A 115,343-nucleotide genomic window follows, 5' to 3' on the forward strand; every position below is an offset into this window, starting at 1 on the left:
TTGATTACATCGAAGTGTTCTACAATCGCAAACGGCGACATAGTCATTTGAATCAGATGAGTCCCCTAGCTTTCGAGCAACAACAATTTGGAAGTTAAGAGTTGTCTACGAAATTAGGGGAAGTCCAGTAAAGACATTTCTTTTGGCGCTTCAATTAAGGTTCTTGATAGCTTTTTTTTCTGGATTTTCGAGGCCAATTTTCTTAACTTCCTATAAGGTCATCAGTTAGAGACATAAAAATTTATTAATATTTTTATTAGCATATCAAAAAGAGGTCGTCTTAGTTAAGAAATAAACTACTTTGATCCTACTTATTTCTTATCTCGTTAATTGGTAGTCATATCTCGAAACGCCGAACTAATAATTCTCTAATTTACCAGGGCTACCTTGAGCTACAAACGTGATTCAAAGAAATTATATTCAATTATGTTAGATACGCTGATTTACATATTGGCAGGGTTAGCGAATGCCTTAGGTAATACGTCGTTTTTGAATGGCTCATCATGCGTAGTGATGATGTTTTCGATGGCAGATCTGTCTTTAGCTTCTTCGATAACAAGGTATCGACGAGGATTCCCTGATTCGGGGGAAGCGTTGATACCTTTAAGCTTTGCTAGCTTGCGACTTGCAGTAGCAGGTTTTTTTGAGATTGGCAGGTGTATCGAATCATCCTACATTAAATTTTTCAAAAGACAAATATTGGTCATCTCGTCCTCCGCGCACTGCCGAGAGAATTTTTTTCAACAAATTAAAGAGCCTCACGTTGTTCCAGGCTGCATTGAGTATAGAAATGTCGTAATTTTGAGGTGTACGGTGTCTTCAAAATAAACGGCAGCTTACTTTAGTGGACGCCGAAGACAAATAGCACTCACTGAGCAGAGTCAACAGCATCGAGCTGCTAGTTGTGGAGCCATGGGCATCTACAATCACATCCCCAAAGACCTTAGCAGCTCATCACTGGCATCATCACCTCCTGCTGAAGCTGCCGGCGGTGTTGCGTTGGATTGGTTGGCCTGACTGGCTTGTTGCATGTCGAGTAAGGCATCTGGGTCGGTGATTTCGCTGGAGTCGAAGTCATGCAATTTAATGAATTCTGTCCGGTCGATGGCGAGTTCTAGGTAGAAAATATTGTTATTTTCGGTGAAGAAGGAGACGCGGCGGATTTCGGGGCGGTCTAGCGGGGTGTCGACGCTAAGCATGACTTGTTTGTTCAGCACCAACATTTTGGGTTGGTTCTGGGTGATGTTGGTTTGCAGTTCTCTGCGGACCTTGCCGGTGAAATCGCCGACGATCTGGTTCATCAGTTCACCTAGGATATTCGAGACCTCGTCAGAGCTGAACGAAGAGGCGAGTTCGGACTTGGGCATGCCCATGCTCAGCATGTATTTCTCATAAATTTCTAAGGCGGCGTTGCCTGCAAAATTCAGTACGACCAGACCAGAAAATCCACCGTCAAACAAGACGAAGCAACCGATGTCAGGTTTCAGGCCGATCTTGGTTACGCGCTGCACCATGGCTGAATAATGAATCTTGCTTTGTGTCGCCACGTTCAATACGCGTGTGACCGAATTGCATAAACTGGTCAAGAGATCTTCTGTTCCGTAGACGACCGTTTTTTCTTCTGTACTCATGAGCAACTCCTGAAAGATATTTCTTGGAAATTATTTTTATCTTATCCGCGCAGTGCGCGATCCGCTACCGATTGTGCGTCGTCCCGTCCTGAGCCGGATTCTGTTTCTTGCCGTGCTGGCGGGTCGGCGAGCGCTATGCGAAATAAGACAATGCGGCTAAGCAGGCCTGCGATCTGTTCTCTAATCTGGTTTTTGTTGACTGATTCTGTCGGGTCTGGGTGAGCCGACGCCTCGGTCAGGGCTTTACGTAAGGCCATCAGTTCACGCACAAGCTCGCGTACCTGGAGCAGCGCCCGAAGCGCGGGGTCCTGCACTTGATGCTGTGCAGGTAAGCCTTGTTCCAGCGCTTCGCTCTGTGGTGAAGAGGTTATGCCGGGCATGTCGTTCTCCTTTGCATGGCAGTGTTGCCGGGGAACTCAGTGCCGCGCAAGCCTTTGCGCAGACACGCCGTTCCATGGGAATAGTTAAGAATATTCAATGGAACACGCTGCGTCCAGTTGTTTCATGTTTTTTTGTGTGATTTGCGGCAACTTTAAGTTATCGATAGGGGGAGCGAGATGACTAAATTGCTGTTTGTTTTCGATGAAAAACCGAGAAGAGGCATCAATTGCATGACAACGACACTCTATTGACTGGTAAGTTGACTCGGTCGGGATGGTAACTGGTGAGGTTGCCTGAAATTGTATGGCTTTAATTTTTCAATGATGTGTTATTCGTGTTCTTGCGGTCGGATCGACTTTTTATCAAGCAGAGGCCGATACGTAAACCTATTGCGAACTAACATGTTCGACATCAGTTAGAAATTAATTGTTCTGATCTTCATTTGATTTTTATTCTATGACTTTGAATAATCCCGCGAAACGCAGGACTAATCGTGGCCCAATCCACCACGTCCACCTTAAACGGTAAATCCGATTCAGAGAAATCATGTTCGATCGCGGCAAGTAGGCTAAGTGTTAAACCCGTTTCGCTGATGATGGCAAGATCGAGATCTGAATAGGGTTTTTCTGTGTGGGTGGCGCGTGAACCGAATGCCCAGACTTCTTTATCCGGTAGGTGTTTTTGCAAAATCGTGGAGACGATTTGCCATTGTTCTGGCGTGACGGCAATGCCTGGTTGTTTGTCGGCTAGTTTTTTCATCACTTCTCTCACGCTGCAGGCGTGCCACGTTTCTTCAGCTCTGCCAGCAAGGCTAATCCTTCCAGCAAAAAATCCGGTACGATTTGCATGACTTCGATGGCCTTGCTTTCATCATAGGTGTGGCTAGTGATGCTACGCGCTTTGCGATAGTCTTTCCATCGATCCCAGCCGTTGCGCAATAGACCTTGTTCGCTGCCGTTTCTGATTAAATCGGGGAATGCCAGTTCATCAATTTCGACCGGATTGGGCGAGGCCATTTCGAGATAGCGCTTGAGCATTTTGTGCGATAGCTCGTAGCAGAATTCAAAGCGTTGAATGCAGGCGTCGCGGTACAGTGAATTGCCCGTATCAGCAGTGTAGGCTCGTATTGCTTCGTCCAAGCGCTGCAAGGCATTTTCTAATGAGCTTAGGTCGAGTTGAATTACCATGATCCCTCCGCTGGCGTTCTTCGCTAAAGAAAAAAACTTGAAACAGTATTGGTCTGTTACGCAATGTTTATGCGCCTTACAGAGCCGGATAGCTGGAAAGCCGCATGAACAGTGCGTGTCTGGCCTGCCTGTTTTTAAATTTTATATCCAATAAAAAAGCCCAACCAAGTGGCAGGGCTTTTCGTTTTGACATTTTATATTAAACGTCAATATTCCCGGCCCGCAGCGCATTAGATTCAATAAACGCTCTGCGTGGTTCTACGTCATCGCCCATCAGCGTAGTAAAAATCTGATCCGCGGCGATCGCGTCTTCGATCTGTACTTTGAGCAGGCGGCGTACGGTTGGGTCCATGGTGGTTTCCCACAATTGGCTTGGGTTCATTTCGCCCAGTCCTTTGTAGCGCTGTTTGCTGACGCCACGTTCGGCTTCGTCGCGCAGCCAGAGCATGGCGTGGTGGAAATCTTGTACGGCGATTTCTTTCATGCGCTCGCCTTCGCCACGGCGGATGAAGGCGCCTTCGCCTAACAGGCCTTTGAAGGTCTGTGCGGCGGCTTCGAGGACTTTGTAATCGGTGCTGTCGACGAAATCGGCGTCGATGCTGCTGACTTTGATATTGCCATGATACAGACGTTCTATGCGCAGGCTGAGCATGCCTGAGAGTTCATCGCTGCGTACGACGGCTTTGACGGCTGGGTCGTTGATGGCGGCGGTGAGTTCTTGGGCGGATTGTTCCGCATGTTCTGCGCTGTCCATTTTGAGCGTGACGCCGGTCATGATGGCGGTCAGTGCAGCGCGGTCGATAACGCGGGTAAGGCGCATCATGATGGCATTAGCCAGATTGTATTGACGTACCAGTTCACCGAGAGCTTCGCCGGAGATCGGGTCTGCGCCTGTGCTTGGTGTGAGTGCTGCGCCGGTGAGGGCGACGGTCATCATGTAGGTGGCTTCTTCTGCATCGTCTTTCAGGTAGCGCTCATCGCGACCTGCTTTGACTTTATACAGCGGTGGTTGTGCGATATAGATGTGACCGCGCTCCACCAGTTGTGGCATCTGACGATAGAACAAGGTTAGCAACAGCGTACGGATGTGGGCGCCGTCGACGTCGGCATCGGTCATGATGATGATGCGGTGATAGCGCAATTTGTCGACGTTGAATTCGTCCGGGCCGATACTGGTGCCCAGCGTGGCGATCAGGGTGGTGATCTGTTCGCTGGAGAGCATTTTTTCAAAGCGGGCTTTTTCTACGTTTAATACTTTACCGCGCAGTGGCAGGATCGCCTGGAACTTACGGTCGCGGCCTTGTTTGGCCGAGCCGCCCGCGGAGTCACCCTCGACGATGTACAGTTCGCAGAGAGCAGGATCTTTTTCCTGGCAATCCGCAAGCTTTGAGGATAGGCCCAGGCCGTCCATGACACCTTTCCGACGTGTCAGTTCGCGCGCTTTGCGGGCTGCTTCGCGGGCACGTGAGGCTTCGACGATTTTGCCGCAAATGATTTTGGCGTCGTTCGGTTTTTCTGCGAGGTAGTCGGTCAGCGTCTTGGCAACGATCTCTTCGACCGGGCCGCGCACTTCAGACGAAACTAATTTGTCTTTGGTCTGAGAGCTGAATTTTGGCTCTGGCACTTTGACGGAGAGTACGCAGGTGAGGCCTTCGCGCATGTCGTCGCCGGTGACTTCGACCTTGGCTTTTTTGGCGTATTCGTGTTCTTCAATATACTTGTTGATGACACGGGTCATCGCGGCGCGCAGGCCGGTCAGATGGGTGCCACCATCGCGTTGCGGGATGTTATTGGTGAAGCAGAGTACCTGTTCGTTGTAGGCGTCGTTCCATTGCATGGAGACGTCGACGGTGATGTTGGTGCCCTGGTCGGAAACTTTTTCGCCGGTTGCCTGAAAAATCGTCGGGTGCAGGACGCTCTTGTTTTTGTTGATGTACTCAACGAAACCGCGGGTGCCACCTTCGAAGGCAAATAATTCTTCTTTGCCAGTGCGATGGTCGTTCAATTTAATGCGCACACCGTTATTCAGGAAGGACAATTCGCGGATACGTTTTGCCAAAATTTCGTAGTGGAATTCGACATGTGTGAAGATTTCTTCATCTGCCCAGAAATGAACTTCGGTACCGCGTTTGTCGGTTTCGCCGATGACTTTGATCGGTGAGCAGAGTACGCCGTCGATAGTTTCTACTTCGCGATTTTGCGGCACACCACGGACAAATTCCATGGCGTATTGTTTGCCGTCGCGACGGATGGTGAGCTTGAGTAATTTAGACAGACCATTCACGCAAGAGACACCCACACCGTGCAGACCGCCCGACACTTTATACGAGTTTTGATCGAACTTACCACCGGCATGCAGCTCAGTCATGACGATTTCAGCGGCGCTACGCTTAGGCTCGTGCTTGTCATCCCATTTGATACCGGTCGGAATGCCGCGGCCATTATCGGTAATGGAGATGGAGTTGTCGGTATGGATGGTGACGTTGATCTCAGTACAGTGACCTGCCAGCGATTCATCAATCGAGTTATCCAAAACTTCGAATACGAGGTGGTGCAAACCGGTGCCATCAGAAGTATCGCCAATGTACATGCCGGGGCGTTTCCGCACGGCTTCTAGACCTTCGAGAATTTGAATGGACGAAGCGCCATAACCAGCGGATGTGGCAGATTCCGTGACTGGTTTTTCTGGTGATGGCGTTGCTGTGTTGTCTTGGGTGTTCTCGGACATGGCTACCTTCTGTATTAGGGTGTTGCTTGTTCTGACTGATATAGGGTGCTAAAAATACTCAACAAAAATACTCAAAAAAGTACTTCAGCCCGGTCCCGCAAGCGGGATCGGGGTATTACTTCGGGATTTAAATCCGCATCGGCATGACGACATATTTAAAGTCGGTGTTGTCAGGTATCGTGATCAGCGCCGATGAATTGGAATCACCCAGAGCGATATTGATTTGATCGACTTTCAGGTTATTCAATACATCCAGCAAATAGGTCACGTTGAAGCCGATATCGACACTATCGCCGCCGTAATCGATTTCAATTTCTTCGACCGCTTCTTCCTGGTCGGCATTGGTGGACATGATTTGCATGCTGCCTGGTGTGACTACACAACGCACGCCTTTGAACTTGTCACTGGTCATGATTGCTGCGCGTTGCAGCGAGCGCAGTAACTGTTCGCGACCCAGAGTGAAATTGTTTTTGTAACCCTTAGGGATCACGCGGTTGAAGTCAGGGAATTTGCCTTCGACCAGTTTGGAAATCAATTCGATATCGGCGAACGTCAGTTTGACCTGATTGTTGGCGATGTCGAGTTGCACCAGATCGTCTTTGTCTTCGAGCAGGCGTTGCAATTCGATAATCGTTTTGCGCGGGATGATGACTTCTTGACGCGGGAATTCCTGTTCGACTTCGACCTGACAAAACGCCAGGCGATGGCCGTCAGTCGCTACGGCGATCACGTTTTTGCCATCGACCACGAGCAATAGACCATTCAGGTAGTAACGAATGTCTTGTTGTGCCATGGAGAAGTGCACCATGTTAAACAAGTGCTTCAGGGTTTTTTGCGGCAGGCTGACGCTGGCATTGAAATGCTCTGCTTGCGCAACCGTCGGGAACTCTTCTGCCGCCAGGGTTTGCAGCGAGAAACGGGACTTGCCTGCCTGTACCGTCATTTTTTTGTTGTCGAGCTTGAGTACGACATCATTGTCGTCCGGCAGCGCTCGCAAAATATCGAGCAGCTTGCGGGCGGCAACCGTGGTGGCGGTGACGTCACCGCCAGAGCCGATTTCGGCATGCGTGGTGATCTGGACTTCGATGTCGGTCGACAAGAAGGAAACTTTTTCGCCGTCTTTGCGGATGAGGATATTGGCCAGAATCGGCAATGTGTGCCGACGCTCGACAATACCGCTCACGATTTGCAGTGGCCGGAGTATGGTGTCCCGGTGGGTTTTAACCAATTGCATGTGTATATCCTCGCTAAATTTGTAATTAATAAAGGATGCTGAACTTAACTTCTTATCGTTGCTACTTTATTGCTTTTATAACTTATACCTGGCATTGCCTTACACAGTGTTAATGCGGTTCTCAGAGCATTTATGGCCTGGGAGCCGCGTCAATATTGCGTGATGCAATTTAATTTTTACGAATCTACTTTTTATCAATTCGTTTTTACTAACTTGTTGCTTTACTATAATCAATTGCCCGTTGACGGGCTGTTTGGTTTTTGTAGGGTGTGCTTGCGCATCGAATGTGCCGGTGCGTATGGCGCACCCTACGTATTTCATTAACCCTTTAGGGTTTGCTCTAGTACGTGTAACTCGTGGTTGCATTCCGGGTTCTTGCCGCGGTCCGCTGCGATCTTGCGGACTGCGTGCAAGACCGTAGTGTGATCGCGCCCGCCAAACAATTCGCCAATCTCTGGCAAACTCTTTTGCGTCAATTCTTTGGCCAGATACATCGCAATCTGGCGCGGTCTGGCGATATTGGCCGGACGTTTTTTTGAATACATGTCAGCAACTTTGATGTTGAAAAAGTCGGCGACCGTTTTCTGAATATTCTCGACCGAGATCTGGCGGTTCTGCACCGACAGCAAATCTTTCAGCGCCTCTTTGACAACGTCGATCGTGATCTCTTTGCCGTGGAAGCGCGAGTACGCCAGAATCTTGCGCAGCGCACCTTCGAGTTCGCGTACGTTTGAGCGCAGATGCTTGGCGACGAAGAAGGCGACGTCATCGGAAAAATGTACGCCTTCGGAGTGCGCTTTTTTCAGCAAAATCGCGACGCGCATTTCGAGTTCCGGTGGTTCAATTGCGACGGTCAGGCCGGAGTCAAAACGCGAAATCAGGCGATCATCCATGCCGGTGATTTCTTTTGGATACGTATCGCTGGTGATGATGATTTGCTTCTTGGCGGCGATCAATGCTTCAAACGCGTAAAAGAATTCTTCCTGCGTACGGCTTTTGCCGCCAAAGAATTGAATATCATCGATCAGCAGCAGGTCGAGCGAATGGTAATAGCGCTTGAACTCATCAAAGCCCTTGCGCTGATACGCCGTCACTACGTCGCGCACATATTGCTCCGCGTGGATGTAGCGAATCCGCGCATTAGGATTATCGACTAGGATTTGGTTACCAATCGCGTGGATCAAATGCGTTTTACCCAGACCTACGCCACCATATAAAAACAGCGGGTTGTAGGACACGCCAGGGTTATTCGCGACCTGAATCGCAGCAGCGCGTGCCAATTGATTGGCCTTACCCGTCACGAAGCTGTCAAAGGTCAGATCGACATTGATACGGCTTTGGTCACGACGCGGCGTTGGTTCGGCAACAGGCTCTGGCATGTGCTGAGGCATGTGCCCGGAGACATCGTCGTGTTGCGATAATTCGCGGTGGTTTGATCCATTCGACGAGCTACCATTTTGACCGCTTGGGGCAGGTTTTTTATTGCCGCGCGGATCGAGTACGAACTGCACATCGATCGGTTCATCCCAGAACTGGGCGGCAAGTTCGGTGATGCGGCCAGCGAACTGGGTTTTTACCCAGTCAAGTTTAAAACGGTTAGGCGCGGCAATACGCAGCCGGCCGTCTTCAAAATCGAGCGGAGCTAGCGGTTTGATCCAGGCGCTATACTGCTGCGGCGTTAACTCCTGCTCTAATTGGGACGAGCAGGCTTGCCAGAAATTTTCCATGTATTCACTTATGTTCGATGCTGATGTGATTCCCTTTCAAAATCATCCGCACCGGAGTGAGTATCCCGGTGACTAAACTGGGACAACAACGACACGTATGATTGAGACATGGAATGAGACTGACACGCGGACTGGAACGGCAACAAGCTACGTTTGGATGGGCTTCGGTCAATCGAAGGCAACTCTGGAGTAGATAAACAAGACCTTGGGTGTTATTTAAAATGTTGTCGTTAGTGCAAATCAGTCATGCCACACTAATCCGCTATTCTACCCTTGCCAGCCAGAGTTATCCACAGGCTGAGCAGTAAATTTATGAGGCCGGTATAAAACTGGCTTTGCGGCCACGTGTTGCTGTTGTGTACTTAATTTTTGTCCGTGTTAGTAGCAGGTCTTGCTATGAAATGAGGTAAAAGACCTGCTGATTGCTTGTCAGTAGTGGCTATGACATGATGAAAAAATGTGCTAAGTGATTGACACGTAAGCCAAAAATGGTGTCTAATTCAGGGTTCCCTACCCTCTTTTAGTTGATGGTGCATTGTTGTTGAATTAGATGCAGCACACCGAGCAGCGGTTTTGGGGCAGTAAAGGTGAAAAGCCTGACGTAGGAATTAACTTAAGCCTTTACCCGTAATTCCGATTTTTTATTTGCTCAAATAGCGAGACCAACATGAAACGTACTTACCAACCTTCCGTCGTTCGCCGCAAGCGCACTCACGGTTTCCGCGCACGCATGGCAACCCGTGGCGGCCGCGCTGTATTGAACGCACGTCGTGCCAAAGGCCGCAAGCGTTTGGCAGCTTGATCCATCAAGCCATAATCAGCGGCAGCGTTGGTTGGTGGCATGAATTGGCATGACTCTATTATGCTCAATGCAATGACACCAGCAAACGCAAGCGATGATTTTGCACGCGCTCGGCGCATCGTTAAAACGGATGAATTTTCATCCGTTTTTCGTTTGCGCCCGGTACAAAGAACCGCGCACTTTGTTTTGTATGCAAGACCCAACGATCTGCCGAATGCCAGATTGGGTGTGGTCGCAGCGAAACGGTTTGCGCCGCGTGCAGTGACGCGTAATACGATTAAACGTGTCACCAGAGAAATTTTTCGCTGTTCGTCGCTGGTGAACGTGGATTGTATTGTGCGTTTGTCCAAGCCAGTCAATACAAAGTCTGGTCCTGCGACGACAGCTCGCCTCAAGCAAGAGTTGCGAGCTGAAATTGTACGTCTGTTCGCTGCGCAGCAATTGTCTGCTCAGCCGATGCGACCTTCATTAGCGCCACTAGCACCATGATGAATCCCGTGAAATCCTTGTTGCTGCTCTTGCTGCGGGTATATAAATTCGCGATTAGTCCCATGCTGGGACAAAATTGCCGCTTTTATCCTAGTTGCTCGGACTATGCAGCAGAAGCGATTCGCGAACATGGCGCCGCTAAAGGCAGTTTGCTGGCAGGCAAGCGTTTGTGCAAATGTCACCCCTGGCATCCGGGTGGCGTGGATCTGGTGCCACAAAAAGCGCCGCAAGCGTCAGAAAAATCTGAAAAATATAGATTCATCCCCACATCCGACGGACGTTCCGCTCACAGTCGCAGTTTGCTGACCTGGTCAAAACGTTCTGGTTCTTCTTTTAAATCTCTCTGTTAAACACACTATGGATATCAAACGTACCGTCCTGTGGGTTGTTTTCTCGATGTCGCTGTTGATCCTTTGGGACAACTGGATGCGTCATAACGGCAAACAATCATTTTTATTCCCTTCGCCAGCAACGCAACAGAGCAAGAACGCTAGTGCCAGTGCTTCGGCATCTGCCACTGCTGCTGCGGCTGCCAACACCGCTGGGCCTGCCGCTGCTGCAAGTAGCGCGGGTGCCGGTGCGGATAGTGCGACCAAGCACGAAGTCTTTACCGTGACCACTGATGTGTTCAAGGCAGACATCGACAGTCTGGGCGGTGAGCTGAAGCGTCTGGAACTCTTGCAATACAAAGAAACCGTCCACCGCGAACACTGGTATGACGCTTTCCTTGAACTTGCGGGCAAAAAAGAAGTACCGGTTGCGACCAATAACATTGTGCTGTTCACTGAAACAGCGCAGCGTACCTATCTGGCACAGACAGGTTTGCTCGGTGGCACATTCCCTAACCACAAAACAAATTTCGTCGCAAAACCAGGGCCACGTAGTCTGGACGGCGGCAATCAGGTACAACTGGTGCTCGAATCAGAATTGAACGGCGTTAAACTGATCAAGACCTACACCTTCAAAAAGGGTGACTATGTGATTGATGTCAAACATGACGTGACCAACAACACGGCCGCCGCCATTACGCCATCGCTGTACCTGCAATTGATACATGATGGTACCAAGCCTCAAGGCGGCGGTATGCTGAGTGGTTCGACCGAGTTCTACGCACCAGCGGTGTACACCGAGGATGCGCACTTCCAGAAACTCGATTTCGAAAAAATTGAAAAAGGTTCAGACAGTCACGCGACGAAATCCGACAATGGTTGGGTCTCCGTGATTCAGCATTTCTTTGTCTCCGCTTTCATTCCGCAAGACAAAACAGCACGTGAGATTTTCACGAAAAAGGTCGATACCAATTTGTATGCAGTCGGCAATATCTTGTCCATGGGAAGTATTGCGCCAGGCGCGACAACAAGCCTGAACGCCCGTCTGTATTCAGGTCCGCAAGAATCAGACAAGTTAGAAAAAATTGCCCCTGGTCTGGATCTGGTTAAAGATTACTGGTATTTCGCCATTATCGCTAAGCCAATGTTTGCCTTGATGGAATTGATTCATAAGCTACTGGGTAACTGGGGCTGGACGATCATCGTGTTCACACTCACGATCAAGCTCGCACTGTTCCCACTGTCGGCTGCTGGTTATCGCAGTATGGCCAAGATGAAAGTAGTCACGCCAAAAATGACCGCAGTACGCGAACGCTATAAAAACGATCCGCAAAAAATGAATCAGGCCATGATGGAATTGTACAAAACCGAGAAAATCAATCCGCTCGGTGGCTGCTTCCCCGTCTTGATCCAGATGCCGATTTTCTTGTCCCTGTACTGGGTATTACAAGCCAGCGTTGAGATGCGCGGTGCACCATGGATGGGCTGGATCACAGATCTAACAGCACCTGATCCTTGGTTTATCCTGCCGGTGATTTATGCGATTTCGATGTTCATCACAACCAAGTTAAATCCGGCACCTGCGGATCCTATGCAAGCCAAGATGATGATGTTCATGCCGTTGATGTTCTCGGTCATGTTCTTCTTCTTCCCATCGGGTCTGGTGCTGTACTGGGTCGTGAACAACATCTTGTCGATCGCGCAGCAATGGGTGATCAATAACAAGCTGATTCCGCCAGAACACAAGGTGGCTGCGAAGTAAGCATGTTGTCGCTGCAGATGTCAGCAGCGACATCAGCAGAAAATCAGCAATAAGGTATGCAACAAGATAAGCAACAAGATAAGCAATAACACGCAGCAAACTGAGTTTTAAAAAGCCCATGCAGATCATGGGCTTTTTTTTCGACACGGTCAGACTGTGCTGTTTATGTAGCATTTGAGTCACAAGCCTGACAATTTTTCTGCGCCATTTGTGTGCAGGGTTAGAATTTCATCATGAACCAACACAGTACATCGCTTAACAACTACGACAACACACCGATCACCGCGATTGCAACGGCGCCCGGGCGCGGTGGTATTGGCGTAGTTCGTATTTCCGGCAAGGATTTATCACCTATCGTCAGTGCCTTGTTTGCCAGGTTATTAAAGAACAAGCCGTTGACGCCGCGTCATGCGACGTATCTGCCATTTACGCAAGCGGATGGCAGCGTGATTGATCAGGGTATTGTGATTTATTTCAAAGGACCGCACTCCTACACCGGTGAAGATGTACTGGAGCTGCAAGGACATGGCGGCCCGGTGGTGATGCAAATGTTGCTAACGCGTTGCCTCGAAGCCGGTAAAGAGGCGGGATTGCGGCTGGCGCAACCGGGCGAATTTACGCAACGCGCTTTTCTGAACGATAAACTCGATTTGGCGCAGGCGGAAGCTGTCTCTGATCTGATCGAGGCATCGACTGAGGCCGCGGCAAAATCCGCATCGCAGTCCTTGTCCGGTGTGTTCTCCAAAGTGATTCATGCACTGGTTGAAAAAGTCGTTCACCTGCGCATGCTGGTTGAAGCGACGCTCGATTTTCCGGAAGAAGAAATCGATTTTTTAGAAAAATCAGACGCGCGTGGTCAGCTCACGGCAATACAGGCAGCGCTGCAAGCCGTATTTCAGCAGGCCGCGCAAGGAGCCTTATTGCGTGAAGGGTTGAACGTGGTGCTCGCCGGACAACCGAATGTCGGCAAGTCGTCTTTGCTGAATGCGCTGGCCGGTGACGACGTCGCCATCGTCACGCCGATCGCAGGAACAACCCGCGATAAAGTGACTGAAACCATCCATATCGAAGGTATTCCGCTGAATATCATTGATACCGCTGGTATCCGCCATGACGATGATGAGCTGCATCCAGACGAACATCGCAGTACTATCGATACCGTTGAGCGCATTGGTATTGAGCGCACCTGGGCCGAGGTAAGTAAGGCCGATGTGATCCTGCATTTGCTTGATGCCAGCCGCGGACCGACGCGGGCTGATGAAGGCATCGTCGCCCGGTTTCCCGATGAGGTACCGGTCATACGTATCTGGAACAAAATTGATTTGTCCGGCCATCACGCCAGTGTCGATGAAATGGATGACGCCACTCATGTGTATCTGTCAGCGCAGGACCATCTCGGGATTGACCTGCTACGCAAAGAATTACTCCGCATCGCAGGCTGGCAGCAGACCGGTGAATCGCTCTATCTGGCACGCGAACGTCATCTGGTCGCTCTGAAACAAGCGCATGAACATTTACAAAATGCCGCCGACTACGCGGCACAAAACGACCAGTCCCTCGATCTTTTTGCCGAAGAACTGCGACTGACGCAAGACCGCCTGAACAGCATTACGGGGGAGTTCACCTCCGATGATTTACTCGGTGTGATTTTTTCGCGCTTTTGTATAGGTAAGTAAGTCGTATTTTTTCTGCTTGATCCGGCGTTGTAGTATTTTCTGCGACCGCCGTATCAACATCTTCCCGTGAACTTCTAAAAATCCCATACCCGAGCGCATCACGTCGCAGGTATTGCCATGTTTTGCGGCTGGCGTCGCATCTCTATTAAAGTTTTATAGAAACATCCTTAATGTAATCCGCAATATTGGCGTGGGTTTTCAGGCTAAAAAGCTTGGAAACCCGCTCCAATATTGCGAAGTGCTCTATCAGAGTATCTTCATTCCTGCCACTTGCTTAATAATTATTAATTGCACAAAACATATTACTTGTTGATAATGTATTTCAATAATTTTAACTTTACGGAATAGCCGATTGCTGTTTCTGTTCATCCGGTGTTTTGTTCCGTTTCTTTGTACGACCAACAAGGAGTGAAGATGAGCTTACGCTGGATGAGGTTTGGAATCGTAATGACCCCTGTGCTGTCGTTAGTGTCCGTGGTGTCATTAATGTCGCTGACGACATCAGCATTCGCCCAGAGTGTTACGGGGGATGATGTTGATGCTGTGAGCAGGCGAAATTATCAGGCCGATATTCGCCGCACCGGTCTGGGCGTACCGCACATCAAGGCGGCGAGTTGGGGAGATCTTGGTTATGGGTATGGTTATGCGCAGGCTGAAGACAATCTTTGCACGATGGCGGATGCCTTTTTAACGTATCGTGGCGAACGTTCTAAATATCTTGGTGCCGAGGCGATTCCGGTAGCGGCATCGACGTTGGAGTTGGCGCGGAATCTGGACTCGGATTTTTTCCACAAACATGTAATTACCAGCGATGTGCTGAACTCCATGATCGGCGCGCAGCCGCAAGATTTACGCAATATGGTGCAAGGTTTTGCTGCAGGCTATAACCGCTATCTGCGCACGCTAAGAACCAGCAGCAATACTGCCCACAGCGCCTGCCGTTATGCGGATTGGGTGCAGCCAATTCGTCCCAGCGATGTGTATCGCCGCATGTATGCAGCGAATCTGGCAGGCGGATATAGCAATTTTGTGAATAGTATTGCGAGCGCAGTGCCACCTGATGCTGCGGGCAAAGTCGTCGCAGCTCTGCCTTTTGATCCTGAACAAACGATCACGCCGCAAATGCAGGTCGGCGGTACTCAGGGCGTAGGCAGCAATATGATTGCCTATGGCAGCGCATCTGTGACAACGAATAGTCCTCTGTTGTTCGGTAATCCACACTGGTACTGGCGTGGCGGCGACCGGTTTTATCAGGCGCAATTAACGATCCCGGGTCAGTTGAATGTCAGCGGTGCCTCCTTTCTCGGCGTGCCCGTAATACTGATCGGCTTTAACGACAATGTCGCCTGGACGCATACCGTGTCGACCGCGCGTCGCTTTGGTATCTACGAATTGACGCTGACAAACGGCGATACCACCAGTTATATCAAAGACGGTAAAAAAGTACGCATGACAGCGAATACCATCTCGGTCAGCGTCAGGCAGGCCGATGGTCGCCTTGGCGTGGTCAGGCGCACCTTGTACCGTAGCGAATACGGACCGCTCCTGAATCTGGGTTTGCTGAATCCGGCACTAACCTGGAACCCGGCGACGGCTTTTGCAATCCGCGATATCAACGCAACGAACTATCACAGCTTCCGTAACTGGATGCGCTGGAATCAGGCGCAATCGCTGGATGACTTTATCCGTATCCAGAAAGAAGAGCTCGCGACACCGTGGGTCAATACCACCGCGATTGGCCGTGGCTCCAGCAAGGCATGGTATGCGGACATGGGAGCGGTGCCGAACGTGAGCAATGCCCAGGCTGCGAGCTGCACGACGCCGACTGGACAGGCGCTGGCAGCCTATTTGCCCCGCGTACCTTTTCTCGACGGTGCCCGCAGCACTTGCGACTGGAAAACCGATGCCGACTCCGCACAACGAGGCGCGTTCGGTGTCGCCAGATTGCCTGGCCTGCTGCGCAACGATTATGTCGCCAACATGAACGACAGCTACTGGAGTACCAATCCCAAATCTCCGTTGACAGGCTTTGCCGACATCATCGGCAGCGCCGGTACGGAGTCACTCAGCATGCGCACACGGCTTGGCCACACGATGGCGCAAGGCAGACTTGATGGTATTGACGCTTATACGGGTAATAAAGCCAGCGTCGATATTGTCAAACAAATGGTACTGAATAGCCGTGTGCTGACCGCCGAATTATTCAAGGCCCAAGTCTTGCCCCTGATTTGTGCGACATCCAGCGTCACGATTAGCGCAGATCCTGAAACTGGTGAGAGCCTGCCATCAACTGCCGTCAGTCTGAGCAGCGCCTGTGCCGCTTTATCCGCCTGGGACAATACCGGTAATCCCGGCGCCCGTGGCGCACATGTCTGGGACGAGTTCTGGCGACGCGCCTCTTTACTGCCGGAGGCGCAGTTGTACAAAGTTCAGTTCAATCCAGCCGATCCCATTCACACGCCCCGTGATATCAATCCTGTGAATGCGCAGGTCTTACAACAAGCCTTTGGCGCTGCTGTGCTGCGCATACAGAACAGCGGTTACGCGATGAATGCTGCGCGTGGTGATACGCTGTTTGTGACCCGCAATCAACGCAAGATAGGTTTATTTGGTGGCTGCGAAAATGCAGGCTACTTCACTGTTGCCTGTTCCGAAAACCGTCTGGATCAAGGCGGCTATACCATGGACGGGAACCCCAACGGCAACAGCTATATGCAGGTGGTGTCTTTCACCGGCAGCGGGGTCGATGCATATACTTTTCTCACCTTCTCTTTATCCGACGATCCTGCCTCTGTCCGATCCGCTAACTATACGGACCGCTATGCGGCGAAAAACTGGCTGAAGCTGCCTTTCAGCGAAAGTGATATTCGTCTTGATGCCGGATATAGCAACACCACAATTCGCGAGTGGTAGCGGCAATCGGCTAAGACTCAGTAGTCTCCACGTAGTCGGCACGGCGCAATGATGCTAAGCTTGAATATTATGCATAGCAGCATTGCCCGAATACCTAAACTCTATGTGCCAGCTACTAGGAATGAATTGCAATACCCCGACCGACATCGTGTTCAGCTTCACGGGGTTTGCCACACGCGGTGGCCGCACCGATGAACACAAAGATGGCTGGGGCATCGCCTTTTTTGAAGGCAATGGCGTGCGCCATTTTGTTGATCATCAGGCTGCTGTCGCGTCACCGATCGCCGAGCTGATCAAACGTTATCCGATCAAGTCTAAAAATGTCATCGCCCATATCCGCAAAGCGACCCAGGGTCAGGTGACGCTGGAAAATTGCCATCCCTTTGTGCGTGAATGTTGGGGGCGTTATTGGGTATTTGCGCATAACGGCGACCTGAAAAATTTTGCACCCGTACTCGATGGCGCATATCGTCCTGTCGGCACTACCGATAGCGAACAGGCGTTTTGCTATGTGCTGCAAGAGATGCGTCGCCGGTTTGGCGACACCTTGCCCTCAATGGCCGAGCTGACCAATTTTCTCCGTATCATTACGACTGAGATTGCGCAGTACGGCACCTTCAACATGATGCTGTCAAACGGAGAGGCACTGTTTGTGCATTGCTCAACCAAGTTACATTACATCGTCAGAAAATATCCGTTTGCCACCGCCAGTCTGTCGGATGAAGACGTTGCCGTGGATTTTTCTGAGGTCACGACACCGCAAGACCGCGTTGCGGTCATCGTCACGGAGCCACTGACCCATAACGAAACCTGGACGCAGTTTGCGCCGGGCGAACTCCGGGTTTTTGTCGACGGTGATGTCGCCTCGGCTTATTAGTTTTACTCTTAATCTCACTATTGATCCCATCATGAGTCACCGCCCCAGCGATCATCTTGACACCAATTTACTGCGCGTACTACATGCCTTGCTGACCGAGCGCAGTGTCACACGCACGGCGATGAAACTGGGGCAGTCACAACCCGCGATCAGTAATATGCTCAAGCGTTTGCGCGAGATCACCGGTGACGCGATTCTGGTACGCGGTAAAAATGGCATGACGGCAACCGAGCGCGGCGAGGAGTTATTGCTGCTCGCAAAACAGGGCCTGAGTGTCTTAGAAAGTATCGCGCATCCGGCACCGAGTTTTGTCCCGGCGCAAACGCAAAGAGTATTTCATCTGGGAGCGCCGGATTATCTGAGTGTCTTGCTGATCCCTCTCATCATGGAAAAAATCCGCGGTCAGGCACCGCATGCAGGATTGGTGATTCACACACTTAATGTCGGATTTGATTACGCGTCGGCATTAGAAACAGGCGAGCTGGATTGTGTGATCGGTAACTGGCCGGAACAGCCGCCGCACCTGCATCTCGCGCATTTATTTGAAGATGAGCTGGTCTGCATGGTCAATCATCAGCATCCGATTGTGAAAAAAGGACTGTCGCTTAAATACTATCTGGAGATGCCACATCTGGCGCCTACGCCCTACATGATGGGACACCGCAGCATCATTGACAGCGCTCTGGCAGAACAGGGTTTAAAGCGCCATATTCAAATGACGATTCCGTATTTCGGTATGGTGCCAGACGTGCTGGCGCGCACCGATTTGATCTTCACTACGAGTCGCAGTTTTGCCATGCATTTTGTCGGACGATATCCGATTGCGGTATTGCCGATGCCAGTTGAGATGCCAAAAATGCGCTTCTTCATGCTCTGGCATGAGCGTTCGCATGCCGCGACCGAAGTGCAGTGGCTGCGTCGGATTGTCGCAGATGCATCGCGGGAAGCGATGGGGGCGACCTTTGTAGCATCCGCGGTATCCGCTTAAGCCTAAGCCGTCGTGATCCTTGGCCCCTGATGCGTAGTCGCTCTGTGGTGATAAACCGTGAGTAGTCTGGCAGCCACTTATTTTTTTCTCCCATCTCGCATGCGAGACAGGATAGGAGAGGAGCCGAAGGTGAGGGTGGTCGATTTATAGTGGTAAACGGACGTCTTCAAACGGAACTAGGTCAGTTCTTGGCGTCACTGACCTGCACTGATCCCACAGTCGTTTACAAACTAACCGCCAATTCTGCCCCTTCTTTAATCGCCCGTTTCGCATCGAGTTCAGACGCCAGTGCCGCGCCGCCAATTTTATGAAAGCGCGGGCCTTGCTCAGCGATGTTGTCCGGCATCAGCTCTGTCAGTGACTCTTGTCCTGCGCACAGGATAACGTTGTCAACCTCGAGCAGGCGCGCCTCACCGCCGACCGTGATATGCAAGCCCTTATCGTCGATTTTGACGTACTCAACGCCCGCCATCATTTCGACGCCATTACGTTGCAAAGTCGCGCGATGTACCCAGCCTGAGGTTTTACCCAGGCCTGCGCCTACCTTGCTAGCTTTGCGCTGTAGCAGATAAATCTGGCGGTACGGATGTGCCGGTTCCGGTGCGATCAGTCCGCCATTGCTTTGTGCTTGCGGATCGACACCCCATTCGGCGAACCAGTGTGGCAGAGAGACAGGTAAGGCGACGGCGGGGTCGTGCAATAAGTATTCGCCAACGTCAAAGCCGATACCGCCTGCGCCGATGATAGCAACGCGTTTACCTACGGGTTTTTTGTGGACGAGGACGTCGATGTAGGACAGGACCTTGGGATGATTGACGCCGTCGAGTGTTGGCGTGCGCGGTATGATGCCAGTGGCGACGATGATGTCGTCGAAACCTTGTGTCAGTAATTGTTCACGGCTGACGCGCTGATTCAACTGGAGCTTGACGCCGGTCGAGGCGATTTTTTTGTCGAAGTAGCGCAGTGTTTCAGCGAACTCTTCTTTACCTGGGATTTGCATTGCGATTTTAAATTGACCTCCAATGCTGTCGCTGCTATCGAACAGGGTTACGTCGTGACCACAGTCGGCGGCAACAGTCGCAGCCGATAAGCCTGCAGGTCCTGCGCCGATGACGGCAACGCGTTTGCACTTAGTAGTTTTGACATAGCGTAATTCGGTCTCATGTCCGGCGCGAGGATTGACCAGGCAGGAGGCTCGTTTATTTGAGAATGTGTGATCGAGGCAAGCCTGATTGCAGGCGATACAGGTGTTGATTTCATCGGCCCGGCCCGAAGCCGCTTTATTGACAAATTCCGGGTCGGCCAAAAACGGTCGTGCCATGGAGACCATGTCGGCATCGCCACGCGCAATGATGGCTTCGCCCTGATCCGGCATATTGATGCGGTTAGATGCGACGACCGGAATCGATACGGCTTTTTTCAAGCGGCCTGCAACGCTGGCAAATGCGGCGCGAGGCACCGACGTGACGATCGTTGGCACGCGTGCTTCGTGCCAGCCAATGCCGGTATTGAGGATCGTGACACCGGCTTGCTCCAGCGCCTGTGCGACTTCGACCACTTCTTGCCAGCTATTGCCACCTTCGACTAGATCAAGAATCGAGTGGCGGTACATGATGATGAAATTGCTGCCAACGGCAGCGCGTACACGGCGCACGATCTCGACCGGCAAACGCATACGGTTTTCAATGCTGCCACCCCAGCGATCCTTGCGCAGATTAGTACGTGCGCATAGAAATTGATTGAGTAAATAGCCTTCGCTTCCCATGATCTCAACGCCGTCGTAGCCAGATTTTTGGGCCAGCCTGGCGCAGCGTACATACGAGCGCATGGTGCTTTCGATGCCGCTTTCGGTCAGTGCTTTGGGCTGAAACATCGAAATGGGTGATTTCTTTGCCGAAGCTGATACCACGAAAGGCTGATAACCATAGCGACCTGAATGCAGGATTTGCATCACGATCTTGCCGCCTTCTTCATGCACGGCGCGGGTGACTTTTTTGTGGTTCCAGATATCGCCCAGGCTATTCATCGTGCCGCCAAAGGGCAGCAGCCAGCCGCGCCGGTTGGGCGAAATACCGCCGGTGACAATCAAGCCAGCACCACCGCGGGCTCTTTCACGAAAATATTCAGCGAGTTTTGGATAGTTATAAAATCGGTCCTCCAGCCCTGTATGCATTGATCCCATGATGGTGCGGTTGCGCAGGGTGGTGAAACCGAGATCCAGCGGGGCGAGTAGCTTGGGGTAGTGTTGGTTGGGCATCATATCGCTCAGAGTGGTTGTGTGGGGCAAGAATACACAAGAGCGGCTGACTGTGGATAGCTTGTGGATAGGTTGCGGACTCTAATACGACAGTCGCTGCCGAATTGATGTCTGTTTTATCGCCTTATTTCTCTCTGGTTACCAGAGAATTTTATATACTCCCCTATTGTTTGAGTGAAATAGGCCTTTATCCGCAATGATTATAAGAGAATTTAAAAAATACTCTCCTCGAGTATATATTTTTATAAATAATTGATGCCTTATTGCAGCGGTTGATACCGTGCGGCCTGAGTCTTCACCGTTGGCGTCGCGTACAGAAATAAAAAAACGCCACGAGGGTGGCGTTTTTCTGTGTGCATCGCAGCAGAGCTGTTTATCTGGTCAATTGGTCGCCAGACGGGCCTGCATCAGTCAGCAGATTTACTCTGTTGTGCTGGCAGATTTTGCTTTAGGTGCAGTTGCTGTTTCAGTTTTTGGTTCTGTTGTTGTTTTAGCTACAACTGTTTTTGGTGTTGCAAACCAAGCGAATTCTTCACCGCCGATTTGTTCGCCAGCAGCACGTGCCTGCGCCAGTTCAGCAACGACTTCAGCACGGGTTTTGGTTGATGTTGGTGTAGTGTCAGCAGCAAAAGCGGCGCCAGTTGTCAAAGCGATCAGGCTAGCAGCAGCAAAAATTTGTTTAGCGTTCATGGTCATTCTCCAGAAAATTAATGATAAAGGGCGGTTTGGCCGGCGTCCGCATCAGGTATTCAATTTGCATGAGAAGTGAGATGCCATCACTTCCGATGCCAACTGCAATACGCCTCCGGGTTCGGCATCGGTGCGCTATTTATGTTGCACTGCACACCGATGTACACAGTGTAGGCTTTTCGGATTGAACAAAAAAGGTGGTAATCAGGAATATACTATTGCTGAATGTGGAATAATAAAGGGCTTGAAATATGGACAGACTACAATCCATGCGGATCTTTTCTAAGGTCGTCGAGCAAGGCAGCTTCGCCAGAGCGGCGATTGCGATGGAAATGTCGAATGCCGTGGTGACCCGCTACATGGCGGATCTGGAGACGCATCTGGGTACGCGCTTGCTGAACCGGACGACCCGCAAGCTGTCTTTGACCGAGACGGGACAAATTTATCTGGAGCGTGTGCGGCAAATTCTGGCCGACATTGACGATGCCGATGCGGTTGCCTCGTATTCTGCAAAAAAGCCCAGCGGGACTTTGCGCATCTATTCGCATCCGAGTTTTGGCCGAAGCCAGCTGGCCCCGCTTATTCCCAAATTTGCCAAAGAATTTCCCGACATCATTCTCGACGTGCGGGTCACGGATAGAAATATCGATCTTGTCGAGGAGGGGATTGATATAGGATTTTTTCTCGATCTGCAAAAAATCGACAGCAGCATGATCGCCCGCAAACTGGTGACGTCTGAAGTGCTGCTATGTGCCTCACCGGATTACATTAAAAAATACGGTGCACCTAAAAATGCCGAAGATGTTTCAAATCATAAATGCCTGAATTTTGGCTATGATTTTATGCGCGACAACTGGGCAATCCAGGGCGTTCGTGGGCAACCAGCCTCGCCCAAGCAGATCCCGATTCATAGCTGCGTTATCTCTAATAATGCGGACATCCTCAGAGAGTGTGCGGTAGCTGGCATGGGCTTGGTATTACGTCCATCAGTCATGCTTGGCGATGATCTCAGCAGTGGTCGTCTGGTACGAATTTTTCCGGAATATCTTTTGGGTGAGGTCTCAATTTCCATGGTTTACCCAAGCCGCCGTTTGCTGTCGGCCAAAGTAAGAAATTTCGTGAACTTTATTTCTGCAAATTATCCGCATCCCGATGTGGATGCATGGCTGGTTCAAGCGTCAGCATGACTAAAAACGACGCCGGTGTATCAGCTTAAATGCAGCCCCCGGTGCGTCTTCTTTGAAGATGCTCAAATTATTTATTTCAATCGGTGCAGAGATATTGAAATGACGTTCCGCCGCATTCAGTAACCGCGCAACTGTATCTGCTTCTACCTGTGCAAGAGAGTCGCTCAGCGTCATGTGAAAGCGGTAGGCTTCTTCAGTGTAAGGGTAGCCCCAGCGCAGCAATAACTCCTCATGACGTTGACTTAAGCGGGATTGCCGGCGACGCCGTAATTCGGCATCCGTCATCGGGGCGCGCAGGGAATCAAAGTGTAGGACGCAGGCTTGCGCCAGCGCAGCGATTTCATCCTGTTGTTCGTCCGCCTGAATCGCTAAAAAATCTCCCAGCATCTGCAGACGAGGATGCGCAATGGTGATCGCGCCAGCATGCTTGCATAATAACGCGAGCTGAGCGAACAGATCCTTTTCGCTTGCTCCGGCAACGAGCTGGAATGGTGCTTTCATCGTAGCGTGAAATCCGTACCGCCGTGGGCTGGCAGTGAGTTCACTGAATCGATGAAGGGGAATATGATTTATTTGCGGCTGCGCGAGTGTATTGCCAGTTTCCGCATCTCGGCCTAGCCAGGAATTGCCAGCACTGAACCAGGGCGACTGTTGTTCAGGGCTGAAATACACAGCATAACGGGAAGTTAATTCGGGAGTCATTGGCGCATGCTATGCTTTTGAGCAAAATATTTATATAACAAACAGGACTGACACAACATGCTTCCAGCTAGGCGCTGACAGGTTGGCGGAATGGTTCTGTTTCAGCCCCATAGAATTGATCTGAGCACAAACCTGAGCTTGTATAAGGCTGCAAGGCTGGCTTCAGATTTTTACAAGCTGATCTGTATCCGCGTAAATCGATGACCAGAACAATATGATACACACCATACGCAACGCCAGGATCGTTACTGTCAATGATGAATTTTTAGGTCAGATGTCCTATGAGGATGGCTACATCCATGATGTCGCCTCAGGTCATCAGGGGCTGACGGGCACTGATTGGGGCGGCGATTATCTCTTGCCCGGTCTGGTCGAGATTCATACCGATAACCTTGAAAAACATCTGATGCCACGACCCAAAGTCAGCTGGCCGATTTTGCCTGCAATCGCTGCACATGACGCGCAGATTGCGGCGTCCGGCATCACGACTGTGCTCGATGCTATCGCTGTCGGTGATATTGACACTGACAGTATGCGGATGAAAACACTGCACGCCAGTATCGCCGGACTACGCACCGCAGCCGACGCAGGCATGTTGCGTGCGGATCATTTTTACATTTACGACTGGAATTGGCTGAGCCGGATTTGATTTCCCTGTTCAGTCCATTTTTAAAAGATGATCGTCTAAAGCTGGTGTCATTGATGGACCATACGCCAGGTCAGCGCCAGTGGACAGATATGCATCATTACCGTGTCTATGTCACAGGTAAGCGTGGCTGGAGTAATGAAAAGGTCGACGGTATGCTCGATCATTTACTAGAGCGGCAACAAACAAACGCAGCGACAAACCGGCGCGAGGTCGTACGCCTCTGCCGGGAATCCCCGCACCCCATTCCTCTTGCAACGCATGATGACACCACGATAGAGCACGTCACCGAAGGTGTCGAAGAAGGCGTAACCATGTCGGAGTTCCCCACCACCATGGATGCCGCCAGAGCCGCACATCAGCACAAACTAAAAATTATCATGGGCGCACCCAACGTCGTCCGCGGTGGTTCGCATTCAGGCAATGTGTCCGCTGTCGAACTGGCCAAACACGGTTTACTCGATGTTTTATCGTCAGATTACGTCCCCGCCAGCCTGCTGCATGCCGCATTTTTGCTGCAAAGCCAAGGATTTTCGTTATCAAGAGCCATTGCCACAGTAGCAAGTAATCCAGCGACCTTATTGGGCTTACATGATCGTGGTGATATTGCAAACGGTTTAAGAGCCGATTTTATCCGTGTAAGATTGATTGAGAACTTCCCGGTGATTTTGGGCGTGTGGAAGGCTGGGCGGCAGATTGCTTGAATGATCACAATTAAAGCTCGGCGAATTGGGTTTTCGCTAAATTATTTTTGTAACGAAGTAAAAACAGTATTTGCACTAATTTGGTGCTTTTTGAAGAATAATTTGTTTTTTTATAAAATCTTAGGAAAGAAAATTTTCTAATAATGTTGGGTAAATAGAAATTTTTAAAAAATTAAAAAAATTTAATTTTTTTAATTTCAATTTGAAGAAATATAAATTAAAAAACAAGACGAAATAACGTATTAATCAAGGCCGTAGCTACTTTCCTCCTAAGCTTGTCCAATAATAATGCGTTGCACAAAAAAAATGCATTAGAGCTATTTTCAGATAACAAACAAAAAAATCCCTGTTGTTTTTAGGTATATAAAAGTGCAGCCTTCATTGACAGTCATATTGAGGAAATGGTTCCATGCTCTATCAAGAATTTTTGATACTCAAATTTTCAGAAATTATCAAAAATCTTGGGTCCATTTGCAAATCTTTACACAACAAAGAATCTGCGTTTGATAGAACAGTCTCCATACCTATTTAGGGAGTAGCACAATGACAAAAGAAAAAATTCTGTCTCGATCAGTCAGAATAATGTTTTCCAGTGGAATCGTTATGGGCTTGGGCGCGATTGCTCAACCAGCATTTGCGCAAGACGCGGTGCAACGTATTGAAATCACGGGTTCCTCCATTAAACGTGTCGAATCAGAAACTGCATTGCCAGTAACTGTGATGAAACGGGAAGACATTGAGCGCACTGGTGCGACAACGGCACAAGACCTGGTTAATATGATTCCAGGTAACTTTGGTGGCGGTGTTGTTGCGAATAACGTGGGCGCAACAGGTGTTGCATCTTCAGCGAACTTGCGTTCCCTTGGTTCTAAATACACACTGGTTTTGTTAAACGGTCGCCGTGTTGCCAACTATGCTATTGGTAACAGCCCTGTTGATTTGAATTCAATTCCTTTGTCAGCTATTGAGCGTATTGAAGTATTGCGCGATGGCGCATCAGCTGTTTATGGCGCTGATGCGATTGCAGGTGTTATCAACTTCATCTTGAAAAAAGATTATCAAGGTTTAGAGGCTTCTGTTTACGGTACTAAAGTAGCGCAAAGCGGCGGTGATACACGTAGTTTTAACGTAACCGGCGGTTACGGTGATTTGAATAAGCAAGGGTTCAATATCTTGTTGAGCGCAAATCACGAAAATGATGATGTATTGAAAGCAAGAGATCGTTCTTTTGCAACGACTGCAAATCGCCCTGATCTTGGTATCAACAAGGCTTCACCTCGTAACGGTGTACCTAACTTCAATTTTACTGACAGCTTAGGTAATAAATATTCAACAGTAAATCCATATCGATATAATGGCTGTAACAATCCAGAGTTTGCATTGGTGATCCGTGATGCGAAATCTTGCGGTACAGACTATGTCAAGTATATTGATTTGATCCCTAAACAAACCCACGATAATGTTGTGGCACGTGCAGTTTTCAAGGTCAGTGATGACCACGAAGTGTTTGCTGAAGTAGCACACACAAAAGATAATACTCTTGCAACATATTCGCCTGCTCCATACACCATCAACATGACTTACCCTGCAGGGGGCAAGTTTTATCCTACTAGTTTTACTATTCCTAAAGGTTATGTCGTTCCAGCAGGTACAACATACCAATTAGCTAACGGCTCCACACTCCCGGCTGGCAGTGTTTTGGCAAATGACGTGGTTGTAACACCAGTAGGTCCTATGTCAGGTACTTGGCGTACTGTTGCCGGTGGTGGCCGTCAGGATAATACTGATGCAACAAACGATCGTTTCTTGGTGGGTGCTAAGGGTGTGATCGCCGGATGGGATTACGAGACAGCATTCTCCTATGCAAAAAACAAAGTAGAAATTACGTTTGGCGAAGGTCAGTTTAGCTACGAAAAACTGACACCATTAGTCAAGTCAGGTGCAATCAATGTTTTTGGTTCACAAGATGCGACGAGCCTTGCAGCTCTGAAGAGCGCAATGTTGACTGGTCAGTTAGAGAATCGCGGTACATCAATTTCCAAAGAATTTGATGTTCGCATTTCAAAAGAAATTGCACAAACTAGCTATGGTCCTGTTGGCTTGGCATTAGGTACTAGCTATCGCAATGAAACTTTAGATCAATTCTCTGCCCCTGTTTTGGCAAGCGGTGATCAAGTTGGCGGTGCAGGTCCAATTCCTGGTGTAACTGGTGACAGAAAAGTACTTGGCGTGTTTGCTGAAGCACAAATACCTTTGTACAAAGATTTGGAAGCAGATCTCGCGGCTCGCTACGACAGTTACAAAAATGGCTTTGGTACGTCTTTCAATAAACTGAGTCCAAAAATTGGATTTACTTATAAGCCGACTAAAACTTTGTTGGCACGTGCATCCTACGGCGTAGGTTTCCGTGCACCGACTTTGTACGAAAACTTGCGTCCATTTACTACAGGTAATAACACTAATAGTAATTTTAGTGATCCAGTACGTTGCCCAAATGGTGTTCCAGTAAATAGCGTAAATCCAGTTGGTGCTATTCAGGATGAATGTAATGTTCAACTGTCCACAGCCAACTCAGGTAACACTGATGTCAAACCAGAAAAATCCAAGCAATATTCCTTGGGTCTTGTGTTCCAGCCAACAGCTAGCTTCAGTGGTTCTATCGATTACTGGAATATCCGTATTAATGATGCGATCTTGAGCGTGTCTGAAAATACTGTTTTCGGTAACCCGACTGCGAACGCTAACAACTTCTATCGTTATGACCCAGCATTGTTCCCAGACGGTTGGGTTGATGATGGTAAGCAAACTGGTGCGATCAAAGGTAGTACAAACAAAGACTTCCCATTAGCCTATGTAAATCTGCCTTTGGTAAATGCTGGTGCTTATTTCGCTGCTGGTATCGATCTTAATTTGAACTACAAAGCTAAAGTTGAGAATATCGGTAACTTCACTTTCAACTTTGATAGTACTTACTACACTCAGCATGGTTATCAATACCAAGGTTCACCAGAAGTAAGTGATGCCGGAGCGTATAAAGATCTTGGCCCAACACCAAGATGGCGTCATGCGTTGACAGTAGCTTATACTCGCGGTCCATGGTCTGCATCTGTAACGCAGAACTATACTAGCGGCTATCATGACTTTACTGATCCAGCAGCAGTCGGTGGTACAAACTATCCGGCTGACCGCAGTGTCTCTCCATACGAAACGTATGATGCGACATTGGGTTGGAAAGGCTTTAAGAACGTAGATCTGTCTTTCGGCATCAAAAACCTGCTGGACAGAGATCCACCTTCTTCACGTACTTCAGCTAACTTCCAAACTGGTTATGATGCTAGCTTCACTAATCCGTTAGGTCGTGTTTACTATGTTCGTGCTAAATACAAATTCTGGTAACACAGAGGAATTTAACCTCATATAAATTCATTTGGTTAAAGTAAAAAGCCCCGGATTTCCGGGGCTTTTTTTATGTAGAAATGCTGATTTTTCTTGGCTTTACGTCGTCACAACATAACTTTCTCCGTTCATGCAGAACCAAATTGACACCAACTACTTTCGCACATGCACTTGCTTACCAGCCGCATAGGTGCTGACTATCTGGCGGTCATCTCCTAAAAGTGCCAGTGCGAATAACAGCTCTTCCAGTGAATTGCATTGTGAGGTGCGGCGGGCCATTAGTGGTGTTGCCTGCGGATCGAGTACGATAAAATCAGCTTCCGTATTTACCGTGAAACTACCAATGCACCCGTCTAGCTGCATGCTGCGTGCGGCGCCTAGTGTCGCCAGATAAAACATCCTTGTAGCGGATAAGTGGTGCCCACCCATACGAGCAACTTTATAAGTTTCGTTCATGGTTTGCAGCATAGAGAATGAGGTGCCTCCCCCCACATCCGTTGCTAGTGACAAGAGAATTTTTTCTTGCTCAGCAGCTTTAAAGTCAAACAATCCGCTGCCCAGAAACAGGTTTGATGTTGGACACAGTGCCACTGCGGAGCGGGTGGAGGACATGCGTGCCCGGTCTTCGTTATCGAGCCAGATACAATGGCCGTACATCGCACGTTCTCGCATTAAGCCATAGCGATCATAGATGTCGAGATAGCTGCGCGCCTGCGGAAACAGACTTTTCGCCCAGGCACATTCGTCGCGGTTTTCTGCGACATGGGTTTGTATGAAAGTGTCTGGATAGGTGTGTGCTAACTCACCGGCAAGTTGCATCTGTGCTTCAGTAGAAGTTGGTGCGAAACGCGGTGTGATCGCATACAGTTGGCGACCTTTGTTATGCCATTTTTGGATCAGCGCTTCGCTATCACGTATGCCACCTTCTGCAGTGTCACGTAAAAATTCCGGACAATTCCTGTCCATCAATACTTTACCTGCAATCATCCGCAAATTGCATGATGAGCTTGCTTCAAAAAAAGCATCGACCGATTCAGGATGTACGGTGCAATACACCATTGCGGTCGTGGTGCCGCACCGTAGCAGCTCGTCGAGAAAAAATTCCGCAACTTCACCGGCGTGATGACGGTCCTGAAATCGTCGTTCAGCCGGAAACGTATATTGCTCCAGCCACGGCAAAAGTCCGGGTGCGGGCGATCCTATGATGTCGGTTTGAGGATAATGAATATGACTGTCAATGAAGCCGGGCATGATGATCTTGCCGGGAAAATGTTGCACTACGACGTCATCATCCAAGGTCAATTTTAGAGTTGCGTAATGACCGGCGGCCTGGATCCGTCCATCACAAACGATCAGCAATCCGTCTTCACACCATTGCGTCGCCTGATCACTCGTCAGGGGATCATCAATAAAATGCAGCAGACTGGCGCGATAGGCTTGCGTCTTTGTAGGTAACTGAGAATGCATAATGTGTACTTTGAACCCGCACTATTCATGCGCCTTTCAGCTCAAAACAGTCTTGAGAGGCGCATGAAACCTGCGGGATTGATATGGAAACTTCTAAAAATACTACGTGAACGCATCGTATTATTGCGTGCCGATAATAAACTTTCAGATACGGACAGGAAAAATTCTAAACAACATAAAGTTATCTTATGCTTTTCCTTCGTCGCGAATATCCGGGTGCCGCTCGCAACGGTAGGCGTGATGGAAAACGGAATTACACACGAATAGCATTGATCGCCTTTAGTATCGCCTCGCCAGTTGCCGGTGCCTGTAAAGGCGGATTACGTCGATGAGCAGCTACACTGGCGATCGCATCACGGATCGCAAAAAACACGGAAAAGGGTAGCAGCAAGGGCGGCTCTCCCGTTGCTTTTGAGCGATGGATACTGTCTGCAATATTGTGCTTGCCGAATAACTGCACACGAAAATCCTCAGGACAGTCTGAGATCGCTGGAATCTTATATGTTGAAGGCGCATGCGTAGTCAGTTTGCCTTTGGCATCCCAGCATAATTCTTCTGTCGTTAACCAGCCCATGCCCTGAATAAAAGCACCTTCGACCTGACCAAGATCAATTGCAGGATTCAGTGAGTTTCCTGCGTCGTAGAGCAGATCTGCGCGCAGTAATTTCCATTCGCCAGTCAGCGTATCAACGATGACCTCGGATACTGCAGCACCGTAGGCATAATACGAAAAAGGATTACCCGTCATGGTCTTGCTATCCCATTGCAAATGCGGCGTCGCGTAGAAACCGTCTGACCATAACTGCACACGGGCGAGATACGCTTTTTGTACCAATTCGGCAAAGCTGAGCTGGTCGCTTCCAGCTAACACCTGTCCGGAAAAAAACTGCACGTCTTCTGCATTGCCACCGAAGAGACTTGATGCGAAGACAGCCAGTCTGTCCCGGATCTGGTGAGCTGCGTGCTGCGCGGCCTTGCCGTTCAGATCGGCACCTGTCGATGCTGCCGTGGCAGAGGTATTGGCAATTTTACTGGTATCGGTCGCTGTTATTTTTACCTGAGCCAGCGGAATACCGAGTTCATGCGCCACTACCTGTGCGACCTTGGTATGCAGGCCTTGTCCCATTTCGGTACCACCGTGATTGACCAAGACTGAGCCATCGGTGTACACATGAACCAAAGCGCCAGCCTGATTCAGATGGGTGACATTAAAAGCGATACCAAATTTATGCGGTGTCAGCGCCAGTCCTTTTTTTAGGATCGGGCTGTCCTGATTAAACACCTCAATAGCGGCTCGCCGTTCTTGATAAGCGCTGCTTTGCTCCAGCTCGGCGACGATTTCATGAATCACGTTATCAACAACTTTTTGACCGTAATGCGTTGTATTGCGACCTTCTTTGTCGTTGCGTCCATAAAAATTAAGCTTGCGAATACTTAAGGCGTCTTTGCCGAGATTACGCGCAATATCATCGATCACGTATTCCACCGCGATCGCACCTTGCGGGCCACCAAATCCGCGAAAAGCCGTGTTCGATTGCGTGTTTGTTTTACCGCAGAGCGCCTTGATTTCGACATCCGATAAATAATACGCATTATCGAAATGGCAGACAGCACGCGTAGCCACCGGCCCTGATAAATCCGCAGAAAACCCAGCGCGCAACACCATTTCGATTCTTGCTGCCAGGATCAAGCCTTGGTCGTCGTAGCCGATTTCGTACTCATAATAAAACTCGTGACGTTTGCCTGTCACCATCATGTCGTCGTCACGATCAGCGCGCAGTTTGACAGGAACTTGCAAGTGCATTGCACAGAGCGCTGCACTGGCTGCCCACAAGGCGGATTGCGATTCTTTGCCGCCAAAACCACCACCCATGCGCCGGCATTCGACTTGTACCTGATGTGAAGGAATCGCCAGCGCATGTGCCACTACGTGTTGCATTTCGCTCGGATGCTGAGTTGAGCAATAGACTTGCATTGCCTTTGCTTCTTTTGGCAAGGCATAGGCGATTTGCCCTTCGAGATAAAATTGCTCCTGACCGCCAACTTGCAACTGACCTTGTAAGCGATGCGGAGCGCTGTGCATCGCTCGCTGCGCATTCCCTCTTTGCAGAGACATCGGGGGCAGCACAAATGACTGTGCGGCACGTGCATCCTGTGGCGTCAGAATCGCGGGTAAGTCTTCATAGACGATCACGGCCTTACGTGCTGCGCGCCTCGCCAGATCATGCGTGCTGGCGACAACAACGAAGATCGGCTGTCCCACATAGGCAACGATGCCGTCTGCCAGAATCGGATCGTCATGCAAGATTGGTCCGCAATCGTTCGTACCGGGAAAATCGCTGGCAGTAAATACCGCCACTACGCCCTCAGCCGATTTTACCGGCGTCAGATCGAGGGTAATTATTTTGGCATGTGCTCTTTGTGATAAGCCCAGTGCCGCATGCAATGTTCCGCGCACTTCAGGAATGTCGTCGGTATATGTCGCCGTACCGCAAACATGCAGGATTGCAGATTCATGCGGATGTGCTTGGCCCACTTCTTTCCACTTTGTTGCCAGTGTTGATGTATTCATGTCTGTGAGCGAGTTCATCGATCGACTCCTTCACGGGCGAGATCCGGTGCGGCAAATACATCGAGGGTGGCTTTTGGCAGTGGTGCGTGAGGACGAGTTTCTAGCCAAAATCTGTGTAAGAGATTTTGTGCTGTCGTCATCCGGTATTCGCTAGAGGCGCGCATATCGGACAGCGGTGCGTAATCTTGTGCCAGTGCGGTCATTGCCTTGAGCAGATTTGCTTCATCCCAAAGGTGATTCTCCAGACAGGCTTCTGCCGCAAGGGCTCGTTTCGGTGTTGCCGCCATGCCGCCAAACGCGATGCGTACACTGCGTAAGCGTCCATCTTGTAATTGGGCGGAGAATGCGGCGCACACTGCGGAAATATCCTGGTCAAAACGCTTGGCGAGTTTATATGTGCGGAAAATTTGCTGAGCTGATGGCAAAGGCAATTCGATCGTCGTCACAATCTCATCCGCACGTAAATCTTTCTTTTGGTAGCCAAGATAAAAGTCCTCTAAAGGCAGGCGGCGCTGTCCGGATAAACTGCTTAAGACGATCTGGGCACCAAGAACAATGAGCCAGGGCATGGAGTCACCGATCGGCGATCCGTTTGCAACATTCCCGCCTAATGTTCCGATATGACGGATAGGCAAGGAGGCAAAGCGTTGCCACAGATCGTTTAGCTCAGGATAGTAATTTGTTGCTGCCTGATAGGCCTCGTCAAGCGGGACCGTGGCACCGATATTCAATACATTGTCTTCAACAGATACCAGCTGCAGTTCCGCGACTTCGCCCAGATAAATAATGTCATTCAGATCGCGTAATTGCTTGGTCACCCACAAGCCCACATCGGTCGCGCCCGCCAGCAGCACAGCATCAGGTCTGGTTGCTCGTAAGGAGAGCAGGCTTGTCAGCGTCTGCGGTGCATCAAAGCGCTGATCCCGGTGTTGGTATGACAAAGTCTGTTCTCTTTGCAGTCCGCGCAAGGTCTGGCTCAAGGCATCACGGTCAAAGTCTTGTTTTGGCAGCTTAGCCATTTGACGAGCGGCATCGATGATAGGGCGGTAGCCTGTGCAGCGGCATAGATTTCCGCTTAAGGCGTTATCGATTTTTTTACGATCCAGCGGCATTGTGCTGATATCGCGATTTGTTGTGGTATTTGTCGTTCCGGTATCCACTTCTCTTAAATACAAATCCCACAGAGACATCACAAAGCCGGGGGTACAAAAACCGCATTGCGATCCGTGGCAATCCACCATTGCCTGCTGAACCGGATGGAGCGATCCGGTGTTACTCAAATCTTCAACGGTGAAAATAGCCTTGCCATCCAGGGTCGGTAAAAATTGCAGACATGCGTTCACCGATTTCATCTGTAATCGGTCTTGTTTTAATTCACCGATAACGACCGTACAAGCACCGCAATCGCCCTCCGCGCAACCTTCTTTGGTGCCTGTGCAATGAAGATCTTCTCGTAAATATTGCAATAAAGTTTGCGTGGGTGCTGTATCACTAACCAGATGGCTTTTGCCGCGAAAATAGAATTGAATTGGGTCCGGCATGATTACTCCAGCAGTATTTTTTTTAGAGTGTTGCTTCGCTGCGAAAATTGGCACAGAATTGCCAAAAAATCTCAGCGCCATTTTGACATGTAAGAGATTATCACTCATGCATTACCTTGCCATATCAGAACGATGATGCACGGTATCAATTGATCTGCATCAGGCCATTGAAAGCAAACAAAATTTTGCAACATCGCTTTATCGAACACGATAGTTCTATTGCTTGGTGTTATAGCAAATTTTTCTGCCAAACGACGCATCTCAAAGTCGTCTTTTTGTCCGTAACTAAAAGTAAATATTTTTTGATTTCACTAATGAATAAAATGATTTTCTCCTGTATTTGAACTACAGAAAATAACTTGCCATACGGAAAAATAGCGTATATTTCTTTACTTCGGATGCGCGATTTACCCATGTGGAGCGTTTTATGCTTACACTAGAGAACAATCATTTGTTTGTTTCAAAAAGTCGCAAAAGCATCACTGGTCGCACTGTATCGCCACTCAATGATTCAATGAAAAAACGTCGTACTCGTTAAGTCAATAAACGGGTAAGCGAAATCGATATTGAATACCTGATGTGGATTTTATTCCTTACTTCACTAAGACTGAATTATGAACTTTGCAAAAATGAAGGTAGGCAAGCGTTTGGGATTGGGTTTCGCTTTAGTGTTAACCCTGCTGATCGTCGTGACTGCACTTGGCATCAGAGGCATGTCACAAATCGAAGACCGGCTGGAGCGCATCGTCAACGTCAATAACGTTGAAACGCGTCTGGTGATTGAGATGCGTGCGATTGTCTATGACCGTATGGTATCGCTGCGTAATCTGACCTTGCTAAATGATGCAGGCGATATGGAGCCAGAGCTGGCCAAGATCAAAGAACAGTCAAAAAAATACACAGAAGCTGAGGCTAAATTAGCATCGATGTTTGCGTCAGAGACGGCGACTTCTGCGGAAGAAAAAGCCTTACTCGCAAAGCTGAAAGAACAAGAAAATGCCTCAGCACCGTTGCCTGCCAAAGCACAGGAATTAGGTCTGGCGAATAATCCTGAGGTCGCAACTATCACCCTGATCAAAAAAATCCGTCCCGTGCAAAAGAAATGGTTAGATGCGCTGGATGAAATGGTGACCTTGAAAGACAAAGTGAATGAGCAAAGCTCAGAGGACGCGAGATCGGCTTTTGGTACAGCGCGTAATCTGATGCTGGTACTCGGCAGCTTAGCTTTGCTGGCCGGTATTTTTGCCGGTGTTGTGATTACTCGCAGTTTGCTGAAACAGCTCGGTGGGGAACCTGACTACGCTGCACACATTGCAAATCGTATTGCGGCAGGTGATCTGGCAGTGTCAATTGATAGCAATTCAGGTGATGACAGTAGTCTGATCGCGCAGATGAAAACTATGCGCGACAGCCTGGTCAATATCGTTGGTCAGGTCCGCCAGGGTACCGATACAATTGCTACAGCATCCAGCGAAATTGCCAGCGGCAATCTGGATCTGTCTTCCCGTACGGAACAGCAAGCCAGTTCACTGGAAAAAACAACGTCATCAATGAAAGAACTGACGACCACTGTGAAGCAGAACGCAGACAATGCGCGCGAAGCCAATCAGTTAGCTGCTTCGGCGTCCGAAGTTGCTCGTCAGGGTGGTGTCGTGGTTTCGCAGGTCGTCGATACCATGAGTGCAATTAACGAGTCCTCCAAAAAGATCGTCGATATCATTAGTGTGATTGACGGTATCGCATTCCAGACAAATATTCTTGCATTAAATGCGGCAGTTGAAGCAGCGCGTGCTGGTGAGCAAGGTCGTGGTTTTGCGGTGGTGGCTGCAGAAGTCCGTAATCTGGCGCAGCGTAGTGCCGCAGCTGCAAAAGAAATTAAAACCCTGATCGGTACCTCAGTAGAAAAAGTCGACATCGGTACCAAACTGGTGGGTCAGGCAGGCGTAACGATTGATCAGGTGGTCTCCAGCGTGAAGCATGTCACAGACATTATTGCCGAAATCAGTGCCGCCAGCCAGGAACAGAGCGTCGGTATTGAACACGTCAACCACGCCATTATTGAAATGGATGGTATGACGCAGCAAAATGCCGCTCTGGTAGAGGAAGCAGCAGCGGCAGCACAAAGCTTGCAGGATCAGGCGGCAGAACTGGCAAAAGTAGTCAGTATTTTTAAACTCAATGCCGCTGAGCATGCGATGGAGAAAGCACCTGCACCAGTGCGTCGTGTTGAAGCTGCCGCACCTGTTAAGCCGAAGCCAAAAGCATCGAATATTAAATCTTTACCAGCTGCCAGAGCAAACGTCAAAAAAGCTCCGTCAGCATCACCCAAAGCAAGCGCATCCAGTGCTGCTAGTGCCAGTAGCCGTCACAGCGCCCCAAGTGCTGACGAGTGGGAAGAGTTCTAAAATACAAACTAGCAGTGCTTTGCTTGCCAGTTTGTGTTTAGCGTAGTTTGTGGCACAATTTTGATCTCAATTTGAAAAAGAAGAGTTAACTTATGAAAGCATGTTTATCTTCCATCGCTAGTGCATTTTTGCTCGCGGCGGCTGCCAGTTCTGCGTTGGCAGCAGAGGTTGCACCTGTGATTGATAATAAGTCCTGCGACCCTCCTAAGTATCCGAAGGCGGCGTTGATGAATGAAGAAACCGGTACGGTGTCTCTGGGTTTCCTGGTTGCTACCGACGGCAAAGTGTCCGAGTCTAAAGTTGAAAAATCGAGTGGTTCCAAGAGTCTGGATAAAGCTGCGCTGACCGCATTAAGCTTGTGCAAATTCAAGCCAGGAACCAAGGACGGTAAGGCGGAACAGCTCTGGACTAAAGTGGATTTTGTCTGGAAACTTGAGTAAGTATTCTGAGTATATTTTGATGTTAAAAAAGGAGCCACCGGCTCCTTTTTTTATACACACGATCTACCGGCATGACTTTATTGATATTCGTGAGTCAGCTCAATAGAGGGTAACTGCCTTGGCAGTTACCTCATTTATTTTGCATTCGTATCTGCTTTTAAACCGCGGCGTAGCAATAAAGGTTCGATCTGCGCATCACGGCCACGGAAGTTGCGGAACGATTCCATTGCATCTACGCTGCCACCCCGCGACAGCAGTTGCTGGCGGAACCAGTCGCCGTTTTTGCGACTTAGCCCACCGTTTTCTTTAAACCAGTCTACTGTGTCGGCATCGAGCACTTCACTCCATAGATATGCGTAATAGCCTGCCGAATAGCCACCGGCAAAAATATGTGAAAAATAGGTACTGCGATAACGTGGTGGTACCGGTGCAAAATCGACACCTGCCTGTTTCAATGCACTTGCCTCAAATGCCAGCGCATCGGCCGGAATTTGCGCCGGTGCAAGTTGATGCCAGCGCTGATCTAACAGGGATGCTGCCAGATATTCCGTGGTGGCGAAGCCCTGATTAAATTTCGCCGTTGCCGACAGCTTGGCTAACAGCTCTGGCGGCATTTCCTGTCCAGTCTGATAGTGATGCGCATAGTTCTTCAAAATCTCTGGCCATACTGCCCACATTTCATTGACTTGCGAGGGGTATTCAACAAAATCCCTAGGCACGCTGGTGCCTGAGAAGCGCGGATAGCGGACGTTCGAGAACATGCCGTGCAACGCATGGCCAAATTCATGGAAGGCGGTCCTGACTTCATCATAAGTTAGTAAGGTTGGCTGACCTGCCGGTGGTTGCGGAATATTCAGATGGTTGGCGACAACCGGGCGTTGCGCAAACAATCCGGATTGCTGCACATAGGCATTCATCCAGGCTCCGCCCCGCTTATTGTCGCGTGCATACATATCTGCCAGAAATAAAGCCAGTGGCTTGCCGTCCGCATCAAACACCTCAAAGACGCGTACAGTCGGGTTATATACTGGCAAGTCTTTGCGCTCTTTGAAGGTGATGCCATATAGCTGTGTCGCGGCAAAGAACACGCCTTTTTGCAGCACATTATCCAGTTCAAAATACGGACGTAGCTGGCTATCATCAAAACTGTATTGGGCTTTGCGTACTTGTTCGCTATAGAACGACCAGTCCCACGCAGCAAGCTTAAAGCCGCCCTTTTTCGCATCGATGAGCTTCTGCATTTCAGTCGCTTCTTTTTTTGCGTTAGCGACTGCTGCCGGTGCGAGCTCACGTAGCATCCTATTCACAGCATCCGTTGTTTTGGCTGTGGCATCTTCTAGCTGATAAGCGGCATGATTGGCATAACCGAGCAGGACAGCGCGTTCGGCGCGCAGTTTGGCCAGATTAATGGCGACTTCACGATTATCAAATTCACCGCCATGATTACTGCGCTCCACAGAGGCTTCATGCAGACGCTGACGCAGTGCACGGTTGCTCAGGCGCGCTTCATAAGGCTGGCCGGTGGTGTTCATGAGTGCGATCAGGTATTTGCCAGGCAGGCCGCGGGCTTTGGCTGCTTCTGCAGTGCTGGCGATCTCGCTGTCGGATAAGCCTTTTAGTTCTGCTTTTGTATCGACAATCAGGGCAGACGCATTCGTTTCTTTCAATACGTTCTGGCTGAATGTCGTGCCTAGGCTTGCCAATTCGGCGTTCAGTGATTTCAGTTTGATTTTATCCGCGTCAAATAATTTTGCACCAGCACGAACAAAGTCGGTGTAATAACGCTCCAGCAAACGGCGTGATTCGGCGTCCAGTGCCAGTTGCTTGCGCTGGCTATAGATCTCGTTGACGCGCGCAAATAATTTGGCATTCAGATTGATCGCGTCCCGGTGCGCTGCCAGCTTAGGTGCCAGATCGCGAGAGAGCGCTTCAATCGCAGGATTAGTGTTGGCACTCGCCATGTTAAAAAATACGGTAGATACTCTGCCCAACAATTGACCGGAACGCTCCATCGCCACAATCGTGTTCTCGAATGTCGGCTTGGCAGTATTGTCAGCGATAGCATTGATCTCCGCGGCATGCTGGCGCATCCCTTCGGCAAATGCCGGCGCATAATGCGCATCCTGAATTTTGTCGAACGTCGGCATTTCATACGCCAGCGTGCTGGCTGTGTAAAAAGGATTACCAGCGAAGGCGCTGCGTACCATTGCGCCGTCGATTTTTGCCGGATTGGCTGGCGGAGTATCTGCTGCCAGACTGGTATGGATCGCCAGGCTGGAACAGAGCAACATGAACAGGGGTTTGGACATGGTGGTCTTTTCTAAGTTGTGTAGGGAAAAACAGAAAGTCCATCATAGCATCAGGCTGCATAATGGAAAATGCCGACTGATGCTGTGACATGCCGGACCGCGCTGAGTTCAGACTGTTTCTGCAGAATTCATCTAAATCGATAATTTACTCAACCCTGCAATCTAAGGAAAAACCAGAATTACCGCGTTGCCAGATAGTTTTTCAGGCGATCGACGCCCAAGGCCAGACTGTCGACAGAGCTGGCAAAGCACCAGCGCACATAGCCTTCTCCTTCCGGGCCAAAGGCACTTCCCGGCGCCAAGCCTAGTCCTGCTTCTCTGACCAGGTTCTTGCACAGGTTTAAGGTATTTTTCTCTCCGTCGACCCGAAAAAACAAATACATCGCGCCCTTAGGCAAAGGCGCCGTGATACCCGGCAAGGCGTTCAGGTTCTGGTATAAAAAATCTCTGGCAGTCTGGTAACGGCTTAGCGTATGCCGCAGTACATCTTCGCCTTGTTCCAACGCGGTAATTCCCGCTCTCTGGATGAAGCCGGGTGCACATGAGGTATTAAATTCAATTAGTTTGCCCAAATCTTCCATTACGCTTGCCGGAGCGACGATCCAGCCTAACCGCCAGCCCGTCATCAGCCAGGCTTTAGAAAAACTATTGGTCGACACCAGACGATCCTCCGGCGTAGCAATATCCAAGAAAGACGGAGCGCAGTGTGCTTGATGTGGCTGCTCCGCGTACACCAGTCTTTCATACACATCATCAGACAAAATCCAGATGCCATGCTGGCGGCAATGGTCGAGTACGATTTCCTGTTGATGTCGCGGCATAACCCAGCCGGAAGGGTTATTCGGCGAATTTACCATCAGCATTTTGGTGCCGGGTGTTAAGGCGTCCAGTAATTTTTGCAGATCAAGTTCCCAGCTATGACCAAATTCCAAGACGACTTTCACCACTTCGGCACCCAATATCTTGGGTATCTCGATCAGATTCGGCCACAATGGCGTTACCGCAACCACACGATCGCCAGGATTTAGCAGGGTCTGTGCCACCAGCATCAAGGCGGATACGCCCGACGATGTCACCGCGACGCGCTCGTGTGCGATTGTTTGATGCAGGCCCGACAGATAAGCTGCAATGGCAGTGCGTAGTGCGGGGATGCCATAGTTATGGGTATAAAAGGTGTCGCCTGCATCCAGAGCCTGTTTGGCTGCCTCACGAATGAAGGGCGGTGTCACCTGATCCGGCTCGCCGAACCAGAACGGTAAAACGTCGGTGAGGCCGATACCTGCATTGGCGACTTCACGAATTTGTGAGGCACCTAACTGCTGAACGACGGGGCGAGCTTGGGGAAATGTCATGAGCTACCTTAGTCAAGCGGTCTATCTTAGTCCACGAATATTCAGAACGTATTTTATCTATGGGGACGAGACGCGTTCTGCATAGACTACGTCAACAAAGTACAAAACGATTGGCGAGATCCAAAATAAATGAAGGCTGTAAATACGCCATGAACGTGAACAACAGTACCGCTGCCAATATCAGGGCGCACAGTATGGCCGGCCATGTCAGACGTATTTTCATATCAAGCCGCGACGGCAGTCATGCGCGTGATGGGTTTCTCATTGATAGGCAGATTCACCAGCGCCGCAAATACTCCCAGAGCTAGAACAACCATCCAGACCACATCATAATTACCCGTGCGTGTATAGATATAACCGCCTAGCCAAACACCGAGGAAGCTGCCCACCTGATGCGAAAAGAACACGAATCCCGACAGCATCGATAGATATTTGAGGCCAAAAATTCCGGCAATGACGCCATTAGTCAGTGGCACAGTTGACAGCCAGAATACCCCCATCGCGGCAGCAAAAATATAAACAGAATACGCGGATAACGGCGCTAGTAGAAACAGACCTATGACGACGCTGCGGCTGATATAAATTGATGACAGCAGATAACGCTTGGGAAACATGCCACCAAGTTTGCCCGCATAGTAAGAACCGAAAATATTAAACAAACCTATCAGCGCCAGAGCGATCACCGCCACATTCGGATCCATGATGCCTTTATCTTTCAAATAGGCGGGCATATGTACGCCGATAAATACCAACTGGAAGCCGCATACAAAATAGCCGGCGACTAACAGCAAAAAAGGCTTGTAAGCAAAGGCTTCGCGGATCGCTTCCATAATACTTTGCTGCGGACCGCTTGCATGCACCAGTGGTGGCTCGCGCAGCTTATAGGCCATTGGCAGCATGACTGCCAGCAGCATAGCGGCCAGGATGTAAAACGCATTTTGCCAGCCCGTATGATTGATCAGTTGCTGTTCGACCGGCATCATCACAAACTGGCCGAAAGAGCTGGCTGCAGACGACATGCCAAACGCCCATGAACGCTTGGCCTCGGGAGCACTACGGCCTATGATGCCACTGACTGCACCGAATGAGGTACATGCCAGTGCCGCACCAATCAGGATACCGGATCCCATGATGAATAAGCCCGGCTGATCAACCATCGCCATCCACAATAATCCCGCGACATATAAGAACGCGCCAACCACAATCACCCGTGCCGTACCAAATTTATCGATCACCATTCCGGCGAACGGACCAAAGACGCCCCACATCAGATTTTGCATCGCGTTGGCAAGCGAATAGGTTTCGCGTGTCCAGCCATGTGCCTGTGAAATAGGTTGCAGCCAGAAGCCAAAACCGTGTCGTACGCCCATTGCCAGGGTCAGGATAAAACCACTCGCCAACAGCACGGTTTTCAGATCTGGGGCGCTGACAGGCGCAGTGGAATTGGGGGATGCGGAGGAGGTCATGAGAGATTTCGCAAAAAACGAGTAAGTAAAGCCCGAAATCGAGTGTAGCGCAAACCGCATTGTTATGTGGACTGCTGCTTTGACCATGACGCTTTGGTGCAGTATTTGTTGCCGCAAGCAGTCAGATACTTAACTGCGCTGAGGAGTTGGACATCGTCAGCCTGATCTGTCCGAAAACGGCTAGATCGCCTCAGGAGAATGCCGTATAAAGATGCTTATGGATACTTTCGCTTTCCCCTCATATTTTCAGGATGACGCTGAGCGTGATCATTATTACTATCGGGCATTGTCTGCCAAAGACAGTCGTTTCGATGGCGTCTTTTTTACTGGTGTGAGTACGACAGGAATATATTGTCGCCCTATCTGTTCAGTCAGAACGCCGCGCGCATCATCGTGCAGCTTTTACAGTTCTGCAGCGGCAGCCGAAGCCGCGGGTTTTCGTCCCTGCCTGCGGTGCCGCCCTGAATTAGCGCCCTATGCACTTCAGCAAAATCTGGCATATGCCGTGTGGCAACGTATCGCTGCAGGGGCATTGAATGAAAGCGGAATTGAAGCGCTTGCGGAGCAGGTTGGTTTATCGTCGCGCCAGTTACGACGCGTATTGCAGCAACAGTTTGGAGTGACTCCAGTCGAATTAGCGCAGACACAGCGCCTGTTATTCGCCAAAAAACTATTGCAGGAAACCCATCTGCCGATGACGGACGTCGCGTATGCCGCAGGCTTCGGCAGTGTGCGCCGCTTCAACGCTTTATTTGCCGAGCGTTACAAAATGGCACCCGGATCAATACGCCGTGCCGCTGCTGCCGAGAGTGACGGACTGGTATTGCGCCTTGCTTACCGGCCACCGTTTGCCTGGGATGCCTTGTTGGCGTATCTGCGCGGTCGGGCCATGCCGGGGCTAGAGGCTGTGATTGAGCAGGACGGTAAAGCCTCATATGTGCGCAGCGTCCAGCTCGAAGGTAAAACTGGCTGGTTACAAATCAGCCATCTGCCTGACAAGCAGCAGATCGCGTTGCAAGTGGCACCTGGTTTGTCCACCGTGCTGATGCCGCTGATTGCCAAGGTCAGACAATTATGCGATCTGGAGGCCAATCCTGTCGTGATTCAAGCGCATCTGGCGACCGAACCTTTATTGGCGGTACAACTAGCGCGGACGCCGGGTTTGCGAGTGCCTGGCGCTTTTAATGTATTTGAACTTGCTATCCGTGCTGTACTCGGGCAGCAAGTTAGCGTTGCCGGTGCCACGACTGTTTCGGGGCGTCTGGTGCAACGATTTGGCGAACCGGTCAGCACGCCGTTTGCTGCAGTAGGTTTTCATTTCCCCAGCCCGGAGCGGCTTGCCGGATTGCCCGTGGAAGACATCGCCAGAATTGGTGTTCCCGGAACCCGTGCCGCGACGGTTCAAAACGTCGCCCGTTTTGCACTCAGCGGAGGTTTGCAAAGGCAATCAGGACGAGGTTTTGACGATGTCGTCACCGAGCTAAAAACCATAGTCGGTATTGGTGAATGGACGGCGCAATACATCGCTTTACGTGCACTACGTTATCCCGATGCGTTTCCGGCAGGTGATCTGGCTTTACAAAAAGCAGCGGCGATTGCCCCGGATACCCGTCTGACTGAAAAACAGTTGTTGGTGCGTGCTGCCGCATGGTCGCCCTGGCGCGCTTATGCAGCCTTATTGTTATGGCACTCGCTCAGTAAGGAGTAAATAAGGAATACATAAGGAATAAGCAGGTTCGTTCATGCACAGAATATGTTGAATTTAGTAAACAAGGAAACGACGATGTTTTATATAAATTATCCAAGTCCGGTCGGCATGTTGTTAATTGCCGCCAGTGAGCAGGGATTAGCGGGCATTTATTTTGAAGAGCATAAACATTTCAAAGGGTCCCAAGGCTGGCATGAGCAAGCTGATCATCCCATCTTGCAGCAGGCACGACATCAATTGGCCGAGTACTTTGCCGGGCAACGCCAAGACTTTGATCTGCTGCTTGATTACTCTGCTGGCACTGCATTTCAGCAAACGGTCTGGCAAGCCTTGCGCCGTATACCTTACGGCACCACCGTCAGTTATGGCGAACTGGCGAAACAGATTCAGCATCCGGCGGCTGTACGCGCGGTGGGTGCTGCCAACGGACGTAATCCTATTTCCATCATCATCCCCTGCCATCGCGTGATTGCAGGTAATGGGGCATTGACCGGCTATGCCGGAGGCGTGCAAAACAAACAGCGTTTGTTAGCGTTAGAGGAGGCATCTTTATTCGCCTGACAAAAAAACCAGGTTTTTTTAAAAAAACAGAAAAAATTTATTGCACCAAGTCAGATAGAAAAAGCGCATCAATAGTGCCGGGCAGACGATATCTGCACTGGCCTGGAGAAAAGTAATATCAAGCGAATATGTCTTCTTGCACTGCCTTGATGCAAGGCAACTATTATGGTTTTTGGGAATATCTCCTATTCGAATAATCAATTTTTAATGAGATGAATTGCTCTTTATAGTGATTCTGCCTGCAGCGTTTTCAGGAACGAATCAAACATCTTGCGGCTACTATTGCGTCGCCATTTGCGTCACTCTCATCTCAAATTTTCGGAGGATGTATGTTCATCACTACTCGTCGTTTGTGCGCTATCTCTGCTTTGTTCATGTCTGTAGTTTCTGCGCAAGTTTTTGCCAGTGAGGCAAAAAATCCGTTTGAAACAAAGAGCTGCGATATTCCGGCTTACCCTGATAAATCGATCAGCCTGAGTGAAGAAGGCCTGGTGAAATTGCAATTCATGACGAACGAAGAGGGTAAGGTGGTTGATGCAAAGGTGGTCAAATCCAGCGGCTATCGCAGCCTGGACAATGCCTCTCTGACTGCCTTGAAAGAATGTAATTTCAAGTCCCTCGTCAACCATAGCAAGCCAAATAAATGGGACAATATTTCCTTCGCCTGGGTCATGCAATAATGTTCAACCATGAAAAAAGGGAGTCACTAACGCCTCCTTTTTTTATTGACCCGTCGTCATAAAAAACTTTCCTGACGCATCACATTCTCCGCACAGACTAATCAATAATCCAATAATCCAATAATCCAATAATCCAATAATCCTAGGTTACAAGAATATACAATCCCGATTCATCCCCCGGAAACAAATTGCGGTTAAGCTATACGCGACATATTTTTCGTCATTGATAGCCCGGGATATTTCATGAAGCATGGTTTTTCTTCTACCTCGTTATACTGCGTTCAGCGATTAATTATCGTTGGCCTTATTGGTGCATTCAGCGCCTGCAGTACGATGGCACCGGTGACTTCCGTCACCTCTGTATCATCACAAACATCGACAGTATTTCAGCGCGCTCTTGTTTCGGAACAAGGCTTTAACTGGGTCGTATTGGGTGAACAAGGCCAGGCGATTGCCCGCAGTATTACCGGAGCAACTATGTGCCCGGCTCTGATACAAGACGGCGTTGCCCAGACTATGACCGTGCGTGCCGCCTCAGGCAGCGTCGCACAACGTAAGACGGCGAGTAGTGCCGAGGACTCCAAAGCATCAGATTTTCCGGTGTTGACCTGTGAAGCGATTCTCAATCCGGCGACCAGAGTAGCCAGTATCAATGGCCAGACTTTGCCCTTACCGAAGCAGGTACCGCAAAAAATTCTGGTGATCGGCGATACCGGTTGTCGCTTGAAGAAAGCCGATAATTATTTTCAGCCATGCAATGATGCGAGTAAATGGGCTTTTTATGATGTGATCAAAACGGCGACAGAATTTAAACCCGATCTGGTGATTCACGTCGGTGATTACCACTATCGTGAGAACCGTTGCCCTGAAGGTAATGCTGAATGCGCAGGCAGTCCATGGGGTTATGGCTGGGATACCTGGAAGGCGGATTTTTTTACGCCAGCAGCCCCTTTGCTCAAAGTCGCTCCCTGGGTTGTTGTCCGCGGCAACCACGAATCCTGTATCCGCGCAGGACAAGGCTGGTGGCGCATGATGGACCCGCGTCCTTTACAAGCGGGTCGTGATTGCAATCTGGAGCAGGACGATATGCGTGGTGACTACAGTCCGCCTTATGCCGTGCCACTGGGTAAATTTGGAGAACAAAACGCGCAACTCATTGTGTTTGATTCTGCCAAAATTCCGGGTAAAGCAATCGCGAAAATCGATCCAGCCTACACAATTTATATGCAACAATTTCAGGCGGTGGATCAGTTGTCTGAGCAGGCGGATTTTAATTTCTTTATCAATCACCATCCGATACTCGGTTTTGCATCGGACCGGAAAAAAGGGGAATCCGTCGAATTTAAACCAGGCAACGCAGCTTTGCAAAGCCTGATGCAAAACTATCATCCGGTACGACTGTTCCCAAGCAAAGTACAGGCGACCTTATCTGGCCATGTGCATTTGTTTGAGGCGATCAGTTTTACATCCGATCATCCGACACAATTCGTCTCCGGTAACGGAGGGTCATCTCTGGACCAAGCGTTGCCAAATCAGATACCTGCTGGCATGACACCTTTTCCTGCTGCTGAGGTCGATCATTTCAGTAATTCGAATGAAGTCGGATTCATGACTATGGAGCGGATTGCTGAGGGCTGGAAAATGCAGTCCTGGGACAAGACCGGCAAACTCATGACGGCGTGCCTGATGTCGGATGGCAAAACAAAATGCAAACTCATGACGCAACAACCTAAACAATTACCTAAACAATAACTGCAGCAATAACTGAAGTAATAAGTTCAGTACAAGTTAGTCAAAAAATGGGCGATAAAAAAAGCGGAGTCAAGTGCTCCGCTTTTTTGTTGTAGTGTCATTGAATTGTCATTTTTTGTTCATCATCACGTCATAGCGCTTTCCTATACTCGGGGAATTTTTACCCACCGAGAAATAATCAGGAAGGCAATATGATGGATCGCAAGCAGCAATTTACCCGTCGCGTCATGTCGGCACACGTATTGATCGCCGTCAGCTTAATGACCGCGCAAACCTATTCCCAGGCGCAAATCGTGGTAGTGGCACAAGATGCCGTAGTTGAATCCGGCTCTGCTCTGGATGCTAATGCGATCAAAGATAAAGTGGTGATCACCGGTTCCAGCGCTGCTAATCGTGCACCGGTTCAGGCATCATTAAAAGCGACGCAGCCGCAGTCCATCATCACCGCCACCTTCATTGAACAAGCGGTGACACCGCTCGCCGACTTCAATGCGGTTGCCCGCATCGCTCCTAGCGTTGGCGGCGGCGTTTCTGCAAATGGTCCTGGTCTGGCGGAAACCAAAGTTACTCTGCGTGGCTTTCAGGACGGCGAATACAATATGACGTATGACGGTATTCCTTTTGGCGATACCAACAATCCTACACATCACTCCACATCCTATTTCCCGGCACGGATTATCGGCGGCATGGTAATTGAGCGTGGTCCGGGTAACGCCAGCAACCTCGGGCAAGCGACTTTTGGCGGATCTATTAATCTGTTTTCTAAAGAATTATCACCAGATTTCCATTTCACCCCGTACGCAACGTTTGGTTCATGGAATACCAAGATGCTGGGTGCGCAGATTGATAGCGGCCAGCTCGCCAATTTTGGTGACATGAGCTTTATGTTCAATGCCTCGCGTTTAAGCACGGACGGCTATCTGTCATACAGTGGCGTGACCGAAGACAATTATCAGTTCAAGGCACAGCGCAATTTTGGTAGCGATACCGTCGTTACGGTATTTTCTACTTATAACAAAATCCATAGCTATGTGCCAGATAAAGGACCAGCGACCCTGAGCCAGGTTGCGCAATTTGGCAAAAACTACGCTTTGAACAATGATCCAACGAGCCAGAATTATTTTGGCTATAACTACAACAACAAGACGACGGATTTTGAATATATTCGCCTGCAAACAAAATTGGCAGGTTGGGGCATCGACAACGTGCTGTACACCTATGCCTACAATAACGATACTTACTCTGGACAGGATGCCAGCGGTGCTACCGCTAACGGCACAAAAGCCGGACCGGCAGGCAATAAGAATGTTCCTGGTTACAACAAGCTGAATTCGTATCGTGTGAACGGCGATATTTTCAAAGCAACGAATAGACTCGACGCCGGCTTATTGCGTGCTGGTGTATGGCTGGAAAGTTCAAACACCGACCGTCATACCTATGATCTTGACTGGACATTAGGCGTTCCTAATCCAAAGGAATCAACAGCACCAAAAACGATTTCCTACGATCAGCGTTCTTCATGGAAGCAGTACCAGCCTTTTATTGAATTTGAATGGGCAGTCGCGCCTCAATGGACGGTAACGCCTGGCGTGAAATATGTAAATTTCCAGCGTTCTTTGGACGCCCCGGTAAATCAGACAACGCGTATTCCTACTCAGGCAGATCAGACCTACTCAACCACTCTCCCTTTCTTGACCGTGAATTACAGCGTCAATAAAGAATGGTCGGCATACGCGCAGGTTGCCAAAGGCTTTCTGGTGCCTGATTTGTCGATGTTCTATGTGAACAATCCTAACCTGAGCACACCTAAACCGCAGACGTCAACGAATTACCAGTTGGGCACCGTGCATCAGTCTAGCAACCTGACATTTGATGCGGATGTGTACTACATCGACTTCAATAACAAAATTGCTTCCACGGGTACTGGCAATGATCTGGTGTACTACAACCAAGGTGGTGTTGTTTATAAAGGTGTGGAAGCGGCGGCGACTTACTATGTCGGCAGTGGTTTTTCTTTGCATGTGAATGGATCGATTAACAGCGCAAAAACCAAAGATACTAATCTGCAGGTCGCGAAAGCGCCAGAGTCGACTTCCGCATTTGGCGTCCTTTACAAAGCCAACGGTTTGTATGGATCACTGATCGCAAAAACAGTCGGATCCCAATACGGTAAAGACGGTGAACCGGCTGCGTATAAAATCGCAGCCTATACAACCACAGATCTGACAGTGGGTTATCGCTGGAAAGAACTGGGATCAACGGTTAAAAATATCAGGACGCAAGTTGGTATCAATAATTTGTTCAATAAACAAGACGTAACCTCGGTATCTGCGAATAGCAAAGGCGTCGCATTTGATCAATACAGTTTTCAAGCAGAGCGTAGCTGGGGTATATCGATTAGTGCCGATTTCTAATAGCTGATCCACGCGCTAGTATTTATCTAAAAACCCCTTCCATTAAAAGAAGGGGTTTTTTACTGATTTTCAATAACCCGGTATCTGGAAAATGTAAGAATAGACCGTATAAACAACTAAGCGTTGCGTCTTTGAGTTACTTCATTTGCTCACAATCATTTCTCGTTTTAGTATTGATCAAACGAATCAGATATCTCCTAAAAGTGAGTTCCTGACATTTGTTTAGATAAATAATAAATAGATAAGCGGAGACCGCGTAATGAGACATTCTGTAGGCATTCGTGTCTGCGTAGCTTGCGTTATTGCATTGCTCGCGGCATGCCAGAAAAAACCAGCTAACGAGCAAGCTTCCGCTGCAACGTCTGCATCTGCTCAAGCGCCGTCTGCGCCAACCGGCATAGTTAAAAATGCGATACGTCATACTGAAGAGACAGCCGATGTGACTAAATGGATGGAGATGGCGTCCACTAAAACACCGGCACAGTTAGCCGAAGAGGCAAAACAGAAACAAATTAAAGAGACAAACGCGGAAAAAGATAGTAAGCCAAAAACGGACATAAAATCACCCGATCCCAAACTGGGCCCAGCTCAAGAACAACCAAAACAAACTGCGATCGTAGCTGCGCAACAGGTACTTCCAAACAATAAGTCTAATGACGTTCAAGTGGTTGCTACAGCGGTAGTTCCAATAAAGCCGCCACAACCCGCACCAGTACAACCAACGAACGCTCCCGCACCGGTTCAATCTGTTCCTGAATTAAGCGTTCCAAAACTGATTTCAAGTGTTCAGCCTGCTTTTCCTGCCGCGGCAATACTAGCGGGTATTACCGAAGGGAGTGTTAGCGCGCGCCTCACAATTGGTTTGGACGGTAAGGTTGCACAGGTAGAAATTATTAAAGCAAAACCGGCCAAAGTGTTCGACAAGGAGGTCGTCTCTGCAGCTTCACAGTGGCGCTATGCGCCACTTTCTGCTGCGCAAACCAGGGTAGTCGATTTTAATTTTCAGAATGCGTTGAAACTGATTTCAAGTGTTCAGCCTAGTTTTCCGCAGGCGGCAATTCAAGCAGGAGTAACAGAAGGACTGATCAGCGCACGTATCAGTATTGGCGTGGATGGCAAAGTAAGCCAGGTCGATATTATTAAGTCGAAGCCACTTAAATATTTCGACAAAGAAGTGATCGCTGCAGCTTCACAATGGCGGTATGCACCGATATCCAGTGCGCAGACGACCATCATAGAATTTGCGATAAAACAAAGCAACTAAGCTCGGATAGATTTATTAATTTAGCTTGTTGAAGATAAAAAAACTTTTCAAAACAAGCTATTTGTCTGCATGAAGTGAAGAAGGATTTTGTGTAACAATTTGCTGCTAGATGTTTGTCACAGTCACAGAAAATATTTAAATTCCAACTCTAAATCAAATTACACCGAACAGTTAAAAAAGACACCAAAAGTCACAAATCTGTTGCGTATTAATGCTGTACCGGGAGGTTAACTTGATAAAAACCTTTAATCGTCTAATCTGGGCTTGAAATGATAACGAATGTCAACTTTGCTGGATTGCAGCATTTCTTTGTGGCAATCTTTGGCATTAACTGAAGTGTGACAAATAAAATATTCACATTTCTGCTTTTTAGTTCATTTCATGCGGTCTTCTGCCATGCAATGAACGTTGTAGTTCCGGAAAAAATTGGCTAGAACTTAAAACTCAAAAGGAGAGAAAATGAAATTAACACCCTACATGGCTCTACTTGCATTGCCATTGGCGATTTCAAGTGCTTACGCTGCTGATTCTACAGATGGCCCGACAATCACGATTAGTGGTTTTGGTACGGCTGCACTGACACGCTCAAACACGGACGACGCTGAATTTTCTCGTCCGAATCAATATGCAGGCGTGAAATCTACAGCAAAAACTGGCCCAGATTCTAATTTTGGTATTCAGGCAACAGCAAAAATGAACGATTGGCTTTCGTTCACTGCGCAGGGATTAGTTCGTAAAAACGTCACGGACGAATTCGGTGGTGAATTGGCATGGGCATTTGCGAAGTTTAAAGTTTCTGACAATTTGAGTGTGCGTGTTGGCCGCGTTGGACTACCCGTCTACATGATCTCGGACTATCGCAATGTTGGATACGCAAACAATATGTTGCGTCCACCTGTTGAAATGTATTCACAAGTATTAATTGAAAGTGTTGACGGTGTCGATGCTGTTTATCAAACTTCATTTGGTGACAGCACACTCACCGCTCAATTAGCACTGGGCCAGACGGAGACGAACAACACTTCAGCTGGGCGCTTCTACACGGCAAAATTCAAATCCCTTAGCGGCCTGAATGTGCAATTGGAAAACGGTCCTTTCACTGTCCGTTTCGGCAGAGTTGATACCAAAGTCAGTGTTGAAGACTCATCAATAGTGAACACGGTTGTTGGTGGCCTGACACAATTTGGATTTACTTCAGCAGCAAACAGTATCCGTGTTAAAGATACTAAAGCCTCATTTACTTCAGTTGGCTTGGGCGTAGATTGGCAAAATTTTGTAGTGTTATCCGAATACGGCAAACGTAAATCTGAGTCTCTCACGGTACCTGAATCGACATCTTGGTACACCATGTTTGGCTATCGTGTCGGCAAATTTATGCCTTACTTTAATCATGCCTCTGTTACCCAAGATAGTCCAAAATCTGTTGCAGGCTTGCCTACAACCGGTCCACTGGCAGCACTGACGGCCGGCGCAAATTCATTAGCTGCTTCTGGAGCGATCCAAACTAGTAACAGTGTCGGTGTGCGTTGGGATTTCAGTAAATCCGCTGCATTAAAAGTCCAATTAGATCGTTTCTCGCCTGACAACGGTGGCACATTTATTCGCGCTGTGCCGACGTTCAAAGGACCGGTTACGGTTGTTGCAGCTGCAGTTGATTTTGTGTTCTAAGGAGAGCCGATATGAGAACAATTCAAAAGATAGTACTAGGCTTAACTTTAATAGCCGCCTCGTTGTCTGCCATGGCGGAAGTTGTCATTGTCGTTAATCCGAAGAATGCAGCACCGCAGATGACCTCTGAGCAAGCTGCTCAGTATTTCCTGGGTAAATCCACCGCACTGACACCGATTGATCAACCAGAAGGTTCCGCAATCCGCGGTGAATTTTATAAAAAACTGGCAGATAAAGAAGCGTCTCAGGTGAAGGCAATCTGGTCTAAATTAGTGTTCACAGGCAAAGGCACTTTACCGAAAGAGTATGGTTCCAGTGCTGACGTAAAAAAAGCAATTGCCGGTGATGCGAACCTGATCGGTTATATTGAAAAATCAGCGGTTGATTCTTCTGTAAAAGTGGTTGCAACATTGCCGTAACTTATGAACTGATAGAAAGTAGTTGAGGTAATTTCATTTGGATTTGAGATCTGAATGAATTTACATCGCGGCAATCCACCCCGTTTTGACGTGGTGGATTGCCGCTATTTAAAATGCTGTATTCTCAACATAAAACGCACGAATAAACAAAATTAAAGGCGCATGATATGAGCATCAAACGCAGAATTTGGGCATTGCCAATAATCGCAACGATTATTTTTGGTGTGGGACTTGCGGTCAGCGTGTATTTCTCAACGACTGCAATCTCTTCTATCAAGACCACGGAGAATGTGGATTACCCAGTTTTGGACAGAGCGAAAATCCTGTCAGCGGACGTACGTGGACTAACGGATGCTCTCAAAGATGCCGTATCAGAGGGCGATAAAAAGCGTATCGACGTAGTCGCTGAGAGCGCAAAAAAAGTGAAAGAGAAATTGCAAAAGCTGGGAGAAGTGCCTGGTCAAAAAGCGTTGGCCGACAAGCTAACTGCCGAGTTTGACTCCTACTATGCTCCTGCCATCAAAGTTGCCAAGATCATGATGGAGATTGAGCAAGGTGATCCTCAGGCCGAAATCGGCAAGATGCAAAGTGCTTTAAAAATATTGGAATCCGACCTCGCAAAAACGGTAGAAAGTGCGCAAAAACAATTTACGCTTGGCGTTGAAAAAAGTGGCGATAGTGTACGCAATGTTCTGTACACCGCTATCTTGGTCGCGTTGATCGTCACCTTGTCTCTCGGCATTGTCTCATTCTTCGTTGTGCGGACAATCTGGCAACAATTAGGGGGTGAACCTGAATATGCGCGCGAAATTGCTGCAGCCGTTGCTGCGGGTGATCTGAGCATGAATATCAACACCGACACAGGTGATACCAATAGCTTGTTGGCGGCACTCAAAGAAATGCAGGAACGTCTGCAACATATGGTTGCGGACATCAAAACATCCGCAGAAACCATCAAAGTTGCCAGCGCAGAAATTGCTTCCGGTAATGCCGATTTGTCCAGTCGTACTGAGTCACAAGCGAGTAGTTTGGAAGAAACCTCAAGTTCGATGGAAACCTTGACTGACACCGTAAAACAAAATGCCGACAATGCACGTCAGGCCAATCAGTTAGTGCAAAGCGCCTCTGGCGTTGCGGTCAAGGGTGGTCAAGTCGTAAGCCAAGTGGTAACGACCATGGCGGAGATCAACCAGTCGTCTAAAAAGATCGTTGATATTATTGCGGTGATTGATGGTATTGCTTTTCAAACGAATATTCTGGCGTTGAATGCTGCTGTAGAAGCTGCGCGTGCAGGTGAACAAGGACGTGGTTTTGCAGTGGTAGCCTCTGAGGTGCGTAATTTGGCACAAAGAAGTGCAGCAGCCGCAAAAGAGATCAAAACCCTGATTGGTGACTCAGTTGACAAGGTGACAGTCGGATCGAATTTGGTTGATCAGGCAGGGAACACCATGGATGAGATTGTCGCGTCCGTCAAACGCGTTAGCGATATCATGGCTGAGATTACTTCTGCAAGCCAAGAACAAAGTGCCGGTATACAAGAGGTCAGTATTGCGATTGGCCAGATGGATGAGATGACCCAACAAAACTCGGCTTTAGTGGAAGAGGCTGCTGCTGCTGCTGAATCTCTTGAAGAGCAGGCGGATCACCTTACCAGCTCACTCGACGTGTTCAAATTATCGTCGGCCTCTTCGACGCGTGGTGTTACAGCAAGACCAGCAAGCGCTGTCGTTAAAACGCAGACCTATCAGGCAACAGCTATCGGAATGGACTAGTCCCTAATCGGCACCGAAATTCGGAGTTGTATTTGCTTCCTCCTACCCGCTTGGTTGGCTTCAAGCGGGTTTTTTTATATTCAGAAATTATAGAAAGTCAGTCCTACAGCTTTGCATGACGTATATTTTATTGATAATCACGCGTATATTCGTTCATTAGAACTTTCATACTCGACATCTTGTTAGGCAACTCTCCATCGTTAGTACCTCATTGGAAGGACTTACCATGAAATTGTTTTATGACTTGAGAATTTCGGCAAAATTGTTCGTGGGCTTTATCTCTCTGCTGTTGCTCACCAGCTTTCTCGGTATTTTCTCCATCTATCAATTAGCCCAAGTCAATCAGACTACGACTGATCTCGGTACCAATTGGATGCCTAGCGTCGATGCGGCGATGGGAATTAAGGAGCGTGTCTCACGTATTCGTTCGCAAGAGGCTCAAGTCGTCTCAGCTGAGAGTCCCGAAGAAGCTGATAAGTATGCAGGACGAGTTAAAGAAGCTGTCACCGGACTCAGAGAAAACGAAAAAAAATATCAAGCGTTAATTAGTTCACCGCAAGAAAAAGTCGAATTCGACGAGTACCTGAAACTGATGGGGAGCTATCTCGCGCTCTCTGACAAAATGTCGACATTGGCGCATGAAGGTAATACCAAGGATGCAACGGCGATTTTACGAAACGAATCGTCTAAGCTGAATTCCCAAATTCGTACAATGGTCGACAAGCTGGTAAAAATTAACAGCGATGGCGGTGCCGCGTCATATCAACGTGGTACAGAAGTGTATAAAAGTTCGCGCATATGGATCATTGGTGTCCTTGTTGCAAGTATTTTGCTGGGACTTACTATGGCATATTGGATTGCCAATGTGGTGTCTAAACCCTTACAGCACGCGGTAAAGGTCGCACAGACGGTAGCGTCGGGCGATCTGACTAGTCATATCAATGTAAATAGCAAAGATGAGACTGGTATGTTGCTTCAGGCTCTCAAAGAAATGAATGCCAGTCTGTTGAAAGTCGTCAGCGAAGTCCGAAGCGGTACCGACCAGATAACCTCGGCATCAATGCAGATTGCAGAAGGAAACATGGATTTATCCAATCGCACTGAGACACAGGCCAGCTCCTTGGAAGAAACCGCTTCCTCCATGGAAGAAATCACTTCGACCGTCAGACACAATAGTGACAACGCGCGGCAAGCAAATCAGTTATCGATCTCGGCAACACAGGTAGCAATGAAAGGGGGCGATGTGGTTTCGCAAGTGGTCGACACTATGGGATCGATCAATGCCTCATCGAAAAAAATTGTCGATATTATCGGTGTGATTGATGGAATCGCATTTCAGACAAACATTTTGGCACTGAACGCGGCCGTTGAAGCCGCTCGTGCGGGTGAGCAAGGACGAGGATTCGCGGTGGTTGCTTCCGAAGTACGCAATCTCGCACAACGCTCTGCCAGTGCAGCAAAGGAGATCAAGGAATTGATTAACGATTCTGTCGACAAAGTAGATCAGGGTTCGCGGCTGGTGGATCAGGCGGGCAGTACGATGCACGAAGTTGTCGAAAGCGTTAAACGCGTCAGCGACATTATCAGCGAAATTACGGCTGCCGGCGCAGAGCAAAGTTCGGGAATCGACCAGATCAATAACGCCATCACGCAGATGGATCAGGTGACGCAGCAAAATGCCGCTTTGGTTGAAGAGGCTGCTGCAGCGGCAAAATCCTTGCAGGATCAGGCAGCAAATCTTAGTGAGGTCGTGAGTGTGTTTAAACTGGATCAGACCAGCGTTAGTTCTGCTTCAGCCGTCAGGCCATCGGTCGTTGCAACACGCTCCGCGCCAGCCGCAAGCAAGCCAAAATTAGCTGCTCGTGCTCTGCCAAAACCTGCTTCTGCAAGTCAGCGCAACGATAAAGAAGGTGCCGCGAAACCCAAAGTCGCTACTGCGGCATCAGATGATTGGGAAGAGTTTTGAGTTTGATAGCATGACAGGTAGTTTTTAATCTAACCATGATCAAATTTGAGGCTTCCCAGGCCTTATACGGGTCTTGAACATCATTAATTTACTAGGCCCGAATGGGTTCAGAGCAGGCAAAAAAATAGCAGGGTGGAATATACTCCCCCTGCTAATCATTAAAACATGCCTTAATCCGCATAACTTATATAGTGCATTAAAATATACTGGAGTCCAGTATATGAATGACTACTATATTTGCGACGTTTTACCCCACTAATTCAGTTTGCTTGACAATGATCTTCGAGACTAGGCCGTAGTCTTGCGCTTCGCTGGCGGTCATCCAGTAATCGCGGTCGATATCGGCGGTTACTTTTTCCAGTGTCTGACCAGATTCGCGAGCGATTAAGCCGGCGATGCGCTCGCGGACTTTGACGATCTCACGTGCTTGAATGGCGATATCACTTGCTTGTCCGCCCGCGCCGCCGCTAGGCTGATGAATCAGGAAGCGGGTATTTGTCAGGCAATAGCGGCGTTCTTTTGGCACCGATAAAAAGACATTGACCGCAGCGCTGCCAACCCAGCCTGTGCCGACCATATTCACCGGCGCGTCGATGAAGCGCACCATGTCGTGGATCACATCGCCAGATTCCACATGACCGCCCGGTGATGAGACCAGCATGGTGATCGGATCCTTGGATTCGGCAGCCAGCGCGATCAGGCGTTTGCTGACTTCGGAGGCAAGTTTGTCGTTGATCGTTCCAAATACCAGTACGGTACGTGATTTAAACGCTTTTTCTTCGAGAAAAGGGCTGCGTGCTGCGTCGTTGTTGTCTTTATCGTCTGCCATGAGTATGCTCTTGTGCTTTAGTTGTGAAGTTAGTGCGAAATTCCGGGGAAAGAGCCTGAAATTTAGCGTAGGTAAGTTAACCTGAGTAATTTATCCAAATAGATGGCTATCAAGTTGTTTTTTTCAAGTAGGCTTCCGCCAGTCTGACCCAATAAGTCGCACCGATCGGCAGCAAGTCATCATTGAAGTCATAACTAGGATTGTGCAGGTTGCAGGGGCCGAGGCCATGGCCCATCTCACGATGTTCGCCATCACCGTTGCCCAGAAACACGTAGCAGCCGGGTTTGGCTTGCAGCATAAACGCAAAATCTTCCGCGCCCATTGTCGGTTCAACCTTGTCATTGACTTGCGCATCGCCAACCACCGAGCGCATGACTTCCGTGGCAAAGGCTGTCTCTCTGGCGTGATTGATCAGCGGTGGATAATTGCGTTTGAATTTGAAATCGACCTGAGCGTCAAAGGCCGCCGCGGTGTGCTCGGCGATTTTTTGCATCCGGCTTTCAATCAGATCAATCATCTCTGTACTAAAACCGCGTACGGTGCCGATCAGCGTTGCGTCGTCAGGAATCACATTGGTCGCACTACCTGAGTGAATCTGGGTCACTGACAGCACCGCCGACTCCAGCGGACTGGCATTGCGGCTGACGATGGTCTGCCAGCTTTGGGCGATTTGGATGGCGACGATAATGGGATCAATGCCTTTGTGCGGTTGCGCTGCATGGGCGCCTTTGCCTTTCACGATGACCTCAAATTCATTCGAGGACGCCATCATCGGCCCGGCGGTGACGCCGAAACTGCCGACGGCTGCGCCAGGCCAGTTATGCATGCCAAATACCGCATCCATCGGACATTGCTCAAATAAACCATCGTCCATCATACGTTTCGCTCCGCCACCGCCCTCTTCTGCTGGCTGAAAAATCACATATACCGTGCCATCAAAGACCGGGTGGCGTGATAAATAATGTGCCGCACCAAGCAGCATTGCCGTATGTCCGTCATGGCCGCAGGCATGCATTTTGCCTAAATGTTTAGAGGTATGGGCGAAGCTGTTGATTTCTTGCATGGGCAGTGCATCGATGTCCGCCCGCAAGCCGATCGCGCGCGAACTGCTGCCATGTTTGATGATGCCGACGACGCCGGTGCTGCCGAGGCCCCGAATGACTGGTATTCCCCATTCTTGCAGCTTGCCGGCGACGACGTCTGATGTGCGGTGTTCTTCAAAGCAGAGCTCAGGATGGGCGTGGATATCACGTCGTATTTGCTGTATTTCGCTGTGGAATGCGAGGATGGGGTCAATAGGATCGAGTATTTGCATGTCGGTCTCCGTGCAACAACGTTCAAGTCTTGCGCCAAAATAGGGCGCAGTGTATGTTGTAATTGCGTAAATTTTTGGTCTGGCTGATTGTCGTGCCGAGTTTCAGCCTCTGTAATATTTTAGTGTAAAGCATTTTTTGTCGAGATGATGGACGCCATCGTGCGCTCCGTATTTTTTTGAACCTTAGGGAGTTGTCTATGTCGATGTTCCGCGCAATTCGAATCACACCTCGTGCCGCTGTGCTGGCTGCCAGCCTGAGTGCTTTTTTTGCTTTGGCGCCTACCAGTTTCGCACAAGAGTTCAAATTGGCGATGAGCTCGCCGCCGACATCACTCGATCCCCATTTTTATAATTTATTTCCTAATCTGAATGTCTCTGATCATATGTTTGAGACGCTGGTCGCCATGGATGCCGACAGCCGCATTGTTCCCAGTCTGGCGGAATCCTGGACACTGATCAATAACCTGACCTGGGAAGTCAAGCTGCGCAAAGGCGTGAAGTTTCATGACGGTTCCGACCTCACGGCAGAGGATGTGATCTGGTCACTTGAGCGCCCGGCGACTATCGTCAATAGTCCGGGCAAATTCGATGTCTATACCCGCGCCATCATTAATAAAAAAGTCATCGACCCTTACACGATACGCCTGACGACCAAAGAGCCATATCCGCTCTTGCTATCCGATCTGACCGCGATCTACATCGTCTCTAAAAAAGCCACGCAAGGATTAAGCAGCGATGACTTTGCCTCAGGTAAGGGAATGGTCGGTACCGGGCCGTATAAGTTCGCCAAATTTTTGCGTGATGACCGTATTGAAATGGATCGTTTCGATGGTTACTGGGGCAAGAAGCCGGCAAACTGGAGCAAAGTGACCTTACGTTTCATCCCGAACGGCGCAACCCGTATTGCAGCCTTACTGGCAGGTGACGTGCAAGCGCTCGAAAATGTACCGACACCGGATATCGCCCGTGTACGCAGTGACACGAATCTGGCGATGACCTCCAAGGTTTCGCATCGCCTGATCTATTTATATCCAGACACTTCCCGCGACAAATCTCCTTTTGTGACAGACAAAGACGGCAAGCCACTGGATAAAAATCCGCTGAAAGACATCCGCGTCCGTAAAGCGATCTCGATGGCGATCAACCGTGAAGCAATTAAAGACCGAGTGATGGAAGGTTTGTCGCAACCCACCAATAATCTGGTGCCACTGACCCTGTTCGGTCATAACCCCGACCTGAAAGTCGTGAAATACGATCCCGAAGCGGCGAAGAAACTCATGGCAGAAGCTGGCTACGCAAATGGTTTTGGCATCACAATCCATACACCGAATAATCGCTACATCAATGATGAAAAAATTACCCAGACCATTGCTCAGATGTTGTCCAAAATCGGTATCGTTGCCAAGGTAGAGGGCGCACCGATGTCGGTCTACGCCGCACGTGGCGTCAAGCGTGAATACTCAATAGGCTTGCTGGGATGGGGCGCTCAGACTGGCGAAGCCTCATCGCCATTGCGTGCAATCGCTGCGTGTGATGAACCAGAAAAAGGTTATGGCGGGAATAATTATCTCAAGTACTGTAATCCCAAAGTCAATGAACTCCTGAGCAAAGCCTTGAATACTGTCGACGACAAGTCGCGCCTGAAGTTATTGCAGGATGCGACAGCGATTGTCATTAACGACGCCGGTATTATTCCGATTCATCAACAGGTCACCACCTGGGCGATGAAAAAGAATATCAGTTATATTCCGCGCACTGACGAGCGCACTCACGCCTATGAATTTAGTGCGAAGTAATCTTGTAATCGATCGCGTCCGGGGTATGCCGTTTAAAGAGTCGCCCCGGCAAAGCTTTCAACGAACTCAGGTCCTCAGAAAAAAAGCAAATTCGCTCTCACAACTATTTCATAGTGATTCGGAGCGACTATTTACGTGGTGACAGGGATATTACATGCTGGTTTTTATTATTCGACGTCTGATACAGAGTGTCATGGTGTTGCTGGTAATGTCCTTACTGGTATTCGCCGGTGTCTACGCGATTGGGAATCCGATTGACGTATTGCTTAGTCCCGATGCCGATCAGATTGAAAGAGCGCGTACCATCGCCGCATTCGGACTCGATAAATCTCTGCCAGAGCAGTATTGGATCTTTTTAAAAAATGCCTTGAGCGGTGATATGGGGCGTTCGTTTGCCTTCTCGACCCCAGCGCTGGCACTGATTTTTGAACGCATGCCGGCGACGCTTGAGCTGGCAGTCTGCGCTATCGTGATGGCAGTCCTGCTGGGCGTACCGCTGGGTTTGTGGGCAGGTTTACGTCCCAACGGCTTTGCCGGAAAAACGATTATGGCGGTCTCAATACTGGGCTTCTCTTTGCCCACGTTTTGGGTTGGCCTGATGCTGATCATGGTGTTTGCGGTACAGCTAGGCTGGCTGCCTTCCAGCGGTCGTGGTGAGACCAGTTTGTTATTCGGTGTACCGGTCAGTTTTTTAAGCTGGGACGGCTTACGGCATATCTTGATGCCCGCATTGAATCTTGCCCTGTTCAATGTCGCCTTAGTGATTCGTCTGACGCGTGCCGGAGCGCAGGAAGCCTTATTGCAGGACTATGTCAAATTCGCCCGTGCCAAAGGCTTGCATAACAGTCGCATTATCGGTGTCCATGTACTGAAAAATATTTTGATCCCCATCGTCACCGTGATCGCTTTGCAGTTCGGCTCCATCATCGCGTTTGCGATTGTGACCGAGTCCGTATTTGCCTGGCCGGGTATGGGCAAGCTGATCATCGATTCTATCCGCGTACTTGACCGTCCGGTGATCGTAGCCTACCTGTTACTCATCGTGACCCTGTTTATCCTGATTAATTTGATCGTCGATGTCTTGTACTCGCTGCTCGATCCACGGGTCCGACTTTCTGAAGCGAAGGCTTGATATGACAATGACTACGCCAGACCAGACCACAAGAAAGACACTGCCGGAGGACACGCCGTTTCGCCGCTTTGTCCGGCAATTTTTTGAAAGCAAAATCGCTACTCTTGGTTTAGTGATTCTGTTGCTGATTCTGTTCGCTGCGATACTCGCGCCTTTGATCTCACCACAAAATCCCTATGATCTCGGCAATCTTGATGTCATGGATTCACGGCTGGAGCCGGGCCAGTTATCGGCAGATGGTAAGCTGCGCTTCTTGATGGGTACCGACGAGCAGGGTCGCGATATGCTGTCGGCGATTATTTATGGCTTGCGTATTTCTGTTGCCGTCGGTGTGATCAGTACCGTTATTGCCTTACTCATCGGTCTGTCGCTCGGTCTGTTCGCCGGTTATACGGGCGGTAAAACCGAAGCACTGATCATGCGCATAGCCGATATCCAGTTATCGTTCCCGCCGATTTTGATCGCGCTGATTTTGCTGGCACTGACCGGACAAGGTGTCGGTAAAATCATCATTGCCTTAGTTGCTGTCCAGTGGGCGTATTACGCGCGCACTGCCAGAAGTGCCGCGCTGGTCGAGCGCAAGAAAGAGTACATCGAGGCCGCCGTAGGTTTGGGTTTGTCGCCGGCGCGCATTATCCTGCGCCATCTTTTGCCAAATTGTCTGCCGCCTCTGATCGTGATCGCCGCCTTGCAAGTCGCTTCGGCGATTTCGCTGGAGGCGACGCTGTCCTTTCTCGGACTGGGCTTGCCTGTGACTGAGCCATCACTGGGTTTGCTGATTGCAAACGGATTTCAGTATCTGCTGTCGGGAAAATACTGGATCAGTTTTTTCCCCGGTATTGCGTTGCTAGTGACGGTCGTGGCGATTAATCTGGTAGCGGATCAGTTACGTGATGTACTGAATCCGCGTTTGCAGACACAATAAGGACGACGCTATGACAACAGCCTCTCAGCAAGACGCTCATACGCAAGAAGCTACTTTGGTCGTCCAGCATTTGACTACAGAATTTCACACCCGTGCGGGTATCGCGACGGCAGTCAATGACGTTTCTTTCTCAGTCATGCCGGGTCAGATTATGGGACTGGTCGGTGAATCCGGTTCTGGTAAATCGATGACCGGTTATTCCATCATGGGACTAATTGATGCCCCGGGCAAAGTCGCCGGAGGCAAAATTTTACTGAAGGGGCACGACTTACGCGCCATGTCAGCGGAGCAGATGCGTCAGGTGCGCGGTGACCGCATTGCCATGATTTTTCAGGATCCGATGATGACCCTGAATCCGGTTTTGCGGATTGATACGCAGATGACGGAGGCGATTGATGCGCATCATCAGGTCAGTCATGCAACCGCACGTGAGATGGCGCGTGATGCGCTGGTGCGGGTGGGTATTCCTTCACCCGATGAACGTTTGCTATCGTATCCGCATCAGTTCTCCGGCGGAATGCGACAAAGAGTCGCGATTGCGATTGCCTTGCTGAATAAACCCGATCTGATTATTTGCGATGAGCCAACTACGGCGCTGGATGTCACGATACAAGGGCAAATTTTATTTGAGATGCAGAAGCTGTGTCGTGAATCCGGGACTTCATTGATCTGGATTACCCATGATTTATCGGTGATCGCCGGACTGGCAGATACTATTAGTGTGATGTATGCCGGACGCATTGTTGAGAGCGGTACCGTGGACCAGGTGCTGAATCAACCGCGCCACCCTTACACACACGGTCTAATCGCCTCAGCTCCGTCACGTAATCCAGTTGGTCAGCCACTGCATCAAATCCCCGGAATGACACCGTCCTTGCTGCATTTACCTGGTGGCTGTGCTTTTCGAGGGCGTTGTGATCGCGCCGATACAGCTTGTTATGAGAATCCGTCGATTCGTGAATTTGATGCCCGTCTGCTTCGATGCTGGCATCCCGTGTCTGACGAAATGCAAAGCGATCAGGTCGCATGAGCCACGTCGTATCGTCTGGCTCGGTTGAAGTTCATGAATCGCACGATTCGCGTGATTCACATGGCTCCTCCGATCAGACATCGACCCATATAATTCAACCACTTTCCGATGCGATGACAGCACCTACTTCAGCAAACACTTCAACGCCTATTTTGGAATTGCGTCAGGTCAGCAAGCGCTTTGTCAAACCATTGGATGTCGCGGCGAAATTAGCCAAATTCGTCGGCGCCGAGATACAGCCCCAAGTTGTGCATGCCGTGGATCATGTGAATCTCAGCATACAAGCTGGCGAAGTTGTGGGTCTGGTGGGTGAATCCGGTTGCGGTAAATCGACCTTGGGCAGGATGGCCGTGGGTTTGCATAGCCTGACGGAAGGTTCGCGCTGGTGGCGTGGGCAAGAAGTGACGGGTCTTGATAAGAAGGCGCAACGCGATAGTCAACTGGCGATCCAAATGATTTTTCAGGATCCCTATGCTTCGCTGAATCCAAGAATGCGGGTTAGAAACATCATCGGTGAAGCACCGCTGGTACACGGGTTGATCAAGGCATCTGAGCAGCAAGATTATGTCGAGCAATTATTGCAAAAAGTTGGCTTGGATCCAGCTGTTGCTACACGTTTTCCACATCAGTTTTCAGGTGGGCAGCGTGCTCGTATCGGAATCGCACGCGCGCTGGCCGTCAAGCCAGAATTTTTAGTCTGCGACGAGGCGGTGGCCGCGCTTGATGTCTCGATACAGGCGCAAGTGCTCAATTTGTTTATCCGCTTACGGGACGAGCTCAAGCTTACGTATCTTTTTATCAGTCACGATCTTGGCGTGGTTCGTCATTTATCCGATCGCGTGGTCATCATGTATCTCGGTCGCGTGGTGGAGTCCGCGCCGACAGCAGAGATTTTTAGTCAGGCGAATCATCCTTACACTCAGGCATTGCTGGCTTCCGCACCGAAACTTGAAGTCAGAAAAACGACTTTTATCGCTATTAAAGGGGAGATTCCATCACCCTTGAATCCGCCTGCTGGTTGTCATTTTCATCCGCGCTGCCCGCATGCGATGCCGCGCTGCGCACAAGAGCAGCCCGGACTGAAAGAGATCGCTCCACAGCATTTTTCCGCCTGTCATTTGAATACGATGTGAGACAGTTGGACCCGTAAATGCTGACTCTGCCAAATCTGATTCTGCCATATAGTAAGATCGTGTCATTCTAGGTGCATCATAGTAAGGAAATCTCGCGTGTCTTATTTGCCTTCTCGTTTTTTTAGTCTATGCCGCCTGCTAGCCGGAGGCATGTTGTGTCTGATGCTTGCCTCACCAGCTAGTGCTTTATATGATCCGAAACCGGATGCCAACTTATCTGCTGCACAAGGTGAATGGTCCGGTAGCTTAACTTACCGTGACTACAGCAGTCCCGACAAAATGGTCGCGCTGCCCACCCGGATGTTTATCAGTCTGAGCGGACCTGATGAGATCAGCCTGCATTTTATTTTTGCAGATGGTCCGGCGAAGACGGTGTATTCGTATGAAAAAATCGGAATTTATTCCCTGAAAAAAGAGTTAACCTGGAGCAGTGGCGTCAGCGAAAAATCATCGTCGACGTATCAGATCCTGGCTGACGACGTCACCGACAAAGGTCGCAAGCTCTTATTCGAGAAACGTTCAGATAAAGGTATCAGCCGCTACACGCTGGAGATCGGAGCAAATGTTTTCGTGTTGAGCAAAGATGAGATTGATGCAGCGGGTGTGGCGATGTTTCGTAATCGCTATCTGTTATCCCGTCCTGGTGTGCCGACGAAGTAATTTATCGTCCGTTTTTAAGGGGACGTGGATGGGCTGTAGGCAGGAAAATACAAACACCAAAGTTATTTGCTTTGGTGATGTCTGGTATACAAAAAAGAAAGAAGCATTATTTGTTGCACTGCGATATATTTAAGTTGTCTCCTCCAACACCGTAAAAGGTTTGGATTTTAGCCCGCTCCGTTAAGGTAGCGGGCTTTTTTTGTTTTTTTTAATATTGCAGAACTAAAGGCCGGAAACGGAGATAAAATAAATTTCCATGTGGAATTAAAAACACGTATCTGATATTCGATTTGTGAATGGGTGATATGCAAAAATAGTGTTTGGTTTATTTGTTGCGCTGCGATATAGTCACTCCTGTCTCCTCCAACACCTCCTAAGGTTTGGATTTCAGCCCGCACACTCTGCGGGCTTTTTTTTGCCTGATCAAAAATTTTCTGGCATTTAGGTAAATGAAGAGTTTCTCTGGAAAAACTATTATTCACCAAAGCAATAACCGATATGTGAATAATAAAGCAGACGAATTTGCTGCATCGCGATAAAGTTCAGTTGTCTCCTCCAATACCGCAAAGGTTTGGATTTCAGCCCGCAAATAGCGGGCTTTTTTTGCTTAGAATTTTGCTCAAGATGTCTTCAATGAGCGACTTTACTGAGACATTCACTGAGAAATTCAGGAGGCTAATCATTAACCCCAAATTGCAACCTAATGGTTGGCAGCTTATGGTTCATTGACTTTATATGTCTCTGGCGTGATCTAGCGCGGCTTCTGTTAGCCACAAGTCTGTGGCCAGACTCAGTTCATCACAATTATGCCCTTGCCCCACTCTGTCCATAACGATGAAATCACTGATCTTGTGTAGAGCAATCAGTGGGTGATGCCAGACGCCTTTGGCATAGTTTACACCCTGAAATCCCTGACACAGGAAGGCGCGTAAACTCTCAAGCCGGAACTCTCCTGCCGGTGCGACTACAACCAGGTATTCAGCTGCCAAGTCATGTGTCATGGGTACAAACGCCTGACTCCCTAATGGGTGGCGCTCCATCACGCGGATTTCCAGAGGGAGTGCTCTTGCTTGCGCGCGAAACAGACTGAGTATCGTTTGTCCATTTTGCTCTGCCGTGTCGGCAAAGGTCAGTGCGTGATAGCGTTCTGTCGTCCCCTCGTTAATGGGGTAGTGACGCGCACCGTCGAGCATGATGACGTCGCCGAACGGCGCAAAGGAGGCACGGCTGAGAGTTTCAATTTGGATGGAAGGCATAATTTACAGTTACTCCAGGCGACTCCACAGACGCAGCCGAGAAACACCGCCATCCGGGAAAATGTTGAAGCGGATATGGGTAATTGGCCCGATTGCGCTGATTTCATCTGCATAATAATGCTGATGATCCATTTGCAGTTTTTGCTCGGGCAGTAACACTGGCCAGAACATTGATTGCGTGATCAGAGATGTCTCAGTACCGCCCACCATAGACGCTGCCTGTATCATGCAGCGATCCGGATGATTCCCTTTGAAATGGCTGGTATCTACTTCAATTTTTTCCACAATGCCCGGGTGAGCCAGTGCAATGATGCACCAGTCATTGCCAGGCTCGCGACGACGACGGGTTTCCCAGCCGTCTCCCATATTGACACCGCGGCCAGGCATGAGCAGGCTTGATGCCAGACCGAAATGCTGATTATTCGTGCCGACAATGTGCCCCCCGTTTTCCATTGCAATTAGATCGAATAATTGCTGGCGATCGGCTGCTGCCCAATCGGTTTGCGGCTGTGCATACACGCGCAGGCGTGCGATACCGCCATCGGGATAAATGTTGAGACGCAGATGCGTGTACGCTTTGTCGCTTTGAACTGCGTGATAGTGATGGCTATTCCCTTGTAAATTCACTGACGGCAGGATTTCTTCCCACTTGGTATGGGCGTCAGGCTCGCCATGTGGCAGCATCGCAGCTTCAATTGAGGCTGCTGGCGGGTAGTTGCCGGTGAAATGACTAGTGTCAATGTCCACTCCTTGAATAATGCCTGCACGCGCCAGTTTCAGAACACACCAGTCATAACCATTCACGCGTTTGCGGCGTGATTCCCAGCCATCCATCCATTTACCATTGGTATCGTATTTGCCAGGGATAAAAACCGCTGGTTCAGGATGAAGCATGCGCGCCATTTCGGCAAAAAAATCGTCACTGCAAGCAAGTGTCCTGGCGCCCAGTCGAGGATCTGCCAGATTCGGATAGCGGCGGGTAAATTCCGGTGCGCTAGGGTCGGTCGTGATGATGGCCATATTGTTCTCGTTCGCGGTTGTTTGCTTATTTACTGACTTCTGTATGAATTATTACTGACCTATTGGTTTGTCTTTTGGCCGGTTTCCAGACCTCTGCCAGCGCTCTGCTCAAACCACTGCGCAATGACGGCACGTTCTTCTTCGGTGATATGAGTCAAATTACCTAAAGGCATTATCCGCGTCTGTACGACTTGTTGATAGATAAGCTGGGCTTTGGATTTGATCAATGCGGGTTGATCCAGCATCAGTCCTTTAGCCGGTGCAGCCATCAATGTCGGATGTGCCGCGTGACATTGTATGCAGCGCGCATTGACGATGGTTTGTACCTGCGCAAATCTGTCTCCAACAACGTTGGTAGTTTGCGGTGTTGTGGGTTTGGGCATGATCCAGGCAGCTACGCCTCCCAGTATCAGAACAGCGACCAGCGGATAGGCGAGCTGTGTTTTCCCTTTATGCCGCAGAATAAAAAATTGCCTTATCAACACGCCTGCCAGCATAATCATGACCAGCACGAGCCAGTTGGCTTCATGCGTATAAGTCATGCTGTAATGATTGGACATCATCGCGAACAATACTGGCAGAGTGAAATAAGTATTGTGCACACTACGTTGCTTGCCGCGCTGGCCGTGAACGGGATCGACCGGTTCACCGGCTTTCATTGAGGCAATAATTTTGCGCTGGCCGGGAATAATCCAGAACAGCACATTCGCACTCATGATCGTGGCAATCATCGCACCGGTAATCAAAAATGCCGCACGACCGGAAAAAACATGACACGCTGCCCATGCTGCTGCAATGACGGTGCCGACGATCAACAAGGACAGTATTTTGTCGTTCTTGCTGAAAAAACGACATAGCAGGTCATATACGATCCAGCCTGATATCAGAAATCCCAGAGCAAGCAAAATCGCTTGACTGGAGGAGAGCGGCATCACATTCGGATCAACCAGGTAGGTTTTTGCATTCAATAAATACAATACCGTGAACAAACCAAACCCAGATAGCCAGGTGCTATACGATTCCCAGTAAAACCAGTGCAGGTCTTGCGGTAACGCCGGCGGTGCGCCCATGTATTTTTGCGGATTATAAAAACCACCGCCATGGACTGCCCATAATTCACCTGCGACGCCTTTATCTTTGAGTTGTGTATCGACCGGCGGTGTCAGGTGATTATCCAGCCAGACAAAATAGAACGATGAGCCTATCCAGGCAATCGCGACGATCACATGCAACCAGCGCAATAGCAGATTGGCCCAGTCTAAAAAATAAGCTTCCATCAATTGTCCTAAATTTTGAAAAAATGATGTGAACGGCGATAGTTCATGATGCTAATTCACATTGGTAAGACGTTTATCTCAGCTGCCGCGGTAGGTAGAGTAGCTCCACGGAGTGACAAGCAGCGGCACATGATAATGCTGCTCCGGATAGGCGACGCCGAAGCGTAAGGTCACCACACCGAGAAACGCCGGATCAGGGGAGTCGTTACCAGTCCGTGCAAAATACTGGCCCACATCGAAATCTAGTTCATAGATACCTGCGACAAGCGCATCCGCATCGAGCAAAGGATGGTCGCAACGACCGTCTACATTGGTGCTGGTGCTGTGTAAAAGAGTGCGCTGACCCTGTTCGATCCGGTGTAATTGCACGCTGATACCCTGGCCCGGTTTGCCATTCGCGGTATCGAGCACATGCGTTGTAATTCGTCCCATAACTATTTCGCACTCACTTTCAGGTCATTTTGTATGGACAGGATTGCTGCCAAATCGTCTCGGCGCTATGCGCCTTCATTAGGCGGCAGAACAATATTGTTGACAATCTTAATGATGAAATTTTGTTTATGTCAAATAAATACCTGATATAAAACGATTTTCCAATCGACTCGATAGACGGGATGCTACAACATTATTTGCTATTGTCGACAATCTGGATTTAAATGTTACTCATCACGACTTTGCATAATGCGCAGCACGCACTTGTTTATGACCACTCTAACCGACACGGCGCTTCTCCATGCAGAAGAGCGTATGTACCGCGAGATCTATGATGCCATCATGGAACATCGCTTACCTGCACGTACTAAATTAACCGAGCAATCTTTGAGCCAGATCTATGGTTTGGCCAGACATGGTGTGCGTAAAGTCTTGGGACGTTTATCTGGCGATGGGCTGGTTGATCTGGAAGCGAACCGTGGTGCCTTCATTGCCAGCCCTGGCGCACAGGAGGCGAATGATATGTTTGAGCTGCGTCAGACGCTCGAACAAATGGCGATTGAAAAAGTGCTGACGACAGCCAGTGCCACCGATATCGCCTCACTTCGTCATCTGGTGGAGCGTGAACGCGATGCGTATCAGCGTGGTGACCGGCCGCAGTGGATACGCTTATCCGCTGATTTTCATATTCAACTGGCGCAGCTGAGCGGTAATCAATTGCTGGTTGAGATGCTGCGTCGGCTGGTATCGCGCACCACACTACTCATCTCTCATCAGTCCGCAGCGCCAAGTGCGGGCAGTCAGCCCTGCTCATTTGATGAACATCTCAATGTGGTCAATGCGTTGGAGCGTAAAGATAAAAAACTTGCCTTGCAAGAGATGACACTGCACCTGAATCGCTGCGCCTGCCGCACACCCAAGACAGCAGAAAAAGGCTTCGACTTGCGAGCCGCGCTCGCTCAACCCCAACTCAAACCATCATGACTGCGAACTCTATGAAGCCATCCGCCAGCCCTCATTACCCTCGTGATCTGATCGGTTACGGTCGTCATATTCCTCACGCACAATGGCCGCAGCAGGCAAGAATCGCGCTGCAATTCGTCCTCAATTATGAAGAGGGCGGCGAAAATTGTGTCCTGCATGGTGATTTGGCATCAGAACAATTTTTATCTGAAATTGTCGGCGCTGCAGCTTATGAAGCACGTCATATGTCGATGGAATCAATCTACGAATACGGTTCTCGCGCTGGTGTCTGGCGCATCCTGCGTGAGTTTCAGCAGCGACAATTACCATTGACGGTATTCGGCGTGGCGATGGCATTGCAGCGGCATCCGGAACTAACGCAGGCATTTGGGGAGCTGGGGCATGAGATCGCTTGCCATGGCTTACGCTGGATTCATTATCAGCATATGGATGAGGCTAGCGAGCGCGCGCATATGCAAGAAGCGGTACAAATCCTGCGTGAACTGACCGGTCATGCACCTCTGGGCTGGTATACCGGGCGTGACTCGCCGAATACCCGCAAACTCGTAGTCGAACATGGCGGCTTCGTGTATGACGCTGATAATTATGGCGATGACCTGCCATTCTGGACGGCGGTTGATCTGCCTGACGGCAGCAGGCATTCTCACCTGGTCGTTCCCTACACTCTTGACAGCAACGATATGCGCTTCGCCACGCCCCAGGGCTTTAATACCGGCGAACAGTTCTATCAATATCTCAAAGATAGTTTTGATGTGTTGTACGCCGAAGGAGATCCGGCTGGGCAAAATTCGCCGAAGATGCTGTCCATCGGCATGCATTGCCGCCTGCTTGGTCGTCCGGGCAGATTCCGCGCGCTGCAACGCTTTCTGGATTACGTGCAGTCGCATGATCAGGTCTGGATTTGTCGCCGCATCGACATCGCACAACATTGGATCGCGACACATCCTGCGCCGTCTGTTTGAGCCAGTCTGAGTTCTGCAATTTTTTTAAAATTTCACCATTCTCACAATTCTCACAATTCTCACAATTTTTAAATAAGCCACCATGAGTGTTCAACGATCTATACAAGACATCAATCAACTTAGTCCCGCGCAATTTGTCGAGCTTCTGGGCGGCATTTTTGAGCACTCTCCCTGGGTTGCCGAGCGCGCCTGTGTACAGCGCCCCTTTGCTCTGGTACGGGACTTGCATCAAGCCATGGCAAACGCTGTCATGTCGGCACCGCTCCCGATGCAACTCGCCTTAATCCGCGCGCATCCCGAGCTGGCAGGTAAGGCGGCAGTGCGTGGCGAGCTGACCGTAGAGTCGACGCGTGAGCAAAGTGGTGCAGGTTTGAGCGAATGCAGTGCGGACGAATTTGCAACTTTGCAAAAACTGAACGCCAGCTACAACGCCAAATTTGGTTTTCCTTTTGTGATTGCAGTACGTGGTCATGACCGTCATAGCATCATTGCGCATTTTTCACGTCGCCTGGAATCCACGCAAGAGGTCGAAACACAAGAATGCCTGGAGCAGATTATTAGAATAGGCGGATTTCGTTTGGCGGATGTAGTGCATGACTAAGCTATTTTTGAGTGTGGTGTATTGCAGCTCACCGCTCACAGCTGATTGAGCCTGAAAAAGACCTTTCTGGTGATCGTTTTGTAGTCGAAATCCGTAACAATCCGCAGCAATCCGTCATAAGCCATTGCAGTATTTCACTTAACCATGAAGGACATTCAATGAAAAATTTGTTTAAACCATACTGCATCAAATCTCTTGCCGGCACCTTGCTGGCACTCGGCACGGCACAGGCGCTGGCCGCCGACTGGAGTGATACGGCGATCAGCTGGCGACATGGCAGTCAGTTTGCCGAACCGTTTAATCCGGCGGATATCAGTAAAGATATTTTTGCCCTGACCCACGTCAGCGGCTACAAATACGGCACGAATTTTTTCAATGTCGATTTTTTGCAATCAGACAGCAAGGACCCCGCTTCAGCGACTCAAAAGTCGGGTGCCCAGGAAGCCTATGTGGTCTACAGAAATACCATTGATTTTGGCAAGCTACAGGGGCGCGATATCAAATTCGGCCCTGTCCGTGGCGTCGGTGCCACGATCGGTTTTGACTGGAATACCAAAAATGATGCGGGCTACAATTCACGCAAACGCATGCTGGTAGCGGGTCCTACGTTAATGTGGGATGTCCCTGGTTTTTTGAATACCAGCTTGCTACTTCTGAGTGAAAGCAATGCCCCGTCCATCGTATCAAGTCGCTATACCTATAAAACTCATGCGATGCTGACCGCGAGCTGGGGTATTCCGCTGGCAGACAGCCTGGCTTTTGAAGGCTACGCGAATCTGATCGCCAGTAAAGGTAAGGACGAAGTCGGTGCAGAGACTGGCACAGAGACTAATGTCGATGCCCAGATCATGTACGATCTGGGGTCGCAAATGAGTTTGTCAAAAAATACCTTGCGTGTCGGATTGGAATACCAGTACTGGAATAATAAATTCGGTAATACCTCTGCCACGACCTTTGGCAAAGGCTATAAAGCTAGCACGCCGATGGTCAGGGTTGAATATCATTTTTAAGCCGAATACCTAAGCTAAACTAAGCAACCAGATCAATGGCGTTTCTGTATTGGAGGCGCCATTTTTATTTGCCGAATGGATTAGTGGTCGTCATAAGTTACCTGTCGGGTGGCGCAGTTGGAGTAGAATTTTCTAGGACAACGTAGCTTGTTTAAGATTTACAGCTGAGCTAACCAACGTTTGAAATCAGCGTGAAATTCGCTTTCAGTGATGCCGAACGCTTGTTCAAATGCAGTGCTATGGTTGCTGCGTGGTACGCCAGATAATTGGAAGTAAGTCACCCATTTCTTCAGAAAATCGTCGCCGCTAATTGCTTGCAGATAGATGCACATCAGATCAGCCATTTGATAATTGCCACGTTTTTCTTTCATCATTTTTAACCAATCCGGATGGTTAATTTTGATCATATCCTCCGGTTGCAGATTAGTCCGATTTTCGTAGCGCCACCAATTGCGTGCACTTACGCGCCAATTACGTAGCGGTTCTGCCGCACTATCATTAATCCGCATTTGTGGCGCAAGCAAATAGGCAATCAAATTTGCGGTTCCCTCTTTTATCCAAGCTGGGGGATTAAATCCAGCGTTGCCGTTTTTTATTTGCTTTTGTAATTCGTGAGTCAGCTCGTGCAAAGTCGTTTTGACTGCCAACGAGTATTGCATTTCACGAGATTGCTTGCCTGTGAATTTAAGCGCGATTTTTCCGTCGCGGCCCGATAGTCCACCACTGACCTCAGCAGTAAGTTCCGCTTGTTCTGGGGTGACATGCATATCATTGATGAGAATTTGTCGGTAGTCGTCCTCACCCACGCCGATATAGATGGTCGCATCTCGGATCAGTTTGACTTGTAAGGTGTCGTTGACAAGGCGATCAAATTGCGCAGCCGCCTGACGAACTATCGGTAACCATTCGTGCTCAATAGTCGTGGTATAGTTTTCGACGTTGTAGTCACCCATTTGTACGCCGACAAAAGAACGTCCACCATACGTCGCAACTTCATCGTCAATTGCCAGCAGACGGCAATTCTTGCCACCCTTAGTGTGGCAGACTGCCAGCGCAGCATCGATAATCCGCGGCGAATTTTCTGCCAGTCCCCAAAATCCATTGGCTGACCATGCGAGTGCACGAGGTTTGCTGGCCTGCTTAAATGCGGCCCATGCTTGCTGCATTTCGATGGGTTCTCGACTCACATCTAATTGATTGACACCACGGGCAGGTTTTGAGTCGTCTTCACCTTTGTCATTCGCAAGAACAGTTTCAGCAACTTGCTGAAATACCGTATTCTGGCTAATGCCAAATTGCGTATTAAAAACTTGTTCCGGATTGCTGTCTTTTTCTACAAACGCCTGCAAATAGGCTCTTACACGCGTGTGGAAGTTGCTCCCGCTCTGTTGCTGTAGAATCTGAAAAATACCCAGGCGCACCTTTTCACCGAGAATCGCCCGACGTTGCTCAGCGATTTTTTGCGCTGCTTTTTTTTCACTCAAATTAATCGGTCGAACAACAGGTAACTCATTAGCATAGGACGGCAGCGGTGAGAGCTGCAAACCTTCTATGATATTCGCGGCGATGTTGTCTGCGAGTGCAAACGCAAACCAGTCGGGTAGATTTTTTTTGTTCCCTTTTGTGAGTTCGTCAATCAGTAGATGAACACCTTGCCGCAAGGGTTGTTTCAAACTGCGTTCGCGGATTTCGATTTCCGACAAACCTGCTTCTAGATAAACGACTTTATTTTTTTCGGCGTCGTCGGGTAATGAAGCCTTCAGGGTTGCTGCGATCACTAGTGGCAAGCGCGTACCGAGCTCTACACCGTAATCATTTTTTGCCAATAGTTCCAGAGTTTGTAAAGCTTTTTTGCTACGAGGTGCAAATTCTTGGTTGACACGTTGCGACCAACGATCCTCTCCACCAGTTACAGTAATTTGAACCTCTGCAATAGCTGATTGCATCGGAAAAATGCAGCTACTGAATAAACTGAGGAGCAAGGTGTTAATGGCACGCGCATGGCGCAGTTGTATTGGCCGACTAGAATTAAATTGCATGATGTATTTATTAAAAAGATTGGCGTGACACATTTAAACTCGAATTTTACTTTGCATTTGGGTTGCTTCATGGTTTATCCACAATTGAGTAGTCATCTTTTTCACTGAACATTGTGCGAATATTCCCCCCCCATTAAACGCTCCCATCCGCTTACGAACCGGTTTTATGCGACTCACCATAGCAAAGAAAATTTCCTTCTCCGTCATTCTGATACTGGTGATCAGTGTGGTGGTCATGGCTGGCTTAACGAGTAACAACTTGCAAAAGGGATTCAATACGTATTTGCAGCAAAAGCAAGAGCAAGAGTTGCAAATCGTGAGTACGCCGATGGCAAATTATTACCGGGAGAATGCGAGTTTTGAGGGACTTAAACATAATCTGATCGGCGTGCAGCGGGTCATTGATCGCGGGCTAGGACGCGAGCAGGGACGAAGCTTGGAGAGATTGGCAGAGCGTGATCCGAATCTTCAAGAGAACCATCAGCAAAATCGGGATCGTGCCAACCGGGTAACGCGTGAAGAACGTGATACAGACGGTGCCTGCCAAGTTAATGTGAGTCCTGCCGTTGATGGTTCGCTTTGGCCAGAGCACAGACACGCCTAAAAAATACGGATCGCCCGTTTCCGCCACCGCATCGTCCACCATTCAATCTTCCTGCTCGTCCGGCGGATTCTCTCAGTGGGAGCCGCCACCTCAAGTAGACGCTCAGGAGGCGACGTAACCACCATGTTCTCCAACAAGCTCTAATGTACCGCCCCCTGCGCTGCCGCCACCCGCAAATGATTTTTTTAGTGTTGCACCAAGGGTGTCTTTGATCGCTGCGGATGGCACTCCAGTCTTTCGGCGCCTTGCGAATGGGGGCTAATCAAATGCAAAGTCGGGTTATTGTGGAGGGTCTGCAAGTTGGCACGGTGGTTGCTCCGATACCGCAGTTTGTTTTGGACAAGACCAATGCTGGTTTTGTGGATGCGCAGTTGAAAAATATTTTCTGGATCTCGGCCAGTCTGATTCTGATCGCGATACTGTTTAGTATTTGGTTAGGTTCACATTTAGTGCGGTCGATTGCGGAATTACGCCGGGTCACCTGGGAGATCGCATCAGACAAATTACAGGCACGAGCCGATGTGGGTAACCAGAATGAACTCGGCGATCTTGCTCAGCATGTCAATTCTATGGCGCAGGCGCTTGAGCTAAACGAGCAACATCGAGGAAAGATGCTGGCAGATGTTTCACACGAATTGCGTACCCCGTTGACCGTCATGCGGGGCGAAATAGAGGCACTGCTCGATGGTATCCGGGTACTTGACCGTGCGGCGGCGGTCTCGCTGCATGCTGAAGTGCTGCAATTAAATAAACTGGTCGATGATCTGCGCCAGCTCACTCTGGCAGATGCGGGCAATCTTGTTTTTCATTTTTCTCCATTGAATTTGACGGCATTGATAGCCGAGGTAAGCGAGCGCTTCCGCTTGCGTATGCACAAGGCGCAATTGCAGTTCGAGTTGCGTATGCCTGCTGAGGCCGTGATGATTGACGCAGACGCCAGCCGAATCACATAGGTTATCGTCAATCTTCTAGAAAACAGCCTGCGATAGACTATGTCTGCAAACCATTCAGTCCGCGTGAGGTCATTGCGAGAGTGAACGCGCAGTTTAGACGTAGCGGTATGCATGCCGTTGCGCTGCCGGAGAGTAGTTCTGTATTTGTTGTCGATGCCGATAAGATGCTGATTCTGGTTCGCGGCCTCGTCTTAACTCTGACGCCTGCCGAGTTTCGTATTCTGGCGGAGTTGATACGACATCCTGGGCGAGTCTATTCGCGCCAGCAGTTGCTGACGATTTCCAGCGACGAATTGCGTGACAGCAGTGATCGCACGGTTGATTCCCATATTAAAAATATCCGCAAAAAAATCACTGAGCGCCTGCCTGAACTCGACTGCCTGCAATCGGTGTATGGTGTCGGTTATCGTTTTGAGATGGCGACCTGACACCGTCAGCCTCATGTCCTGAGGTTCTATGGCATATTGGCGGTTCTCCGCTTATGATGCCTGTTCATGAAAATCACATCCCGTACCGCTTTGCTCTTAACTTTGCCGCCGCTGCTCTGGGCGGGTAATGCTGTGGTAGGACGGCTGGCGGTGGGCAGCATGCCACCACTATTACTCAACGCCTGTCGCTGGAGTCTGGCGCTGCTGGTGTTGATGCCGCTGGGTTGGCGGGCCTTGCAGCATCCGCGCGATCTGCTGGTGCGCTGGCGTTATCTGTTGCTGCTTGGGGGGCTGGGTGTGGGGTGCTATAACGCCTTGCAGTATCTAGCATTACGCACTTCGACTCCGTTGAATGTGACGCTGATTGCGGCGAGCTTGCCGGTGTGGATGTTGCTGTTAGGCGCGACCGTGTATCGCGAAAAGCCGCGCCGTAATCAAATTCTGGGTGCCGTATTTTCTTTACTCGGCGTGGCACTGGTGCTGTCGCGGGGGCAGTTGTCTGCATTGGCGCAGGTTCAGTTTGTGCCGGGGGATTTGTATATGCTGCTCGCGGTCATGGCCTGGGCTGGCTATAGCTGGTTACTGGCGCGTCCGCCGCTGTCGATGCAAGGTGCGATGCGTCCCGTTTGGGGCTGGGCTGAATTTTTACTGGTGCAGACGAGTTGCGGTCTGATCTTCGCGGGCAGTGCAGCAGGTATGGAGCACATAACGGCCGCGCCCGTGCACTGGACGCCTTGGCTGATCCTGGCCTTGTTGTATGTCGCGATAGGTCCGTCAGTGATTGCTTACCGTTGCTGGGGTCTGGGTGTGGCCGAAGTCGGCCCGACGCTGGCTGCTTTTTTTGGCAATCTGACACCGGTATTTGCCGCGATCTTATCGGCGCTGATGCTGGGTGTCTGGCCGCAATGGTTTCACGCGCTAGCGTTTGTGCTGATCGCCGCCGGCATTATCGTGTCGTCCAGACCGGATTAGCGCGTGTCTGGAAATGAATATACTCACCTAAGTATATTTTCAGTCACTTTATAAAACATGCGGATAAAGGCATATTGGTGATGAAATAATGGGGAGTATAGGTATTGCATTATTTATTGTCTGGTTTTTTTAAAAATAATCAGATCGCTGCGAATCGATTCATGCCATTGCTGTCTCTGAGATTTTTGCCACAGCCTTATCACGAGATCGTTCTGTGGCGTGATGTTGAAGCGCTGACAATCAGGGAAACCGCCAGCGGACTGTAACTTAGCAACTCAGCCCCGCAGTGACAAAAAGCCATCTGCATCGCTTAATGATTCTGGACGTAGCGATCCAGCTCATTGAGCCATTGCTGTTTTTGTTCCGGCGAGGCAAACGAGGCGCAGAAACTGTTCTTGGCAAGTTGGATTAATTCTTCACGCGTCAAGGCTAGTGCATCGGCGGTTGCGATGAAATTCGTCGTCATATAGCCGCCGAAATATGCCGGATCATCAGAATTAATCGTCACGCACAAACCCGCACGCAGCATGCGCGCCAGATTGTGTTGCTGTAAATCGCTGACGACGCACAGCTTCAGATTCGATAGCGGGCAAACCGTCAGCGGCATCTGGGTTTGCACAAGTTTGTGCATCAGTGCCGCATCTTCTTCAGCGCGGACGCCATGATCGATGCGCTCGACTTGCAGTACGTCCAGCGCGCTGTGAATATAGGCTGGAGGTCCTTCCTCACCGGCATGCGCAACTAGCCGGAAGCCGAGTTCGCGACATTGGGCAAAGACGGCGGCGAACTTCTCAGGAGGATTGCCGACTTCGGCGGAATCGAGTCCTATGCCGTTCCACAGATCCGCGTACTGGCTGCGTAAAGGCAATGCAGCTGCCAGTGTCGCGAAAGCGTCTTCCTCACTCAAATGACGCAGGAAGCACAGGATCATACTGCCAGAAAAATCATGGGCGGCTTTCGCTTCGCGCAAAGCACGGGCGATTCCTGCAAATACGATTGCTGTGCTGATACCACGTGCCGTATGGGTTTGCGGGTCGAAGAATAATTCAACATGACGCACATTGTCTGCCCGGGCACGCTCAATATACGCCATGGTCAGGTCGTAAAAATCCTGCTCGGTTTGTAATACAGCCGCCCCGGCATAATACAAATCTAAAAACGATTGCAGATCGCTGAAGTTATAAGCAGCGCGTACTTCTTCGACCGACGTATACGCCAATTGGACCGCATTGCGTTGCGCTAGTGCGAACATTAATTCAGGTTCGAGTGAGCCTTCAATGTGCAAATGGAGTTCGGCTTTTGGCAAGCCGCGAATGAAATCATGTAAGTTGCTAGTCATTGAGTCGCTCTTCGCTGATTATATTGTGAAGGTTGGAATGCTATTGTTGCTGCTGAGTCTGCAATTCAGTACCCTAGCATCGGTATTGTCGGTGGCATCATCGGACCATCGTTGTAATAATTGTGCCGCCACTGCGACGGCAATCACGCCGGGTTCTTTGCCGGTGATGCCGGGTATGCCGACAGGGCACACCATATTTTCTAAAGTCATGGCACTGAATCCCCGCTCACGCAGCCGATGCTCAAAACTCGCACGTTTGGTTTTTGAACCGATCAGGCCGAACCAGGCGACGTCCTGACGGCGCAAGATTTGTTCACTGAGGCGCAGATCCAGACCATGATGATGTGTCATGACCAAAAAATAACTGCGGGGAGGCGCTTGGTCAATCACCGCTTCGGGTGTGTCAGTTGCTTCGCAGATCACATTGACCGAGGTATCCGTAGGAAATAAATGATCGCGTTCATCGACCCAGTGAATCTGACATGGCGTAGCGGATAAAACCTTGACCAGCGCGGCACCGACATGACCGGCACCGAACAGATAGAGTTGCGGTACTGCCGCTTGCTGCTGCCGGTAGTTTTGAAGATGGCGGTCAAATTCGGCATCACTCCATTGATCCAGCCGGTCAAATTGTAATTCCAGCGCGCCACCGCAGCACTGACCCAGACTAGGGCCGAGTGCCAGTCGCTCATAACGTGGCGAAGTCGTTTGTCCCGGCGCTTCTTTCAGCCATAAGCGTGCAATGGCCAGGGCTTTCCATTCAAGATGACCACCGCCGATAGTGCCGTATTGGCTAGTTGCATTGACCAGCATGCGGGTACCCTCGCCTCGCGGTGTAGAGCCGTGCGACCTGATAATCGTGACCAGCACCGCTTGCCGTGAGGCAGGCAAAGCTTGTAGTCCGGTAAGACAGTCTTGAGGAGAAATAGTGGGCATGACGATAGAGCCGAATGGTGTTTTATCAAGATAACACCGTTTACTCAGATCGTCATTAATAGGAAGTGATGTCGCGTATTGCCTGAGCTGATGTTAGCGAACCTGAGAATACGATGCCGTCTTAGTCAATCGTGCTTAGTGCGACCAGACGCGCTGCCCCATGTAATCGTCGAACTGGGCAAGAAATTCATCAATTTCTTCGATGCTGGGTTCAGTAGCGATCAGCTCGTGCACGTCTTTGCGGAAATTAATAACTTGCGGACCGCCGATGAATAATTCTTTATGCACGGATTTATCGGTGATCTCATAGCCACCAAAGCGCAGAGCCTCATGGTCGGTGTCCGCGCCATATTCCACGACGCTATATTGCTCGCTGTTATAGATGAGGTTCATTGTGCATCCTTTCAAAAAACGAAATCGTTGATTTCTCTTGTTAAGGACATGGTGCTGAACTGGCGGTATTTCAAGTCTGCGTATTGTGTACTGTATCGGCGCTGACGACGATTATCGTCCTGTTATCGTCCTGTAATCGTACGGTCAGAGAGGCAGTAAGGCTCTCTTATCGTTGGTTACGGCGTTATGTGGGCATAGCTTTAATCGTATTTTACAGAATCTGCTGATCCGGATTGAGGCGAAGCAAATCGAGATACGGCGCCTGTGATAAAAATGTACGGATCTTGTCGATATGCTCAGTAATGGCAATGCCAATGAATAGCTGAGCTGGTCGCTGGCGCAGCAGGCGATTCAGAGTGACACGCATGGCCAGATTGCCGATGCAGCACATGCAGCCTGGCGCAATACGCTGAAGCAGTAGTGTGGTGGACTTGCTGAGTACGGAGTCACCGCCTGGTAAGCCTTCAAGAATGATGGCAATGCGATGTCCGGGAGCGTGGAGTTCTGTGCCTGTTACTGGAGTTTCGATGAGGTTCTTGACCGAAGGTACGGTCAGATCCGCGATCAGATCCACAATTAAGGCTTCTCTTTGCTGATAATTGCCGCCACTGACTAAAGTAACTGAGGTAACCGAGGTAACTGACGTTACTGAGTTGACTGAAGAAGGTGGCGGCAAGGGTAGAGGCAGGATTTATTCTCCGCGCTTGGCGTATTTCACGGACTCGACGCCGAGCTGTTTGAGCTTGCGATACAGGTGAGTGCGTTCCAGGCCAGTTTTTTCTGCCACGCGTGTCATGCTGCCACCTTCACGGTTCAGATGGTATTCAAAGTAAATACGCTCAAACGCATCGCGTGCTTCTCTCAAGGGCAGATCAAATGACAGATTCGCGAATTGATTATTAACTACCGGTGCGGGGTTTTGTGGCGCGACGAAATTACGCGATTCAAAATTGCTGACGCTGGCAGGGAAGTTGCTGCTGATATTGCCCTGTGCGTTTCCGAGGGACTCGCCAGTAATCACACGCAGTGCCGGCGGAGCGGGACGGGTGACTTCGGGCGTTCTGGTCAGGCCTTGTTGAACCGCTTTCAGCAGTTTTTGCAGGGCGATCGGTTTTTCCAGGAAGTTCAGCGCACCGATGCGAGTTGCCTCAACTGCCGTATCGATCGTAGCATGACCTGACATCATGATGACCGGCATGGTTAGCATGCCATCACGTTGCCATTCTTTAAGCAAGGTCACGCCATCCGTGTCCGGCATCCAGATATCGAGCAAGACCAGATCCGGGCGTGCTGCCGCTCTGGCTTCGCGCGCCTGTTGTGCATTTTCTGCCAGTTGTACGACGTGTCCCTCATCGCCCAAAATCTCCGAGAGCAATTCCCGGATACCCATTTCGTCATCAACGACCAATATGTTTGCCATAAATCTACCCTATTAAATTCTTGCCATTACCATGTTGTGTTCCTCTGCCGGGTTCCATCAAACATGGCAACAGTTAGATCCAAATTAAGTGACATTTGAATCCGGTGCTAACTTTAACAGCAAAATCGATATTTTTGCACCGTTTGTATCGCTACGATTTTGAATATCAATTCTACCGCCGTGTTCATCAATGATTTTTTTGACCATTGCCAGTCCTAAACCTGTGCCGCGCGGTTTGGAAGTTGCATAGGGTTCAAACGCCCGCGCCAGAATTTTGCTGGAAAATCCTGGTCCGTTATCGACAATCGACAGCCGGACCGCCGCCCGCTCGCCCTTGTCGGCACTGGTATAACGTACAACTTCTGTGACGACATCAATTTGTGGCGGCACATCAGGTTTGGCGTTATCAGCGACGGCATCTTGCGCATTTTGTAGCAAATTATGAATGACCTGACGTAACTGTGTTGCATCACCCATAACGGCGGGCAGGTCGCTTGCGAGTCTGAGTTTGATCGCATCACGACCGTCACCGGCGATATACAGATGCAAGACTTCATCGATCAGACCGGAGAGATTCAGCGGCGTCAATACCGCTGGTGGGGTTTTGGCATAGTCGCGGAAATCGTCCACCATGCGCTTCATGGAGGTAACCTGATTGACGATAGTGCTGGTGCTTTTATTCAGGATAGCGACATCAGTTTCACCGAGTTTGTCACGCAACTTCATTTGCAGGCGTTCGGCGGACAACTGGATCGGCGTCAGCGGATTTTTAATTTCGTGAGCGAGGCGGCGTGCGACTTCTCCCCACGCAATCGAACGCTGCGCGGAAATGATGCTGCTGATGTCATCAAATACCACAACGTAGCCATTACCTGAGGCGACCGGCAAATGTGAGCCGCGTGCCAGCAGCGTGATGCCTTGCTCTTCGGTATTGTTGGGCGCGGTGTTCTCGGTCATATTGGTTTGCAGGCGCGGAATTTCGATTTGCTGTTGCCAGTGCTGTGCGTTCTGGTCTTCGCCTCCTGCCGCGGATTGTGCATGTTGTTCCGAGAAGGCTTTATCAACTGCTGCCGCGAAAGCACTCATGCCTTCGATCTCGGCGATAGGTTTGCCTATTTCTTGCTCTAGACTACGTTGCAGGATACGTTCGACAGATTCATTGCAGGTCACCAGATGCGAATGTTGATCCAGCACCATCACGCCTGCTGACATGTTCGCGAGAACTGATTCCAGATACGCTTTGGCGTTTTCAAGTTCATTGCGATTTTTTTCGACAGCAGCGCGGGCATCGAACAACTGGCGCGTCATCGTGTTGAAGGATTGTGTCAGGCTACCTAATTCATCCGAGGTGGTAATGATAGGGCGCGGTGAAAGGTTGCCCTCGGCGACGGCTTTGGTACCTTCTGCAAGGAGCAGTAATGGGCGGGCGAGTTCACCTGAGATCAGAAACGCACTGGTGATTGCGGCGAAAATCGCCAGCAATAACGTCAGTGTCAGTGTGAAGATATACATTGTCTTCAAGCTGCCGCGGCCTAATGATCGCACCTGATACTCACCCCAGGCACTGCGCAAGGCTTCCGCGTGGGTCGCCAGTGAGGCTGGCACAGGATGGATCAATTGCAGATAAACAGGCTCATTCTGTAACGACAGGCCGCCGCTAGAGGTTTGTAGCGCAACGACTACCCGTGAGCGCAGGATGTTACGCGGCTCCGCAGCCAGCACGGGCCGGCTGGCACCTGCTTTGGCGGCGGCATCATCGGTTTGCAGACTAGGTTCGGTATTTCCTTCGGTTGCTGCATAAGCTCGCGACACGCGCGCCTGCCGTATCATGGCTGGTGTGGGGAGTTCTGGTACCAGGCTACCCATATTGCCGGTCGCGGTTGCAACCAGGCGTCCTTTGCCGTTGACGATGGTTGCTTCTTGCACCTCCATTTGTTCGCGCAGGCGCCCGAGTTTGATTGATAGTGAGGTTTCTGAGGGTTCAGCTAGTTGACTAGCCATGTTCTGCGCTTTGGATTGCAGGTCGGACAGCGAAAATTCGAGCGCGCTGTGACCCAGAGTCAGGCCGGATTCCAGTGCGGATTCGACTTTGACATCGAACCAGGATTCAATTGAGCGTGACACAAACTGCACCGAGACCACGTAGATGACGGCGCCAGGTAAGATGCCGACCATAGCAAATAACAATACCAGCCGGGTCATCAGGCGCGAGCCGAACTCTCTGGTACGGTAGCGGCTGAACAAGCGCCATAACAGGGTCAATACCAATAACAGCAGCGCACCTGCGACTACGGCGTTGGCACCCAGCAGCCAGCCGTAAAAATGCTCAAAGCTGGCAGAATTTTCTGATGCAGTGGTCAGGAAGAATAGCAAGATGCTCATCAGAGCACCGCCAATAATCAGGGCGTACCGGAGAAAACGAGTCACTTATCCTCTGCCTTGAAGGTAAATCTTTTCCAGTCAGAGGACAGACGCCAGTCACTGTTATTCAGAGCGTTAATTAAAAAAGGCTTGGGGAGCTGATTCAGGTCAAGCCGCAGACGCACCGCCACGTTATATACCGCACCGTTGGTCAGGACGCCGCGTTCGGCAACTAGCCAGCGCCGCGGGCGCAAGACCAGAGCCAGCGCCTCATCGAGAGAATTAAAATTTTGTTGCAGACTACCATTGATCGCCGCCGTATATTGGCGAGTCCAGAGGTTGTAGGCGATTTTGACAGTTTGTGATGAGCGTATGGTTTTTTCGTCAAACCAGTACCAGCGTGGCCGGCTGAGTTCGACTTCGGTCGTGAAGACCATAGGGATGCCGCGGGTAATGGCATCTTCCAGCCCATGGCCCAGCTCAAATGCGAAGCTAGTGGCGATCCGGTAGCCTTCTTCGCTGCTTTCCAGTCTGGCGGAGGTCACTTCGGCCTCGGCGGCATTCGCAACCGGAAAAATAAGCAAACTCAGCAAGATGAACCAGGCCATCAGCAACGCATGCCGTAGCGGATAGCAAAAGCGTCTGATCATAAGAGTATGAAAAGGCGGAGCGAGGATCATGGTTGTCTAGGGGCGAAAGATGCTATTTGCTGCATCATAGCTTGAAAGTCCTTTGAAATCGCATGAACTTGAATCAGACGGCCGGTTTTTGGAACAAAGCATAGAACAAACCGTCATGATCGTTGTTACCATCCGACGCTGCTGGCAATGCTGTTGGTAACAATTGGTCCGGCGCATCCAGACGGATCGCATGATGACGTTGCGCAAACGCAGCAGCTTGCAATTCTGACTCCATGGGCCAGATGGAGCAGGTGACTAACAGCAGCTTGCCCCCGGGTTTAAGCATCGTCCAGAGATTATCGAGAATCCGTGCCGACAATACCGATAGCTGAACCGCATCGGCCTTGCGGCGCAGCCAGCGAATATCCGGGTGACGACGTACGATACCGGATGCGGTACAAGGCACGTCGGCCAGAATCCGGTCAAACGCCTGGCCATCCCACCAGCCGCTGCGGCTAGCGTCACCGGTTTTAATATCGGCAGACAGTTTCAGCCGGAATAAATTTTCACGGATACGCGTCAGCCGTTGCGGATCAGAATCCAGCGCCAGCACATGCACGTTCGCAGTTTCAAGCATATGGCAGGTCTTGCCTCCAGGCGCGGCACAGGCATCGAGTACCCGCATGCCATCTTGTAAATCCAATAAACCGGCAGCCAGTTGCGCCGCGGCGTCCTGAACTGATACTACGCCTTGTTCAAAACCGGGAATCTGTGTAACCGGTACAGGCTTCGCCAGACGTATGGCGTGAGTGCCTACTTGCGTGGCATCTATTTGCTGGCTTTGTAGCGTCGCCAGATATGCGTCGGTTGTACTCAAACGCTGATTGACTCGCAAGGTCAGTGGTGGTGCCTGATTGCCCGTGCGCAGGATGTCTTGCCATTGCGTCGGATACGCTGCTTTGCACTGATCGACCCACCATTGCGGATAGTTCCAGAGTGCGGCTGGCTGCTTCATGACGCTCGGTAAAAGGCTGTCTTGCTCACGTAAAAAGCGCCGCAAAATCGCATTGACCATGCCTTTGGCATGCGCCATCTGTGGACTTGATGCGGCGGCATTCACTGCCTGATCGACGACGACGAAGGCTTCATAAGGCAATTCCGGCTCGTCGTTGGCATCGCTTTTGACCAGCAGGGTCAGCGCGCAGCAAAGCAAACCATATAACAGGGCAGGTTCAGGCGCTTTGGTGGTCATGGCGGTCAGCAAGGCGTCTACCCGACCGACCTGACGCATGGTGCGATACGAAATATCCTGAATTGCACCGCGTATTTGCGGTATGGCTTTGGTCTGGGTAAAGACTTTTGCCAGCGCTTGCGGCAAAGCGGTTCCCTCCAGGACATAGGCGACTGCCTGCGCTGCACCGACCAGACTAAATGCCAGAGAGTCTGATTTGATTTCAAGATAAGTCACGCCCGGCTCTGATGCGACCTCCCTCTGTAAGGTCTCCTGAACCGGGGGCGGGCGGCTGACAACGGCTTTTGCAGCTGCGGTTTTGCTGCTAGCTGTCCTTGTCGTCGTTGTCTTTGCCGTTTTGCCAGCAGGGCGGGTAATCGTTTTTCTTGGGGGAGGAAGCATATTAATTCTTAGTTAAAGCCAGTTTGAGTCCTAATGCCACAAAGGCAGCGCCTACGGTGCGCTCCAGCCAGACCTTAATCTGCGGATTGCGACCCGCGCGGCGCGCTAGTGTACCAGCCAAAAAGGCTGTTCCACTATTCCAGGCAGTGCTCATCAGGACAAAGGTTGTGCCCAGGATCAAAAATGCCGTAGTTTTGTGATCCGAATCGACCTGGACAAACTGCGGGAAGAACGAGAGAAAAAACAGGACGACTTTAGGATTCAGGATGTTCGTCACCACCGCCTGCCAGAAGATTTTTTGCAAAGGGCGAATATCTTGTGGCACCGGCGCATCGGTCGGGTGAGCGGGTTTAGCCAGCATCATCCGAATACCGAGATAGACCAGATAAGCGCCGCCTGCGAGTTTGATGATGCCAAAAGCGGTCGCTGACGTAGCGAGCAAGGCAGTCAGACCAAATGCCGACGCAACCGAATGGAATAAACAGCCGACCGAGATGCCCAGCGCGGACACCAGGCCGGCAGCACGGCCTTGAGCGACGCTGCGGCCAATGATGTATGCGGTGTCGGGGCCGGGTGTTGCATTTAGCAGCATGACTGCCAGACAAAATAAACCAAAATTGACAATGCCGAAACTAGACATCATGAGACTCCAGAAAAAGGTAAAAAGTTCGAGTTCGCGTTAGCGTCACCAGCCAGTATGGACATCAAGCCCGGCAAGATCCGGCCGTCAGCTCGTCAGGTCTTGATGTGTCGGGGTGAAATGCTGTTGCTCAAGCCAGGTACGTAAGTCATCAAAGACCTTGGTCGCTTCCAGTTCATTAAAGATTTCATGATAAAAACCTTCATAGAAAAACGCCTGAGCAGTGTCCTGTGGCAGTCGTGCAAAAAAGCGCTGACTGCCTTCCGGATCAACCAGATGATCGTCGGCGGCCACCTGCATCAGAACCGGGATTTTTAAATGTGTTGCGTGATCATGCGCATACTCCATGGCAGACAGCATGCTATTAAGCAGGCGGGCGCTGATTTTGCCATGGACCAGCGGATCGTCTTCATAGGCTTTGATGACTTCGGCATCATGTGAGAGATATTGGGTTTTTAAGCCATTCGGGATGCCGACGCCGGGGATCAGGACGCTCGCGACTTTTAGCAGAGCATGCTGAAAACCTGACATCGGGACCGCCAGCGCAGGCGACGACAGGAGCAGAGCGCGGACCGGCGCCAGACCTTCGGTCGCAAAACGTGCGGCAAACAGACCGCCCATGCTGTGACCAAATAATAGCGGCGGGGCACTCAGGTGCTTGCTGAAGCCGTTGATGACCAGGCGCGCATCACGCAACAAAGTTTCCTCGTCAGGACAATCGCCGCGAGCGCCGCCGGATTTGCCATGACCGCGATGGTCATAGGTGCGCACGGTTAAACCGAGTGCATTAAAGAATCGTGCAACGTGCGCATATCGTCCGCAGTGTTCGCCCAGACCGTGCATGATCACGATACCGTCATGCACAGGCGTACTATCGTTTTGCAAGGGCAGCGGCCAGTCGCGAACGAATAAAGGCGTACCGTCCGTGGCGATCAGGTTGAACTCGACTGTTTTATCGATATGCGATGTCATGAATTCAGACGCCCCACATCACTTCACGTTGCATTTTGTGTGCGGCATGCAGCATTTCCAGCAAAGGATAAACGCGGGTCGAGAAGCTCACGGTTTCTACTTTTTCATGATCGTTATCATCACGGTCGTCATTGTGATGAGCGTCGATATCGCGCTTTACTTCTTCAGATACCGGATGTGCCTTGCTCTCGGCAACGGCAGCTTCAATCAGTGCAATCGCGTTGGCTGTTTCAGCAGGGGTAATAATGCCCTGATCGACATTTTTGTTGAGTATTTCCAGAACACGGCGTGCGTGTTCCTTATACATGGTGACTTCGGTTGATGCTTTAGATTTGAAAGTGATTAACATGAACTACTCCTCTTTGGGTTGTTTCAATGGGTCACTAAAACGGGATTGGATCATCCAATGCTTAAGCCGTACAGATAAGTGGATCTCAGTTCCACAGCCTTAGTTTCAATAATAATCCTAAAAACCGAACTAGGAAGTTTAGCAATGCAGCAAATTGTAAAAAACGGACAGAACACTTTCCAGATCGTGTTATTTATTTTGAAGCAAAATTCTTTATGTTTTTTAGTGAAAATCCCTGGCTTTAGCCTTGCTGGTCACAAACAGGAGCCAGATTACCGCCTGAATTAGCACGCAGACACCAAAGCTGGCTCGCATGGCACTGATGGCTGGCCAGCCCGCGCTTTGAAACAAATCAATTGCGATGCCAACACCCCATTGTGTTGAAAAAGCACCGACAAACATCAATAAGTTATAGGCAGTGCTGACGCGTCCCGACAAACTTGCCGGAAACGTCAGGCAGACATGTGTCTGCACCAGAGTCAATACGGTATAGAACAATGCCATCAATAGCCACAGCATCCATGCCCAGTCTGCCTGGATCAGCAAGATCAGACTTTGCGTCACAATCGATCCGGCCAGGCCGATACTCACCACCACCGGTACTGGCCAGCCGGCTTTGCCGGGTGCTGCAATCTTGCGCGGTGCCCACCAGCCCAATGCCAGATAGCCAAGTAGCAGCACCAGGTTCAGCATAAACAAGGCTTGTGCCGATGCATTTTTATCAAGGCCCAGCACCGTGATCATCCACGGTCCAGCCCATAAGGTCTGAAACGCGACGAAAATACCTTGTACGACAAAACCTAGCATGCCCATACGGCGGAAATAAGGATCGCTAAAAATTTCACGGTAGCCGCCAGCGGCAGCCGTTTTGCCTGCGCTAGTTGAGGTCACCGATGTGCTGAATGACTGCTCTACGTCTTTCAGCAAAAAAAACAACGCGGTCGCGACCAGTAATAACAAGCCGCTGGTAATCCAGAACACGCCACGCCAGCCAATGGCAGGCAGCGCCGCATTCACAGGTACCGTAGCGATCAGTGCACCGGAGGTGCCCGCAACCAGCATCCAGCTGGCGAGCTGGCTCTGCTGTTGCGGCGCGAACCACTGGCGATAGGCTTTAAATGAGGCCATCAGACAGGCCGAGACACCCACGCCAATCAAGGCGCGACCTATCCATAGACCGAGCAAGCTATGGCTCATGGCAAAAATCGCCGCGCCGAGTGCCGCGAATAAGAGCAGCGTGGATTCGGTACGACGGGCGCCATATCGATCGAGCCAGATACCAAGCGGCAGTTGCAGGCAGCCAAAACTTACGAAGTAAGCGGACGACAACAAACCCAGATCCGCATTACCGAGATGAAGTTCTGCGATCAGGGACGGTGCGATAACCGCATTGACCGCACGCAAGGCGTATGACAGCAGATAGCCGGAAGCAAAACACAGAAAAACACGGATCGCAGCGCGGCCTTGCAGGGGAAAGGTTTTCAAATGCGGGCGGCCTAATTAATTTTGAACGAGGTCATATAGGTGTCGATGGCATCCCGTGTCACCGCTTTTTCACGTCCCATCACTATCACCTGATAAACCCAGGGGCCGCGCGTGACAAACTTCGCAGCAAGTATGACGGGCTGACCATTTTGCAGATTGCCGCGTGCCTCGATATCGCTTCCTTGCAGTGTTGTGCTGGCTTTTTCGCTGGTGATCGTGCCGTGAATATTGCTGAGCATACCGCTCTTCATTGCAGCCAGCACGGCAGGGATTTTAGTCGCATCGTCAATTTTTGCACTACCTATCGCAAAGCTGACGCCATCTGCGTCTGCGCCGGTCATTTGCATGGTCAGCGTTATACCTTCTAATTGCATGGTACGCGAATACGTCGATGGCTTGGCAGGCAATAGTATGCTGTAAGGCGCATCGCCACCGCGCACTTCCCGCCAATCGAATTTCGGAGAGCAGGCGCACAGCAGCACTGCGCAACATAGTGCGGCGAAGCTGGCGGAGCAATAGCGAGCGGTGCAACGTGGTGTGGATAATGACGCGGACAAGGATGATAGTGAGAATAATGAGAAAGACATAGAGACGATAAACTCATCACCTGTTGTCAGGCGGTTTGCTGGGGAAGAGAGACGTATTGTATGCCACACGAGGCATGTCAGCATCTGTCAGCGGATTTTCTGCATACCGCGGATGTAGTTGCGCATGGATACAGTCTCAAATGCTTTACCGCTTATCTGTTGCAATCACAGCTCAATCCCCCTACTCTGCCATTGGTCGCATGGCGATGGATAGAGGTTTTTGTTTGAAATACAGTGTGCTCATTGGCAGTTGAATGCCATCTCAACAATGTCACTATCCGAAGGAATTGAATCATGAATCAGCAACAAAATCATCAGGCTAACGAGCAAAGTAGTCAGCAAAACAAGGAGCAAAACAAGGAGCAAAACAAGGAGCACACTACGCTACAGGCCATCACCGCCTTGTTGCGTGACTTGCTGTTTGAATTCGTCGCTCTGGCACGTCGGGGTTTGCGCTGGGCAAATCGGTTGCCTATGCCTCAGTTGTTATCGCTGGCAATCGGGGTCGCCTTATTGCTGACGATCTTGCCTCTGGCCTTAACCCTGTTCATGGTGTTTTTAGTCATCAAAGTGCTGCTGTTATGCAGCGTATTAGCGACCCGCAAGGCGCGTCAACGCGGAACACGTTTAGAGTTCTCGCGGCCCGCTGAGTCAGGCACGGCTGGCAAGGAGGAAGGTGTTCAATGAGTCCTCGTAACGGAGATAATCGCATCCTGACGGTCGTCCTGGACATTTTTGAGACGGCGACTGTCTTGTGGTGGCGCTTCTTCGACTGGGTTGCCGTGATGTCGTGGAAGACGTTGGGTGTAGTCGTCCTGACCGCCTTCATCATCGCTGCACCAGTGTTGAGATTGCCTGAGCTGGGTTTGTTTTTTGTGGTGATCTCGGTCGCCATCAAAGTGCTCGCAGGCGGGAAGCGCAGCGCGGATTTAAAAGCCGCAGAAGCTACGAGCCAGGCTAATGTGGAGGCTCTGGAGCGGCGTCTAATGGAAGCGCAAATTGCGGCGTTGCAGGCACAGATAGAGCCCCATTTCCTGTTTAACACTTTGGCTTTAATCGGACAGCTGATCGAGACCGATCCTCTGCAGGCATCACAAATTCACGCACATCTGATTCAGTATCTGCGTTCTGCCATGCCGCAGATGCGGGAAAAAAATACCGGTAGGCTAGGGCAGCAAGTCGCCCTTTCCCGTGCATATCTGAACATCATGCAAGCACGTATGCGTGACCGCTTGACGGTGAATTTTGATGTCCCCGTGTATTTGGCCGATGCGGCATTTCCATCGATGATGCTACAGACGCTGGTTGAGAATTCGATCAAGCACGGACTGGAACCAAAAACTGAAGGTGGCTATATCGATATCCATGCAGGTCTGGCCGATAGGCATTTGCAGGTGATCGTCAAGGATAATGGCGTTGGTTTTGACGTACATGCCGGTGACGGTATAGGCTTGAGTAATATCCGTGAACGTTTGAAGGTGCTGTATGGACAAGAAGCACAGCTCCTGATCGAGGCTCCGCTGGATGGTGGTGCGCAAGTCAGTATTTCTGTGCCGTATTCACCGGTCCAGATTTAATCGCAGCGTATTTAAAAATAGGAGGATAAATCCCTTGACTAGTGCTCTGATTGTTGATGACGAACCGCCAATGCGTGAGCAGTTGCGCGCCCGTTTACACGAGGTCTGGCCAGAATTGCAAATCGTTGCCGAGGCGGGAAATGGCATCGCCGCGGTCGAGCTCACCGCACTCCATCATCCGCAGATTATTTTTCTCGATATCCGCATGCCAAGCCAAAGCGGTATTGAAGCAGCGCGCCAACTGCTTGGTCAGGCGCATGTTGTCTTTGTGACGGCGTATGATGAGTATGCTGTGCAGGCTTTTGAACAAGGTGCGGTCGATTATTTGTTAAAGCCGGTAGATATCGAACGCCTGCGCACAACCTGTGAACGGATACGTCAGAGAATTGCAGTGTCGTCTCAGGCCAGTACCATCAGGAATAATGTAAACAGGGTTAACGACGCCAGTGGTTACAGCAATCCGCAGACAGCATCGCATAACGAACAGATCATGCAGTTGCTGAATCAGCTCAGCCAGCATCAACAGCCCAAGCGCGACTACCTGAGCTGGATACAGGCCAGCGTCGGCAGTAGTTTGCGCATGATCAGTACCCGTGAGATTTTGTTTTTCCAATCGGATGAAAAATATACTCGCGTGCAAACCGATACTACCGAAGTGCTGATCCGTAAAACGCTGAAAGAACTTGAGGATGAACTTGATCCCGATGAATTCTGGCGCATCCACCGCTCTACCCTGGTACGGGTGGATGCGATCACCGAAGTCGTCCGTGATTTTCGCGGACGACAATTAGTACAACTCAAAAATCATCCTGAAAAGCTCGAAGTCAGCCGTAATCACTCACACTTATTTCAGCAGATGTAGTGTCGTCAATGCGGTGCTGGCTGAAACGCTCGCACCGCCAGCGTTACGCCCGCGCAGAGCAAGACCACCCCAACCAGGATTTGCGGTGCAGGCGGACTCCCACGCAGGATAAACGCGTACAACAAGGCGGCCAGCGTCTCAAATACGATCAATTGTCCGGCGAGGCTGGTAGGGAGTTTTTGACTGGCGAGATTCCATAACAGCGTTCCCAGCCAAGACGCCAGCAAACCTAAGGCTGCCATGACAAGAACAAACTTTAAAGGCGTGCTTCCCAAAGGAAATGCGAAAACTGCTCTGCTAACGGTAGCGCCAGAATCCTGCTGTAGCCATGCGTATAAACCATATCCAAGATAGCCAATCAGTGCCAGTGGCAGCGTTGTCAGACCTTGCGCCGTTGCCCACGTACTCGAGCTGATATGTGCATACACCTTCATATAGCGGCCATTCATGATTGGGTACCAGGTCCAGGCCGCGACCGCAATCAGCGCAATCAGACCACCTTTGACATAGTCAGCAAGACTGCGCTGGCTGTTGAGACTCACTTCGGTGAAATGCGCCATTTCAGCCGCATTTACAAAGAGTAATCCCGCCAGAATAATCAGCAAAGGCAAGGCCAGTTTTTTCCACGCGATACTGTCGCCGGGATGGTGCGGTGACCAGTTGGAACAGATCGCGATTACTACGGGCAGCGTGCCGATGAGCATGGTCGGCAACGGCGCATCCGCAAGCTGAATTGCCGTGGCGAGTGCGGAGTAATAAATGATATTGCCGACCAGCGCGAGTTTCAGTGCAGCCAGCCAGTCCTGGCGGCGTAATTGCAAGATACGCTGACGGTCAAACCACGCAGGAATCAAGGCGATCAGGCCAAACGCAGCATAGCGGCCAAACGATAAAATAACGCCCGGATAATCCGGCAAAATCAGCGGCGTGATGAATACTAGTCCCCATAACAAGCCTGCGCCGAGTGCCGCAAGTACGCCGCTCAGCATGGGATGCCGTTGAATAAAAAGAGCGGTATAGTGTGAAATAACATGGTCATGGTCGTCGGTGGTAATGGTGTTTTTTTACGTAGTCGCTCCTGCGAAGGCAGGAGCGCGGTGGCTTTCACTGGCTGCCCGACGTCAATGGTCATCGGATTCCGATTTTCTTGGGGCTGCTGGAACAACTCACTTTACAGTTGATTCTCTCATCCCTTGTGCTCTGCACGTATGAGCATGTGAGCATGTGTCAACCAGGCTCGCCGTATCAATCATCAGTCCGACATCATCCCAGATTTTTCATCACACCGCTCCATCACCGCAGATGGATTTATAGCTGGTATTTTCGGGTGATGCATACTTCAGCGGTGTGAGTGTAGGCGCCTGCCCGGTCTGCCGGGGGTTCCTGCTTTTTACCAGCGATGACACAATTCGCATCAGAAAGATGAAATGCTCTGCAGGATTTGTTACCATGATGTATCACCATATTTGATCGGTCTCGCGATGTCACTCCGTTACTCTCTGTGCTTATGCATCTGCGCAATGACTTTGCTCTCGGCTTGTGACCGTCTTGGTCTGCCCGACCCCGCCAAAGAAGCCGCCACCAAAGAAGCTGATGCTCGCGCGACTGGCAGTGCCTGCCGTCATTCTGGCCGGGCGATTGAGGATTGTTATGCCCTCAACCCCGATGCATCACGCGCCGCGGTCTACGCCGGTTGGAAAGAAATGAATGATTACATGCGTGAAAACAAGATCGAGACCGTCAAGCCAGAAAAAGAATTGGAAGCTCCGGCCAAAGTAGACGAAAGCGCGAGTGCCTCTGCCAGCGCCTCCGCATCGGCCTCCGCCAGCGCAAGTTCAAAATCCTCTAAATCTTCTCGCTAGTAGTCCGTGGGCTGGCTGAGCGGCGTGTTACAAACAGCCTCAGTCATGCAATTCGCAAATCCGCACAGGATGCACAGTTTTCTGCTGATATTTAACATACTCCTATAGAGTATTTTTAAAGTCCCTAGGTAATTAGAGCGGATTAGGTCCTATTTTCTTAAAAAGAGGGAGAGTATATGTCCCCGCTATGTAATGAACTACCGACTCATGCAGGCTGCGGATTTCCCCGCAGTCTATGCAATACAAAAGCTACGCTACCACCCAACGATGGTCGAGCCACTCGCTTTGCTCAAGTCTCGCTGGCGTTCGACGCCTGATACCAGTTGGGTAGCTGAGGATGAGCAAGGTGTTTGCGCCTACCTGTTTGCCTATCCCTCGGTACGAGGCACGAACACATGTTTAGGCGCTGATTTTGCCATTGCTGCTGCTCCCGATTGCCTGTATCTGTATGATCTCGCGGTCGCCCCGCGCGCGGCAGGACAAGGCGCAGGAGCTGGCTTGGTACAAACAGCTTTGCAAAATGCCATGGGTTTGCGGTATTCTTGCTTGGTATCAGTACAAAGCACCCGTCAGTTCTGGCAACGACAAGGCTACACCGAACAGACAGAACTGGACCATGAGCAGCAGGCTTGCTTGGACACGTACACCGGACCTGCTTCGTATTGGATCAAACCTCTGACCGCACCATCAAGAGCAGCGAACGTCACTGCTAACGATCAAAAAGGATTATGTATGCACCCGAATGCCAAGTTGTTAGAGCAATTTTATTCCGCATTTCAACGTCTGGATGCTGAAACGATGGCGGCTTGTTATGCCGCTGATGTTGAATTCTCTGATCCGGTTTTTCCGAGTCTGCAAGGTAGCGAAGCAGGTGACATGTGGCGCATGCTGACTTCGAAGGCACAGAATTTTTCTATCGTCTTTGACGGCATCAGTGCTGATGATCAGCGCGGTCAGGCGCATTGGGTCGCGACCTACACTTTCTCACAAACCGGCCGCACCGTCGTCAACGACATCCAGGCGAATTTCGCTTTCCGCGACGGCAAAATCGTCAATCACCACGATCATTTCGATATCTGGACATGGTCACGCCAGGCGCTGGGATTAAAAGGTTTGCTGCTGGGTTGGACGCCGATTGTCAGAAATGCGATTCAGGCGCAGGCGGCGAAGGGGCTGGCGATATTTCGTAGTAAGAAATAGTTTGTCGGGTCGTTTGAGCGTTGAGCATAAGGGTTCAGCCGAACCACTTAACGTCTGTTTGTGTGCAAGGGCTTAGTCGGTATTTATTTACTTACCTCTGGCGGCGTTTCGTAAGAGTATATCGAGGTCGTTGATGTTTAATGTATCCCACGAATACATTACTCCATCAAAATTTCCTGAGTAATCATTTAATACTTTGCCCATAATTCTGCCTGCATTTGCTAAATCGCTCCATCTGATCGGAGCCTCGTTTTGAAGTCGTTCACGGTCAAAGAAGTAATCTTTGTCAAAATGACCGTGAAATTTATCTCTCCGCAAACGAAAGCTTTTCAAGACTTCTAGGTCACGAATTTTTTCTCTGTCTTTTTCAATTGTCTCCATAGTAATTGGAGTTCTTCTCTGAAGCATCCAATGTTCATCAGGGAAATCTCTAAGGCGCTGTAGTTCAGTGGTCGTTAACCACTTTCGGTTATGTTCAATAAATTTCAGAAAATTGAAGAGACTACGTTCTCCTCGCTCGTCAAATAATTTGTCCGCCCACAATACTATGGTTGTGAATAGCGAGCTCTCTACAGAACCAAAGAAGGCTGGTGCCATATTAATAGCATTTATTTGGGTAGTCTTTACCTCTTGGATTTGTCGGTAGACCGCGACGCTATCGTGAAAGCGGTTTATTTCATACCGTAGATACGTTCGATAATTAATAAAGTGATGCTCGAACTCTTCTTGTTGCATGTTGATGTTTGCTAACGAGTAGGTTTTTTAGTTATAAAAATATGTAACAGACGCCAGAACTAGTGCTCCATACATTTCGATTAATTGCTGAACAATTTAATGCCAGTATAGAGATGCATAATAAAACAGCGATTGACTCACCAATCGCTGTTTCATTTTCTACCCAGAAAATTCCCTGGCCTATTCCTCTTTATCGGCTTTCGCTGATTTTGTTTTAGTGTAGATAATTTTCTTTTTGCCACCATCACAAACACCGACGACGCGGTTTTTTGTTTCTACGTCTTTGCTGACTACTTGCAGGCTGTAGTTCTTGACGCCTTTGCCTTCGAGTTTTTTCTCAACTTTTTCTTTTATATCCACACAAGGCGTGATGGCTGCCATGCTGCTGGTGGAGATCAAAATCAAGCTGCTTGCCAGAATAAATGGTTTCATTGAACATGCTCCTCGGTTTTGATGGATATTCGTGAACAGATTTTTCTTTCTATGCAAACATCGCATATAAATCTCTACTCGGCAATCACTTGCTCGAATTCAGCAATAGTTGATGGTAAAAACGTATCATTTCTACATAGTTCTTGACTGAAATCCGTTCATTGGTGCCGTGGAAGCGCGGCAGGTCTTCTGTCGTTGCCCTGACTGGTGAGAATTTAAAAATATGCTGGCTCAACGCTGAAAAATGTCGTGAGTCGGTGGCGCCCAACATCAGGCCGGGTGCCACTATCGTATTGGGAAACACCTCGCGCACGGTTCTGTGCAGATGCTGGTAGGCCGCTGAATCAATCGGTGATATCGGTGACGGTTCCGAATTGCTGGGCATGGCATTGACCTTAATTGCTTCGTTGGCGATGGTCGTTTGAATGTGTTGCGCTACCGTGGTCTGGGTGTCTCCCGGTAAGGTGCGAAAGTTGACCAACGCGTCGACCTGACCTGGTAAGACATTGTCCTTGTCGCCGCCATGGATGACGGTGAGGGCGGTGGTGGTGCGCAGCATGGCGTTGGTGCTGGCACTCTTCGCGAGTTGTTGCTGGACCAGTGGACGGAACAGCCAGAGATTCGATAAGAGGACACGGTTGAGACCGTGCATTTCTGGTGCGATGGTGTCGAACATGTCTAGTGCGACACCACGTATCTGCGCCGGGAATTGCTGGTCTTCCAGTCGTGCGAGCGCGACACTCATCATGCCGATGGCGGTTTTTTCGGGTGGCATGGAGGAGTGTCCCGGCGTCGCTGTGGCGCTAAGATTGAAGGTGGCATAGCCTTTTTCTGCGATGCCGATCAGGGCCGCGGACTGGTCGAGCCCTTTGAGGATGCCTTCGGTGATCAGCATTCCTTCATCGAGAATGTAGTCGAGTTTGACAGCGCGGCTTTGCAAGAGGTTGGCCATTACTTTGGCACCTTGCAGACCGTTAACTTCTTCATCGTGGCCGAAGGCGAGGTAGACGGTCTGGCGCGGTTGAAAGCCACTGGCGAGGAGTGTCTCTACCGCTTCGAGTATGGCAAACAAATTGCCTTTGTCATCCCATGAGCCGCGACCCCAGATAAAACCGTCTTTGATGACGCCGTCAAAAGGCGCTTGTTGCCAGTTTTGTTCGGTATTCGGTGCGACGGGAACCACATCCTGATGTGCCATGAGCATGATGGGCAAGGCTTTTGGGTCACTGCCTTGCCAGGTGTAGAGCAGGCTTGCGGCGCCGACAGTTTCGCGTGTCAGTCTGGCATGAATCAGCGGGTAGGCCTGATCAATATGTTGGTGCAGTTTTTTAAATTCGTCTGCGCTTTGTTCCGGCAAGCCCGCTTTTCCCTGGCGTGAGATGGTTTGATAGCGCAAGGCAGTCGCCAGCCGTTGTGCTACAACACTCGCGTCGATCGCCAAAGGGGCGACTGGTTGAACGGGTAGTTGACGTGAGCCGGTACTGACGGTTTTAATGAGGACGGCTGCTATCAGGCACATCAATGCGACAAGCACAAAAAGAAAAAAGCGTTTTATCATGAAGTCTGGTCTCATTATTGTTGGCAGGTGTACGATAGTATAAGCATAGACTTTACTTATTCGATTTCTAAATCAATCTTGCTGTGATGGTGTGTTTACTATCATTGCCGCGAGCAAACTGCATGACAGCACTACCAGAGCCTGAGGATTCAGGCACGGTGAATCTGGAAATAAAATAACACCAGCCTTGGCAACAGAACCGGACGAGAATGCATGAAAAGTAAGGGACAACAGACGGCTCGTTTGGCTACGGCACTCGGTATCTTTCTGGTGCTGACGATTATTGCGTCTGCTGCCGTATCGGTTTGGGCCTTGCATCAACAAGAAATCGAGAAGTGGAAAGAGCAAAGCGAAGCTTTTAGCTTGATGTTAGCCGAAAATACATCGCAACAAATGGGCACAGCCTATCTCGCCTTGGATAATGTCGTGGAACGGATTCAGGATCGGTGGACGATTGACGAGGATTACTTGCGCGGAGTGTCCAAGAATATTGATTTTCATCAGATGCTGGCGGAGAAAAAGAGCCTGTCTTCACAGATTGATGTCATTTTTGTGCTGGATGCCAAAGGGACTGTGATAGTGAATTCGCGCAGCTTTCCTAGTCCTGATATGAATCTGGAGGAGCGTGATTATTTTCGTACACAGCGTGATGACGCCAGTAATAAAACTTATGTGAGCAATTCGTTGATCAGTAAAGCGACCGGTAAATGGACGTTTTTCATCAGTCGCCGCCTGACGGGCAGCGACGGTGAGTTTATTGGTGTCGTGGTGATTGGTGTATCGCCTTCTTTTTATTCGCGTTTTTATGAAAAAATTAGCTTGAGTGGGCTGGCTACGATTAGCTTGCTTCGTGATGACTTCACTTTTTTAGCGCGTTGGCCTGAGCGCGACGACCTGATGGGTAAGCAGAACTTGAGCGGCAGCACGTATATTGTCGTGCATGATCAGAAGAGAAAATCCGGTGTCATCATTACCGATTCTAAGCGGATGGCAGATAACGACGTCTCGCCCACACGAATGGCCGCTATTCAGGTATTGGATAAATACCCACTCATCATCAATTTTACGATAGAGGAAGCAATTTATCTGGCCGATTGGCGCAAGACCAGTCGCGTCATTGTTGCGGTTGCTACTGGTAGCGTGGTCGCTGTGACTGTCGCCTTTATCTTGTTATTGAGTTTGTTAAAACGTCGGGAAACAGATCTCCAGGTCACGCGAGAGTTGAAACGGCAAGCCGAAGTGATCAATCGTAAACAGGCACAGTTATTACAAGATCTGACCAAACAACAGCGGGAGTTAAAAGAAGCCGCCGACCGCTTTCAGGCGGTGTTTCAAAGTGCGGCGGATGGCATTGTCATGATCGATCAGGAGGGCAGGATCGAGGCGACGAATCCTGCATGGCGGCATATCTATAGCTATGACGAAGAGGAGGTGAGAGGCAAGAACGTTCGCCATTTTTCTCCACCAAATGGCCGGGATTTATTAGAATTGGCCAGCAGTCATGCTGAATTCGTGCAACTGGGCAGCGTTCATATGGAAGACGAGCGGATGCGTAAGGACGGTAGCTTATTTCCCGCAGAATTATCGATCAGCAAATACACATTTTCAGGTGAACAGCGGTATCTGGTGATCGTACGCGATATCAGCGAGAGACGTCGCATGGACCGCATGAAGAGTGAGTTTATTTCTACAGTCAGTCATGAGTTAAGAACGCCCTTGACCGCAATTCGCGGTGCGTTAGGACTGGTGCTAGGTGGTATCGCAGGTGATTTTCCGGCAAAGGCGCTAGAGCTGATTGCAATTGCACACAAGAATAGTGAGAGCCTGACGCGACTGATTAATGATTTGCTGGATAGTCAGAAAATCGAAGCTGGCAAAATGGATTTTAGTTACGAAATCTGGCCGCTGGATGATTTGCTGAAGACTGCTGTTCAAGCCAATCAGGCTTTTGCCGCGAATCTGAATGTTGGCATCCGTTTGTCAGGAGCACCGGTGCTGGCACTGGTCAAAGTTGATCCGGGGCGATTCCAGCAAGTGATGGCAAATCTTTTGTCGAATGCCTGCAAGTACTCGCCGCAAGGAGAAAATGTTCAGGTAGTGGCCAGAGCCCTATCAACGGAGCGAGTTCGGGTCGAGGTGATAGACTATGGCAGTGGCATCCCGATTGATTTTAAGCAGCAAATTTTCCAGAAATTTTCGCAAGCGGACTCTTCCGACAGCCGCGCCAAAGGAGGCACGGGCTTGGGCTTGGCTATTTCAAAATCTATCATGCAGCAGATGCATGGAGAGATCGGGTACCAGTCCAATGGTGTGGCAGATGGTACCTGTTTTTATATTGAGTTACCTGTCGTGCATGACCAGTCAGACCAGGCCGAGATCGCGTGAGGTTACGCCACTGAACACCTGATCCAGTTGTTTCGCATTCAATCCATAAATACCGGCGAACAGCCCGCCTAGTACCGCACGATATTCATTTAGAACAGGATAGTCGCGATTTTGAAACAGCTTAGACGCGTCAAGCCTGACCTGTTCGCCTGCAATCTGCCCACCTTTAATTCCGCCACCTAACACCCAGTACACACTTCCGTGTCCGTGATCAGTACCACGCTTGCCGTTTTCGCGGAAAGTACGGCCAAATTCACTGATCACAACCACGGTCGTGTTACGCCAGGCAGCGCCCATTTCCTGCTGATAAGCGACCAGGCCGCGACCCAGTTCATCGAATTTTGTGGCTAGGGCACCGCTGGCACCGCCTTGATTAACATGGGTATCCCAGCCGCCGACATCAACAAAGCCAAGTGCATATTTATCGCGCATGAGTTTGGCGATGCGACGGGCTTCTTGTTCAAAGCCTTTGGTCGAAATCGCATTGCGATTAGCTACATTCATTTCATCCTGCATCTCACGCATGACTTCTTCACGTACCGCAAAGCCTTCGCTGACTTGCTGTCCCAGCCCGGTTTTGCTATACATCTGGGAGATGATTTTGCTCTGGCGACTATCTACATTACCCTTCCCTAAAGAACGCAGGCTGGTATTGGCGATCTGTGCGTTCCCTTGCATCATGAGTGGCAACTGGTCGGTGAAGGACATCGCAGAATTGTTGTTCAAGACTTCGGCCAGGCGGTTTAAAAAGCCCGAATGAAAATTCCGTGTGGTATTTAAAGCTTGTCCGAGTTCGATACTGTCCTGCGTTTCAAAGTGACTGCGTGAGACATCGTCGGTACCAGCGAAAGGGATGAAGGCAGCTTCGCCTTTTTTATACAGCGGGTAAATGCTGTCACGCAAAGCGGGATGCAAACCCCAGTCGGCATTGAGTTCCAGCGCGCTGTTGGCATCGGCACTGGGGCGGGCGATCGCGATATTCGGACGGGATTCGTAATAAAAATTGCTGGACGTCGGTATCAGTAAATTACTGGCATCGTAGCCGCCGCGCAAGAACACGAGCAACAATCGATTCTGGGTTGCTGGTGCGGCGAATACACTGCTGCTGATACCGCTGATGCTGGCGCCGGTGAGGGCAGTCAAAGTTTTAAGTAGGTCACGGCGGTTCATGATGGGTCTTTCTTTTATTCGGTCTGTATCGAAGAGAATCGGTATGGGATCTGCGTGAGCGGCTGCATGTCATTGAATTAAATTTAGCGCCGCATCATCTCTGGTGCCGCGAGAAAGAAGGCATTCCATTCCTGCGCTGAACTTGCCTGCGTTAATGCCTGTTGGGTACCCTGACTAAAATTCTTTGCCCAGTTTTTGACGTAAGCAGAATTTGCCAATGCCGGCTGCGGCGGTCGCTCTTGCGGTGTTTGATTTTCAATTTTAAACAATCCTGGGCTACCGTTACCGATTGCCTTGGCGACGTCAAAACGTACTGTCATCTGACCCGGACTGGCCCAGGCGCTCTCAGTCATCGAGTAGCCGTCAGGCGTCTGGCGGCCGTTGGGCTGCTCGCCAAGCATATTGACCCAATTCAGCATCGGCGCAGCGTTGACAATCGTGGTGCCGTCGTAGGCCAGGCGCACGGACGAGATGACGTAATGCATAGGGTCTTTAAATTTACTGCCAAGCGAAGCGATAAATTCGGGAGATTCAAACATGCTGCGTAATACCGCTGGGATATTGCCATCGCTTTGTAAAAAACGTTGTGCCATGTGATTCACCAGCGCGTCCGATGGCGTATCTGATACAAAATAAACAGCGAGTTTGCGGCTGATGAATTGTGCTGTTGCAGGCTGGCGACTCAACGTATTGATGATTTCATCGACCTCTGCCAGACCACGTCCGCGTATGTTTTTACCCAGAATGGTCTTGTCGCCGAAGTCGTGGCGGTTCGGGTTGAATTCAAAAATTCCCTGACGCACGTAGAGCCGTTGCAGCTCTGCTTTGACGCGAGGTGAATCCGTGCTCTGGTTGACTCCCACGCCAGTCAGCACTCTTGCTAGCTCCTGCACGTCGCCTTGTGTATAGCCACTGCCTACACCCATGGTATGCAGCTCCATGAGCTCACGCGCGTAGTTTTCGTTGATACGGTTAGCGGCGTTATGTTCATTATCGAGATAGCGCAGCATAGCCGGATGAAATACCGTAGCCCGTAAGAGATCCCGGAAATTTCCTAGCGCATTCGGCCTTATGGCCCGCTCTTCAAAATCACCGAGCATGGCACGTACATTGTGCTTGGCATTATGGATGTTGAAGTGATTCATCCAGAACCAGGTCATTTGTTCTTGCAGTTGGTTCGGCGAGTACACCGCGCGAAGCAGTGAACGGGTTGCAGCTTCGCGTGCCAGTCGGGTAAGCTCTTGCTGATATTCTTTGCGTAAGGTGTCATCGACACCTTTTTGCTGTTCGGCGTTGATGCGACGTGTTTCCATGTCGATCATCAATTTATCCAGAGGCCGCTGAGCGATAGTCATGCTGTCAATTTGTGCCTGGATTGCTGCAGGCAGGGGCGTTGTTTGTCCGCGTAGCTGCTGATCCAGATAACGGTCCATTCCCAATTTCTGAAGTTGTTGCGACGAAGTGGAGTTGGCACCCCAGGTGATGCGATTCAATAATTTTTCGGGATCAACATGGGCGGCTTCCAGGAAATGACTTACGGGCGCTGCCGGGGCGACTCCCTGTGAAGTCTGAAGTGGTGGATTGCTACAGCTTGCTAATACCAGTACCGCACTGAGCGGCAGAGTCCAGCGTAATGTCTGTGGAAGCTTGGAAATCATGGCGAGCCTTCAGTATGGTCGATAGCGGTATGCGCAAGAGAATATGGGTGGTGTTAGCATACAACGCAATACTGCCAAAAAAGTTATCACTGCTTGTGCAGAAATCTGAAAGTTTGGTAACAGCCTGTAACGCGTGTTTGTAGTAATAACTATAGGTAGCAATGACTATGTCAGGAGTGATGCATGTTTTTTAGTCGAGGAATGTTCCACCGGTGGATGCTGGGTCTAATCGGTATGTGCTTGTCACATGCGGCGGCTGCGAAGGACATCGCAACCGATGCTGCGCAGTCAGGTATTGCCGCGGCAGTAAGCCAGATCGAGGCAGATGGTTTTCGCGGCTTGGTTTTGGCGGCACATAAAGACAAGATTTTGGTAGAGGCTGTGGTTGGCGATAGTGTGATGAATGCGGGTAACAAGCAACGGCTGACGAAAGAGAACATTTTTCGCTTTGCCTCCATCACCAAACAGTTGACGGCGGTTCTAGTGATGCAGCAGGTTGATGCGGGCAAAATCGATCTGGATCAGGCATTGGGTAAATACTGGCCGGACTTTCCCAATGTCGCGACGCGTGCGGTCACTGTCCGGCAATTGTTGATGCATATGTCGGGTTTGCCTAATCCGGATAGAGTGCCTCAGTTCTACACCCGACGTAGTAAATCCTCCGGCGATATGCAGGTAACTGCACAGGGTATCTGCGCCGCACCATTGCAGCGTGCACCAGGTTCGGGGTTTGACTATAACAATTGCGACTACATTGTTTTAGGCGCTTTGCTGGAGAGAATGAGTGGCGCTAGTTTTGCAAGCTTATTAAAGGAAAAAATCTTTGTACCGGCACAGATGACAAGCGCAGGAATGTACACAGCGACTTATCACGACGATCCGCGCCATGTACGTGGCATGATGAGCGGTGCGCCGGAGATTACTATTAATTTTCCGAGCTATGGTGCTGCCGGGGCGGCATTCGGTAGTATGCGCGACTTGCTGGCTTTCGATCAGGCTTTTACACAAGGCAAACTCATGTCTCTTGCCAGCCGCAGTGAGATGGTGAGGCCAAATAATTATGGCGCTGCACTCGGCGTCTGGTCGTATCCATTTGCTGCGAAACCTGATCAGACTCCCGTTATGATCGTTGAGCGTCAGGGCTGGATCGGCGGGGTGCGCACGCTGAATCTGATCGATATCAAGAATGAAGTCTACCTGGTGATGGTCAGTACTAACGGCGATCTGGATTTGAGTCAGACCTGGGCAAACAAGGGGCCGGCGGCAGGCGTCTTACGAGCAGCCTTGCTGGCTGCCCAGTAATTGTTGAGTGATGCGTTTGTTGGATAGTTAAGCGTCATCAAAATCGCTGGAATCTACGTAATCATCCAGATTATCTGTATCGGCAACGCTGGCAATATCACTGGTTTCCGCCTTTGCCGGTGCACTCGTCTGGTCGCTGTCAAAATAGCTCGGGAGCAGGCCGGTGTCTGCCGGATTCAGGCTGGCTGCGCCATCGGTGAGCGGCGAGTGATGACCACTGCCGAGTAAATTTCCTATTCCCTGGAACAAGAACGCGCCAGCAGCGACCCCGGCAGCCGTCGCTGCAACTGTACCCAGGATGTTCCCGGTACTTGAGCCGAAAAAGTTGCTGGCAGGTGCGATATTTTGTACAGCCGGGGACGTCATATTGGTTGCGGTCACCGCAGTATTGAGTGGTGCACCCGTGACCGATGTCGGTATTGCCGAGGTAGTTAGCGGCGGGCTGTTGACGCTATTTCCCCATGCGTTGGCAGCGGGCTGTAAAAAGCTGCCGGAGCCACTGGTGTGACTATTTTTTAATTCGGCGTTTTCTGCTTGTAATTGACGGATTTGATTTTGCGCGTTAGCCACGGCCTGTTCTAATAACAGACTACGCTGCACGAGCAGATAGGCGGCATCAGCCTGTTTGCTGACAGCATCGGCAATCATTACCTGCGCCTGGGGATCTTTGCCCTGAGCCTGCGTTGCTACTAATTGCGCCAAAAAAGTTTGCAACAATTGAATTTCGTTTGGTGACATGATGTTCTCCTTGAATGGACGATCATGCACACTATCTGGCTGCGTTTGTGCTCAATTCAAGTGGGTTAAGTGTGAGTTGACGGCAATCGGCCCAAATCTCATTGTTCCCGTAAAGCACGTCGGTATTGGATCGCCTCTGCAACGTGCGCTTGCGCTATCTGTTCGGCAAGGGCGAGATCCGCAATCGTACGTGCTACTTTGAGGACGCGATGATAGGCGCGTGCAGACCAGTTTAGTTTAATCATGGCATTTCGCAGCAATTGCTCCGCCGCCTGATCTGGTTTGCAATACTGGTCTATTTCGGTGGTGGACAAGTAATTATTACTCTTGCCTTGACGCTGAAGCTGGCGCTCAAATGCCGCCTCAACACGAGCGTAAATGATTTCGGTCGTTTCGCCATCTGCCTGTCTCAGTAAGTCTTGGTGCGGTAATGCACCAACTTGAATTTGCATATCAATCCGGTCCAGCAGCGGGCCGGAGATTTTGTCTTGATATCGTGCGATATTGTCCGGAGTACAGCGACACTTTCCATTCAGATGTCCTAAAAATCCGCACGGACAGGGATTCATTGCTGCAATGAGCTGAAACTTAGCTGGAAAATCAGCTTGCCGTGCTGCCCTGGAGATCGTGATGTGCCCGGATTCAAGGGGTTCACGTAATACTTCCAGAACTTTGCGATCAAATTCTGGCAACTCGTCAAGGAACAAGACACCTCGATGTGCCAATGAAATTTCACCAGGGCGTGGCGTTCCGCCGCCGCCAACCAGGGCAACTCCGGACGCAGTGTGGTGCGGCGAGCGAAAAGGACGTAATTTCCATTTATTGACCGTAAACCCGCTAGTCAGCGATTGAACCGCTGCTGACTCCAGTGCTTCCTGATCCGTCATGCCGGGCAAAATCCCCGGAAAGCGGCTAGCCAGCATGGATTTACCGGTACCCGGAGGCCCCACCATGATGACACTATGACCGCCAGCGGCGGCAACTTCCAGCGCTCGTTTGGCTTGTGTCTGACCTTTGACTTCTTTAAAGTCAGGATAAACTGGGCGAAGTGCCGGTGTGCTGACACGATGTGCCTGCAGCTTTGCATCGGCATCAAATCCCGCAAAATGAGCGCAGACTTGCAACAGGGTATCTGCCGGATAAATAGTGGCTTCACTGACTAACGCCGCCTCGTCCGCATTTGCCCGTGGCAGGATAAAAGCTCGCGGACTCTGGGAGTTTTTGCAGATCGCAAATGTCATGGCGAGAGCGCCTCGTATAGGGCGTAACTCTCCTGACAGCGACAACTCACCGGCAAACTCATATTGATCTAACGCATCTCCGGGGATTTGTCCTGATGCCGCCAAAATGCCGATTGCGATTGGGAGGTCAAATCGTCCTGATTCTTTTGGTAAGTCTGCGGGAGCCAGGTTGACAGTGATTCTTTTCGCCGGAAAATCGAAGCGCGCGTTTTGCAGTGCCGCTCTTACTCTGTCCTTGGATTCTTTGACTTCCGTTTCTGGAAGTCCAACAATTGTGAAGGCAGGTAAACCGTTTGCTAAGTGCACTTCGACGGTAACTTCCGGCGCTTCCATGCCTGTCAGAGCACGACTTTTCAGGACGGCTAAGGACATTACTTGCTCTTGGCGGCAGTTTCTAATTCCGCAATCCGTGCTTCAAGAGCATCTAGTTTGGCCCTGGTTTTAGCCAGGACCTGTGCCTGTATATCAAATTCTTCTCTGGTAACCAGGTCGAGCTTGGAGAAGCCTTGGCTCATCATTGCTTTGACATTTTTTTCTATATCTTTGGCTGGGGAGTTCTCTAAAACCTGATTGATTTTAGATTGAATCTCATTGAAAAAATCAGGCTTACTCATAGGAATCCTTGTAATAACTAAAAATTGCACGATACTGGTGCGGCGATGTGGGCTGATTTATTTTAGATTTGCATTTAATTGGTGCGACGCATTGGTGTAACTTAAAATAAATTGCCTGCTAAGTAGTAAAAAGCATTTTATCGTCATTGGAATGATAGCGCATCCCTTGGATCAAATGCGTACATGACGCCGTTTTGTCCGGTGTTGTCAGTGTTTGCTGCGGGAGTATTGAGATTTTGGCGAATTTTATTTCGTTGCTTTGTCTAGTTGGCACGACTCCTGCTAATACCAGCTTGGAATTTATGTTTTCTAATCTGTTTATTAACCAAAAGAGGGACGCGCAATGAAAAAACTATTACTCGCCGCAGCAGTTGCCGCATCGTTAGCAGGCAGTTTGGCATACGCAGAAGATGCGAAGCCAGACAATGAAGTTAGTTTCAATATTGGTGCAATAAGTGACTACCGTTACCGCGGTATTTCACAGACACGTCTGGATCCAGCCTTACAAGGCGGTGCCGACTATACGCATAACCCAACAGGTTTTTACGCAGGTACTTGGTTGTCCACTATTAAATGGACAAAAGACGCAGGTGGTAGCGGTGATATTGAATGGGATATCTATGCTGGTAAGCGCGGCGAGATCGTCAAAGATATTTCATACGACGTCGGCGTACTCTCTTATGTGTACCCATCCAACGGTTTGAGCAATGTTCCTGGATTTGCTAATGCGAATACCACGGAGATTTATGGTCAGGTTGGTTATGGTCCCGTTTATGCGAAGTATTCGCACTCCGTGACTAATTTGTTTGGTTTTATCGATAGTAAAAACAGTGGTTACTTGGATGTCGGCGCCAACATTGAATTTACGCCTGGCTACACTTTGAATTTACATGCTGGTCACCAAACGATCAAAAACAGCTCAGCGTTCTCTTACACTGATTGGAAAATCGGTGTGACAACTGAATATCTAGGGGTTAATTTTAGTCTGGCTGCAGTAGGTACGAACGCAGAAAAGACCTTATATGTAACACCCGCTGGCAAATTTACGGGGAAAACTAGTCTGATTTTATCCGCGGTCAAATCATTTTAAGCAACGCATTATTTAATCGAGGTCAGCATGAAACTGATTACTGCCATTATCAAACCGTTTAAGCTCGATGAGGTGCGTGAAGCACTGTCGGCTATTGGTGTACAAGGGATTACCGTGACTGAGGTTAAAGGTTTCGGTCGTCAAAAGGGACACACCGAGTTGTATCGTGGTGCGGAATATGTGGTCGATTTTTTACCAAAAACAAAAATTGAAGCAGCGGTTGATGATGCAATCGTTGATCGCGCTATTGAGGCGATTGAAGCTGCTGCCCGCACTGGCAAGATAGGTGACGGCAAAATTTTTGTTTATGACTTGCAGCAAGTTGTGCGTATTCGTACCGGCGAAACCGGCAACGAAGCACTCTGACCGATATTCTAAGATCCACAGGGAGATCACACATGAAGAAAATATTTTGCAAAGCATTAATCAGTAGTGCCTTGCTTTTGTCGGTCGGTTTTGTATCGTCATCTGCCATGGCAGCGGATGATGCATCGGCTAAAGTAGACGCATCCGCTGCATCTGCCGTTGTTGTTGCGCCCGCATCTGAGCCTGCAGAAGCAGCATCCGCCGTAGCCTCTGTTGCGGCTGCACCTTCTGCTCCAGCGGTCACTGCAGACGCAGCGGCATCAGCTGCCGCCGCACCTGCACCTGTGCCAAATAAAGGCGACACTGCTTGGATGATGGTGTCAACTTTGCTGGTTATTTTGATGACTATTCCTGGTTTGGCACTGTTCTATGGCGGTTTGGTTCGCTCCAAGAATATGTTGTCTATACTGATGCAAGTGTTCATGATTTTTGCCGTCATCATTGTTTTGTGGTGCGTCTATGGTTATTCACTGGCTTTCACTGAAGGTGGACGTTTCATCGGATCGTTTGATCGTTTGTTCTTGAACGGTATCTGGGATCCGGCAAAGGCGACCTTCTCTACTGCAGCAACATTTAGTAAAGGCGTCGTTATTCCTGAGTTTGTTTATGTGGCATTCCAGGCGACTTTTGCGGCAATTACCTGCGGCTTGATTATCGGCGCATTTGCAGAGCGTGCTAAGTTCACAGCAGTATTGTTATTCGTGGTGTTGTGGTTCACATTCAGCTATTTGCCAGTCGCTCATATGGTCTGGTTCTGGACAGGTCCTGATGCTATTAAAGACGCAGCAACGGCGGTTACTGAAGGCGCTAAAGCGGGCTTCTTGTTCCAAAAAGGTGCGATGGACTTCGCCGGTGGTACGGTTGTGCATATCAATGCAGCGGTTGCGGGACTGGTCGGCGCTTACCTGATTGGCAAACGTGTTGGCTACGGTAAAGAATCCATGGCACCACACTCACTGACAATGACGATGATTGGTGCGTCATTATTGTGGGTGGGCTGGTTTGGTTTCAATGCGGGTTCTGCTTTAGAAGCCGGTGACGTAGCTGCTCTGGCGTTCGTCAATACCTTACTGGCAACTGCTGCAGCGACTGTCTCGTGGGTATTTGGCGAATGGATGTCTAAGGGTAAACCTTCTATGCTTGGTGGTGCGTCCGGCGCTGTTGCTGGCCTGGTAGCGATTACTCCGGCTTGCGGATTCGTCGGGCCAATGGGCGCCTTGATCATTGGTTTGCTCGCAGGTGTCGTTTGCTTGTGGGGTGTCAATGGATTAAAACGTCTGTTAGGCGCGGATGATTCACTGGACGTATTTGGTGTGCATGGCGTTGGCGGTATCTTGGGTGCATTATTGACTGGTGTGTTTGCAGCACCGTCACTTGGCGGCCAAGGTGTGTTCGACTACGTGACAAACAAAATGTCTGCTGACCCTTATTCCATTATTGGTCAGGTTACCACTCAGGCTACTGCTGTCGGTACAACTATATTGTGGTCTGCAGTCGTATCAATGATTGCTTACAAACTGGTTGATCTTGTGGTTGGTCTGCGTGTTCCTGAAGATGAAGAGCGCGAAGGTCTGGATATCACGAGCCACGGTGAGTCTGCTTACCACTCGTAATTATTGACGATTGAAGAGAGTCAGCAATGACTCTCCAGTTTCCCAGGGTAGTATCTCAGTGCATGTTTAGAGCGCATGTGACTGATTTTAATAGGCACCTTCACAGGTGCCTTTTTTTATGACTTTGAACCTTATGGGGGGAACTTAGGCGAATCTATCGTATATATTTTGGAGGCGATTGTGTTGTCATTACAAGTGAAGTTATATTTATATAATTATGCACATGGCGAACGAAAAAAAAAGGACATGCAGCGCATGTCCTTTGAATCCCTAAAATTAAGTCGTTCGAGTCAGTTTGGATGAAACTGAATTAACGGACCAATAACCATAATCTACCAAGGTCGCTTGTTCCATCATTGCCTTGAATGGTCTTAAAAATTTCAGCAGCTTTGACCTTATTGTTTGCCTGCAAATAAGCCATGCCAAGATGCAGCTTCGCTTCTTCCGGCGCCTTCAACCCACCTTTTGCTATCCCCTGCTCAATCAAGGCGATTCCCTTATCTGCTTGTCCCTGAATGGCGTAGTTGTAGCCCATACTCACCATGCCCGTACCATTTTTTGAGGCTTTTGCAGCAGCTTCGCCAGCATCTAAGGATTTAGCATCTTCAGCCGCTTGCTTATTCACCTGATCGCGTAGTTGTTTCTGTTTGGCTGCTTCTTTTCCAGTACCCAGCATATTGTTAGCAAAGCCAGCATCGACAACTTTTTTTGCCTCCGCGGGTAAGCCAGCTAACTGGGCTAATTGCGCCATCTCATAATATTGCGCACCTTCTTCCAGATTGTCTGTCGCCAGTAATAAACGGTACAAATCTAAGCGCAGACGTTCTGCGAAACCGGGTTTGTGCTCGATGCGATACAGCAAATCTGCCCAATATTCTTTTTTAGGATAATGAGTAACCAGGCGCTCTAGCACGGCTGTGTATCCGGCATTGTCTTTTAACTGTTGATAGCAGCTTCCCAACAAACGCAAATTATCGTTACTTGGTACACGTTTGGCTTCGTCATCTGCTTTTAAAACGAGATTCAGTTCTTTCGCTGCACCTGTGAAATCATCCTGCAAATACATCGCACGAATAATCAGATTGTGCATAGACTCATTATTATTATCTTTATCAAGATATCGCTGAGCCCACTGTTTCGAAAGGTTATATTTTTTTTCGTTGAAATAAGTACCTGCCATTGCCTCGATCAGGCGTAATTGCTCCGGCAGCTTTAAAAATGGCGAATTCAGCATGCCCTCGAATGAGCTTGCTAGTAGCGGTGTATCGTTAAGGCCGGAGGCGACCACAGCGCGTAAGCGGTGCATTGCAAATTGTTCGTACGGCGTCTTGTTTTCCATTGCATCAAGCGCATTGATTTTTTGCAGTGCTTCGGCGTATTGTTTTTTATTTAGCAGATCCTGAATTTCCCCAAGTGGTTTGCCCATTTCTGCGCGAACGGTCTCTGACTTTGCTGGCTCAGCCGCTGCGGTTTGTGCCTGAGCACTGGAGGTAGTCAATGGCAATGATGTAGAACCAATAGCCAGCATTAGCGCGGCTAACAAGAGTGATGAATTCTTTTTCATGAACGTTATCTTGAGATAGAGTTGTGACAGGAAACAACCGGATACTGATGTGAGTTTTGCGGTGTCAAAACAATGCTGCTCTCTGACAAGGATTTGACTCGTGTCGCACATTATATCTGAGCAATTTGGGTATGCCCGATTCCTTTAGTATTTCTTGCAAAAGTAGCGTTTTGAAAGTAGCAGCTTGCTACTGTTTTTAAGTACAAACCTGAACTAGAATCCAAGGTTTGACCACGACTGCCCATAGCTGAGCCTCTGTTTCTAGCCAAATTGTTGCCTGCTCGTCGCTGACTTTGGCGACGCTGTTCGCGCTCAGCCATTCCTCTACTAACGCTTTATTGTCACTAGAAATCTGGAAGGCAACCTCGACCAGGTCCAGCTCTGACGCAACAGCAATGACGGTGCCGGATGCAAAATGTTTTAGTAACTCTGACCAAGGCAATCTGGAGGTTTCTTGATTGATCTTGGTGCGTAACAATTCGTCTGAATTCATACGGGTAAATAAGAAAAAATAACATACCCATTGTAACCCCGGAGTAAAGCCGGTAATGCGCTCACCACGATTTAAGCCATTCATCCGTCCAGCGAGCAACTTGATTTCTCCAGACTCTCTGGGAGAAAGTGTGATTGGCATTTTTTAGCTCATGTACATGGAATTGAGGTGATTTAGATAAGTTTTTCCACGCTTTGGATCCATGGAGCACATCCGCGAACTCTCTGGCGGTCAAATCATTTTCACTCAGGATGATCAGCGTCTTTCCGGTAAATTGTTGCATTGCCGTGAGTATCTGGTCTGGCAAGTGTGCTTGCTGGACTGTTTCGCCTGATGCTTTGTCGGTTTTGAGAATTTGACTTATCTGGCTAAGCAACGATTTCGCTGTTGCACGATAACTGAGCTGACCATGCAGGATTTTTTTCCAAAGCAAGGGATCAGTTAGCCGGTCTTTATAATAATGTTTTAAATGGGCTTTTGCGCTACCGGCCTCAGTTCTTACCCATGGATTAATCAGTACCATTCCTTTAACGCGCGTGTCGCCTGACGCATACAACATAGCGGCAGAGGCCCCATCACATAAGCCCCACAATACAATTTCTGATAAGTGCGGATTATGGAGGAGAAAACTGTTGATCGCTGACTGGATATCATCGTGGATATTTAAAAAATCGCATGCATCCCCCTCGCTGTCTCCCATTCCACGATAGTCAAAACGCATGGCACTGAAGCCATTTAAGGCCAAATCACGTGAGAGTAAAGTGAACTGACGGTGACTGCCTGCTCTATATTGTGGGCCTCCAACGATGAATAAAACACCTCGTCTGCCAGGACTGGCTGGCAAGGACATTACACCATACAGCATGTCCGAACCTACTTTGAAGCATATGGTTTTTTCTGTGATGGTATTTTCCCGAGGCATCTTCATGGGAGATGAAAAATCCCTGCGGTGGCATCAACTAAATCTGTATTGGTAGTAGTTTCTTGGCTCAACCAAAACGCAGAGCCTGTAACCATCTGGATATTGACGTGAGTTCCTCTCTCCATCCACCGGGCAAGAACCTTTTGTCGTGCAAATGGCAGGGCGACATTGGTCTCTGAAGGACATTCAAGCCAGTGCAGATCACTTGCTCCAAAATGCCACTCAGATGCATCAAGAGCATCAATGCTCGTTGCAAGTGCAGGGCTTATCTCGTAACCAGCAATTTCCACAATTTGGCCTCGGTCCAGCAGTGTTCTGACTGGCGGTGCCGTTAAGGGAGATATCTTTTCTGTCAGCATATCGCCTGCCAGACGCAGTCGAAAAAATTGATTCAAAAAACTTGTGCCTTGCAATACTGGTTGCCAGAGTACGACTTTTTCGACTGTGGTTTCAGTGCTCTGAGCCAGATCCAGTGCGAGTAAAGCGCCTAATCTTAAGCCCCAAAGGCTGATAGCCGTTTTCAGTCTGGCGTGCATCCAATCTATCGCGTTCCGGACGTCTGCTTTCCAGAGGGACCAATTGGCATCCTTCAATTCGCCGCTGCTATCTCCGCAACCAAATAGATCAATCAGCAAGACGCCATAGCCACTTGCCGCCAGGCGCCGGGCTTGCATTGCCGCCATTTTCCGGGATTTGTTCATTTCCTCTGCAAATGGATGAAGATAGACAATGCCACCAAGGCATGGCTGATCTTTTTTCGGCGGGAAGTAGAAGCAAAACCGATACCCTGATGAGGTCTCAAGAAAAAAACTCTCAGCGGACGATACAGCTGCGCTTAGCATTAATTCAGCTTGCTGCTGACGTAAGAAGTTAAACTCCCTAGCGTCTCAAAGGTTGTGCCATTAATTTCGTCATCTTCAACTTGGATGCCAAAGTGTTCTTCAAGTGCCGTAATCACATGAACGACGGCCATAGAGTCTAGTTCTGGCAAACTGCCGAGCAAAATTGATTCTGCCACCAAGTTATTTTTTTCTGAGCCGAGCTGCAAAACATCTGACAGTAAATTTTTAACTTCCTCTAATAATGGCATGTGGTATCCAGAGATGATGATATGAATGAGAGCATCTGATCAAATTTGATCAGCATAGACAGAGATAATCTTACAGGAAGATAGTTTGGATGCAGATACTGTTGGAATTGCCTTTTTATTATTTGAGACTGGATTTTATCTAAAAAATAAGCGAAACTCCTAAGTGTTTTCAAAAAAACAATCTAAAAAAGCGATTCAGTCTGTGCGTTGAGCGCAAATAAATACGCGAAGTATTTTTTTTGCCATTTAATTGTCTTGTCGAAAATTTTTACGAAAAATTTTTAAAAATAAAAATCGCATAAATTTATGCTAGTTTTTATTTTCAAGTCGTTGAATATAAAAGCTTATTTATTTTAATTCCAATATGGAATAAAATTTGCTTAATCTAACGGAAGATACGCATTGCTGAAATTAAAATTACATCAAATGCTGCTTAACGTAAATCAAAATGCAGGACGGAGAGCGTCATGACCACACAAGATCAACATAAAGAAAACGACGGGCGATCATCTTCAGAGTTGAAGCATGAGGCTGGTACTCAATTTCCGGGTGAGGCGCGTCGTCGCTTTACAAAGGCTGGCCTTGCTACAACCGGTGTGTTGATGACAATGGCGAGTCGCCCGGTTCTTGGCTGTACTACTCAATCTCCTTCTGGTTTTCAGTCGGGCAATCAAAGTCATCGTGGTGTTCCTCAGACGAGTTATGCTTGTTCCCCA

General features: G+C 49.7%; 104 protein-coding genes and 1 pseudogene (1 of these 105 running past the window's edge). 51 read left to right on the forward strand and 54 right to left on the reverse strand.

What is annotated here, in order from left to right:
• On the forward strand, positions 1-98 hold a 98-nt coding region (locus ACO0LE_RS03195; protein ID WP_422958693.1), incomplete at its 5' end, for an IS3 family transposase.
• 345 nt (positions 99-443) lie between these two features.
• Here ACO0LE_RS03195 and ACO0LE_RS03200 read toward each other — a convergent pair.
• The 8 genes from ACO0LE_RS03200 to dnaA form a co-directional block, all read right to left on the reverse strand.
• Positions 444-662, reverse strand: a complete 219-nt coding sequence (locus ACO0LE_RS03200) for a Fic/DOC family N-terminal domain-containing protein (protein WP_422959214.1) — start codon at positions 660-662, stop codon at positions 444-446.
• Positions 663-926: 264 nt separating this feature from the next.
• Positions 927-1,631 carry a DUF3334 family protein gene (locus ACO0LE_RS03205; protein ID WP_422958973.1) on the reverse strand — a complete coding sequence of 235 codons (705 nt, stop codon included), beginning with the start codon at positions 1,629-1,631 and terminating at the stop codon, positions 927-929.
• A 41-nt stretch (positions 1,632-1,672) separates the two neighbouring features.
• Positions 1,673-2,011, reverse strand: a complete 339-nt coding sequence (locus ACO0LE_RS03210) for a hypothetical protein (RefSeq protein WP_422958974.1) — start codon at positions 2,009-2,011, stop codon at positions 1,673-1,675.
• Positions 2,012-2,450: 439 nt separating this feature from the next.
• Positions 2,451-2,771: a nucleotidyltransferase family protein gene (locus ACO0LE_RS03215; RefSeq protein WP_422958975.1), complete on the reverse strand. Its 321-nt coding sequence runs from the start codon at positions 2,769-2,771 to the stop codon at positions 2,451-2,453.
• 8 nt (positions 2,772-2,779) lie between these two features.
• Positions 2,780-3,199: a nucleotidyltransferase substrate binding protein gene (locus ACO0LE_RS03220; protein ID WP_422958976.1), complete on the reverse strand. Its 420-nt coding sequence runs from the start codon at positions 3,197-3,199 to the stop codon at positions 2,780-2,782.
• Positions 3,200-3,398: 199 nt separating this feature from the next.
• On the reverse strand, positions 3,399-5,927 hold the full coding sequence (gyrB, locus tag ACO0LE_RS03225; protein WP_422958977.1) for a DNA topoisomerase (ATP-hydrolyzing) subunit B: 2,529 nt from the start codon (positions 5,925-5,927) through the stop codon (positions 3,399-3,401).
• Positions 5,928-6,054: 127 nt separating this feature from the next.
• Positions 6,055-7,161, reverse strand: a complete 1,107-nt coding sequence (gene dnaN / locus ACO0LE_RS03230; RefSeq protein ID WP_422955079.1) for a DNA polymerase III subunit beta — start codon at positions 7,159-7,161, stop codon at positions 6,055-6,057.
• Positions 7,162-7,481: 320 nt separating this feature from the next.
• Positions 7,482-8,888 carry a chromosomal replication initiator protein DnaA gene (dnaA, locus tag ACO0LE_RS03235; protein WP_422958978.1) on the reverse strand — a complete coding sequence of 469 codons (1,407 nt, stop codon included), beginning with the start codon at positions 8,886-8,888 and terminating at the stop codon, positions 7,482-7,484.
• A 667-nt stretch (positions 8,889-9,555) separates the two neighbouring features.
• On the opposite strand from dnaA, the gene rpmH reads away from it, so the two are divergent.
• The 8 genes from rpmH to ACO0LE_RS03275 all read left to right on the forward strand — a co-directional run bounded on the left by rpmH (position 9,556) and on the right by ACO0LE_RS03275 (position 18,724).
• Entirely contained in the window at positions 9,556-9,690 is a 135-nt protein-coding gene (rpmH, locus tag ACO0LE_RS03240; RefSeq protein ID WP_061535510.1) for a 50S ribosomal protein L34, read from the forward strand.
• 72 nt (positions 9,691-9,762) lie between these two features.
• Positions 9,763-10,179: a ribonuclease P protein component gene (locus tag ACO0LE_RS03245; RefSeq protein ID WP_422958979.1), complete on the forward strand. Its 417-nt coding sequence runs from the start codon at positions 9,763-9,765 to the stop codon at positions 10,177-10,179.
• Complete coding sequence (yidD, locus tag ACO0LE_RS03250) at positions 10,176-10,529, forward strand: membrane protein insertion efficiency factor YidD (protein ID WP_422958980.1); 354 nt, start codon at positions 10,176-10,178, stop codon at positions 10,527-10,529. The genes ACO0LE_RS03245 and yidD overlap by 4 nt, the downstream gene beginning before the upstream one ends.
• Before the next feature lie 7 nt (positions 10,530-10,536).
• A complete protein-coding gene (gene yidC / locus ACO0LE_RS03255) occupies positions 10,537-12,270 on the forward strand; it encodes a membrane protein insertase YidC (protein ID WP_422958981.1) in 1,734 nt (577 codons plus the stop codon).
• Between the two features lie 233 nt (positions 12,271-12,503).
• Positions 12,504-13,946 (forward strand): tRNA uridine-5-carboxymethylaminomethyl(34) synthesis GTPase MnmE, encoded by a 1,443-nt coding sequence (gene mnmE / locus ACO0LE_RS03260; RefSeq protein WP_422958982.1) that lies wholly within the window; start codon positions 12,504-12,506, stop codon positions 13,944-13,946.
• Between the two features lie 414 nt (positions 13,947-14,360).
• On the forward strand, positions 14,361-16,859 hold the full coding sequence (locus ACO0LE_RS03265) for a penicillin acylase family protein (RefSeq protein ID WP_422958983.1): 2,499 nt from the start codon (positions 14,361-14,363) through the stop codon (positions 16,857-16,859).
• Positions 16,860-16,962: 103 nt separating this feature from the next.
• A complete protein-coding gene (locus tag ACO0LE_RS03270; protein WP_422958984.1) occupies positions 16,963-17,736 on the forward strand; it encodes a class II glutamine amidotransferase in 774 nt (257 codons plus the stop codon).
• A 31-nt stretch (positions 17,737-17,767) separates the two neighbouring features.
• Positions 17,768-18,724, forward strand: a complete 957-nt coding sequence (locus tag ACO0LE_RS03275) for a LysR family transcriptional regulator (protein ID WP_422958985.1) — start codon at positions 17,768-17,770, stop codon at positions 18,722-18,724.
• 223 nt (positions 18,725-18,947) lie between these two features.
• On the opposite strand, the gene ACO0LE_RS03280 is transcribed toward ACO0LE_RS03275, so the two are convergent.
• Both ACO0LE_RS03280 and ACO0LE_RS03285 read right to left on the reverse strand, forming a co-directional pair.
• Positions 18,948-20,981, reverse strand: a complete 2,034-nt coding sequence (locus ACO0LE_RS03280) for an FAD-dependent oxidoreductase (RefSeq protein WP_422958986.1) — start codon at positions 20,979-20,981, stop codon at positions 18,948-18,950.
• A 420-nt stretch (positions 20,982-21,401) separates the two neighbouring features.
• Positions 21,402-21,671 (reverse strand): DUF4148 domain-containing protein, encoded by a 270-nt coding sequence (locus tag ACO0LE_RS03285; protein ID WP_422958987.1) that lies wholly within the window; start codon positions 21,669-21,671, stop codon positions 21,402-21,404.
• A 251-nt stretch (positions 21,672-21,922) separates the two neighbouring features.
• Between ACO0LE_RS03285 and ACO0LE_RS03290 the strand changes: the two genes are divergently transcribed.
• Complete coding sequence (locus tag ACO0LE_RS03290) at positions 21,923-22,858, forward strand: LysR family transcriptional regulator (RefSeq protein ID WP_422958988.1); 936 nt, start codon at positions 21,923-21,925, stop codon at positions 22,856-22,858.
• On the opposite strand, the gene ACO0LE_RS03295 is transcribed toward ACO0LE_RS03290, so the two are convergent.
• Positions 22,859-23,560 carry a DUF1045 domain-containing protein gene (locus ACO0LE_RS03295; RefSeq protein WP_422958989.1) on the reverse strand — a complete coding sequence of 234 codons (702 nt, stop codon included), beginning with the start codon at positions 23,558-23,560 and terminating at the stop codon, positions 22,859-22,861. It lies immediately after the preceding gene.
• Positions 23,561-23,774: 214 nt separating this feature from the next.
• On the opposite strand from ACO0LE_RS03295, the gene ACO0LE_RS03300 reads away from it, so the two are divergent.
• The 3 genes from ACO0LE_RS03300 (at position 23,775) to ACO0LE_RS03310 (ending at position 28,306) form a co-directional block, all read left to right on the forward strand.
• Positions 23,775-24,209: a hypothetical protein gene (locus ACO0LE_RS03300; RefSeq protein WP_422958990.1), complete on the forward strand. Its 435-nt coding sequence runs from the start codon at positions 23,775-23,777 to the stop codon at positions 24,207-24,209.
• On the forward strand, positions 24,185-24,910 hold the full coding sequence (locus ACO0LE_RS03305; protein ID WP_422959215.1) for an alpha-D-ribose 1-methylphosphonate 5-triphosphate diphosphatase: 726 nt from the start codon (positions 24,185-24,187) through the stop codon (positions 24,908-24,910). Before ACO0LE_RS03300 ends, ACO0LE_RS03305 begins: the two co-directional genes overlap by 25 nt.
• A gap of 543 nt (positions 24,911-25,453) precedes the next feature.
• Positions 25,454-28,306 (forward strand): TonB-dependent receptor plug domain-containing protein, encoded by a 2,853-nt coding sequence (locus ACO0LE_RS03310; RefSeq protein ID WP_422958991.1) that lies wholly within the window; start codon positions 25,454-25,456, stop codon positions 28,304-28,306.
• Between the two features lie 153 nt (positions 28,307-28,459).
• Here the strand turns inward: ACO0LE_RS03310 and guaD are convergent, their stop codons facing one another.
• The 3 genes from guaD to xdhA form a co-directional block, all read right to left on the reverse strand.
• The gene (gene guaD / locus ACO0LE_RS03315; RefSeq protein WP_422958992.1) at positions 28,460-29,773 is read right to left on the reverse strand and encodes a guanine deaminase; all 1,314 of its coding nucleotides are present in this window, start codon (positions 29,771-29,773) and stop codon (positions 28,460-28,462) included.
• A 253-nt stretch (positions 29,774-30,026) separates the two neighbouring features.
• Positions 30,027-32,363, reverse strand: coding sequence for a xanthine dehydrogenase molybdopterin binding subunit (xdhB, locus tag ACO0LE_RS03320; protein ID WP_422958993.1), 2,337 nt, complete (start codon positions 32,361-32,363; stop codon positions 30,027-30,029).
• On the reverse strand, positions 32,360-33,886 hold the full coding sequence (gene xdhA, locus ACO0LE_RS03325) for a xanthine dehydrogenase small subunit (protein ID WP_422958994.1): 1,527 nt from the start codon (positions 33,884-33,886) through the stop codon (positions 32,360-32,362). The genes xdhB and xdhA overlap by 4 nt, the downstream gene beginning before the upstream one ends.
• 614 nt (positions 33,887-34,500) lie before the next feature.
• Here xdhA and ACO0LE_RS03330 point away from each other — a divergent pair.
• Together ACO0LE_RS03330 and ACO0LE_RS03335 are read left to right on the forward strand one after the other, a co-directional pair.
• Complete coding sequence (locus ACO0LE_RS03330; RefSeq protein ID WP_422958995.1) at positions 34,501-36,291, forward strand: methyl-accepting chemotaxis protein; 1,791 nt, start codon at positions 34,501-34,503, stop codon at positions 36,289-36,291.
• Between the two features lie 92 nt (positions 36,292-36,383).
• A complete protein-coding gene (locus ACO0LE_RS03335; protein WP_422958996.1) occupies positions 36,384-36,731 on the forward strand; it encodes an energy transducer TonB in 348 nt (115 codons plus the stop codon).
• A 134-nt stretch (positions 36,732-36,865) separates the two neighbouring features.
• On the opposite strand, the gene ACO0LE_RS03340 is transcribed toward ACO0LE_RS03335, so the two are convergent.
• From ACO0LE_RS03340 to ACO0LE_RS03350, 3 genes are all read right to left on the reverse strand, one after another.
• Positions 36,866-39,040: a M3 family metallopeptidase gene (locus ACO0LE_RS03340; RefSeq protein WP_422958997.1), complete on the reverse strand. Its 2,175-nt coding sequence runs from the start codon at positions 39,038-39,040 to the stop codon at positions 36,866-36,868.
• Positions 39,041-39,219: 179 nt separating this feature from the next.
• On the reverse strand, positions 39,220-40,392 hold the full coding sequence (locus ACO0LE_RS03345; protein WP_422958998.1) for a pyridoxal phosphate-dependent aminotransferase: 1,173 nt from the start codon (positions 40,390-40,392) through the stop codon (positions 39,220-39,222).
• Positions 40,393-40,616: 224 nt separating this feature from the next.
• Complete coding sequence (locus tag ACO0LE_RS03350; RefSeq protein WP_422958999.1) at positions 40,617-41,858, reverse strand: MFS transporter; 1,242 nt, start codon at positions 41,856-41,858, stop codon at positions 40,617-40,619.
• A gap of 217 nt (positions 41,859-42,075) precedes the next feature.
• Between ACO0LE_RS03350 and ACO0LE_RS03355 the strand changes: the two genes are divergently transcribed.
• The 10 genes from ACO0LE_RS03355 to ACO0LE_RS03400 all read left to right on the forward strand — a co-directional run bounded on the left by ACO0LE_RS03355 (position 42,076) and on the right by ACO0LE_RS03400 (position 56,062).
• Complete coding sequence (locus ACO0LE_RS03355; protein WP_422959000.1) at positions 42,076-43,566, forward strand: AlkA N-terminal domain-containing protein; 1,491 nt, start codon at positions 42,076-42,078, stop codon at positions 43,564-43,566.
• 75 nt (positions 43,567-43,641) lie between these two features.
• A complete protein-coding gene (locus ACO0LE_RS03360) occupies positions 43,642-44,127 on the forward strand; it encodes a methylated-DNA--[protein]-cysteine S-methyltransferase (protein WP_422959001.1) in 486 nt (161 codons plus the stop codon).
• Positions 44,128-44,456: 329 nt separating this feature from the next.
• Positions 44,457-44,807 (forward strand): energy transducer TonB, encoded by a 351-nt coding sequence (locus ACO0LE_RS03365; RefSeq protein ID WP_422959002.1) that lies wholly within the window; start codon positions 44,457-44,459, stop codon positions 44,805-44,807.
• Positions 44,808-45,050: 243 nt separating this feature from the next.
• Positions 45,051-46,559: a metallophosphoesterase family protein gene (locus ACO0LE_RS03370; RefSeq protein ID WP_422959003.1), complete on the forward strand. Its 1,509-nt coding sequence runs from the start codon at positions 45,051-45,053 to the stop codon at positions 46,557-46,559.
• Between the two features lie 191 nt (positions 46,560-46,750).
• Positions 46,751-48,973, forward strand: a complete 2,223-nt coding sequence (locus tag ACO0LE_RS03375) for a TonB-dependent receptor (RefSeq protein WP_422959004.1) — start codon at positions 46,751-46,753, stop codon at positions 48,971-48,973.
• A 259-nt stretch (positions 48,974-49,232) separates the two neighbouring features.
• The gene (locus tag ACO0LE_RS03380; protein ID WP_422959005.1) at positions 49,233-50,237 is read left to right on the forward strand and encodes a TonB family protein; all 1,005 of its coding nucleotides are present in this window, start codon (positions 49,233-49,235) and stop codon (positions 50,235-50,237) included.
• 459 nt (positions 50,238-50,696) lie between these two features.
• Positions 50,697-51,905, forward strand: coding sequence for a hypothetical protein (locus tag ACO0LE_RS03385; protein WP_422959006.1), 1,209 nt, complete (start codon positions 50,697-50,699; stop codon positions 51,903-51,905).
• 11 nt (positions 51,906-51,916) lie between these two features.
• Positions 51,917-52,324 carry a hypothetical protein gene (locus ACO0LE_RS03390; RefSeq protein ID WP_422959007.1) on the forward strand — a complete coding sequence of 136 codons (408 nt, stop codon included), beginning with the start codon at positions 51,917-51,919 and terminating at the stop codon, positions 52,322-52,324.
• A 167-nt stretch (positions 52,325-52,491) separates the two neighbouring features.
• Positions 52,492-54,096 (forward strand): methyl-accepting chemotaxis protein, encoded by a 1,605-nt coding sequence (locus ACO0LE_RS03395; RefSeq protein WP_422959008.1) that lies wholly within the window; start codon positions 52,492-52,494, stop codon positions 54,094-54,096.
• Between the two features lie 226 nt (positions 54,097-54,322).
• Positions 54,323-56,062 carry a methyl-accepting chemotaxis protein gene (locus ACO0LE_RS03400; RefSeq protein WP_422959009.1) on the forward strand — a complete coding sequence of 580 codons (1,740 nt, stop codon included), beginning with the start codon at positions 54,323-54,325 and terminating at the stop codon, positions 56,060-56,062.
• Between the two features lie 247 nt (positions 56,063-56,309).
• Here the strand turns inward: ACO0LE_RS03400 and ACO0LE_RS03405 are convergent, their stop codons facing one another.
• Positions 56,310-56,891, reverse strand: a complete 582-nt coding sequence (locus ACO0LE_RS03405; RefSeq protein WP_422959010.1) for an ATP-dependent Clp protease proteolytic subunit — start codon at positions 56,889-56,891, stop codon at positions 56,310-56,312.
• Positions 56,892-57,000: 109 nt separating this feature from the next.
• On the reverse strand, positions 57,001-58,206 hold the full coding sequence (locus tag ACO0LE_RS03410; protein ID WP_422959011.1) for a M20 aminoacylase family protein: 1,206 nt from the start codon (positions 58,204-58,206) through the stop codon (positions 57,001-57,003).
• Between the two features lie 203 nt (positions 58,207-58,409).
• Here ACO0LE_RS03410 and ACO0LE_RS03415 point away from each other — a divergent pair, with 203 nt between their 5' ends.
• The 6 genes from ACO0LE_RS03415 (at position 58,410) to ACO0LE_RS03440 (ending at position 64,882) form a co-directional block, all read left to right on the forward strand.
• Complete coding sequence (locus ACO0LE_RS03415; protein ID WP_422959216.1) at positions 58,410-60,002, forward strand: ABC transporter substrate-binding protein; 1,593 nt, start codon at positions 58,410-58,412, stop codon at positions 60,000-60,002.
• A gap of 154 nt (positions 60,003-60,156) precedes the next feature.
• The gene (locus ACO0LE_RS03420) at positions 60,157-61,134 is read left to right on the forward strand and encodes an ABC transporter permease (RefSeq protein WP_422959012.1); all 978 of its coding nucleotides are present in this window, start codon (positions 60,157-60,159) and stop codon (positions 61,132-61,134) included.
• A gap of 7 nt (positions 61,135-61,141) precedes the next feature.
• Positions 61,142-62,059 (forward strand): ABC transporter permease, encoded by a 918-nt coding sequence (locus ACO0LE_RS03425; protein ID WP_422959217.1) that lies wholly within the window; start codon positions 61,142-61,144, stop codon positions 62,057-62,059.
• A 10-nt stretch (positions 62,060-62,069) separates the two neighbouring features.
• Complete coding sequence (locus ACO0LE_RS03430; protein WP_422959013.1) at positions 62,070-63,089, forward strand: ABC transporter ATP-binding protein; 1,020 nt, start codon at positions 62,070-62,072, stop codon at positions 63,087-63,089.
• A 113-nt stretch (positions 63,090-63,202) separates the two neighbouring features.
• Positions 63,203-64,222 (forward strand): ABC transporter ATP-binding protein, encoded by a 1,020-nt coding sequence (locus ACO0LE_RS03435; protein WP_422959218.1) that lies wholly within the window; start codon positions 63,203-63,205, stop codon positions 64,220-64,222.
• Between the two features lie 96 nt (positions 64,223-64,318).
• Entirely contained in the window at positions 64,319-64,882 is a 564-nt protein-coding gene (locus tag ACO0LE_RS03440; protein WP_422959014.1) for a hypothetical protein, read from the forward strand.
• Positions 64,883-65,049: 167 nt separating this feature from the next.
• Here ACO0LE_RS03440 and ACO0LE_RS03445 read toward each other — a convergent pair whose 3' ends face one another.
• The 5 genes from ACO0LE_RS03445 to uraH form a co-directional block, all read right to left on the reverse strand.
• Entirely contained in the window at positions 65,050-65,364 is a 315-nt protein-coding gene (locus tag ACO0LE_RS03445) for a hypothetical protein (protein ID WP_422959015.1), read from the reverse strand.
• Between the two features lie 249 nt (positions 65,365-65,613).
• Positions 65,614-66,138 (reverse strand): ureidoglycolate lyase, encoded by a 525-nt coding sequence (locus ACO0LE_RS03450; protein ID WP_422959016.1) that lies wholly within the window; start codon positions 66,136-66,138, stop codon positions 65,614-65,616.
• 9 nt (positions 66,139-66,147) lie between these two features.
• On the reverse strand, positions 66,148-67,158 hold the full coding sequence (alc, locus tag ACO0LE_RS03455; protein WP_422959017.1) for an allantoicase: 1,011 nt from the start codon (positions 67,156-67,158) through the stop codon (positions 66,148-66,150).
• 59 nt (positions 67,159-67,217) lie between these two features.
• The gene (locus ACO0LE_RS03460) at positions 67,218-68,435 is read right to left on the reverse strand and encodes a urate hydroxylase PuuD (RefSeq protein ID WP_422959018.1); all 1,218 of its coding nucleotides are present in this window, start codon (positions 68,433-68,435) and stop codon (positions 67,218-67,220) included.
• Between the two features lie 78 nt (positions 68,436-68,513).
• Positions 68,514-68,867 carry a hydroxyisourate hydrolase gene (gene uraH, locus ACO0LE_RS03465; protein ID WP_422959019.1) on the reverse strand — a complete coding sequence of 118 codons (354 nt, stop codon included), beginning with the start codon at positions 68,865-68,867 and terminating at the stop codon, positions 68,514-68,516.
• 270 nt (positions 68,868-69,137) lie between these two features.
• On the opposite strand from uraH, the gene ACO0LE_RS03470 reads away from it, so the two are divergent.
• From ACO0LE_RS03470 to ACO0LE_RS03485, 4 genes are all read left to right on the forward strand, one after another.
• The gene (locus ACO0LE_RS03470) at positions 69,138-69,851 is read left to right on the forward strand and encodes a GntR family transcriptional regulator (RefSeq protein ID WP_422959020.1); all 714 of its coding nucleotides are present in this window, start codon (positions 69,138-69,140) and stop codon (positions 69,849-69,851) included.
• Positions 69,848-70,813: an allantoinase PuuE gene (puuE, locus tag ACO0LE_RS03475; protein ID WP_422959021.1), complete on the forward strand. Its 966-nt coding sequence runs from the start codon at positions 69,848-69,850 to the stop codon at positions 70,811-70,813. Before ACO0LE_RS03470 ends, puuE begins: the two co-directional genes overlap by 4 nt.
• Positions 70,814-70,895: 82 nt before the next feature.
• Entirely contained in the window at positions 70,896-71,414 is a 519-nt protein-coding gene (gene uraD / locus ACO0LE_RS03480) for a 2-oxo-4-hydroxy-4-carboxy-5-ureidoimidazoline decarboxylase (RefSeq protein ID WP_422959022.1), read from the forward strand.
• A gap of 158 nt (positions 71,415-71,572) precedes the next feature.
• A complete protein-coding gene (locus tag ACO0LE_RS03485) occupies positions 71,573-72,424 on the forward strand; it encodes an outer envelope protein (protein WP_422959023.1) in 852 nt (283 codons plus the stop codon).
• 158 nt (positions 72,425-72,582) lie between these two features.
• Here the strand turns inward: ACO0LE_RS03485 and ACO0LE_RS03490 are convergent, their stop codons facing one another.
• Positions 72,583-74,463, reverse strand: coding sequence for a hypothetical protein (locus ACO0LE_RS03490; protein WP_422959024.1), 1,881 nt, complete (start codon positions 74,461-74,463; stop codon positions 72,583-72,585).
• A 166-nt stretch (positions 74,464-74,629) separates the two neighbouring features.
• Here ACO0LE_RS03490 and ACO0LE_RS03495 point away from each other — a divergent pair, with 166 nt between their 5' ends.
• Complete coding sequence (locus ACO0LE_RS03495; RefSeq protein ID WP_422959025.1) at positions 74,630-75,067, forward strand: hypothetical protein; 438 nt, start codon at positions 74,630-74,632, stop codon at positions 75,065-75,067.
• A 102-nt stretch (positions 75,068-75,169) separates the two neighbouring features.
• On the opposite strand, the gene ACO0LE_RS03500 is transcribed toward ACO0LE_RS03495, so the two are convergent.
• Positions 75,170-75,295 (reverse strand): hypothetical protein, encoded by a 126-nt coding sequence (locus tag ACO0LE_RS03500; RefSeq protein ID WP_422959026.1) that lies wholly within the window; start codon positions 75,293-75,295, stop codon positions 75,170-75,172.
• Between ACO0LE_RS03500 and ACO0LE_RS03505 the strand changes: the two genes are divergently transcribed.
• From ACO0LE_RS03505 to ACO0LE_RS03515, 3 genes are all read left to right on the forward strand, one after another.
• The gene (locus ACO0LE_RS03505) at positions 75,289-76,020 is read left to right on the forward strand and encodes a histidine kinase dimerization/phospho-acceptor domain-containing protein (RefSeq protein WP_422959027.1); all 732 of its coding nucleotides are present in this window, start codon (positions 75,289-75,291) and stop codon (positions 76,018-76,020) included. The two genes, ACO0LE_RS03500 and ACO0LE_RS03505, sit on opposite strands and share 7 nt — an antisense overlap.
• Positions 76,021-76,100: 80 nt before the next feature.
• Positions 76,101-76,448: a winged helix-turn-helix domain-containing protein gene (locus ACO0LE_RS03510; protein ID WP_422959028.1), complete on the forward strand. Its 348-nt coding sequence runs from the start codon at positions 76,101-76,103 to the stop codon at positions 76,446-76,448.
• Positions 76,449-76,514: 66 nt separating this feature from the next.
• Positions 76,515-77,420: a DMT family transporter gene (locus tag ACO0LE_RS03515; protein WP_422959029.1), complete on the forward strand. Its 906-nt coding sequence runs from the start codon at positions 76,515-76,517 to the stop codon at positions 77,418-77,420.
• A 310-nt stretch (positions 77,421-77,730) separates the two neighbouring features.
• Here the strand turns inward: ACO0LE_RS03515 and ACO0LE_RS03520 are convergent, their stop codons facing one another.
• From ACO0LE_RS03520 to ACO0LE_RS03580, 13 genes are all read right to left on the reverse strand, one after another.
• A complete protein-coding gene (locus tag ACO0LE_RS03520; RefSeq protein WP_422959030.1) occupies positions 77,731-78,759 on the reverse strand; it encodes an adenosine deaminase in 1,029 nt (342 codons plus the stop codon).
• A gap of 18 nt (positions 78,760-78,777) precedes the next feature.
• On the reverse strand, positions 78,778-79,695 hold the full coding sequence (gene xdhC / locus ACO0LE_RS03525) for a xanthine dehydrogenase accessory protein XdhC (protein ID WP_422959031.1): 918 nt from the start codon (positions 79,693-79,695) through the stop codon (positions 78,778-78,780).
• Between the two features lie 135 nt (positions 79,696-79,830).
• On the reverse strand, positions 79,831-80,088 hold the full coding sequence (locus tag ACO0LE_RS03530) for a BTH_I0359 family protein (RefSeq protein WP_422955023.1): 258 nt from the start codon (positions 80,086-80,088) through the stop codon (positions 79,831-79,833).
• A gap of 211 nt (positions 80,089-80,299) precedes the next feature.
• On the reverse strand, positions 80,300-80,764 hold the full coding sequence (locus ACO0LE_RS03535; RefSeq protein ID WP_422959032.1) for a GTPase: 465 nt from the start codon (positions 80,762-80,764) through the stop codon (positions 80,300-80,302).
• 15 nt (positions 80,765-80,779) lie between these two features.
• Positions 80,780-81,508: a response regulator gene (locus ACO0LE_RS03540; protein WP_422959033.1), complete on the reverse strand. Its 729-nt coding sequence runs from the start codon at positions 81,506-81,508 to the stop codon at positions 80,780-80,782.
• A gap of 84 nt (positions 81,509-81,592) precedes the next feature.
• Positions 81,593-83,935, reverse strand: a complete 2,343-nt coding sequence (locus tag ACO0LE_RS03545; RefSeq protein WP_422959034.1) for a sensor histidine kinase — start codon at positions 83,933-83,935, stop codon at positions 81,593-81,595.
• Positions 83,932-84,477 carry a DUF4390 domain-containing protein gene (locus ACO0LE_RS03550; protein ID WP_422959035.1) on the reverse strand — a complete coding sequence of 182 codons (546 nt, stop codon included), beginning with the start codon at positions 84,475-84,477 and terminating at the stop codon, positions 83,932-83,934. The genes ACO0LE_RS03545 and ACO0LE_RS03550 overlap by 4 nt, the downstream gene beginning before the upstream one ends.
• A gap of 145 nt (positions 84,478-84,622) precedes the next feature.
• Complete coding sequence (gene rsmB / locus ACO0LE_RS03555; protein WP_422959036.1) at positions 84,623-86,122, reverse strand: 16S rRNA (cytosine(967)-C(5))-methyltransferase RsmB; 1,500 nt, start codon at positions 86,120-86,122, stop codon at positions 84,623-84,625.
• A gap of 1 nt (position 86,123) precedes the next feature.
• Positions 86,124-86,762: a LysE family translocator gene (locus tag ACO0LE_RS03560; protein ID WP_422959037.1), complete on the reverse strand. Its 639-nt coding sequence runs from the start codon at positions 86,760-86,762 to the stop codon at positions 86,124-86,126.
• A gap of 87 nt (positions 86,763-86,849) precedes the next feature.
• Entirely contained in the window at positions 86,850-87,734 is an 885-nt protein-coding gene (locus tag ACO0LE_RS03565; RefSeq protein ID WP_422959038.1) for a lysophospholipase, read from the reverse strand.
• Between the two features lie 4 nt (positions 87,735-87,738).
• Complete coding sequence (locus ACO0LE_RS03570; protein WP_422959039.1) at positions 87,739-88,083, reverse strand: DUF1840 domain-containing protein; 345 nt, start codon at positions 88,081-88,083, stop codon at positions 87,739-87,741.
• A gap of 222 nt (positions 88,084-88,305) precedes the next feature.
• Positions 88,306-89,568, reverse strand: a complete 1,263-nt coding sequence (locus ACO0LE_RS03575; RefSeq protein WP_422959040.1) for an MFS transporter — start codon at positions 89,566-89,568, stop codon at positions 88,306-88,308.
• 11 nt (positions 89,569-89,579) lie between these two features.
• Positions 89,580-90,125, reverse strand: a complete 546-nt coding sequence (locus tag ACO0LE_RS03580; protein WP_422959041.1) for a hypothetical protein — start codon at positions 90,123-90,125, stop codon at positions 89,580-89,582.
• A gap of 324 nt (positions 90,126-90,449) precedes the next feature.
• Between ACO0LE_RS03580 and ACO0LE_RS03585 the strand changes: the two genes are divergently transcribed.
• The 3 genes from ACO0LE_RS03585 (at position 90,450) to ACO0LE_RS03595 (ending at position 92,594) form a co-directional block, all read left to right on the forward strand.
• Positions 90,450-90,842, forward strand: coding sequence for a hypothetical protein (locus ACO0LE_RS03585; protein ID WP_422959042.1), 393 nt, complete (start codon positions 90,450-90,452; stop codon positions 90,840-90,842).
• Entirely contained in the window at positions 90,839-91,732 is an 894-nt protein-coding gene (locus tag ACO0LE_RS03590; RefSeq protein WP_422959043.1) for a sensor histidine kinase, read from the forward strand. The genes ACO0LE_RS03585 and ACO0LE_RS03590 overlap by 4 nt, the downstream gene beginning before the upstream one ends.
• 70 nt (positions 91,733-91,802) lie before the next feature.
• A complete protein-coding gene (locus ACO0LE_RS03595; protein WP_422959219.1) occupies positions 91,803-92,594 on the forward strand; it encodes a LytR/AlgR family response regulator transcription factor in 792 nt (263 codons plus the stop codon).
• A gap of 5 nt (positions 92,595-92,599) precedes the next feature.
• Here ACO0LE_RS03595 and ACO0LE_RS03600 read toward each other — a convergent pair whose 3' ends face one another.
• Together ACO0LE_RS03600 and ACO0LE_RS03605 are read right to left on the reverse strand one after the other, a co-directional pair.
• Complete coding sequence (locus ACO0LE_RS03600) at positions 92,600-93,583, reverse strand: DMT family transporter (protein ID WP_422959044.1); 984 nt, start codon at positions 93,581-93,583, stop codon at positions 92,600-92,602.
• Positions 93,577-93,726: a hypothetical protein gene (locus ACO0LE_RS03605; protein ID WP_422959045.1), complete on the reverse strand. Its 150-nt coding sequence runs from the start codon at positions 93,724-93,726 to the stop codon at positions 93,577-93,579. Before ACO0LE_RS03605 ends, ACO0LE_RS03600 begins: the two co-directional genes overlap by 7 nt.
• A gap of 388 nt (positions 93,727-94,114) precedes the next feature.
• Here ACO0LE_RS03605 and ACO0LE_RS03610 point away from each other — a divergent pair, with 388 nt between their 5' ends.
• The 3 genes and pseudogenes from ACO0LE_RS03610 (at position 94,115) to ACO0LE_RS03620 (ending at position 95,656) form a co-directional block, all read left to right on the forward strand.
• Positions 94,115-94,456, forward strand: a complete 342-nt coding sequence (locus ACO0LE_RS03610) for a hypothetical protein (RefSeq protein WP_422959046.1) — start codon at positions 94,115-94,117, stop codon at positions 94,454-94,456.
• A 267-nt stretch (positions 94,457-94,723) separates the two neighbouring features.
• A pseudogene (locus ACO0LE_RS03615) lies at positions 94,724-95,044 on the forward strand (GNAT family N-acetyltransferase); the annotation flags it as partial.
• A 144-nt stretch (positions 95,045-95,188) separates the two neighbouring features.
• Complete coding sequence (locus ACO0LE_RS03620) at positions 95,189-95,656, forward strand: nuclear transport factor 2 family protein (protein WP_422959220.1); 468 nt, start codon at positions 95,189-95,191, stop codon at positions 95,654-95,656.
• 87 nt (positions 95,657-95,743) lie between these two features.
• Here the strand turns inward: ACO0LE_RS03620 and ACO0LE_RS03625 are convergent, their stop codons facing one another.
• The 3 genes from ACO0LE_RS03625 to ACO0LE_RS03635 form a co-directional block, all read right to left on the reverse strand.
• Positions 95,744-96,391: a hypothetical protein gene (locus ACO0LE_RS03625; RefSeq protein ID WP_422959047.1), complete on the reverse strand. Its 648-nt coding sequence runs from the start codon at positions 96,389-96,391 to the stop codon at positions 95,744-95,746.
• 180 nt (positions 96,392-96,571) lie between these two features.
• Positions 96,572-96,823, reverse strand: a complete 252-nt coding sequence (locus tag ACO0LE_RS03630) for a DUF1161 domain-containing protein (protein WP_422959048.1) — start codon at positions 96,821-96,823, stop codon at positions 96,572-96,574.
• Positions 96,824-96,908: 85 nt separating this feature from the next.
• The gene (locus ACO0LE_RS03635) at positions 96,909-98,381 is read right to left on the reverse strand and encodes a M20 family peptidase (RefSeq protein WP_422959049.1); all 1,473 of its coding nucleotides are present in this window, start codon (positions 98,379-98,381) and stop codon (positions 96,909-96,911) included.
• A gap of 213 nt (positions 98,382-98,594) precedes the next feature.
• Between ACO0LE_RS03635 and ACO0LE_RS03640 the strand changes: the two genes are divergently transcribed.
• Complete coding sequence (locus ACO0LE_RS03640; RefSeq protein ID WP_422959050.1) at positions 98,595-100,766, forward strand: ATP-binding protein; 2,172 nt, start codon at positions 98,595-98,597, stop codon at positions 100,764-100,766.
• Here the strand turns inward: ACO0LE_RS03640 and ACO0LE_RS03645 are convergent.
• Both ACO0LE_RS03645 and ACO0LE_RS03650 read right to left on the reverse strand, forming a co-directional pair.
• Complete coding sequence (locus tag ACO0LE_RS03645) at positions 100,743-101,936, reverse strand: DUF1501 domain-containing protein (RefSeq protein ID WP_422959051.1); 1,194 nt, start codon at positions 101,934-101,936, stop codon at positions 100,743-100,745. The two genes, ACO0LE_RS03640 and ACO0LE_RS03645, sit on opposite strands and share 24 nt — an antisense overlap.
• 83 nt (positions 101,937-102,019) lie before the next feature.
• Entirely contained in the window at positions 102,020-103,594 is a 1,575-nt protein-coding gene (locus tag ACO0LE_RS03650; protein WP_422959052.1) for a DUF1800 domain-containing protein, read from the reverse strand.
• A gap of 183 nt (positions 103,595-103,777) precedes the next feature.
• On the opposite strand from ACO0LE_RS03650, the gene ACO0LE_RS03655 reads away from it, so the two are divergent.
• The gene (locus ACO0LE_RS03655; RefSeq protein WP_422959053.1) at positions 103,778-104,896 is read left to right on the forward strand and encodes a serine hydrolase domain-containing protein; all 1,119 of its coding nucleotides are present in this window, start codon (positions 103,778-103,780) and stop codon (positions 104,894-104,896) included.
• A 27-nt stretch (positions 104,897-104,923) separates the two neighbouring features.
• Here the strand turns inward: ACO0LE_RS03655 and ACO0LE_RS03660 are convergent, their stop codons facing one another.
• The 3 genes from ACO0LE_RS03660 to ACO0LE_RS03670 all read right to left on the reverse strand — a co-directional run bounded on the left by ACO0LE_RS03660 (position 104,924) and on the right by ACO0LE_RS03670 (position 107,489).
• Positions 104,924-105,634: a DUF2076 domain-containing protein gene (locus ACO0LE_RS03660; RefSeq protein ID WP_422959054.1), complete on the reverse strand. Its 711-nt coding sequence runs from the start codon at positions 105,632-105,634 to the stop codon at positions 104,924-104,926.
• Positions 105,635-105,732: 98 nt separating this feature from the next.
• A complete protein-coding gene (locus tag ACO0LE_RS03665; protein ID WP_422959055.1) occupies positions 105,733-107,247 on the reverse strand; it encodes a YifB family Mg chelatase-like AAA ATPase in 1,515 nt (504 codons plus the stop codon).
• The gene (locus tag ACO0LE_RS03670) at positions 107,247-107,489 is read right to left on the reverse strand and encodes an accessory factor UbiK family protein (protein WP_422959056.1); all 243 of its coding nucleotides are present in this window, start codon (positions 107,487-107,489) and stop codon (positions 107,247-107,249) included. Before ACO0LE_RS03670 ends, ACO0LE_RS03665 begins: the two co-directional genes overlap by 1 nt.
• 343 nt (positions 107,490-107,832) lie before the next feature.
• On the opposite strand from ACO0LE_RS03670, the gene ACO0LE_RS03675 reads away from it, so the two are divergent.
• Genes ACO0LE_RS03675 through ACO0LE_RS03685 form a run of 3 tightly spaced genes read left to right on the forward strand, consistent with a single transcriptional unit; the run spans position 107,833 to position 110,558 of the window.
• The gene (locus ACO0LE_RS03675; protein ID WP_422959057.1) at positions 107,833-108,579 is read left to right on the forward strand and encodes a TorF family putative porin; all 747 of its coding nucleotides are present in this window, start codon (positions 107,833-107,835) and stop codon (positions 108,577-108,579) included.
• A gap of 27 nt (positions 108,580-108,606) precedes the next feature.
• Positions 108,607-108,945 (forward strand): P-II family nitrogen regulator, encoded by a 339-nt coding sequence (locus ACO0LE_RS03680; protein WP_422959058.1) that lies wholly within the window; start codon positions 108,607-108,609, stop codon positions 108,943-108,945.
• 32 nt (positions 108,946-108,977) lie between these two features.
• Positions 108,978-110,558, forward strand: a complete 1,581-nt coding sequence (locus tag ACO0LE_RS03685) for an ammonium transporter (protein WP_422959059.1) — start codon at positions 108,978-108,980, stop codon at positions 110,556-110,558.
• A 310-nt stretch (positions 110,559-110,868) separates the two neighbouring features.
• Here ACO0LE_RS03685 and ACO0LE_RS03690 read toward each other — a convergent pair whose 3' ends face one another.
• The 5 genes from ACO0LE_RS03690 to ACO0LE_RS03710 form a co-directional block, all read right to left on the reverse strand.
• Positions 110,869-112,122: a tetratricopeptide repeat protein gene (locus tag ACO0LE_RS03690; protein WP_422959060.1), complete on the reverse strand. Its 1,254-nt coding sequence runs from the start codon at positions 112,120-112,122 to the stop codon at positions 110,869-110,871.
• 196 nt (positions 112,123-112,318) lie between these two features.
• Positions 112,319-112,615: a DUF2288 domain-containing protein gene (locus tag ACO0LE_RS03695; RefSeq protein ID WP_422959061.1), complete on the reverse strand. Its 297-nt coding sequence runs from the start codon at positions 112,613-112,615 to the stop codon at positions 112,319-112,321.
• A 61-nt stretch (positions 112,616-112,676) separates the two neighbouring features.
• Positions 112,677-113,543, reverse strand: a complete 867-nt coding sequence (locus tag ACO0LE_RS03700; RefSeq protein ID WP_422959062.1) for a hydrolase 1, exosortase A system-associated — start codon at positions 113,541-113,543, stop codon at positions 112,677-112,679.
• A complete protein-coding gene (locus ACO0LE_RS03705; protein WP_422959063.1) occupies positions 113,540-114,379 on the reverse strand; it encodes a hydrolase 2, exosortase A system-associated in 840 nt (279 codons plus the stop codon). The genes ACO0LE_RS03700 and ACO0LE_RS03705 overlap by 4 nt, the downstream gene beginning before the upstream one ends.
• Positions 114,379-114,627, reverse strand: a complete 249-nt coding sequence (locus tag ACO0LE_RS03710) for an acyl carrier protein (protein ID WP_422959064.1) — start codon at positions 114,625-114,627, stop codon at positions 114,379-114,381. The genes ACO0LE_RS03705 and ACO0LE_RS03710 overlap by 1 nt, the downstream gene beginning before the upstream one ends.
• Positions 114,628-115,094: 467 nt before the next feature.
• On the opposite strand from ACO0LE_RS03710, the gene ACO0LE_RS03715 reads away from it, so the two are divergent.
• On the forward strand, positions 115,095-115,343 hold the start of the coding sequence (locus tag ACO0LE_RS03715; RefSeq protein WP_422959065.1) for a hypothetical protein. Its footprint extends 363 nt past the window's final position; only the first 249 of its 612 coding nucleotides appear in the window; it begins with the start codon at positions 115,095-115,097; the stop codon falls past the right edge of the window.

Source organism: Undibacterium sp. Xuan67W (assembly GCF_049340165.1).
In the GTDB taxonomy this organism is placed as follows: domain Bacteria; phylum Pseudomonadota; class Gammaproteobacteria; order Burkholderiales; family Burkholderiaceae_D; genus Undibacterium.

Bases quoted from the DNA above. Each gene is read 5' to 3' on its own strand.
- ACO0LE_RS03585 (WP_422959042.1), top strand. From the start codon at position 90,450: ATGAATCAGCAACAAAATCATCAGGCTAACGAGCAAAGTAGTCAGCAA.
- ACO0LE_RS03430 (WP_422959013.1), top strand. From the start codon at position 62,070: ATGACAACAGCCTCTCAGCAAGACGCTCATACGCAAGAAGCTACTTTG.
- ACO0LE_RS03680 (WP_422959058.1), top strand. From the start codon at position 108,607: ATGAAACTGATTACTGCCATTATCAAACCGTTTAAGCTCGATGAGGTG.
- ACO0LE_RS03550 (WP_422959035.1), bottom strand. From the start codon at position 84,477: ATGGCCTGGTTCATCTTGCTGAGTTTGCTTATTTTTCCGGTTGCGAAT.
- ACO0LE_RS03350 (WP_422958999.1), bottom strand. From the start codon at position 41,858: ATGACCTCCTCCGCATCCCCCAATTCCACTGCGCCTGTCAGCGCCCCA.
- ACO0LE_RS03595 (WP_422959219.1), top strand. From the start codon at position 91,803: ATGCGTGAGCAGTTGCGCGCCCGTTTACACGAGGTCTGGCCAGAATTG.
- ACO0LE_RS03415 (WP_422959216.1), top strand. From the start codon at position 58,410: ATGTTCCGCGCAATTCGAATCACACCTCGTGCCGCTGTGCTGGCTGCC.
- ACO0LE_RS03710 (WP_422959064.1), bottom strand. From the start codon at position 114,627: ATGCCATTATTAGAGGAAGTTAAAAATTTACTGTCAGATGTTTTGCAG.
- ACO0LE_RS03675 (WP_422959057.1), top strand. From the start codon at position 107,833: ATGAAAAAACTATTACTCGCCGCAGCAGTTGCCGCATCGTTAGCAGGC.
- ACO0LE_RS03560 (WP_422959037.1), bottom strand. From the start codon at position 86,762: ATGTCTAGTTTCGGCATTGTCAATTTTGGTTTATTTTGTCTGGCAGTC.
- ACO0LE_RS03565 (WP_422959038.1), bottom strand. From the start codon at position 87,734: ATGACATCGCATATCGATAAAACAGTCGAGTTCAACCTGATCGCCACG.
- ACO0LE_RS03395 (WP_422959008.1), top strand. From the start codon at position 52,492: ATGAGCATCAAACGCAGAATTTGGGCATTGCCAATAATCGCAACGATT.
- ACO0LE_RS03310 (WP_422958991.1), top strand. From the start codon at position 25,454: ATGACAAAAGAAAAAATTCTGTCTCGATCAGTCAGAATAATGTTTTCC.
- rsmB (WP_422959036.1), bottom strand. From the start codon at position 86,122: ATGCTTCCTCCCCCAAGAAAAACGATTACCCGCCCTGCTGGCAAAACG.
- ACO0LE_RS03345 (WP_422958998.1), bottom strand. From the start codon at position 40,392: ATGACATTTCCCCAAGCTCGCCCCGTCGTTCAGCAGTTAGGTGCCTCA.
- ACO0LE_RS03335 (WP_422958996.1), top strand. From the start codon at position 36,384: ATGAAAGCATGTTTATCTTCCATCGCTAGTGCATTTTTGCTCGCGGCG.
- yidC (WP_422958981.1), top strand. From the start codon at position 10,537: ATGGATATCAAACGTACCGTCCTGTGGGTTGTTTTCTCGATGTCGCTG.
- ACO0LE_RS03340 (WP_422958997.1), bottom strand. From the start codon at position 39,040: ATGTCCAAACCCCTGTTCATGTTGCTCTGTTCCAGCCTGGCGATCCAT.
- ACO0LE_RS03610 (WP_422959046.1), top strand. From the start codon at position 94,115: ATGACTTTGCTCTCGGCTTGTGACCGTCTTGGTCTGCCCGACCCCGCC.
- ACO0LE_RS03650 (WP_422959052.1), bottom strand. From the start codon at position 103,594: ATGATTTCCAAGCTTCCACAGACATTACGCTGGACTCTGCCGCTCAGT.
- ACO0LE_RS03390 (WP_422959007.1), top strand. From the start codon at position 51,917: ATGAGAACAATTCAAAAGATAGTACTAGGCTTAACTTTAATAGCCGCC.
- ACO0LE_RS03515 (WP_422959029.1), top strand. From the start codon at position 76,515: ATGAAAATCACATCCCGTACCGCTTTGCTCTTAACTTTGCCGCCGCTG.
- uraH (WP_422959019.1), bottom strand. From the start codon at position 68,867: ATGGGACGAATTACAACGCATGTGCTCGATACCGCGAATGGCAAACCG.
- ACO0LE_RS03530 (WP_422955023.1), bottom strand. From the start codon at position 80,088: ATGAACCTCATCTATAACAGCGAGCAATATAGCGTCGTGGAATATGGC.
- ACO0LE_RS03270 (WP_422958984.1), top strand. From the start codon at position 16,963: ATGTGCCAGCTACTAGGAATGAATTGCAATACCCCGACCGACATCGTG.
- ACO0LE_RS03670 (WP_422959056.1), bottom strand. From the start codon at position 107,489: ATGAGTAAGCCTGATTTTTTCAATGAGATTCAATCTAAAATCAATCAG.
- ACO0LE_RS03215 (WP_422958975.1), bottom strand. From the start codon at position 2,771: ATGAAAAAACTAGCCGACAAACAACCAGGCATTGCCGTCACGCCAGAA.
- ACO0LE_RS03640 (WP_422959050.1), top strand. From the start codon at position 98,595: ATGAAAAGTAAGGGACAACAGACGGCTCGTTTGGCTACGGCACTCGGT.
- ACO0LE_RS03695 (WP_422959061.1), bottom strand. From the start codon at position 112,615: ATGAATTCAGACGAATTGTTACGCACCAAGATCAATCAAGAAACCTCC.
- ACO0LE_RS03700 (WP_422959062.1), bottom strand. From the start codon at position 113,543: ATGAAGATGCCTCGGGAAAATACCATCACAGAAAAAACCATATGCTTC.
- ACO0LE_RS03355 (WP_422959000.1), top strand. From the start codon at position 42,076: ATGGATACTTTCGCTTTCCCCTCATATTTTCAGGATGACGCTGAGCGT.
- xdhC (WP_422959031.1), bottom strand. From the start codon at position 79,695: ATGCCCACTATTTCTCCTCAAGACTGTCTTACCGGACTACAAGCTTTG.
- ACO0LE_RS03290 (WP_422958988.1), top strand. From the start codon at position 21,923: ATGGACAGACTACAATCCATGCGGATCTTTTCTAAGGTCGTCGAGCAA.
- ACO0LE_RS03210 (WP_422958974.1), bottom strand. From the start codon at position 2,011: ATGCCCGGCATAACCTCTTCACCACAGAGCGAAGCGCTGGAACAAGGC.
- xdhA (WP_422958994.1), bottom strand. From the start codon at position 33,886: ATGCCGGACCCAATTCAATTCTATTTTCGCGGCAAAAGCCATCTGGTT.
- ACO0LE_RS03660 (WP_422959054.1), bottom strand. From the start codon at position 105,634: ATGTCACCAAACGAAATTCAATTGTTGCAAACTTTTTTGGCGCAATTA.
- ACO0LE_RS03380 (WP_422959005.1), top strand. From the start codon at position 49,233: ATGAGACATTCTGTAGGCATTCGTGTCTGCGTAGCTTGCGTTATTGCA.
- puuE (WP_422959021.1), top strand. From the start codon at position 69,848: ATGACTGCGAACTCTATGAAGCCATCCGCCAGCCCTCATTACCCTCGT.
- ACO0LE_RS03425 (WP_422959217.1), top strand. From the start codon at position 61,142: ATGACTACGCCAGACCAGACCACAAGAAAGACACTGCCGGAGGACACG.
- ACO0LE_RS03460 (WP_422959018.1), bottom strand. From the start codon at position 68,435: ATGGAAGCTTATTTTTTAGACTGGGCCAATCTGCTATTGCGCTGGTTG.
- ACO0LE_RS03400 (WP_422959009.1), top strand. From the start codon at position 54,323: ATGAAATTGTTTTATGACTTGAGAATTTCGGCAAAATTGTTCGTGGGC.
- ACO0LE_RS03705 (WP_422959063.1), bottom strand. From the start codon at position 114,379: ATGCTAAGCGCAGCTGTATCGTCCGCTGAGAGTTTTTTTCTTGAGACC.
- ACO0LE_RS03685 (WP_422959059.1), top strand. From the start codon at position 108,978: ATGAAGAAAATATTTTGCAAAGCATTAATCAGTAGTGCCTTGCTTTTG.
- ACO0LE_RS03410 (WP_422959011.1), bottom strand. From the start codon at position 58,206: ATGCAAATACTCGATCCTATTGACCCCATCCTCGCATTCCACAGCGAA.
- ACO0LE_RS03300 (WP_422958990.1), top strand. From the start codon at position 23,775: ATGATACACACCATACGCAACGCCAGGATCGTTACTGTCAATGATGAA.
- ACO0LE_RS03635 (WP_422959049.1), bottom strand. From the start codon at position 98,381: ATGATAAAACGCTTTTTTCTTTTTGTGCTTGTCGCATTGATGTGCCTG.
- ACO0LE_RS03490 (WP_422959024.1), bottom strand. From the start codon at position 74,463: ATGCAATTTAATTCTAGTCGGCCAATACAACTGCGCCATGCGCGTGCC.
- ACO0LE_RS03470 (WP_422959020.1), top strand. From the start codon at position 69,138: ATGACCACTCTAACCGACACGGCGCTTCTCCATGCAGAAGAGCGTATG.
- mnmE (WP_422958982.1), top strand. From the start codon at position 12,504: ATGAACCAACACAGTACATCGCTTAACAACTACGACAACACACCGATC.
- alc (WP_422959017.1), bottom strand. From the start codon at position 67,158: ATGGCCATCATCACGACCGACCCTAGCGCACCGGAATTTACCCGCCGC.
- ACO0LE_RS03205 (WP_422958973.1), bottom strand. From the start codon at position 1,631: ATGAGTACAGAAGAAAAAACGGTCGTCTACGGAACAGAAGATCTCTTG.
- ACO0LE_RS03485 (WP_422959023.1), top strand. From the start codon at position 71,573: ATGAAAAATTTGTTTAAACCATACTGCATCAAATCTCTTGCCGGCACC.
- ACO0LE_RS03375 (WP_422959004.1), top strand. From the start codon at position 46,751: ATGATGGATCGCAAGCAGCAATTTACCCGTCGCGTCATGTCGGCACAC.
- dnaA (WP_422958978.1), bottom strand. From the start codon at position 8,888: ATGGAAAATTTCTGGCAAGCCTGCTCGTCCCAATTAGAGCAGGAGTTA.
- ACO0LE_RS03625 (WP_422959047.1), bottom strand. From the start codon at position 96,391: ATGCAACAAGAAGAGTTCGAGCATCACTTTATTAATTATCGAACGTAT.
- ACO0LE_RS03330 (WP_422958995.1), top strand. From the start codon at position 34,501: ATGAACTTTGCAAAAATGAAGGTAGGCAAGCGTTTGGGATTGGGTTTC.
- ACO0LE_RS03505 (WP_422959027.1), top strand. From the start codon at position 75,289: ATGGCACTCCAGTCTTTCGGCGCCTTGCGAATGGGGGCTAATCAAATG.
- ACO0LE_RS03385 (WP_422959006.1), top strand. From the start codon at position 50,697: ATGAAATTAACACCCTACATGGCTCTACTTGCATTGCCATTGGCGATT.
- ACO0LE_RS03265 (WP_422958983.1), top strand. From the start codon at position 14,361: ATGAGCTTACGCTGGATGAGGTTTGGAATCGTAATGACCCCTGTGCTG.
- ACO0LE_RS03655 (WP_422959053.1), top strand. From the start codon at position 103,778: ATGTTTTTTAGTCGAGGAATGTTCCACCGGTGGATGCTGGGTCTAATC.
- ACO0LE_RS03620 (WP_422959220.1), top strand. From the start codon at position 95,189: ATGCACCCGAATGCCAAGTTGTTAGAGCAATTTTATTCCGCATTTCAA.
- ACO0LE_RS03645 (WP_422959051.1), bottom strand. From the start codon at position 101,936: ATGAACCGCCGTGACCTACTTAAAACTTTGACTGCCCTCACCGGCGCC.
- guaD (WP_422958992.1), bottom strand. From the start codon at position 29,773: ATGCATTCTCAGTTACCTACAAAGACGCAAGCCTATCGCGCCAGTCTG.
- ACO0LE_RS03405 (WP_422959010.1), bottom strand. From the start codon at position 56,891: ATGGCAGACGATAAAGACAACAACGACGCAGCACGCAGCCCTTTTCTC.
- ACO0LE_RS03520 (WP_422959030.1), bottom strand. From the start codon at position 78,759: ATGACTAGCAACTTACATGATTTCATTCGCGGCTTGCCAAAAGCCGAA.
- ACO0LE_RS03295 (WP_422958989.1), bottom strand. From the start codon at position 23,560: ATGACTCCCGAATTAACTTCCCGTTATGCTGTGTATTTCAGCCCTGAA.
- ACO0LE_RS03665 (WP_422959055.1), bottom strand. From the start codon at position 107,247: ATGTCCTTAGCCGTCCTGAAAAGTCGTGCTCTGACAGGCATGGAAGCG.
- ACO0LE_RS03420 (WP_422959012.1), top strand. From the start codon at position 60,157: ATGCTGGTTTTTATTATTCGACGTCTGATACAGAGTGTCATGGTGTTG.
- ACO0LE_RS03605 (WP_422959045.1), bottom strand. From the start codon at position 93,726: ATGACCATTGACGTCGGGCAGCCAGTGAAAGCCACCGCGCTCCTGCCT.
- ACO0LE_RS03450 (WP_422959016.1), bottom strand. From the start codon at position 66,138: ATGCCTTCCATCCAAATTGAAACTCTCAGCCGTGCCTCCTTTGCGCCG.
- ACO0LE_RS03370 (WP_422959003.1), top strand. From the start codon at position 45,051: ATGAAGCATGGTTTTTCTTCTACCTCGTTATACTGCGTTCAGCGATTA.
- uraD (WP_422959022.1), top strand. From the start codon at position 70,896: ATGAGTGTTCAACGATCTATACAAGACATCAATCAACTTAGTCCCGCG.
- ACO0LE_RS03590 (WP_422959043.1), top strand. From the start codon at position 90,839: ATGAGTCCTCGTAACGGAGATAATCGCATCCTGACGGTCGTCCTGGAC.
- ACO0LE_RS03600 (WP_422959044.1), bottom strand. From the start codon at position 93,583: ATGCTGAGCGGCGTACTTGCGGCACTCGGCGCAGGCTTGTTATGGGGA.
- ACO0LE_RS03690 (WP_422959060.1), bottom strand. From the start codon at position 112,122: ATGAAAAAGAATTCATCACTCTTGTTAGCCGCGCTAATGCTGGCTATT.
- dnaN (WP_422955079.1), bottom strand. From the start codon at position 7,161: ATGCAATTGGTTAAAACCCACCGGGACACCATACTCCGGCCACTGCAA.
- ACO0LE_RS03220 (WP_422958976.1), bottom strand. From the start codon at position 3,199: ATGGTAATTCAACTCGACCTAAGCTCATTAGAAAATGCCTTGCAGCGC.
- ACO0LE_RS03495 (WP_422959025.1), top strand. From the start codon at position 74,630: ATGCGACTCACCATAGCAAAGAAAATTTCCTTCTCCGTCATTCTGATA.
- ACO0LE_RS03435 (WP_422959218.1), top strand. From the start codon at position 63,203: ATGACAGCACCTACTTCAGCAAACACTTCAACGCCTATTTTGGAATTG.
- ACO0LE_RS03275 (WP_422958985.1), top strand. From the start codon at position 17,768: ATGAGTCACCGCCCCAGCGATCATCTTGACACCAATTTACTGCGCGTA.
- ACO0LE_RS03280 (WP_422958986.1), bottom strand. From the start codon at position 20,981: ATGCCCAACCAACACTACCCCAAGCTACTCGCCCCGCTGGATCTCGGT.
- xdhB (WP_422958993.1), bottom strand. From the start codon at position 32,363: ATGAACTCGCTCACAGACATGAATACATCAACACTGGCAACAAAGTGG.
- ACO0LE_RS03630 (WP_422959048.1), bottom strand. From the start codon at position 96,823: ATGAAACCATTTATTCTGGCAAGCAGCTTGATTTTGATCTCCACCAGC.
- ACO0LE_RS03570 (WP_422959039.1), bottom strand. From the start codon at position 88,083: ATGTTAATCACTTTCAAATCTAAAGCATCAACCGAAGTCACCATGTAT.
- ACO0LE_RS03360 (WP_422959001.1), top strand. From the start codon at position 43,642: ATGTTTTATATAAATTATCCAAGTCCGGTCGGCATGTTGTTAATTGCC.
- ACO0LE_RS03285 (WP_422958987.1), bottom strand. From the start codon at position 21,671: ATGAACGCTAAACAAATTTTTGCTGCTGCTAGCCTGATCGCTTTGACA.
- rpmH (WP_061535510.1), top strand. From the start codon at position 9,556: ATGAAACGTACTTACCAACCTTCCGTCGTTCGCCGCAAGCGCACTCAC.
- yidD (WP_422958980.1), top strand. From the start codon at position 10,176: ATGATGAATCCCGTGAAATCCTTGTTGCTGCTCTTGCTGCGGGTATAT.
- ACO0LE_RS03245 (WP_422958979.1), top strand. From the start codon at position 9,763: ATGACACCAGCAAACGCAAGCGATGATTTTGCACGCGCTCGGCGCATC.
- ACO0LE_RS03540 (WP_422959033.1), bottom strand. From the start codon at position 81,508: ATGGCAAACATATTGGTCGTTGATGACGAAATGGGTATCCGGGAATTG.
- gyrB (WP_422958977.1), bottom strand. From the start codon at position 5,927: ATGTCCGAGAACACCCAAGACAACACAGCAACGCCATCACCAGAAAAA.
- ACO0LE_RS03365 (WP_422959002.1), top strand. From the start codon at position 44,457: ATGTTCATCACTACTCGTCGTTTGTGCGCTATCTCTGCTTTGTTCATG.